Here is a 109,502-nt window from a genome sequence, read left to right as displayed (position 1 = left end):
ATCGGCTTCGTCACCACCCCCTACACCGCCGGCCAGGCCGCTGGCACCCCATGATCCCCTCCAGCCCCTAGATTCCGCCCGACCCGTTCACAGCCCGATGGTGCAATCTGACCAGGTCAAGGCCGCCATCCAGCGCGCCATGCCGGATGCTCTGATCGATGTGGAGGATCTCACCGGTGGTGGTGATCATCTGCAGGTGAAAGTTGTGTCCAGTGCCTTTGCCGGTCTCACCCGCATCCGGCAGCACCAGCTCGTGTACGGCGCCCTGCGCCAGGAACTGGCCAGCGAGGCGATCCATGCCCTGGCCCTGCAAACCTCAACCCCCAGCTGATCCCATGGACGCATCCGTCAAGCAGCGCATCGACTCCCTTGTGGCAGCCAGCCCCATCATGGTGTTCATGAAGGGCACCAAGCTCATGCCCCAGTGCGGCTTCTCCAACAACGTGGTGCAGATTCTCAACGCCCTGGGCGTTCCCTTCGACACCTTTGATGTGCTGAGTGATCCGGAGATCCGCCAGGGCATCAAGGAATACTCCGAGTGGCCCACGATTCCCCAGGTCTACCTGAAGGGGGAATTCATCGGCGGCTCCGACATCCTGATCGAGATGTATAACTCCGGCGAACTTCGGGAACAGCTTGAGGTTGCCCTCGCCAGCTGAGCGTCCGCCGCGGCGGGCTGTGCGTCCGCGATCTCAGTGCCGGCCCGTTTCACGCTCGTAGAGGGTGCGCGGGTCGCCGTTCGCCCCGACGAAGCTGGAGGGATCCATGATCCAGCGTTCCACCAGCTCCTCGAGTCGCCGCTGGGCGATGGGATCGAGCACGGCCGTGCGGCGCAGGGCATGCAGGTACCCATCGGCATAGAGGCGCATGTCCGCCGGGCTGTGATACCGGTGGGCCAGCTCCTGGCAGGCATCACAGAGCGACTGGAAATGCCGGATGGCGTCGGGATGCTGGAGCGCGGTCATGATGGAGGGTGTACCTCGGTTCCATTCTGGCCATGATGGCCGGAGAGCGCGTCGCTGGCGACCGAACCCCGTAAACCGAACCCCGTAAACCGGACCCGGAACACCAAACTCGGAACACCGAACCCCAGGCTTCCGGGTGAGCCCAGGCTGGTGGTGCTCCCTGCTGGCGGGTCCCTCGGGCCGCCGGTCAAACTGTCCGTAGCGAACCTGATCGCATCGGTCGATACCGGTCGCTGCCCATCGGGGCCGTTACCTTGGACCTATCCGGGGACACGACCCACGCCACCCCACGCCACGGTGCCAGCCCAACCATCCCCATCGCCGCAGCCTGCCGCCGACCTGGCCAAGCGAGTGTTGGTGGTGGATCCCCACGCCACCCTCCGCACGGTGCTGGCCCAGCGTCTGCGCCAGGACGGTCATCTCGCCGCCGCCGTGGCCAGTGCTTCCGAGGCCCTGGAAGTCTGCCGCGACCAGTCGCCCGACCTGCTGATCAGCGCCGAGCTGCTGGATGAGAGCAGTGCCCTGCGCCTGGCCAGCCAGTTGCGTTGCCCCGTGATGGTGCTCACGGCCCGCGCCGGTTCCGAACCCGTGGTGACCCTGCTGGATGCCGGTGCGGACGACGTGCTGCGTAAACCCTTCGGCCTCGAGGAGCTCGCCGCCCGCTGCCGCACCCTGCTGCGGCGCAGCACCACCGGTCTGCAGGAACGGGTCTGCGTCGGCCCGCTGGAGGTGCACCTGCTGCTGCGGCAGGTGACCCTCCGGGACCAGCCGGTGGAGCTGAGTCCACGGGAGTTCGCGCTCCTGTGCGCCCTGCTGATGCCCCCTGGAGTGGTACGCAGCCGCCAGGAACTGCTGCGCATGGCCTGGCCTCCCTTCAGCGGCGGACCCCGCTCCGTGGACACCCAGGTGCTCACTCTGCGACGCAAGCTGGAGCAGGCCGGCCTCGGCGAAGGGGGCGGCATCGACACGGTGCGGCAGCAGGGTTACCGCTTCAGCCTGGACACCCTGCCCGAGGCGGTTGCGGACAGCGCCGAGCTGCTGCCCCTGGGCAGCCCCGGCACCTCGATCAATTCAGTGGCCTGAGCGCCCCCACCGTCCACGCCAGTTCCAGCAGGAGCATGAGGCCAGTGAGTCCTGCGAGCAGCTGATAGGTCCAGGGCGGACTGATCCTGCTGATTCCCTCCACCGGCAGACCGGTGGCCGCGGCGAAGCGGCCCAGAAAATCCTCGAAGCGGGCCACCCGCTGCGGCAGCAACCAGGAGCATCCATCCTCCCCCCGCACGTAGTACACCCGCCCCCCCTGGCTCGTGGCCACCGGGGTGAGGCCGCTGATGCGGGTCCATGGCAGGCTCCAGCCCCGTCGCAGCAGCCAGCGGCACCAGGCGGGGTGACACACCCGCAGCCCCTCGCGATCGACTTGCACCTGCTCACTGGTGAGGGCCAGCATGAACACCAGGCCCACCACCAGGGCCACGGCCAGCAGCAGGCGGCTGGCGCCGTCCGGCGCGAGGGCCGGCAGGGGAGTCACCAGGGCCAGATAGAGCGCCAGCAGGGTGCCGCGGATCAGCGGGGCCATCGGGTAGCGCCGGATCTCCTGGTCAGCCGGGGCCCCAACGGCCAGGGGGACAGGGGCAGGCGAGTGTGTCATGGGAGCTGCTCAGCGGTCCTCGGGGGTGCCGGGCAGCGGTTCCACCACGGTGGAGGGCTGGTAGCTGCCGCCGAACACCTCCTGCTCGCGGCCCTTCCAGAACTCGCCGAGCCGCATCAGGTCGGCGTGGGCCTCCTGGAGTCGCTCGAGGTACTCCTCGGGCGGCAGGTCGTCCTTGGATTCCCTCAGCTTGGTGATCCGCAGCAGTTGCAGCAGCCAGGGCTTGCCGATCCCGCCCCGCTGCTCGAGGTACAGCGCCAGCTCCCGGGAGCTGGGCTGGCGGCTCGGCTGGGGCGTGTGCGCTGAACCACTGGCCATCCGGTTGCTGCAGAGTTGTTTCAGGTTATGAAGCCGGCCGGGGTGGGTGTGAACGCTACGGGCTTCGGCGCTCTCAGGCGGGCAGCGCCCAGGCATTGAGCCCCAGATCGGCACCGATGCGGTGGGCGCAGGCGAAGCCGCTGAACGCCACGGCATTGAGGCCCTGGCCGGGGAAACAGGAATCGCCCACGCAGTACAGCCCCGGCAGGCCGGTGCGGTTGAAGGGCATCGGCAGCAGTCCGGGCAGGTTGAGCGCGGGGATCGGCCCGTAGCTGCCCCCGCTGCGGCCGAGGAAGCGGCGATGGGTGCGGGGGGTGCCCACCTCCCGGTGGCGGATCGCCCCCTGCAGTCCCGGCAGCAGGGCCTCCAGCCGCTGGATCAGCCGGGCCGCGTCGGCCTCCTTCTTGGCGGCATAGGCACTGGGGCCGAGATCCTTCCAGGCCTCGATGGCGCTGGGCGTGAAGGTGTGCAGGATGTGGCAGCCCTCGGGCGCCAGGGAGGGATCGAGCAGGGTGGGCATCGACACGAACACCACCCCCTGCTCCGCCTCCATCGCCTCCCAGCGCTCCAGCAGCAGGTGGTGGCAGTGGAAGCCGTCGGGCACCACGGCGGCGTCGATGCCCAGGTGCAGGGAGAGAAACGAGGAGGAGGGCCGGTAGCGGCGTCGCCAGGTGGCCTCGGCGGCGGGGGTGTGGGCGGCGTCCACCAGGGAGGAGCGCGGCGAGCCCTCGCCGCTGAAGGTGTCCCAGCGGGTGGCGTTGCTCACCACCCGCCTGGCCCGGATCTGCTCCCCGCTGGCCAGCTCCACGCCCACGGCCCGGCCGTTCTCCAGGATCACGCGGCTCACCCGGGCCCGGTAGCGGATGCTGCCCCCGTGGCGTTCCAGGCCCGCCACCAGTTTCTCGGCGATGGTGCCCACGCCCCCGCGCGGGTAGTTGATGCCGCCGGCATGGCGGTCGGAGAACACCATGCCGGCGTTGATCATCGGGGTGCGATCGGCCGGCATCACGCTCCAGCAGAAGCACTCCATGTCGATGAACTTCAGCAGCTGCGCATCGCGGATGTGCTGGCGGGCCACGGCCCCCACATTCACCGGCAGCCAGCGGGCCAGGCCCAGGCAGGCCAGCGGCGCCCGGAAGAACACCTTGGCCAGGTAGGCCGGATCCTCCAGCGACAGCAGCGGCATCGCATCGAGGCAGCGGAACACCTGCCAGCAGGTGTCGTAGAACGCCCGGATGCCGCGGGCCTCATGGGGAAAGAGGGCGGTGAGATCGGCGATGAACCGCTCGTAGTCGCGGTCCACCGCCACCTCCAGCCCGCCGGGCAGGTGGTAGGCCAGCTGGGCCGGATCCGGAATCGTGTCGCAGTGCTCCCCCACGTCGGCCAGGGCGCGGGTGAGCAGGTTGGTGTGGCCCTCCTCGCCGAAGCCGAAGATCATCGAGGCGCCCACATCGAAGGTGTAGCCCTGCCGCCGGAAGCTGCCGCCGCTGCCCCCCGGGATCAGGTAGCGCTCCAGCACCAGCACCTTCGCCCCCTTGGCGGCCAGCTGGCTGGCGGTCACCAGACCCCCGATGCCGGCACCGATCACAACCACGTCCCAGTCCGTCGGGGTCGCGGCGGTGGAGGAGAGCGGGGCGACGGCGGGGCGGGCCGCCGTGGTCGGTGGGGGTGTGAGGGGCACCGGGGTGGGCTGGAGGTGCACAGACGCTAGGGGGCTTGGGCAGCGCCGCCGTGGGTGAGCCAGCGGCGCTCCAGGCGCTTCAGCCCAGGGCGTCCTGGCGGCAGGGCCGGCAACCCGGTCAGGCCGTCAGCGCATTGGGGAGCAGCAGCTCCTCCCGCCAGGCCGTGAGGGCCGTCAGGGCCCGGTCGCGGTAGGCGCCGTAGCGCTCGCGTTTGCCCTTGATCCGCTCGGGCAGCTCCGGCAGCAGGCCGAAGTTGGGCGGCATCGGCTGGAACTTGCCGCTCGGGGCCTCGGCGATGAAGTGGGTGAGGGCGCCGATCATGGTGGTGGGCGGCAGAGCCAGGGGCTCCAGCCCGCGGGCCAGGCGGGCGGCGTTGGTGCCGGCCAGCCAGCCGCCGGCCACCGCTGCCGCATAGCCCTCGGTGCCGGTGATCTGCCCGGCGGCCAGCAGCGTGGGCCGCTGGCGGAACTGCAGGGTGGGATCGAGCAGCTGCGGCGCCTCCAGGAAGGTGTTGCGGTGCATCACGCCGAAGCGCACGAACTCGGCGTTCTCCAGGCCCGGGATCAGCCGCAGCACCCGCTTCTGCTCGCCCCACCTGAGGTTGGTCTGGAAGCCCACCAGGTTCCAGAGGCGGCCGTCCCTGTCCTCCTGGCGCAGCTGCACCACGGCGTAGGCACGGTTGGCGCGGCGCACCTCACGGTCGTTCACATCGCCCCAGCGGGAATCCCAGAGACCGATCGGCTTGAGGGGGCCGTAGCGCATCGTGTCCTCGCCGCGGCGGGCCAGTTCCTCGATCGGCAGGCAGCCCTCGAAGAAGCTGGCGCTCTCCGTCTCGAAATCCTTGAGCTCGGCCTGTTCGGCCGCCAGCAGCGCCTCACGGAAGGCGAGGTACTGCTCCCGATCCATCGGGCAGTTGATGTAGTCGGCGTCGCCCTTGTCGTAGCGCGACGCCCGGAAGGCCACGGAGAGGTCGATGCTCTCGCCCTCCACGATCGGGCTGGCGGCATCGAAGAAGTGGCAGTCGGCCCGGCCGGTGAAGGCCCTCAGCTGCTCCGCCAGCGGCTCGCTGGTGAGGGGCCCGGTGGCCAGCACCGCGATCTGGCTTGGGCCGGGAAGCTCGGTTTCCTCGCGCCGTTCCACCGTCACCAGCGGGTGCTGCTCCAGGGCGGCGGTGAGGGCGGCGCTGTAGCGGCCCCGGTCCACCGCCAGGGCGCCGCCGGCGGGCACGGCGTGCTGGTCGGCGGTGGTGATCACCAGGGAGCCCAGCCGCCGCAGCTCCTCCTGCAGCAGGCCCGCGGCCCGGTCGCTGCTGAGGGCCCCGAAGCTGTTGCTGCACACCAGCTCGGCGAATTCGCCGCTGTGGTGGGCCGGGGAGCGCCGCACGGGGCGCATCTCCACCAGACGCACCGGCAGACCGGCCTGGGCGATCTGCCAGGCCGCTTCAGTGCCGGCCAGGCCGGCACCGACCACCAGAAGGGGCTGGCCGGCGGGGCTGTGCACGGACCCGTCTTCGGTGGGATGGCCCGCTGAGGAGCGGGTGGCGGCGAGGCGGGAGCCTGAAGGTGTGGACGGCGCGCGGACTTCCGTCAAAGGAAAGGGCTCAGGCGCGGGCGCGCTTGATCATCAGCTGCAGCTGGCCCACGGCGGCGCGGCCGATGTGGAACACGGCCCAGCCGGCGGCGAGCAGGATCGGAGCGGCAACCAGCACCAGCCGTGCGTCCATGGGAGGGCAAGAGGAAGTGGGGTGATCTTAAGGACCCCGCCGGATGGCAGCGGCATGGGGGGCTGGTCTGAATGGTTTTGTTAAGTGCTGGCCCGGCCGGCGTGGGCCATCGCCAGCTGGCGGTAGCCCAGGGCATGCTCACGCTGGGCCGCGATGGCCTCGGGGCTGAGCTCCCGCCTGGGCCGTGCCGGTGCGCCCATCACCAGCACGCCTGGCGGCACATCCCGGGTCACCACCGATCCAGCACCCACCAGGGCCCCTTCCCCCACGGTCACGCCGTTGAGCACCACGGCGCCGATGCCGATCAGGCAGCCGTCCTCCAGGGTGGCGCCATGGATCACAGCCCGGTGGCCGATCGTCACGTCGGCACCGATGGTCACGGGCTGGCCGGGGTCGCCATGCAGCACGGCACCGTCCTGCACGTTGCTGCCCTTGCCGATCCGGATCGGGCAGACGTCGCCCCGGGCCACGGCCGTGGGCCAGAGGCTGGCCCCTGCGGCCAGCTGCACATCGCCGATCACCACCGCGCTGGCCGCCACCCAGGCATCGGGATGGATCTGCGGGTCGGGCCAGGAGGGGGAGCACGCCATCGCTGGAGGGCCAAGCAGAGCCCATTCTCCAGGGCTCCCGCGCCTGCTTGGAGGAGGTCAGGGCGGGGTGATACCTTCCTTGGGTGCCCAAGGGCGCGGGTCGCTAGCTCAGCGGTAGAGCACTCGGCTTTTAACCGATTGGTCCTGAGTTCGAATCTCAGGCGACCCATGGTTCCTTTCTCCAGTGGATCTGGCAGGAGGCCGAGAACGTCATCCCCAGGGCCCCAGGGGCAACGCTGGAGTGCCGGGAAGGCGCGGAGAGCCGCCGCAGAGAGAGGGCGCGGAGATAGGGCCTGGAGAGAAGGCGTGGCGAAATCGGATGCGAACAATCTGACGGCGACGCCCCGACGACAACGGTCCCGACGACAACGGTCCCGACGACGACGGTCCCGACGACGACGGTCCCGACGACAACGGTCCCGATGACGCTGTCCTGATGACGTTCCCTGCCGACATCTCCCCCTCAGGGTGTCCCTCTCCCGTCGATCCCGGCGGGCAGGTTCAGGCGGGAGATTGGGATTGATGCCCAGCGCCCGGCTGCGCCGCGGCCGGTAGAGCGGGATCAACAACCTTTGCGTTGGCCAGGATCGCTGGGAAGTCTCGCTACGGTTGAATCAAAGGGAATGGGGCAGTCGCCTGGTCGTTCTTGCCCAAGGGCGCTGCGGCTGAGGGGCTCCAGTTGGTGTTCGCCAGCTGCTGGGTCGCAAGGTTTGGGCATCTGGTTGCCCTGGCCTTCCGCGACTCCCCGAAACTGGCGCCCGGATGGCGACGCCCAGATGGCGACTCCCAGAAGGTGGCGCCTTGACGGTCGAGTGGTTCTCCTTCCAGTGTCTGGTCGAGCGCGATGAAACAACTGGATCTTCTCAAATACAGCACGCATGACTGCTCTGTCTGCCGGTCCATGGGTGAATTCGATGCTCGGGTCGCGGCAGAGCTTGGCCTCAGCTACGTCGATGTCGACCTCAAGGATCCGGTGGTCTATGGGCGGTACAGGAAGATTCTGCTGACGCGGTTTCCCTACAAGCGCTCCCTGGCGCTGCCCACCTATTTGCTGGTCGCTGATCCCCTGGGTGAGTTCTCCATCCTTGGCGAGGTCATCGGCGGTCTGCCGGAGCCGGGGTTCCGCCAAGCTCTCCAGAAGCTGCTGGCATCCGACGCAGCTGCTGCGGACACTCCAGAACCGGTCGATGCTCCCCAGGGGACCGTGCAGGCGCCCGGCTAGAGCAGACCCGGCACGAGGGCGTCGCTGCCGCGAGCGGGCGCCGCCTCTGGAGTGCGTTCTGCCCGGAGGCCACGCGCATGGGCAGCGAACTCCTCCTGGCTGACTGCATCAAGGGCAATGTGGTTCAGCAAGGTGGTTGTGAAGGCAAACAGAATGAAAGGCAAGGAAAACACGAAGATCGAGCCCACAACGACCATCCCTGCCGTGACATGGGCGGCCCCCATCAGGGCAAGGCCGGATGCCAGGCTGAGAAAGACAACGAGCAGCCAGATCAGGATCTGGCCGTAGATGTCGCCATAGGTCAAGGTGGAGCGAAGGTTGTAGCCGGTAAGGACAGACATGGCCGAATGCCTCGCGGAATGCCTCACGGGAGGCTCGTGTGAGCCTGCTCCGGTGCCTGGAAGAACAGGCCTGGCTGCTTCTTTTGTGAGTGTTCTGCGGGACTCTTTCTGCGGGACTCTTTCCCTCTTCTCAGTGTAGGGATGGTGGCCAAGATGGCTGGGGAGGCTCACAACACGTAGCCTCACGCTGCTGAAGTGTTGAGGTGTGAAACGTTTTCGATCACCCAGCTGCGCCTACGTCAGTGTGGAGTCGGTCAGTGGGACGTCGGCGCGTCTGCGTCGTGAGCTTCGCGGCTGGCGTGATGGCCAAGTGTCCACCTGGAGGTGGAGGAGGTGACAACCATGGCCCTGGCGGACGAAACCTGCATTCCCTGTCGTGACGGCGGACCCACCCTGGAGGCCGGGGAGCTCGAGGAGCTGCTCCCCGAACTTCCGGGCTGGAACGTTGTCGACGGCCACCATCTCAGCAGGCGGCTGGAGTTCCCGGATTTCGCCTCGGCCCTGAGCTGGCTCAACAGCGCTGGCGCCATCTGCGAGGAGCAGGGGCACCATGCGGATTTCCAGGTTGGCTGGGGCTACGTGGGGATGGACCTGTTCACCCACAAGGCGGGAGGAGTGACCCGGGCCGATGTGGTGCTTGCCGCCAAGCTCGATGCGCTGCCACCGGTCTCTTCCGGGCCGGTCTGAACCGATCGGGATCGGCCACCCCGGCCGCCTGGCCCCGTCACCGCGGCTCCGCTCAGCAGCAGCTGCCGGCCTCGAGGCCGCCGGTCCCAGGCTCTTCGCCCGCGCGCCTTGGCGAGAAGGGCAGCGCACCACCGCAGCCCGGGAACAGGCCGTAGTGGCGGCTGAAGTCACCGATGAAGTCGAAGTGGCTGGCCAGGCGGCTTTCGGCCAGCATGCGAAAGGTGTTCCCACACACCGGGAAGACCCGACCCGCCTCAAGGCGGTGGTGCTTGTCGAAGGGGAACCGGTGGGGATGGCCAGGGATCGACCCCCGGTAGATCACGGCCTGACCATGGTCCTCGCAGGCATCCTCCAGGTCCGCGATGCGGAACAGGCGGTAGGTGGCGGAGTGGAAGCCCAGCTCACCGATGCGGCCGGCCAGCTCGGGGTCGGTGATCTCCAGAGGGCGGTCCTCCACCAGCCGCGGATCGGGGAAGCCCGCCCGGCGGGCAACCCGGAGGAAGTCGTTCCAGTAGAGCGCCCCGCCGAGGCATTCGCCGTAGAGCACCGGATCGTGGCGCAGGTGCTCGGGCACGCGGCGATCGGCGTAGACGTCGGCGAAATAGAACTCCCCGCCCGGTCGCAACAGCCAATGGACACCCTCCAGCACGGCCTGCTTGTCGGTGGAGAGGTTCACCACGCAGTTGGAGATCACCACATCGAAACTGGCGGGCTCGAGATCGAGCTCGCCCAGTGCCTCGATCCGCCCCTCCAGGAAGCGCACATTGGCGAAGCCGAACTGCTCGGCATGGAAGGCCTGGTGCGCGCGGGCCACCGCCAGTTGCTCGGCCGTCATGTCCACCCCCACCACCTCGCCGCCGCGGCCCACCAGCTGGGCCAGCAGATAGACATCGCGCCCGGTGCCGCAGCCCAGATCCAGCACGCGCAGGCCCTCCAGCAGTGGCGGCACCACCAGGCCGCAGCCGTAGTAGCGCGTCAGCACCTCCGGGTGGATCCGGGCCAGCAGGGGTTTGAGCTCCCCCGGCACGGCCGTGGCATCGCAGCAGGCACTGGTGCGCAGGTCTGCGCTGCTGCTGAGCACCTCGCCGTAGTAGGCCCGCACCTGGCTGGTGACGGCCTGGTCGCGGCTGGTCTGGTCGGGGCTGGACACCATCGGCTCGGAGCTGGACAGCATGGGGAGGGGGGCAGGGCGTCGGCTCAGCCGAGGGCACCGCTGCAGCTGGAGCCGCTGCCGGCCGTGCAGCCGTAGCAGTGATCGCCTACGGCGATGGGGTCGCCCTCGGGATCCTGGCGCAGCAGGTCCCTCAGATGGGGCCGGGGCTGCTGGCGTCCGCCAGCTGGGATCGCCAGCATCTGGTTGAAGTCGCAGTCGTAGAGGTGGCCCTGCCAGTCCACGCTGATCAGGCTGCGGCACATCACGGCCTCGAGGTTGCTGTCCTGGTGGTGGTGGCGCAGCAGCTCCCGGTAGCTCTCGAGCTGACCGGCGAGCTCCAGCCCTGAAGCGAAGCGCTGGATCGGCATGTTGGCCAGGGCGAACAGGCGGTTGAAGCGGATGCCGAAGTCGGCCGCCAGCACCCGCTTGTAGTCGGCTTCCAGCCTGTCCTGCGGCGGTGGCAGGGCGGCTCCCTGGGGGTTGTACACCAGGTTGAGCTCCAGGCCGGAGCCAGGGATGCCGTAGCCCAGGGCATTGAGCTGCTGCAGGCCGGCGATGCTGCGCGCAAACACCCCATCGCCCCGCTGGCGGTCAACGTTGCCGGCGGAGTAGCAGGGCAGCGAGGCCACCACCACCACGCCCTGGCCGGCCAGGAAGTCGGCCAGGTCCTCCTGCCCCGGCTCGCTCAGGATCGTGAGGTTGCAGCGGTCGATCACCGTGACCCCCAGCCGCCGCGCCTCCTCCACCAGGGAGCGGAAGAGGGGGTGCAGCTCCGGCGCCCCTCCGGTGAGGTCCAGCGTCGTGATGCCCCGGGCCTGCAGCACGCCGGGAATCAGGGCCGCCGTGGCGGCCTCCATGCTCTCGGTGCGGCTGGGGCCGGCATTGACATGGCAGTGGCTGCAGCTCTGGTTGCAGCGGTAGCCCAGGTTCACCTGCAGGCAGGTGAGGGCCCGGCGCCGCAGCGGCGGGAAGCGGCTGGTTTCGGCCGGGCTGGCGGCGGGGGGAGTGGCGGTCACGCTGGGGGCTTCGTTCACGGGGAGCTGGCTTCGGGGAGCTTCAGACGCTGGTGAGCACGCGGGGACCCTGGGGCCGGTCGCCGCCGGGGCGCAGCGGTTCCAGCCGGATGCTGAGCCGTCGCGCGTGGCTGGAGGGCTCGGTCGGGATCGGCATCGACACCACCCCCATGTCGTCGGGAAGGAACTGCACGCAGCCCACCTGGCGCCCATCCACATCCGCCCAGAGCCGGTAGACATGGTCGGGGGGCGGCGACGGCAGGCCCTGGATCCGCAGCAGGTTGTAGGGCCGGCCGGTCTGCACCACCACCTGGCCACTGGCCGTGCTGCCGGCTCCCTCCCCCCGCATCGGCAGGGTGCGGTCCACCTGCAGGGTCGGCGCCGGCGCGGGCACCGCCGCTCCCTGGGTCGGCTCCGGACGAACGGCCAGCTGCTGGCGCAACTGGTGCACCTGCAGACCGGTGACGAGCAGGCCGCCGGCCAGGGCCGCCATCACCAGCCTCCCCCAGGCGGGGCGGCTGGCGCCGGATTCGCCGCTGGCCGGGCGCTGGCCGTGGAGCAGCCGCTGACGCAGGCGGCCCGGGGGCAGCGGCTGCTCCGGCAGGGCCAGGGGCAGCAGCTGCAGGGTGGTGTTGAGTTCCTCGAGGCGGCTGCGCAGGCTGGGGTCGGCGGCCAGGTGCTGCCGCAACCGGGCCTGTTCGGCCACATCGAGGTCCCCCAGGGCGTGGCCAGCCAGCAGCTCGTCGATCGCGTCACGATCCGGCGGCGGCGGCAGATCGGAATGCGGCATCACGGGTGGGAACGGGGCAAGGAGGGGGCGGTGGCGGCGTCGCCATGGAAATCCACCAGGTGCCGGCGCAGGGCCAGCAGCCCCTGGCGGGAACGGGTCTTCACGGTGCCGAGGGGGATGGCCAGCCGCTCGGCGATGGCCGACTGGCTCAGCCCCTGGTAGTAAGCCAGCTCGAGCACCTGCCGCTGGTTGGGCGCGATCCCCTCCAGGGCCTGGCGCATCCGCTCCCCCAGGTCGTTGAGTTCCGCCCAGTGCTGGGCGCTGGGCTCGCTGGGGGCCAGCAGCTGGGTGGACCACTGCTGCAGGATCTGCCAGCGGTTGCGCCGCTGGGCCAGGCGGTTCAGGGCCATCGATCGGGTGAGCAGCAGCAGGTAGGCCAGCACCGGCCCCCGTTTCGGGTCGTAGCGGCCCTGCTGCCAGTAGCGCAGGAACACATCCTGCACCAGATCCTCGGCCGCATGGCTGCTGCGGCACAGCCGCAGGGCGAGGCGGTAGACCGCCGGCCCGTAGGCGTCATAGAGAGCGGCCAGATCGCCGTGGTCGACGGCGGGATCCCCCTGGTCCCGGGATGCCTCCCGGGGCCGGGGGCCTGCCGCCGGCAGGATCGGCTCGATGGCCATGGAGGCAATTCTGGATGTTGGATGACTACCCGCGGGGCCGGAGATCGGATTCGGCCCGGGGGCCGCTTCGATCCAGCACGAGCAGCAATCCGCCCATGATGGCCAGGTTCTTGAACAGCTGGATGCGTTCCTGGGGATCGTCCAGGGCCGTGTGGAACACGAGCGTGGCCGGAATCAGGAACACCAGCAGCAGGGCCGCGCCCAGGCCCCGGCGCCAGCCGCTGATCACCAGGGCCGAGCCCACGCCCATCGCCACCACGGCTCCGGCCAGCAGCAGCTCCGGCACAGGCAGTCCGACCATCCTCAGCTTCCCGGCCACGGCCGCGAAGCCGCTCAGCTTGCCCAGGGCCGCCTGCACGAACACCAAGCAGAGCAGAACCCTGCCGAGGGCATCCAGCCAGGAGAAACGCGACGCCATGGTTGCTGAGCCGGGGGTCAGGGGGTGTGGATGGACGTGAGGGCCGGGGCGAACAGGAACACCGCATCGGCCAGGCGCAGCGCCTGGCCGTCCATGGCTGTGATGCCCCCACAGGCCAGGTCGATCAGGCGCTGGCCATGGCTGGATGCCATCGCCGCCAGATTCACCACCACAGTCTTACCGGCCCGCACCGCCTCGATCACGGCGCGGCTGTCGTGCAGCTGGCGGGGCTCCAGCAGCAGCACCTCGGGGCCGGGAAGCGGGGGAGGGGAGGCCATGGCTCAGGCGGTGGCGGTGCCGGGTTCCCTGGGGGTGGACTCCCGCCGGAACAGACCATTGAGGTAGTGCCGGGCCACGGCCCGGTCCTGGCAGCCGTGCTGGAACAGGAAGCCGGCCAGGGCCGCCTGCATCAGGCGGTACTGGTCCCACTGGGGGTGGGTGCGCACGAAGTCCCGCATCGCATCGAACAGATCCTCCGGGAACTGGTTCTCCACGGACACGGTGGCGGGGGGGTGATCAGGAACGTGACTCACTCGGCTCATGGCGCTTCTCCTCCATGACGCCATGCCGTCCTGCCCCCGTCAAAGGGGCCCGCCGGGGCCCCATCCCGTTGGGACCACCGGTAAGAATGCAGTTGTGGCAAGCCTTCTGGCCGTCCCCTGTCAGGGCGGGCCCATGGTCAGGGGGCGCATCCGCCAGGGCGTCAACGGGAAAGCCCCTTTTCCCCTGAGATTGGGGCCGCTGCCGCCCCCCGGGGGGCTCGACACCACCGCGGCTGTGGAAAAGCAGGCTGCGATCTGTGGAAAAAGGCAGGGAGCCGCGGAAAATCCCATTGCTAAGCATTGGTGATCGGTCGCAGCTGCTGTGATCGCTTCGGCAGGCGGCCCAGGGGGCGGGCTTCGGGAGGCCTCACTTCGCCGGGCGGTATCAATCGATCCATTGGATGGGGTGGGTCGGGCGCTTGGCTGATCTCCATAACCTTTGAACTGCCCCATGCCTTCGACCGCGCGGCTCCAGGCCATCCAGACGATCCTGAACCGGCCTTCCGTGCCGACCCAGCCCGCCAGCGCCCTGGAGGAGCTGTGGGCTGCCGATGTCTTCACCCTCGAGAAGATGAAGTCGGCCCTGCCCAAGACCGTCTTCAAGTCGATCCAGCGCTGCATCAAGGAGGGCAGCAAGCTCGACAACTCGGTGGCGGATGTCGTTGCCCAGGCGATGAAGGACTGGGCCACCGGCCGCGGCGCCCTCTACTACGCCCACGTCTTCTATCCCCTCACCAACCTCACCGCCGAGAAGCACGACGGTTTCATCTCCCCCCAGGGCGATGGGGTGGCGATCACCGAGTTCACCGGCAAGCTGCTGGTGCAGGGCGAACCGGATGGTTCCTCCTTCCCGAACGGTGGCATCCGCTCCACCTTCGAGGCCCGCGGTTACACCGCCTGGGACGTGACCAGTCCCGCCTACCTGATGGAGACCCCCAACGGGGTCACCCTCTGCATTCCCACGGTGTTCGTGTCCTGGACCGGCGAGGCCCTCGACAAGAAGACCCCGCTGCTGCGCTCCAACGCAGCGATGAACAGGCAGGCCCAGCGGCTGCTGCGCCTGCTGGGAGAAACCGACATCGCGCCGGTGAACTCCAGCTGCGGTGCCGAGCAGGAGTATTTCCTGGTGGATGCCGCCTTCGCGGCCCTGCGGCCCGATCTGCAGCTGGCCGGTCGCACCCTGGTGGGAGCGCCCCCCGCGAAAGGGCAGCAGTTTGACGACCACTACTTCGGGGCCATCCCGGAGCGGGTGCAGGTGTTCATGCAGGACGTGGAGCGCCAGCTCTACCGCCTCGGGATCCCCGCCAAGACCCGCCACAACGAGGTGGCTCCCGGGCAGTTCGAGATCGCGCCCTTCTTCGAGGCCGCGAACGTGGCCACCGACCACCAGCAGCTCACCATGACCGTGCTCAAGGCCACGGCCAAGAAGCACGGGTTCAGCTGCCTGCTGCACGAGAAGCCCTTCGCCGGAGTGAACGGCAGCGGCAAGCACGTGAACTGGTCGATCGGCAATCCCACCCAGGGCAATCTGCTCGATCCCGGCTCCACCCCCCACGAGAACATGCAGTTCCTGCTGTTCTGCTCCGCGGTAATCCGCGGCGTGCACCTCTACGGCCCGCTGATGCGCGCCGCCATCGCCACCGCCAGCAACGACCATCGCCTCGGGGCCAACGAGGCGCCGCCCGCGATCATTTCGGTGTACCTCGGCAGCCAGCTGGAGGACGTGTTCAACCAGATCCGCGCCGGCAACCTGCAGGGTTCCGCCGCCGCGGCCCTGATGTCGCTGGGGATCGACACGCTGCCCGATCTCAACAAGGATCCCGGCGACCGCAACCGCACCTCGCCATTCGCCTTCACCGGCAACCGCTTCGAGTTCCGGGCCGTGGGCTCCGGCCAATCGGTGGCGGGCCCCCTCGTGGTGCTCAACACCATCCTGGCCGATTCGCTGCAGTGGGTGGCCGACCAGCTGGAGGCCACGATGGCCTCAGGCCAGTCGCTCGATGAGGCGGCCCTGGCGGTGATGAAGCAGGCCATGGACAACCACGGCGCCGTGGTGTTCGGCGGTGATGGCTACTCCTCCGAGTGGCACAGGATGGCGGTGGAGGAGCGGGGCCTGGAGAACCTGCCCACCTCGGCGGACGCCCTGCCGGTGCTGCAGCGTCCCGAGATCCGCGATCTCTTCGAGCGCCAGGGCGTGCTGACACCGCTGGAGCTGGAGAGCCGTTTCGAGGTGTACGCGGAGCAGTACGTGCAGGCCATCGAGGTGGAGGCCCGCCTGGTGCTGCGCATGGCCCGCACCCAGATCCTGCCGGCCGTGGGCAACGCCCTCGGCAAGCTGGCTGAGTCGCTCAAGAGTCAGCAGAAGGTGGGTCTTTCCCCCGACGACACCATGCTGCACCAGATTGATGGGCTCAACGGCAAGCTGCTGGCGGGCTGCCGCCAGCTCGAGCAGGCCATGGAGGGACACCCCGATGGCATGCAGGCCCACTTGCGCCACTGCGTGGATGCCCTGCTGCCGGCCATGACGAGCATCCGCGAGGCCGCCGACAGCCTGGAGCTGCTGATCGACGACGACGCCTGGCCGCTGCCCACCTACCAGGAGATGCTCTTCGTGCGCTGAACGCGTTCCTGGACGCCTCGTGCAGGATGGGGTGGTTGTCCACCCCGCCGAGCGAAGCATGGATCCGGATGTGGCGCTCCCGATCGGGGCAGGGCTCGTGCTCATCGTGCTGATCGTGGTGGGGGCTGTCGTGGTGGTGCTGCGGCCCAGCGACACCCCCGATCGCGAGCCCTGAGCCGGTCGGCCTCCCTCGCCCCCGCATGCGTTGCCTCCTGTGACAGGCCTGTGTTGCGGGTCGTTCCAGCTCGCTGCGATCTGTGCCACTCCACGGGTCGGCGCTGGTAGCCGCCGCTTCAGCTGCCTATCACAGATGCATCCGTTCAGGTTCGGGAGTGAACCATGCGCCTGGTCCCCGCCGACTGCCCATCCGCCCACCCGGCCCGGAGTCGTCTGGTGGTGGGTCAGGCGCTGCGCTATTTCGCCGAGCATTTCCGGCAGCCGATCACCATGCCGGCGGTGGCCGATGTGCTGGGCATCACGCTGGAGTGCCTGGATTTCTGCTTCGACCAGTCGCGAGGCATGACGCCCTACGAGGCGTTGCAGCACCATCGGCTCAACCGCCTGTTCGCCGTCATCACCTCGGAACCGGGGCTGTCCCTGCCCCGGGCCATCCGGGCCTGTGGACTGCAGCGCAGTGCCGAGACGGTGAGCCAGTTCGAGGAGACCTTCGGCATCACCATGCCCCTGTTCCTGCTCACCTGTCGCAGGGCCGCCGAGGATCGGGCCTTCCGGCGTCACCATCCCCAGCGCGAAGCCCTGGTGGTCGCGGCGCTGCCCCTGGACCCGGCCGTCTGAGTCTTGGCCCGAACGCCGGGCCGCGCCAGGGTGTCCTGGTGCGCTCACTAGGATGGATTCTGCACGGACACTGCGCTGCACCATTCTTCCGCGGGCACCCATCGCCCCCCCTTGCTCCGCCGCCTGCTCCACGGTGTCGGGCCTGTTCTGATCATTGCGGCGCACCTCGGTTGCGTCCTGCTGCTCTGGACCGGCCTCGGTCTGGCGGCGGCCGGCTGGGCCTTGCTGCTCTACCTGGTCAGGATGCTGGCCACCACCGCGATCTATCACCGGTTGATCACCCACGGCAGTTACCGGGCCCCCCGGCTGCTCTGGTGGCTCGGTTCGGCCATCGCCGCCTCGTCTGGCCAGATGGGGCCGAGCTGGTGGAAGGCCCACCATCTGGCCCATCACCGGTATGTGGACACGGCTGCCGACCCCCATTCCCCCCTCCAGCCGAGGCCCGGCTGGGGCCGCTTCTGGCACGCCCAGATCGGTTGGCTGCTCAGTCCCGCCTTCCACCCGGCCCAGCTGCCTGCCGACATCGAGGCTGACCCCGTACTGCGCGGCATCGACCGGCTCCATGCCCTGCCGGTGCTAGCCCTGGCGCTCCTCTCCTGGCAGCTCGGCGGCCTGGAATGGCTCGGCGCCTTCTGCCTCAGCACCACGCTGCTGTTCCATGGGGTGGCCAGCGTCAATTCCCTGGCCCATCTGGCCGGCGAGCAGCCGTTCGATACGGGGGATGCCAGCCGCAACAACGCCTTTGTCGCCCTGATCACCCTCGGAGAGGGGTGGCACAACTGCCACCACGGCTTCCAGGGATCCGTGCGCCAGGGATTCACCGTGCGTGACGGCGTGCCTGTCCGCCTGCCTGATCCCACCTATCGCTTCGTGCGGCTGCTTGAGCGCCTGGGCTGCGCCAGCCAGCTGCGTGTGCCCTCCGATCGCGCCCTGCTGGCACGGGCCGTCCAGCCAGCAAAAAGCCGCCTGGTGAGGGGCGGCTGTTCGGTGGGATGAAGGTGAGATGAAAAAAAGGGAGGAGACGGCATACCGCTCCCCCCAGGCTGTGATGAAAAAGGCTTTGAGCAGCCAGGCTGGGATCAGCGTGAGCCGGTGATCACCAGCGGTTGCCACCGCCGCCGCCGTAACCGCCACCGCCGGCACCGGCAAACTGGCGTCCACCGCCACCACCGGTGCGGGGCTCAGCTTTGTTCACCCGGATGTTGCGGCCCATCCACTCGACGTTCTGGAGGTCGTCGATGGCCTTGGTCTCGTCGGCCTCGTTGGCCATCTCGACGAAGGCGAAACCGCGCTTGCGTCCGGTGTCGCGGTCCAGGGGCAGGGTGCATTTGCGAACGGCACCGTATTCGGAGAACAGGTGCTGAACGTCATCAACCTCGGCGTCGAACGAGAGGTTGCCCACGTAAATGGTCATGAAGTCTGGTCTTGAAAACTATGAACGGATTCGTTGAACGCCCTGAAGAAAGTTGCTGGCCTAGTGGTCAAATCCTGGTTGGAGCCGCCGTTTCGGAGAGAAACCTGCTGAAGACTGGTTCTTGAATCCCCTCAACCCTACACCACGAAGGTGGGCGGCCCCCCAGGCGTCTTGCGGTGGATGCGCTCAGACCAGATGGGTGGTGGTGGCCTCCACCGGCACGGGCGACACCTTCCAGATCCGCTCGGCGTACTCCCGGATCGAGCGGTCACTCGAGAAGAAGCCGCAGTTCATGGTGTTGGCCACCGACATCCGTGCCCACTGGCTGGGATCCTGCCAGCAGGCATCGACCCGGTCCTGGGCCTGGCGGTAGTCGGCGATGTCGGCCATCACCTTGAACGGATCGTGGCTGGTGAGGTTGGCCAGCAGCGGATAGAAGAGATCGCGATCGCCCTCGCTGAAGTGACCGGCCCCGATCAGCTCGATGGCCTCCCGCACCACCGGGTCCTTCTCGATCCAGGGCATCGGGTGGTAGCCCATCCGGTCGAACTCCCGGATCTGCTCGGCGGTGTGGCCGAAGAGGAAGAAGTTGTCCGGGCCCACCCGCTCACGGATCTCCACGTTGGCGCCGTCCAGGGTGCCGATCGTGAGGGCACCGTTCAGGGCCATTTTCATGTTGCCGGTGCCTGAGGCCTCCTTGCCGGCTGTGGAGATCTGTTCGGAGAGATCCACGGCCGGGTAGATCTTCTGGCCGAGGCTCACGCTGAAGTTGGGCAGGAACACCACCCGCAGGCGCCCTTCCATGGCCGGATCCATGTTCACGATCTCCGAGATCCCCACGATCAGCCGGATGATCAGCTTGGCCATCGCGTAGCCCGGGGCTGCCTTGCCCCCGAAGATCACGGTGCGCGGCGGCAGATCCTCGCCGTTTCGGAGCCGCAGGTAGCGCTCCACCACGTGCAGGGCAGCCAGGTGCTGGCGCTTGTACTCATGGATCCGCTTCACCTGCACATCGAAGATGGAGCCGGGATCCAGGAGCAGGCCCTGGGTCTGATGGATGTGCCGCACGAGCCTCTGCTTCGAGGCTTCCCGCACGCCCATCCAGCGCTCCAGGAAGGCCGGGTCGTCGCGGTGCTGGGCCAGACCCTGCAGATGGCTGAGGTCGCGGCGCCAGTGGCTGCCGATCGCTTCATCCAGCAGCTGGGCCAGACCTGGGTTGGACACCACCATCCAGCGGCGTGGGGTGACCCCGTTGGTGACGTTGGTGAAACGTTCCGGCCAGATCTCGGCGAAGTCGGCCAGCAGGTGGCGGCGCAGCAGATCGCTGTGCAGCTCGGCCACCCCATTGGTCTGGTGACAGCCCACCACGGCGAGGTTGGCCATCCGCACCTTGCGGTGGGGACCCTCCTCGATCAGGGAGAGCCGGGCCAGCTTCTCGGGCTGACCGGGATAGCGGATGCGCGCCATCCGCAGGAACCGGGCGTTGATCTCGTAGATGATCTCGAGCTGGCGCGGCAGCAGCTGCTGGAACAGCTCCACCCCCCAGGTCTCGAGGGCCTCCGGCAGGAGGGTGTGATTGGTGTAGCTGAGGCTGGCGGTGGTCACGCCCCAGGCGGTGTCCCAGTCGAGGCGGTGCTCATCCAGCAGCAGCCGCATCAGCTCGGCCACGGCGATGGCCGGGTGGGTGTCGTTGAGCTGGACCGCGAACTTGGTGTGGAACTGATCGGCCGGCAGCCCCTGCCCCTTGAGGATGCGGAACATGTCCTGCAGGGAGCAGCTCACGAAGAAGATCTGCTGCGAGAGGCGCAGGCGCTTGCCCTGATCCATCTCGTCATTCGGATAGAGCACCTTCGAGAGGGTCTCCGACTGCATCTTGTGCAGCACCGCCTTGGTGTAGTCGCCCGCATTGAACGAGGCGAAATCCAGCTCCTCGGGAGCCGCCGCGGCCCAGAGCCGCAGGGTGTTGGCCGTGCGCACGCCGTAGCCGAGGATCGGGGTGTCGTACGCCACGCCGATCACGGTGTGATGGCCGATGGTCACCGGGTAGCGCCACTCCGGCCGGATCACTTCCCAGGGGTTGCCCTGGGCCAGCCAGGCATCGGTGACCTCCTGCTGCCCGTGGGGTGTGATCTGCTGGCGGAAGATGCCGAATTCGTAGCGGATGCCGTAGCCGATGGCCGGCAGCTCCAGCGTGGCCATCGACTCCTGGAAACAGGCCGCCAGCCGCCCCAGGCCGCCGTTGCCCAGGCCGGGCTCGGGCTCTTCCAGGATCAGTTCATCGAGGTCGAGCCCCAGCTCGCGGCAGGCCTCTTCAGCCTCCTGGCGCAGACCCAGGTTCACCAGGTTGTTGTCGAGGTGGGGGCCCAGCAGGTATTCCGCGGAGAGGTACACCGCCGTGCGCACCTGGGCGCGGGTGTAGGTCTCGGCGGTGTCCACCCAGTTGTGCAGCAGGCGGTCCCGCACGGCCAGGGCCAGGCTGCGGTAGTGGTCGTGGCGCGTCGCCAGCGACGGGGCCTTGGCCTGGCTGAAGAACAGGTGCCGCTGCATCTCCTCGGCCAGCGGCCGGTGGATGAAACAGGAGCGGCTGCGGGTGGAGCTGGTATCGGCCATGGGAGCCGTCGAGCGGTCTGGGGTGAATCCGTTCTGGTGCCGGCTAGCACCCCCATGCTGTGGGCATGGCTACAAAGCCCGGGCCATGTGTGGGAAGCGGGTCGCAGGGGACGGCTCGGGGGCGCCCCGCCTCCGGTCGAAAGCGCGGTTCAGAGCTCGTCCTCCATGTCGGGTTTGATCGTGCAGTCCTCCTTCGGGTAGCTCACGCAGAGGAGGGCGAAGCCCGCCGCGATCTGGTCGTCGTCGAGGAAGCTCTGATCCGATTGATCCACGCTGCCGCTGAGCACCTTGCCGGCACAGGTGCTGCAGGCACCGGCCCGGCACGAGTAGGGCAGATCGATCCCCGCTTCCTCGGCGGCATCGAGGATGTAGGTGTCGTCGCTGCAGCTGAAGCTGCGGCCGTCATCGAGGCTGATGGTGTAGCTGGCCATGGCGGGTCGTCCGGGTCTGGCGGGAACAACGGTGGGTCCATTGCATCCCCGACGCCGGGGCCGCCGTGTGATCGGTGACACCTCTGTGGGCATCCGATCACAGTCCTGCCGCCGCGGCCAGGCTGCAGGCCGTGCAACCCTGGTGCCCATGAGCCTCGATCCGTCGCCGTCCTCCTCCGCTGCCCGGGAGCACGAGGTGGTGCTGGTGCGTCACGGCGAGACCGCCTGGAGCCGGGCGGGGCAGCACACCGGGCGCACCGATGTGCCGCTCAACGAGGCCGGAGAGGCCGAGGCGCGCCGGCTGGCGCCGGCCCTGGCGGGGCGTTCCTTTGCCCAGGTGCTGTGCAGCCCGCTGCAGCGCGCCCGCCGCACCTGCCAGCTGGCAGGTCTGGCGTCCCGGGCCGAGTTCGACCCCGACCTGCAGGAGTGGGACTACGGCCGCTACGAGGGGCTCACCTCCCCCCAGATTCACGCCGACGTGCCGGGCTGGCTGGTGTTCCGCGATGGCTGCCCGGGGGGGGAAACGCCCGAAGCGGTGGCCGCCCGGGTCGACCGGGTGATCGCGCGGGTCCGGGCCGTGGATGGCCCCGTGGCGCTGTTCGCCCATGGCCACCTGCTGCGGGTGCTGGCCGCCCGCTGGCTGGGGCTGCCGGCCGCCGCCGGCGCCCATCTGCTGCTGGACACCTCCACGCTCTCGACCCTGGCCTGGTACCAGGGGGTTCCGGCTCTGGGCTGCTGGAATGCCCCCCTCGCTCAGAGCTGATCGAGGGCCGCTTCGATGGCGGCGTAGCAGCGCTCCAGCTGGGCCTCGCTGAGGCAGAGGGGCGGCAGCAGGTACACCACGTTGCCCAGGGGCCGGATGTACACCCCTGCCTCGAGGCAGAGGCTCTGGAGGCGTCGTCCCACCGCGCTCAGGTAGCCCGGCTGCTCCACCTTCACATCGAAGGCGGCCACGGTGCCGAGGCAGCGGGGCCGCTCCACCCGGGGATGCCGGCGGAGCCGCTCCAGCAGCGGCCGGTGGCGGGCCTCGAAGCCGCGGTAGCGCTCCGGCGCCGCCTCGAGCAGATCCAGGCTGGCCAGGGCGGCCGCGCAGCCCAGGGGATTGGCGGTGAAGCTGTGGCCGTGGAAGAAGGTGGCCGTCGGGTCCTCGCTGATGAAGCCCTGGTACAGCCGCTCGCTGGCCAGGGTCACCCCCATCGGCAGGAAGCCGCCGGTGAGCCCCTTGGAGAGGGCCATCAGGTCGGGCTGCAGGCCGGCCCGCCGGCAGGCGAACAGCGCGCCGGTGCGGCCGAAGCCGGTCATCACCTCATCGGCGATCAGCAGGGCGCCGGCGGCCCGCACCCGCTCCTGCACCGCCTGCAGGAAGCCGGGCCGCACCATCGCCATGCCGGACGCTCCCTGGATCAGCGGCTCCAGGATCACGGCGGCGGTGGGCAGCGTGAGGGCCTGCTCGAGGGCGGCGAGGGCGGCCTGCTCCTGCCGCTCGGGAGCGGGCTCCTCCCAGGAGCACTGCGGCCAGCTCACTCGGGCCACGGAGAACAGCCAGGGTTCGAACGGTGCGCTGAACAGCGAGCGGGCCCCCACCGCCATGGCCCCCACGGTGTCCCCGTGATACGCCCCCTCGAAGGCGATCAGCTGGTCCCGCCGCTCGCCCCGGTTCCGCCACCACTGCCAGGCGATCTTGAGGGCCACCTCCACGGCGGTGGAGCCGTTGTCGGAGAAGAAGAGGCGCTCCAGACCGCTGAGGGCGCTGAGCCGCTCGGCCAGCCGTTCGGCCGGGGGATGGCTGAAGTTGGCGAAGATCACCTGCTCCAGCTGGTGGGCCTGGGCGGCGATGGCCGCGGCGATGCTGGGCTCGGCGTGGCCGTGCAGGGTGACCCACCAGCTGCTGATCGCGTCGATCAGCCGGCGTCCGTCCTCCAGCTGCAGGATGGCCCCCCTCCCCTGCACCGCCCGCATCGGCGGCGCTGCCAGGGCCACCTGGGTGGTGGGGTGCCAGAGGTGGGGATGCCAGCCGGGGGGCGGGAGGTCGGGCTGGGTCATCCCCACGCGCACGTGATGGAGAGGAGTCTGCTCCGCGAGGGCTGGCAACAAAGGTCCATGAACTCCGGTCACGCTCTGTGAGTTTTTACCCAGACATCGGCTGCGAACGAAGGGGGCTGGATACGTTCGCTCCGTCGTCCACCCTGCTCCCCACCCTCGCCATGGCCCTGCCCCTGTTGGATGTCAAGCCCACGGCACTGAACGCGCGGGTCCGCAATTTCATGCCGGCCACCGAAGAGTCGCCCCCGAAGCCCCCCCTGACCCTGGGGCAGGTGCAGGACGCCGCCAGCATGGACGTGCAGATCGATCAGGCCTACCGCCAGATCTTCTTCCACGCCTTCCGCTGTGATCGCGAGCCGGTGCTGGAGTCGCAGCTGCGTTCGGGCCAGATCCGCATGCGCGACTTCATCCGGGGCCTGTTGCTCTCGGACAAGTTCCGCCGGGATTTCTACCGCTGCAACAGCAACTACCGCCTCGTGGAGCAGGTGGTGGGCCGGGTGCTGGGCCGGCCGGTCTACGGGGATCAGGAGCGGATCGCCTGGTCGATCTTGATCGCCGAGCAGGGATTGCCCGCTTTCGTGGACGCCCTGCTCGGTTCCGAGGAGTACCTCGTCCATTTCGGCGACGACCTGGTGCCGTTCCAGCGCTCGCGCACGCTGGCCGGCCGGGCGATCGGTGAACGTCCGTTCAACCAGCAGGCACCCCGCTACGGCGCCGACTGGCGCGACACCCATGCCCGCCGCGCTCCTTCGGCGGGCGCGAGCCCCTGGGTGCCCGGTACGCCACGGCCTGCCTGGCTGCGGGATCAGCCGACGCCGGCGGTGCAGACGGTGTGGCTCGGCGCGATTGCGGCCGGTGCGGTCATCCTGAGCGTGTTTGGCCTGATTACCGTGGCCGCCATGCTCAGCACCTGATCGATCCTCAGGCGGCGGGGGTGCTGGAGCCTTCGCCGTCCCGCAGGGAGGGGAAGGTGGAGCGGATCTGCTCCGTCAGCTGCTGCCGAACGCGCTCCCGGAAACGGGCCAGCGCCTCGCCGGCCAGCACCGGGTAGGTCTCGTCCTGGTTGCTCTCCCCCCGGAGCGGCTTCCAGCTGGTGCTCTCCTTCACTCTGAGCTCCTCCAGCGGCGCCTGAAAGTCGAAACTGAGCAGCCTGGATTCGGGCTTCGCCTGCTCCACCCAGGCCTCGCGCAGCGGTTGCAGATCGCGGGCCTTGAGGGTGTCCGGCAGCCCCAGCACAGGTTGCTCCTGCTCCAGCACCTGCAGCTCCTCCTCCAGCAGCACCCTCCAGGCGCCGGCTTCATCCCCGGCCAGCTCCTGTTCTACCGGCGCCGCGAGCATCGCGTCGCGGTGGAAGGCCAGCCAGCGGAAGTACGACTTGTCCTTGAGGGTCTTCTTCTGGGCTGCCTTGCCGGTGAGGCGCTTGGGCAGGGCCGCCTCCGCCCGCCGCAGGAAGGCCCGGTCCTCCGGTTCCAGGTTGATCGCCCCCCAGCGCTGGCGGTACTCCCACAGCTCCGCGTAGCGCCGCACGTCCTCGGCAGCCCAGCCCAGGGCCGTGAGCTCGTCAGCTCGACTGATCTCGTCCTTGGCCACAGCTCACTCTCGCGCTCGGGGCAGCGTAAGGGTCAGCCCAGGGCCTGGCTGATGGCCGCCAGACCGAACAGCAGGAACAGCCCACCGCTGAGGCGGTAGAGCAGGCGTTCATCCACCCGGCGCCCGATCCATTTGCCGGCGCCCACCGCCAGGGCCGTGACCAGGGCATGGCCCAGAAGCGTGCCCACCAGCAGGCCGGCGAAGGTGAAGGCGGGGGATGTGGCCAGAAACACCGTGGCCAGTTGGGTGCGGTCGCCCAGTTCGGCGATGAACACCAGGGTGAAGGCCTCCCAGATCACGGCGGGCGGCTGGCTGCTGCGCAGCTGGCGATCCGCCGCGATCACGGCCTCCTCGGCCTCCTCGGCCTCCTCCTGGGCCGCATCGGCGGGCAGGGCCTGGGCATCGAGCAGCAGCTTCACCCCGAAGCCGAGGAACAGCAGGCCCGCCAGCCAGGGCAGCAGCGCGGCGGGAAGCAGTTCCCTCAGGCCATACCCCACCGCCAGGGAGAGGAGGGTCACCGCCGCCAGGGCCGCGAAACTGCCCACGAACACCCAGCGGGGCCTGTGGCGTGCCGCCAGGATCAACGCCATGAAAAAAGTCTTGTCGCCCAGCTCCGCCAGGGTGATGGCACTGAAGCTCGAGCCGAGGGCGGCCAGGCCAGGATCCATCGTCAACGGCGCGTGTTGCGGAGACGCTCTGTCTTACCACTGAAGGGGCGCCGGGTCGGTTCGGCGGCAGCGCGGGGTCAGCGCACCACCAGCACCGGACAGGGACTCTGGGTCAGCACCCGCTGGGTCTCGCTGCCCAGCAGCAGGCCCTCCAGACCTCGGCGGCCATGGGAGGCCATCACGATCAGATCACAGCCCTCACGGCGGGCCTCCTGCACGATCGCCTCGGCCGGCTGGCTGCTGAGCCGCTTCACCACCTCCACGGGCACGCCAGCCGCCTCGGCCACCCGGCGGGCGGCCGCGAGGATCTGCTCGGTCTGGGCGCGGGCCGCCTCCATCAGGGCCTCGATGGCGCCCGTGTCCACCAGCTCGCCCACGCCCACCAGGGACACCGGGAAGTTGCTCTGCACATGCAGGATGCGCAGCCGTGCACCGAGTTTGCGGGCCAGCGCCACGGCCTGATCCACGGCCCTGCCCGAGAGGTCGGAGCCGTCGGTGGGCACAAGCAGGTGCTGGTAGGTCATGGCGGGGGAGGGGCACACCCTGGTTTAGTCAGATCCAGGGCTTGCGGAGCACGGCCGCGGCCGCGGCCATGGATGGGAGTCTGTGCGGGGATCAGTTCCGGAGATCAGTGCCGGGGTTCAGTGCAGGGGATCACTGATCACCAGAACGGACCCCTCCAGGCGGCGCAGCAACCGATCCACCCGATCACTGGCGGGAATCGGCAGCCCGGCCACCAGCCGGCGCTGGGAGCGCAGGATCACCAGGTCATGGTGCCGGGCTGCCGCGCTGATGCAGCGCTCCACGCCGCCGCCGCTGCCCTGCAGCACGACCCGTACCTCGATCGGCACGCCCGGGTCCGATCCCCCGGCCCCCCGCCGCCAGCTGGCCAGCCGCTGCTCCACCTCCTGGCGGGCACGCCTGCTGCGGCCTGATTCGACCACATGCAGCAGGGTGATGCTGCCGCTGCGGGCGACCGCCAGCCGCTCGGCCAGCTGAAACTGCTCCAGCGCCCCGGCGGTCAGATCCTTGACGGGCACCAGCAGGCGCCGCAGCGACTCCGGGTCCTGCTGCAGCCGGGCCACCACCACCGGGCTGCTCACCTGCCGGCAGGTGGCGTCCACCAGATCGCCGAACAGCCACTGGCCCAGGCCGGCGGGCGGTGCGAGCCCCATCACCACCAGGTCGGTGGCCTGCTCGATCGCCACGCGGGCGATGCCGGCCGCCACATCACTGTCCACCCGCAGCAGGGTCTGACAGGGCACCCGTTCGGCCCCGAGCAGGGAGGCGGCCCTGGCGAGCAGGGCGCGGGCCTCAGCCATCGCCGTGGCCATGGCGGTGGCCACGGCCTGGGCCGGCGACACCACCACCAGCGGAAGCACCTGGCCAGGATCCTCGCCATCGCCGTGGATCAGCAGGCTGGCCAGGCCCAGCAGCGGCGCTTCGGTGCTGGGATTCGACACGGGCACCAGCACCCGCAGCGGGCGCCGGGCCAGGGCGAGGCTGCCGTTCAGACCGGCGCCGATCGCCGCCGCCGCCGCCTGGCCCAGCAGGGGCATGGCCTTGGCCGTGAGGGTGGGCCCGAGGCTGGCCGTCACCACCATCATCGCCAGCACGCTGTTGAGCACGGTGGCGTCGAACAGTCCGGCCCGGTACCCCACAAAGGTGGCGGCCAGGGTGGCCGCCACCTGGGGCAGCGACAGCGACCAGAGGGTGAGGATCTGGGCGTGGTTGTAGCGGTAGATCCGGCCGGCCCACCAGGCGGCCAGTCCCTTGGTGGCGATCAGGGTGGCGATCAGGGCCAGGGCGAAGGGGCCCGCGAGCATCGTGCCCAGAAAGCCCGGCAGATCCAGCAGCAGACCCAGATCGATGAAGAAGATGGGGATGAACAGGGCGGCACCCACGAAGATCACCTGCTCCTTCACCCGGCCCTCCGGCAGCACGTGGTTCACGGCGAGGCCGGCCAGGAAGGCCCCCACGATCTTTTCCACGCCGGCCAGCTCGGCGCCGAGGGCGGCCAGGAACAGGGCCAGCACCACGGCCACGAACAGCTGACTCTCGTTGTTCACGCTGCGGCGCACCAGGTCCCGGCCCAGCCGCGTGATCAGGGCCACCACCACCGCGGCGAACAGCCCCACCCTGGTGAGGAGGGCCAGGATCCCGATCGGCGTGAGCTCGCCCCGGTTCAGTCCCATGCACAGCGCCAGCAGCAGCAGCGCGGCGAGGTCGGTGAAGATCGTGCCCCCAATGGCCACGATCACCGACTCCTCCCGCATGGCGCCGTAGCTGCGCACGATCGGGTAGCCCAGGGGCGTGTGGGAGGCCAGCACCGAGCCGAGCAGCACGGCGCTCAGCCATCCAAAGCCGGAGGCCAGCCCCAGCGCCGCGCCGCCCAGCAGGGGCAGGCTGAAGGTGAGCAGGCCGAAGCGGAAGGAGCGCTGGCGGATGCGGGCGAACTCGGCCAGGTCGATCTCCAGGCCCGCGATGAACAGCAGGTAGATCACCCCCACGTCGGAGAGCAGCCCCACCGTGGGGGTCTGGCTGTCGACCCAGCCCAGGGCGTGGGGGCCGATCAGCACCCCGGCGGCCAGCAGACCCACCAGATCCGGCAGTTTCAGCAGCCTGGCCACCGGCGGCACCAGCACGCTGAGCCCCAGCAGCAGCGCGAACACCGCCAGGGGCGTCTGCTCCAGGAAGGGACCGATGGCGCCGCCGAACGGGAGGGCCGGCTCAGCCACCCCGGCGCCCCCCTTTCCAGCCGGCCAGATGGCTGGCGGCTGCCGAGCGGGCCAGGGCCCGGGCCGCCGGCAGGGCGGGCTCCAGCTGGGCTGAGCTGAAGGGGGGAAGCGAGCGGCTGCGCAGCCAGGCACCCCAGCGGAATTCGTGAAACGGGATCAGGGGCGCCGGCTCGATCACCCCGTCCTTCTTGAGGCGCCAGACGAGGCTGCGGTAGGGGTCATCCTGCAGACCCGTGAGCCCGGCTGGCAGCACGCTGGGCTGGAGGGGGCCCAGGCCGCGACCGTCGTAGAGGTAGAGCCACCCCCGGCGGCGCAGCTCCTCCAGCACCGCGGCGCGGTCGCCGGTGTCCAGCTGAAGAGCCACATAGCCGAAGGCGGTGGCCTCCGGCTCCAGCTCCAGCAGGGCCCGCAGGCGGTGGTGGCGGTCCACCATCCACACCTCCCCCGCGGCGCTGCGCACCAGGGGCACGGGCTTGCTGCCGAGATAGTCGCGGCGCTCCCGTCGGTCCTCCGCCTGGAAGTCGCGCTGCCGGCTGCGCACCTCGGCCATCCCGACGCACAGCTGGGTGGGCCTCAGCCGGGCGACCGGCAGTTCGGTGAGGGCGACACCGGGCTGGGGCGGAGGCAGCTGCTGGAAGGGGGGGAGGCGCAGCGCCATCGCGCGGGGAAACCTGATGCCGGCCATCCTCGCCCGGGCGCCGCGATGCACGGTCCGGGTGCACCGTTGTGTCCCGTGGTCGCGACCGGGATAGGGTCGCTGCAGGCACACGCTCCCATGCATTCCCCTGCCCCTGTTCCGGCTCCGGTCGCCTCGGAGGGCTCGTCTCTCGCTGATGGCGGCGACTCGCTCGGCGTTCTGGTGTGTGGCCACGGCAGCCGCAACCGGCTGGCCGTGGCGGAGTTCGCGAGCCTGGCCGAGCAGTTGCAGCAACGCTTCGCCCCGGTGCCGGTGGCCTATGGCTACCTGGAGTTCGCCACGCCGATCCTGCGCGAGGGGCTGGAGTCCCTGCGGCAGCGGGGCGTGACCCATGTGCTGGCCGTGCCGGCCATGCTCTTCGCCGCCGGCCACGCCAAGAACGACATTCCCTCCGTGCTCAACACCTACGCGGCCGAAACCGGCCTGCGGATTGATTACGGACGGGAGCTGGGGGTGGATCGCCGCATGATCCAGGCCGCCGGGGCGCGGCTGCGGGAAGCCCTGGCGCGCACGCCCGGAGATGTCCCCCTGCAGGACACCTTGCTGGTAGTAGTGGGCCGGGGCTCCTCCGATCCGGATGCCAACTCGAACGTGGCCAAAGTCACCCGCATGCTGGTGGAAGGCTTCGGTTTCGGCTGGGGCGAGACCCTGTACTCCGGCGTCACCTTTCCGCTGGTGGAGCCAGGCCTGCGCCATGTGGTGCGTCTCGGTTACCGCCGCATTCTGGTGCTGCCCTATTTCCTGTTCTCAGGCGTGCTGGTGAGTCGGATTGGTCAGCACACTGACCGGGTGGCCCAGGATCATCCCGAGGTGGAGTTCATCAAGGCCTCCTATCTGGGTGACCATCCCTATGTTCTCGACACCTTTGTGGAGCGGGTTGAGGATGTGGTGCGTGGCGATACCAATATGAACTGCTCGCTGTGTAAATACCGCGATCAGGTTCTTGGTTTCGAGCGTGAAGTTGGATCCCCGCAGCACAGTCACCATCACCACGTGGAGGGGCTCACCGAGAGCTGTGATCTCTGTGAGCACGAGTGCACCGGCGCCTGCCAGCCCGATGGGGTTCCCGTTCCCCTGGCAGGTCACCAGCACCACGACCACCCCCATGGCGGTTCTGATCACGCCGCCCACCACCACGCCCCGTACCCCCATGCCGACCATCCCCTCGGTCCGCGCACCCTTCGCGGCGGCCGCGGCTCCGATGGGGTGGCCCAGACCAGCCTGGATGTCTCGCCCGGATCGGGTCTCAAGAGACCAGTGACTGATCAGAAACACTGATCTGTCTGGAGTTTCCCCATCTCGGCGTGGTTTTCCCCAGCTTCAAGGGGGGTTTTCCACAGAATGGGTCCCCTCCTCGCCCTTCTGGCCCGCAGGCTGTGGATTCCCGCCTTCTGTTCATAGGGCTCTTGACAGAGGTGACCAGGGGCTGGGCGTCCCGCTGACCGACCCGGGGACCTCCCTGCAGATCCCTGTCCGATCGGTCAGTCTTATCGTGCAAGCCGGTGGGTCTGTGGCGATGGCGCCGTTTTGACGCCTCGGGGCTCCTGTGGCGTACTTGGCGCGGAGCGACGTCGGGGGCATCACGGCATGGGTGACATCCAGGGATGGGGGAATCGCATCACCAACCCGGGGGGTGATTCCGTGCGCGCCCTGGAGAGTGGGTGGGCGGATTCGGCAGCCGCAGGTTCAAGGCCGCCTTGCAGCCCCTCTCCCGGCCACGAGCCTGCTGCGCAGCTGGAAGCCGAAGTTCCCGAGGTGCTGTTCGAGGGACTGCGCCAGTTCCTTGAGAACCACCCCGAGTGGACCCAGCATCAGGTGGCCACGTCGGCGCTGGCCACCTTCCTGTTCCAGAACGGCTGCAAGGACACCTGCGTGCATCAGCACTATTTCGGCGCACTCTTTTTGCGCTGATCCGTTTTGCGCTGATGCGTTCTGTGCTGAAGGGTTCTGGGCTGAAGGGTTCTGCGGTGCAGCGTTCTGCGCTGACGCGGGTTGCGTAGTAGCGCCGCCTCCCGATCTCCAGCCGGTTCACTCCAGCCGGTACAAGGCAATAAAAAAGGGCGACGGTGCCAACCCTCGCCCTCATTCTCCCTTGCCCGACCCTGTGAAAGGTCGCCTTGTCATTGTGCAGATGCCGCTCCACACCGGTTGTGATCATGGACACCGGATCGAATCGCATGTCGGCATCCGCTGACTACCCGTCCCCCCGCCTGAGCCGCTCGGCCGCCGCCTCACAGGCCCGCCAGGTGATGGCCATCTCCGTGAGCGTGGGGCTCTGCCAGCCGGCACTGGGCCAGCAGGCGCCATCGGCCACCAGCACGTTCGGAGCCCGCCAGCACTGGTTGAAGGGGTTCACCACCCCGTCCTCTTCCCGGGCGGCCATGCGTGCCCCCCCCAGTTCATGGATGTAGTAGCCAGGGGGCGGGGCGCTGCTGCCGGTGGCGAAGCTGCGGCGGATCCACGGTTCCAGCAGCGGCAGCACGAAGAGCTCCTCCACCGGGCGCACCGTGCCGCCCGCCGCGCCCACAACCGCATCCATGCGCTGCTGCATGTGGGCCACCATCGCCGTTTCGTTGGGGCCCCAGGCCAGGCTGATGTGGGGTGTGGGCAAGCCCCAGGCATCCAGTTGCTCGTGGTTCAGGCTCACGCCGTTGGTGGCCTGCGGAAGCACCTCGCCATGGCCGATCAGGAACCCCACCGCCTCACCGCGCCGCCGTTGCAGCACGCCGGGCGGGTCGAAGCGCTGCACCGCCGCCCAAAGGCCGTAGCCCCGCTGAAATCCGGTCTGGCTCGCGGCATCGAGGTTCACGGTGTTGGGGATGAAACAGCTGCCCGCCCCGGAGAGTTCGGCCGGCTGTGGCGGTGCCTCCACGTCGGGGATGGAGAAGAAGCGGCTGGTGGAGATGTGGTCCATCAGGAAGTGGCCCAGGCAGCCGGAGGGATCCTCCAGCCCGCCGCGGCGGCTGGAGGCACTGGAGTGCAGCAGGATCCGCAGGGTTTCGATGGTGGAGGCGCACAGCACCACAAGGGGGGCATCCAGCCGCTCGCGCGCGCCGCTGGAGCTGTCCACCACCACCACCCCCTGGGCCCGCCGTCCGTCCGGTCGCATCACCACGTGGCTCACCACCGCGCCGCTGCGCACCACGGCACGCCCGGTGGCCAGGGCCCGCGCCAGGGTGCTGCCCGGGCTGGAGGAGCGGGCCCAGCCCGGGCCGCGGTGCAGGGGGAAGCCGCGCGAGTGGATCAGCGGCAGGTCCAGCTGGGCGGCCGCCGCGCGCTGCAGGTGCCGTTCGCCGGGGGTGAGCGGCAGGGGGTCGAGAAAGTGGCCGTCCGGCAGCTGGGGCAGCCCATCGGCGTGGCCGTGCACCCCCAGCAGCGACTCGATGCGCGTGTAGTAAGGCGCCAGGTCGTGTTCGCCGATCGGCCAGGAGGGGCCGCAGCCATCCCGTTCGCCGGCCTTGAACTCGTAGTCGCTCAGGCGCAGGGTGATGCCGCCCCAGGTGAGGCTCTTGCCACCGAGCTGGCGCCCCCGGGTCCAGAGAAACGGGCGCCCGGGCGGCGTGGAGTACGGGTTCCGCCGCTCATCGATGAACAGCTCCGGATTCTGCTTCCAGTAGCCCGGATGGTGCGCCTGCAGCCGGTGGCGGCCGCTGGAGAGGTGGGCCAGCCGCCGCACCGTGTTCTCCGGCTCGCCCCGGTAGGCCCGCCGGGGGGTGAGGGCGGGGCCGGCTTCGAGGACGAGCACCCGCAGCCCCGCCTCGGCCAGCACCATGGCCGCCACCCCGCCCGTGGCGCCGGAGCCCACCACGATGGCGTCCGGCTGCGGCAGGGTGGCCTGATCGCTGCGAGGCGCCATCGGCGAGGGTTCAGCTGCCGGCGAGGCTGGCATCCAGCCGGATCAGGCTCTGCAGCAGCACGTTCACGCCCTGTTCGCACTGCTCGGGGGAGGTGTACTCGTCGGCGGAATGGGACACGCCATCGCGGCTGGGCACGAAGATCATCCCCATCGCAGTGAGCCGGCCCAGCTCCTGGGAGTCGTGGCTGGCCCGGCTCGGCAGGTGGGTGTAGCTCAGCCCCAGCTGCTGGCAGCTCTCGGTGATCACCTCCTGGATCCTCGGATCGGCGGGGCTGGGGTCCACCACGAACTGCGGCGTCATGGCGATCCGGGTGCGGCTGGCCACGGCGATGTGCTCGATCTTGCGCTCCAGGTGGGCGCGCATGTGGTCGATCACGCTGTGGGAGAGATCGCGCATGTCGAGGGTGAACTCCACCCGTCCGGGCACGATGTTGGCCGCGTTCGGCCACACCTGCAGCTTGCCCACGGTGGCCACCGGATCACCGGGGAAATGGAGCGCCATGTCCTCCACCGCCAGGATGATCTGGGCGGCGGTGGTGAGGGCGTCGCGGCGCATGCCCATGGGTGTGGTGCCGGCGTGGTTCGCCTGACCGCTCACACTGATCGTGTAGCGCTGCTGCCCCACCACCCCCTCCACCACGCCGATCTCCTTGCCCACGGCCTCGAGCACGCCGCCCTGCTCCACATGGAGCTCCAGGAAGGCCGCGATCTCCTCGGGGGCACGGCGGGCGCTGGCGCGCTGCTCCCAGTCACCGCCGATGCTGGCCAGGGCAGCCTCGATCGGCAGTCCCAGGGCGGTGACGTAACTGGCGGGGTCATCGGAGCCCCGTCCCACCAGGGTCTTGCAGCCCACCATGGAGCTCTCCTCGTCGGCGAACACGATCACCTCCAGCGGGTGGTGCAGCCGCTGCCCCTGCCCGGCCAGCACCCGCACCACCTCCAGCCCGGCCATCACGCCGAGGGCACCGTCGTAGCGGCCCCCTTCCGGCACCGTGTCGATGTGGGAGCCCGTGGCCAGCACCGGGGCCTGGGGGTCGAGGCCCTCGTAGCGGCCGATCAGGTTGCCGGCGGCATCGATGCGCACCTCCATGCCCGCCTCCAGCATCCACTGCCTCACGAGGCTGCGGGCGGCCCGGTCCTCATCGCTGAAGGCCAGCCGGCGCACGGCCCCGGAGGGGAGCCGGCCGATCTGCGACAGCTCCTCGAGGCTGCATGCCAGCCGTTCCCCGTCGGCGCGCAGGCCCGCGGCCGGGGCCGACGGCCGCAGGGGTCCGTTCAGGCTGGTCGGGATACCGACGCTGAGCTGGGTCATGGCGGAGCGGAGCGTGGGGGCCGATGGTGCGCTACGGCACAACGCGCCGGAGCCGGATCGACAATCATTCCAACACGCTGAATTTCACGGCCCTAGCGTGATTCAGAGGCCTTCTGACATCACACCCGCCACCACCAGACCCTCCTGCGATGACCTACTCGATCGTTGCCTGGGATGCTGAGACCGGAATGACCGGTGTCGGGGTGGCCACCAAGCATCTGGCCGTCGGATCCCTTGTGCCCCATGCCCGGCCCGGCGTCGGTGCCGTGGCCACCCAGGCCAGCACCAATCCCTACTTCGGCCCCTGGGGCCTGGATCGCCTGGAGCAGCTGCAGCAGGAGAGCCAGGGGGAGCTCGGCGCCGAGGCCGTGCTCGAGTCCCTGCTGCAGGACGACCCCGGCCGCGACGGGCGCCAGGTGCATCTGGTGGATGCCCAGGGCCGCACCGCCGCCTGGACTGGACCCGATTGCGCCGGACTGGCGGCCCACCGCTGCTATCCCGGGTTCTCCGTGGCCGGCAATTACCTGGCCTCCGAGCTGGTGCTGCTGGCGATGGCCGAGGCCTACATGGCCGCGGAGCGCCATGGGATGCCGTTGGAGCACCGCCTGCTGCTCGCCCTCGAGGCGGCTGAGGCCCACGGCGGCGACCATCGGGGCCGCCAGTCGGCGGCGCTGCTGGTGATGCACCAGGAGAGCTATCCCCACATCGACTTCCGGGTGGATCACCATCCCGAGCCCCTGGTGGCGCTGCGGGAGATCCTGGCGGAGATCGAACAGCCTTACTACACCGGCTTCCGGGCCACCCTGCCCACCACCCTGGGGGTGGCCCAGAACGCCGAGCTGCAACCGGCCGAGCCTCAGCCCTCAGACATGCCGATCAGCGCGTAGGCGGGCTCGGCGGCCTCCTCCTGGTGCAGGCGCCAGCCGAGCTTCTCGGCGAGCTCCCGGGCCTGGGTGGGCAGATCCGCCGCCACGAACAGCCGGTGCATGATCTGCACACAGATCAGGTGGTTGATCACGGCGTCGAGCTGCACCCGGGTGGCCGCGCTGGTGTCCGGATCGTCGTGGCGACGGAACAGCTCGGCCACGCCGGCGGCATCCAGCAGGCCCGCCTCGGCGATGGCCGCGGGGCTGAGGTGGCGGTCGGCCAGGGCCTGCATCGCGGCCCGCTTCTGCTCATCGGCGTGGGCCGGTGGGGCCATGAAGGCGAATTTCTCCCGGCGGTAGAGCTGCTCGGGCAGCAGGCCCCGCATGGCTTCGCGCAGCACGTATTTCTCGGTCTTGCCCTTGATGCGCAGTTCCGGTGGCACCTGCACCGCCACGGCGGCCAGATGGTGATCCAGGAAGGCCGGCCGGGCCTCCATGGCGTGGGCCATGTCGACCCGGTCGCCCCCCCAGGTGAGGATCTGCCCTTCCAGCATGGTCTTGATCCACACGTACTGGGCCCGGTCCAGGGCATGGCGCCCCTCCAGCTGGGAGGGATCCAGGGTGGCGGCGATGGCGGCGCCGGGCTCGTAGCCGGCGCAGGCCCGGCGATGCTCCGGGGCCAGCAGCGCCGGCACCAGCGGGGCACAGGCCAGCCAGGGCTGCAGGCAGCTGGGGGTGAAGCCCACCACCGCCTCCAGGGCCGGATCGTGCACCTGCTCCTCGGCCAGCATGGCGCCCTGCACCAGCTGGTTGGCCTCCTGCAGCAGCTGCTCCCATTCCTGCCGGTCGGCCTCCGGCAGCTCGGCCAGACCGTGCAGGAACATGTCGCGGCGGAAGGCGGGGTAGCCGCCGAACAGCTCATCGGAGCCTTCGCCCGTCATCACCACCTTGTAGTGGGAGCGGTTCACCTCCCGGCTCATCAGGAATTTGGCCACCGCCAGGGTGTTGTAGATCGTGCGTTCGGTGTGCCAGATCGTCTCCTCCAGGTGGCCATAGAGCTCGTTGCCGGAGAGGCGCATCACCAGCTGGTCGGCGCCGGTGGCCTCGGCCATGGCGGTGGCGATCGGTGTCTCGTCGTAGCGGCTGTCGTCGAAGCCGATCGTGAACGCCTTCACCGGGTTCTGACTCACGGCCGCCGCCAGCCCCAGGATCGAGCAGGAATCGATGCCGCCGGAGAGGTAGCAGCCCACCGGCACGTCGGCCACCATGCGCACCTCCACCGCCTCGAGCAGGGCCTGGCGCACCGCGGCGATGTGCTCGGCCTCGCTGCGGCCGGGATCGCGCTCGCCGGATCGGGGGAAGTCCACATCCCAGTAGGGCTGGTCGTCGATCACGAACTCGCCGTTCCGGCGCTGCACCGTGAGCACGTGGCCGGGCTTGAGCTGGTGCACCCCCTCGAAGGCGGTGGTGCCGGGCACCATCGTCTGCATCAGCTGATGGAAGAGCCCTTCGGAGCTGAAGCGCCGCTGCACGCCAGGGTGGGCGAAGAGCACCTTGAGCTCGGAGCCGAACACCAGGCCCTCATCGGTGAGGGTCCAGTACTGGGGTTTGACGCCGAAGCGGTCGCGCACCAGCACGAGGGTATCGAGGCTCTGGTCGAACAGGGCGAAGGCGAACTCGCCCCGCAGCAACGGCAGACTCGCCTCCAGGCCCTGGCGCTGGTAAAGGCGCAGCAGAATCTCCGAGTCGCTCTTGCTGCTGAAGCGGGCCCCCTGGGCGGTGAGCGAGGCTCTGATCTCCTGGAAGTCGTAGAACTCGCCGTTGTGGGCCATCAGCAGCTGGCCGTCCTCGGACACGAAGGGCTGGCGGCCCCGGTTGGCGTCGAGATCGATGATCGAGAGCCTGGCGTGGCAGAAGCCCACCCCCTGGCCCGGCAGGCTGCGCACCCCGAAGCCGTCGGGGCCGCGGTGCACCTGGATGGCGGCCATGTTGACGAGCAGCTGCTCGTCGATCGGCCGCTGGGCCTGGCGGTGAAAGATTCCCCCGATGCCACACATAGGTTGAGAAGCTGCTGGTGAATGAAGTGAAAGAGAAGAACACCTGGAGGCTGGCCTGGAGCCGCCCTCAGATGATGTCCATCACCTGGGCGGTGCGCTCCACCATGCAGGTGAGCAGGGCCATGCGGATGAACACGGCGCCGCGGGCCTGGGAGAAGTACCAGTTGTGCGGGCTGTGGTCCAGGCAGGTGCCCAGCTCGGCGCCGCGGGCGAGGGGGTGGAGGATGATGGCCTCCGGCTTGTAGGGAAGGTCGGCCGTGAGGTGAAAGCTGCGGCCGTGCACCTCGTAGTTGTCTCCCACCCAGGCGATGGCATTGATGTAGATCACATCCAGTTCCGGGATGGCCGCCATCAGGTCGTCGCTCGTGATCACGCTGATGCCGGCTGCCTCCAGCTCCTGCCGCTGGCCGGGGTCGAAGTAGGTGTCCGGCGCGCTGGGGTCGATGCCCGGCTCGTGGAACAGCACCAGCTCCCGGATCATCTGCGGAAACTTGGTGAGGATGCGCAGCAGCGAGCGCACGGTGCGCATCCGACAGGGGATGCCCACCACACCGATGCGGATCCGGGCTTGCTCGGTGATAGCTTTCTCCACCAGATCGGGCCGCCACTTGAAGATGGTGTAGAGGTCGGCCATGGCCTGGGTTGGGTGCTCATCGATGCCGTTGCCCGCATTGATGATCGGAATTCTCAGCGACTCGCTCATCTGGTAGATCGCCTCGGCATTGGTGTCACGCAGCACCACACAATCGCCGTAGTTGTTGAACATTTCGGCCACATCCCGCAGCGATTCGCCCTTGGCAATGCCGGTGGTGCTCCTGTCGGTGATGGTGATCGTGTCACCCCCGAGGCGGTGCCAGGCACTGTCGAAGGACAGGCGGGTGCGGGTGCTGGGTTCGTAGAACGCGTTGATCAGAATCTTCCGCTGCAGCGGGCTGTTGAAGCGGATGTAGCGCTCTGGGTTGCTTTCGAACTTCGCCGCCAGACGGAACACCTGCAGAAGTGATTCAGGGCTGTACTGCAGCGTGGAGATCACATGCTGATTCATCAGATCCTGCAGCGCCTTGCCGTTCTCCCGGATCTGCTCCAGCAGGGCCTGGGGGTGGGCGTTCCCGTAGACGTCTGGGCCGAGCCGGGTGAAGTGGGGCGTGTGCATCATCAGACGTGATCCCGGGGCTGGGGATGTTGCGAATGAAGTGTGGAGTTCTCCATCATTAGGCGTCTTCACCAAGGTGGTCCGTAAATCTTGTGTTTTCTGCAACATCCCTGCAGCTGGAGGTAGCAAGAAGCACCGTTTCTCGGTGTCACGCCGTGTCCTGCGGTCGGCGAGCGATCCCTGACCTCCCTGCAGGCCTCGCCCCGGGGCTCACCACAGGCTTCACCACACCTTGCCGCCGCGCCACTCGATCACCCAGATCGTGAGGATCACCAGGGTGGCGAGCACGAGGCCGGCAATGCTCCCCACCACCACCAGATTGAACAGGGACCGCGGCAGCAGCCACTGGGTGGTGCCGGGCGCCGCTGCGGCAGCCGCGGTGAGGGAGAGGGTCAGGGCCGGCAGGGGCATGGCGGAGGCGGGGCGTCGCGGCAGGACTGGAGCGGTGGAGCGGGTTCAGGTGGATTCGGGCGTTCCGGCCAGCCGCCGCCACTCGAAGCGCTCGGGCCAGAGGTGACTGCCGAGGCCCATCACCACGGCGGACACCGCGGCTGAGATCAGGGCGGCGCAGTAGGGGGCGATCAGCCCGTAGGCCAGCAGCCCGGTGATCGAGCCCAGCACCATGGCCAGCGAAGCCGCCTGACGGTTGGCCTGGCGCCAGTAGAGCCCCATGGCGATCGGCCAGATGGTGGAGGCCACCAGCGCGCCGGTGAACAGCAGCAGCTGGTACATCGAAGTGATGTACTGCCACGACAGCACCATGGTGAGCAGCCCCAGGCCCACCACCACCTGGCGGGCCACCTGACGGATCTGCTGGTCGCTGGCATCGGGCCGCAGCCAGTGGGCCACCACGTCCTCGGCGATGAGATCGGCACTGGCGGCCAGCAGGGAGTCGAGGGTGGAGGTGAGCGAGGCGAAGATGATCACGAACACCACCGCGGCGCCGCCGCTGCCGAGCAGCTGGGCGGTGACGATCGGGAACACCATGTTCACCTGGGGGATCGGCAGGTTCTGGGCCAGGGCCGTCAGGGCGATGGCGCCGGTCACGATCGGCACCGTGACCCAGGCCAGCCCCCCCAGCACGAAGGAGGTGAACACCACCGAGGAGCGGCTGGCGAACACCCGCGACCACCAGATGTTGTTGTGGAACACCTCCCCCATGCTGAACAGGCCGGTGTTCCAGGCGAAGAGCAGGCCGGTGGGCAGCAGCAGGTTGAGCCGGGAGGGGTTCTCCGCCGCCAGGGCCGCATACACCTGGTCGCTGCTGAAGCGGCTGAAGCCCAGCACCGCCACCAGCACGAGCAGCCCCATGATCAGCATCGACTGGATGAAGTCGGTGCCCACCACCGCGCGCATGCCGCCGAACAGCGTGTAGATGGTGGACACTCCGATCACGCACACCATGCCGAGGCGGTAGTCGAAGCCCGAGAGCGACTGGAGCAGCAGGCCCGCCCCCATGCCCTGGGTGATCAGGAAGCCCAGGGTGTAGGCCATGGTGATCACCAGGAAGATGGCCCAGCAGACCCTGCCGTAGCGCAGGCGCACGAAGTCGCCGCTGGTGCGGGCCGTGGGCATCAGCCGCTTGATCCGCACGGCCAGCGGCGCGAACAGGAACAGGCCCAGGCCCGCCAGGGCATAGCCGAACATGCCCCAGAGCCCCAGGGTGTAGCCCACCTCCGGTGCGGCGAGGGTGGTGTTGCCCGTGACCCAGCTGGCCATCAGGGTGGCGGTGCTCAGGGCCAGGCCGATGTTGCGGCCGGCGAGCAGGTAGTCGTCGGCATCGCCCTTGCCGCGCTTGCCCCACCAGATCCCCAGGGCGATCCAGAGCACGGAGAAGCCCACCAGCAGCATCCAGGCCGTGCCCTGGGGCAGCATCGGCGGGCCGGCATCAGTCATGGCTGGGGTCGTCGAAGGGATCGCGCCGGTGCCAGCGCCGGTGGCCGCGCAGGATCATCACCACCGTGGCCAGCGTGACCAGCCCGCCCAGCCCGAAGATGAGGAGGGCCTGCTGCAGCTCGGTGGGGGCCAGAGGCATCAGGCGGATGGGAGGCTGAACACAAAAAAAGCCCCGGAAATCCGGAGCTTGGTTGGGAGCAATCAAGTGGTGGCGGGGGCGAGATTTGAACTCGCGACCTTCGGGTTATGAGCCCGACGAGCTACCAGGCTGCTCTACCCCGCGGCACAAAAGAAATTGTACCAGCCGGTGTCCGCCGCTACAGGTGGGCCCGCTCTGGCCAGGCTTCTCAGTCGAAGCGCAGCTCCCCCACCACCTCCAGCTTCAGATGGGGGGCCGGCTCCATGAACTGCTGGCGCAGCTCCTCGAGGGTCATGGGGGTGAGCCAGTCGAGCTGCTCCAGCAGATGGAGGGCCACGGCGTGCTTGGCACGGGCCGATCCGTCCTCCACCTTCACGGCCACCCCCAGCCCTTCGCCGACCCGGCTCAGGCACTGGATTCCCTCCGCTCCCCCCTTGCTGAGCACCTGGCCGTGGCCGCGCCGCATCAGTTCGGTGTCGAAGCGCCCCTCGCCCGCCACCAGATCAGGGTGGCTGAGCATGGCGCGGCTGAGCCGCTCCAGATCCGGCTGGGCGCCGGCACCGAGGTGGGCGTAGAGCAGGGCCATCTGGGCCAGCTGCAGCTGCAGGGTGGGCGCCCCGCAGTCATCGCGGGCCGCCACCAGCTCCGCCGCCGGCAGGCCCAGCAGTTCGGCCACCCGCTTGAGCACCTCCTGCTGCAGCGGGTGCTCCAGCTGCAGGTAGCTCTCCAGGCTCCAGCCCATCCGCCGGCAGGTGGCCAGGAAGGCGGCGTGTTTGCCGGAGCAGTTGTGCTCCAGCGGGCTGCTGCCGAGCTCGGGCACCGGGCTCTGCAGCTGTTCGGCCTCCACTTCGGCGCCCCAGAGCAGCCGGAACGCCTCGCGGGCGTGGCGGGAGGTGCCGGCGTGGGAGGCACAGGCGATGGCCAGGCCGCGATCGCCGCAGTTCACCTGATCCGCCGCCCCGCTGGCCACGAACACCGAAGCCTGGAAGGGTTTGAGCGCTGAGCGCACGAAGCTCAGCTGCTGGGGATCACCGGCGCGCATCAGCACCCGTCCCCGCCCATCGCAGACCACGGCGTGGACCCGGTGGTGCGACTCGACGATGCTGTTGCGCAGCAGCCGCACCTCCAGGGGCGGAATGCTGGAGCGGCCGGTACCGCCGAAGCTGGAGGACAGGGTCATGGGGAGCCGGTCGGTCTGGCCGTGCTCACAGAGCCTGACAGAGGCTCGCCCCCAGCAGCATCAGGGTGGCGGCCAGGCCGATGGCCTGCTGCAGCCGCGCCAGGATGGGCCGCACCTGGTGGCGGGCCACCAGCAGATCCTGCTGGCGCCAGGCCAGGGGCTTCTCCCAGACCTGGCCGTCGTACCAGCCGGATTCCTCGTACTCCACCCGCTCGCTCACCAGCCGCTGGTGGATGGTGCTCCAGCCCAGCCACTGCCGCACCAGCAGCAGGGTGGGCAGGGCGATGGCCGCCACCGCGCCCGCCGCCACCATGCGGGCCGGGTCGTGACGCAGCACCCAGCTGCCGCTCGCCACCAGCACGGTGATGGGCAGCACGGACAGCCAGCTCACCGCCAGCGGACGCAGCAGGCCGGGGAGGCTTGCGGCGGGCCAGGCGAAGAACCAGGAGCGGCTCAGTTCCTCGTACTGCCGCAGCGGACGCTGCTCGACAGGCACCGGACAGGGCCCCAGCAGCTCCATGGCGAACGTCAGACGGCGGGTGCGGGATCCGAGCCTAGGTAGGGCACCTGTTCGCCGTGACCCCAGAAGGATTCGAGGTCGTAGTAGCTGCGCTCGGCCGGGGTGAGCACGTGCACGATCACCTCGCCGTAGTCGAGCAGCACCCAGCGGCCCTCGGCCTGGCCTTCCCGGCGCAGGGGCAGCCGTCCCAGCGTCTCCTCGAGCTTCTCCTCCACCGAGCGGGCGATGGCACGCACCTGCACGTCGGAGAGGCCGCTGCAGATCACGAACCAGTCGGCCAGCGACGACACTTCATCCACCCGGATCAGGCGGATATCCACGGCCTTGCGGTCGTCGCAGGCCTCGGCCACCAGCATGGCCAGCGCCTCGGTCTGGGGATCCCGGGGTGTGGCGGAGGGCTGCAGGAGTGGCTCAGCCATACACGTTCTCACTGGTGACCGACTGGCGGGATCCCTGCTGCTGGGCCATTTCCGCACGGGCTTTGGCGGCGCTCTTGCGCAGGGCTTCGAGCCGGTCTTCGTAGAAGGAGCGCTTCTTCTTCTTGCGGGTCTGCTCGGCGAGCTCCTTGAGCGCTCCCCCCAGGCTCTTGTAGGCATTGGGCAGGGTGTAGCCGAAGCGGCAGGCCAGGTCGATGGCCCGTTCGTCGGCGCTGATGGCGTCCTGCAGGCGCTTCTCGGAGTTGTTCTTCAGGTAGAGCCGGTAGCCGGCGAAGCCCGAGAGGCCGAGCGCCATCAGCAGCAGCAGACCGTCCTGCACCCACAGCTCCCCGATGGCACCGCCGAGGCCGATCGCCAGCGCGGCCATCTCCCAGCCGTCGCGGGGCACCGCATCGTTCTGAATGCGGCCCACCTCATGCCAGAAGAGCAGGTTGCGGTGGTCCAGGGCCAGCGCGTCCCACTTCTCGAGGTCGAGCTGGATTTCGATCTCGTCGCGGCCGATCTCCTCGATGGTGATCAGCGGGGGCTCCACCGAAGCTGCGGCTTCCACGAACACCCAGCTCTGCATTTCGGGAGGCAGCAGCCCCTTCAGGCGCTGGAGTTCGCTCATCGACGGGTCTGGAGGATTGGGGCCACCACCCTAGCCACCACCGGCGGTGAGGCCCCGTTGTCCCTGAACGTTCCCTGCCGCTGGGGCATGAGACGCTGGACCGGTTTGGCCGCTGCCCACGCCCATGCCCCGCCGCACGGACCTGAAACGGATTTTGCTGCTGGGCTCGGGCCCCATCGTGATCGGCCAGGCCTGTGAGTTCGACTACTCCGGCACCCAGGCCTGCAAGGCCCTGCGGGCCGAGGGCTACGAGGTGGTGCTGGTGAACAGCAACCCGGCCTCGATCATGACCGATCCCGACATGGCGGATCGCACCTACATCGAGCCGCTCACGCCGGAGGTGGTGGCCCGGGTGATCGCGATCGAGAGGCCCGACGCGCTGCTGCCCACCATGGGGGGGCAGACCGCCCTCAATCTGGCGGTGGCCCTGGCGGAGAACGGCACGCTGGCGGAGTTCGGCGTGGAGCTGATCGGTGCCGACCTGGAGGCGATCCGCAAGGCGGAAGACCGCCAGCTGTTCAAACAGGCGATGGAGAAGATCGGCGTGGCGGTGTGCCCATCCGGCATTGCCAACAACCTCGAGGAGGCCGAGGTGGTGGGCGAGGCCATCGGCAGCTACCCGCGCATCATCCGCCCGGCCTTCACCCTCGGCGGCAGCGGTGGCGGCATCGCCTACAACCCCGAGGAGTTCCGCGCCTTCTGCAAGAGCGGCCTGGAGGCCAGCCCCGTCTCCCAGATCCTGATCGAGCAGTCGCTGCTGGGCTGGAAGGAGTTCGAGCTGGAGGTGATGCGCGACACCGCCGACAACGTGGTGATCGTGTGCTCGATCGAGAACCTCGACCCCATGGGAGTGCACACCGGCGACTCGATCACCGTCGCCCCGGCCCAGACCCTCACCGACCGGGAATACCAGCGGCTGCGGGACCAGTCGATCGCGATCATCCGCGAGATCGGGGTGGACACCGGCGGCAGCAACATCCAGTTCGCCATCAACCCCGCCAACGGCGATGTGGTGGTGATCGAGATGAACCCGCGCGTCTCGCGCTCCTCCGCCCTGGCCAGCAAGGCCACCGGCTTCCCGATCGCCAAGCTGGCCGCCCGCCTGGCGGTGGGCTACACCCTCGACGAGATCATCAACGACATCACCGGGGCCACCCCCGCCTGCTTCGAGCCCACGATCGACTACGTGGTGACGAAGATTCCCCGCTTCGCCTTCGAGAAGTTCCAGGGCAGCTCAGCGGTGCTCACCACCTCGATGAAGTCGGTGGGGGAGGCGATGGCCATCGGCCGCAGCTTCGAGGAATCCTTCCAGAAGGCCCTGCGCTCGCTCGAAACCGGCCATGCCGGCTGGGGCTGTGACCGCCCCGACCCCACCCCGGATGCCGGCGCCCTCTGCACGGCCCTGCGCACCCCCACGCCGGAGCGGATCTTCGCCGTGCGCACCGCCATGGTGGCGGGGCTGAGCGATGCCGAGATCCACCGCCTCAGCGCCATCGATCCCTGGTTCCTGGCCAAGCTGCGCGGCATCGTGACCGCCGAGCAGGCCCTGCTGCGGGGGCGCAGCCTCGAGGAGCTGGACGCTGAAGCCCTGCTCCAGCTCAAGCAGCTGGGGTTCTCCGATCCCCAGATCGCCTGGGCCTCCGGCAGCGACCAGCTGGCCGTGCGCCGCCACCGCCAGGCGCTGGGGGTGAACGCGGTGTTCAAGACCGTGGACACCTGCGCCGCCGAGTTCGCCTCCCAGACCCCTTACCACTACTCCACCTACGAGCGGCCGCTGGAGCGCATCGGTGCCGATGGGGTGGTGGCGGCGCTGCCGCCCGAGAACGAGGTGACGCCGGAGAGCCGCCGCAAGGTGATGATCCTCGGCGGCGGGCCGAACCGCATCGGCCAGGGCATCGAGTTCGACTACTGTTGCTGCCACGCCTCCTTCGCCCTGCAGGACGAGGGGTTCGCCACCGTGATGGTGAACAGCAACCCGGAAACGGTGTCCACCGACTACGACACCTCCGACCGCCTCTACTTCGAGCCCCTCACCCTCGAGGACGTGCTCAATGTGATCGAGGCGGAGAAGCCCGCCGGGGTGATCGTGCAGTTCGGCGGCCAGACGCCGCTCAAGCTGGCCCTGCCGCTGCTGCGCTGGCTGGATTCACCCGAGGGGCAGGCCACCGGCACCCGCATCTGGGGCACCTCGCCCCAGTCGATCGACACCGCCGAAGACCGCGAGCAGTTCGAGGCGATCCTGCGCCGCCTCGAGATCCGCCAGCCACGCAACGGCCTGGCCCGCAGCGAGGAGGAGGCCCTGGCGGTGGCCGACCGCGTGGGCTACCCCGTGGTGGTGCGCCCCAGCTACGTGCTGGGGGGCAGGGCCATGGAGGTGGTGTTCCACGAGCAGGAGCTCAGGCGCTACATGGCCGAGGCCGTGACCGTGGAGCCCGACCACCCCGTGCTGATCGACCAGTACCTCGAGAACGCGGTGGAGGTGGATGTGGATGCCCTCTGCGACCACACCGGCACCGTGGTGATCGGCGGCGTGATGGAGCACATCGAGCCGGCCGGGATCCATTCCGGCGATTCGGCCTGCTGTCTGCCCACCGTGAGCCTGGGGGAGGCGGGCCTGGCCACGATCCGGGCCTGGAGCAAGGCCCTGGCCCTGGCCCTCGATGTGCGCGGCCTGATCAACCTGCAGTTCGCCGTGCAGCGCACCCCCGAGGGGGAGGAGCGGGTGTTCATCATCGAGGCCAACCCCCGCGCCTCCCGCACGGTGCCGTTCGTGGCCAAGGCCACCGGCGTGCCCCTGGCCAAGGTGGCCAGTCGCCTGATGGCCGGCCGCAGCCTCGCCGACCTGGGGCTGCTCACCGAACCGGTGCCCCCCCTGCAGACCGTGAAGGAGGCGGTGCTGCCCTTCAAACGCTTCCCCGGCTCCGACACGGTGCTCGGTCCCGAGATGCGCAGCACCGGCGAGGTGATGGGCATCGCCCCCGCCTTCGGCATGGCCTACGCCAAGGCCGAGCAGGGGGCGGGCGAGAGCCTGCCCACCGGCGGCCGCGTCTTTCTCTCCACCCACGACCGCGACAAGCAGGGGCTGGTGCCGGTGGCCCGGGGCCTGGCGGAGCTGGGCTTCGAGCTGATCGCCACCGCCGGCACGGCGGCGGTGCTGGCCGAGCAGGGGCTGACGGTGGAGCCGATCCTGAAGGTGCATGAGGGGCGTCCCAACATCGAGGACGCCATCCGCTCCGGCCTGATCCAGCTGGTGGTGAACACGCCGATCGGGCGCCAGGCGGCCTTCGATGACGCCTACCTGCGGCGCGCCGCTCTGGACTACGCCGTGCCCACCCTCACCACCCTGGCCGGGGCACGGGCGGCGGTGGAGGCGATCCGGGCCCTGCAGGATCAGCACCTGCAGGTGACGGCCCTGCAGGACATCCATCCCGCGGCGGCAGGACAGCCCCCGGTGCCCGCTGGGTAGCGTTGGGGGCCCCGCGCCCGTTTCCTTGACCGCCACCCTCTCCAGCCCCATCCAGGCCGGCAGCGACTGCACGGCCGCTTTCCGTGCCGCCTACGAGAACCGCTACACCTGGGATCCGGACTTCGGCGGTTACCAGGGCCGCTGCGTCCTGGAGCAGGACGGCCGTGTGGTGGAAGGTCGCTTCAGGGTGGGCGCCGATCTCAAGGCCAGCGTGGAGGGGATCGAGGCCGAGGCTGACCAGAAACTGCTGGCGGGCCAGCTGTGGGAGGTGGCCATCCACCGGGTGCGCCGCAGCTTCGAGCAGACCCACGGCGCCAACACCTTCACGGCCGGCAACACCGATGCGGTGGGCACCGAGGTGATCGTGGGCGGCAAGAACGCCGGCGACCGCTACCGCATCAAGGACAGCGTGGTGACGATGGTGCACCGCCACATCCACGGCACCGTGGTGACGATCTTCACCGAGGCGGTGACCGACACCGGCGCCGGCTACCTCAGCCGCTGCTACACCAGCCAGTACGCCGATCCGGCCAGCGGCGAGGCCCGCGGCGGCCGCAGCCACTTCACCGACACCTTCGTGCCGCTGGCCGGCAGCGGGCCCTGGGTGCTCGGCGAGCGCGTGGTGGAGGTGGAGGCCCATGGAGAAAGCCCGGCCAGCCGCCAGGTGTTCCGTTTCGAAGACCTGCAGCCCCTCGGTTAGGGCTGGCCGCAGCCTGCCCCCCATGACACCATCGCGGCAATCTGACGCGGCCCGGTGGACCTTCTCTCCCAAATCAACGGCGTGGTCTGGGGGCCGGCCACCCTCTGGCTGATCGGCCTCACGGGCCTCTATCTGATGCTGGGACTGCGGTTCATGCCGCTGCTCCGGATCGGCTTCGGCTTCCGCCAGGCGATCGCCTCGATCCGCTCGTCCAAGGGGGAGGGCGATGTCTCCGCCTTCGAGTCGCTGGCCACCGCCCTGGCGGCCACGATCGGTACGGGCAACGTGGCGGGCGTGGCCGGGGCCATCGCCGTGGGTGGTCCCGGCGCCGTGTTCTGGATGTGGGTGATCGCCTTCGTGGGGATGGCCACCAAGTACGCCGAATCGCTGCTGGCGGTGCACTACCGCGAGGTGGATGAGCTCGGGGAGCACGTGGGCGGGCCGATGTACTTCATCCGCAACGGCCTCGGCCCCCGCTGGGCCTGGCTGGGCGGGCTGTTCGCCCTGTTCGGCACCCTGGCGGGCTTCGGCATCGGCAACGGTGTGCAGGCCCACGAGATGGCCAAGGCCCTGAATGAATCGCTGGCGGTTCCGCCCCTGGCCACCGGCGTGGTGATGGCCGTGCTGGCCTATCTCGTGCTGATCGGCGGCATCGAGCGCATCGGCAAGGTGGCCGAGGTGGTGGTGCCGCTGATGGCCGCGGTGTATGTGCTGGGCTCCCTGCTGATCCTCCTTGTGCACATCGACAAGGTTCCCGCGGCCTTCGGGGTGATCTTCAGCAATGCCTTCACGGGCCAGGCCGCCGCCGGCGGCGCTCTGGGCACGGTGATCCAGAAGGGCATTGCCCGGGGCATCTTCTCCAACGAAGCGGGGCTGGGCACCGCACCCATCGCCCAGGCGGCGGCCAAGCCCGGCGATCCGGTGCTGCAGGGCAGTGTGGCCATGCTGGGCACCTTCATCGACACCCTGGTGATCTGCACGATGACGGCGCTGGTGATCGTGGCCAGCGGCCTCTATGACAGTGGCGCCCAGGGGGTGACCCTCACCATGGCCGCCTTCGACTGGGGCCTGCCCGGTGGCAAGTGGCTGGTGACCTTCGCCACCGTCTTCTTCACCGCCACCACGATCCTCGGCTGGGGCTACTACAGCGAACGCTGCCTCGAGTTCCTGGTGGGCACTGGTGGCATCAAACCCTTCCGCTTCGTCTGGGTGGCCGTGGTGGTGCTGGGTTCGGTCGCCAGCTTCGAGGCGATCTGGACCATCGCCGACATCCTCAACGGCCTGATGGCGATCCCCAACCTGATCGGTCTGCTGCTGCTCTCGGGCACCGTGTTCCGGCTCACGCGGGCTTACCGGTTCGAGCGGGCCGACTGATCGAGCGATCGAGCGGGCCGAGCGCTCAGGGCAGGGGGGCGATCATCTTCAGCTTCTCGTTGAGCTGGCTGGCCATCGCCTGGCGTCCCACGGCCAGCACCTTGAGGGTGTCCTCATGCATGCGCAGCTGGGCATCGGCCACCTGCATGCCCCGCACCAGTTCCTTCACATCCTCGGGAAGGGTGTTGAGGTCGTAACGCTGGCCCTCGAAGGTGAGCACGGGTGGCTGCTGGGGGGTGGCGGTCACGGGCGGGCACTCTGGGTCTGCCCGCTCAGGATACGGATGGACCCCCACCCCCAGGCCGCTTGAAGAAGAACATCAGCAGGGGCCCCACCTGGGCCGCCTCCACCATCTCCCAGTTCTCGCGCCCGAGGGCGTTCAGAAAGAACTGGAGCTGCTCGGCGGGATGGCGGGGCCTGGCATTGAGCGGGCCGTATTGCTGAGGAAACTCCTTCTGCAGGAACTCGGGGCTGAGGGCTCCCCCCAGCTTCTCGCTGTCCGTCTTCGGGGAGGGGGGCTCCGGCGGGGCGCCGCTCTCCACGTTGATGTGAATCACCCGGTACTCCCAGCCCATGGCCGTGCGCGTCAGGATTCGAGGTGGATGAACTGACGCTCGCACAGATCGCGGTAGCGACCGGCCTGCGCCATCAGCTGATTGTGGCTGCCCTGCTCGACAATCCGGCCGGCTTCGAGCACCACGATGCGGTCGGCGCTCTGCACGGTGGAGAGGCGGTGGGCGATCACCAGCACGGTGCGGCCCGCCATCGCCGCTTCCAGCCCTGCCTGCACAGCTGCTTCAGCCTCCGCGTCCAGCGCGCTGGTGGCCTCGTCCAGCAGCAGCACGGCGGGATTCCCCAGCACGGCCCGGGCGATGGCGAGCCGCTGCAGCTGGCCTCCGGAGAAGTTGCTGCCCCTCTCCTCCACCCGGCTGGCGTAACCCTGGGGGAGCGACTGCAGGAACCCATCGGCATTGGCGATGCGGGCCGCCTCCCGGATCGCCTCCGGGCCGGCCTGCCGGCCGAAGGCGATCGCCTCGGCCACCGTGCCGGAAAAGATGCTGCTCTGCTGCGGCACCAGGGCCACGGCCCGGCGCAGATCGGCGGAACGCAGATCGGCCAGGTCGTGGCCGTCGAGCAGCACCCGCCCCCGCTGGCAGGTGTTGAAGCGCAGCAGCAGCGAGAACAGGGTGCTCTTGCCGGCGCCGGAGGGCCCCACCAGCGCCACCACCTCCCCGGGCCGCACCCGCAGGCTCACCCCATCCAGCACGGGCTGGCCGGGGCTGTAGGCGAAGCTCACATCCTCCAGCACCAGTTCCCCCCGCACCGGCCCCAGCGGCAGGGCATCGGCGCGGTCGGGGGGCTCGATTGGTTCCAGCTCGATCGCCCGCAGCCGCTGCAGGGAGGCCTGGCCCTGCTGGAACTCGTTGAAGTTGGTGGTGAGGTGGGCGATCGGGTCGATCAGCATCAGCAGGGCAGCCACATAGCTGCTGAAGCCCTGGCTGTCGAGATCGCCGGCCTGGATGCGCCAGGCGCCGATCAGCAGCACCGCCAGGATGCCCGCGGCTTCGAGCAGGCCCACCACGGGATGCTGCAGCGCCAGCAGCCGCAGGGTGCGGTAGCGGGCACGGCGGTGCAGCGCGATCTCCTGGTCGAAGCGCTCCTGCAGCCAGGGTTCCGCCGCAAAGGCCCGCACCAGGGGCAGCCCGGCGATCGCCTCGCCGAGCAGGCTGGCCAGCTCGCTCACCTGCTGCTGGCTGCGTTCGGCGGCCCCCATCACCCGGGCGCCGAAACCGCTCACCAGCAGCGCCACCACCGGGGCCAGCAGCAGGGTGGCCAGGGCCAGGGTGCCGTCGAGCCACACCATGTAGCCCAGCACCGCCAGCAGTTGCAGGGCGCTGGGGGTCGTGTCCTGGATGGTCTTGTAGACCACCTCCCCCACCCGGTCGGCATCCTCGGTGAGGCGGTAGGTGAGGTCGCCGGTGGAGAGTTTCTCCAGGGCGTTGAAGTCAAGCCGCTGCAGCCGGGCGAACAGCTCGTGCCGCAGGGTCTGACTCACGTGGAGGGCCGGGGCGGCCAGCAGGGTGTCCTGGCCGAACTGGGCGGCTTTCTGCACGACGAACACCGCCAGGGCGGCCAGGATCGTCTGCAGGGTGACCACCACATCACCGGCTCCGATCGCCGGGATCAGCCGTCCCGCCAGCCAGGCCAGCAGCGGCCAGCACAGCACGAAGACCAGGATGCAGACCCCACCGGCAGCCAGTCGCCTGCGGTGGGGCCGCAGCAGGGGCCACAGCCTGCGGACGGTGCTGCCGAGGGCGGCCGGGGGCGACCGACGGGCCGTGGGCGATGCGAGCATCCGGGCACGCTATCTCCCGTGCCCGCGGCCATTCCCTTGAAGCTCGATCAGTTCCTCAAGTTCCAGGGTCTGGCCGCCACCGGCGGCGAGGCCAAGCTGCGGATCCAGCGGGGTGATGTGCGGGTCAACGGAATCATCGAAACGCGCCGGGGGCGCCAGCTGGCCTGCGGGGATGCGGTGAGCCTGGATGGCCGCGAGATCCTCGTCACCCCGGTCCGGCGTGAACGCTGACAGGCGGCCTATTAGCTTTTCCCCACGTCGCTGGGAGTGGACCATTGGCCAAGGCTGTGATCGCAGGCAACTGGAAGATGCACATGACCTGCGCCCAGACGCGGGAGTTCGCCGCTGCCTTCCGTCCCCTGATCAACGATCTTCCGGATGATCGCCAGGTGCTGATCGCCCCGCCGTTCACCGCCATCCCCACCCTCAGCCGACACCTGGAGGGCACCGGGGTGTTCATCGCCGCCCAGAACGTGCACTGGGATGAACAAGGCGCCTACACCGGCATGGTGTCGGCACCGATGCTGGTGGAGCATGGCGTCACCCATGCCATCGTGGGCCACAGCGAGCCGCGCAAGTACTTCAGCGAGTCGGATGAGCAGATCAACCTGCGCGCCCGCACGGCCCAGAAGCATGGCCTGATCCCCATCCTCTGCGTGGGGGAGAGCCTCGATCAGCGGGAGACCGGCGAAACCGAGCGGGTGATCCATCGCCAGATCGAGCAGGGCCTCGAGGCCGTGGATCCCACCCGGCTGATCGTGGCCTACGAGCCGATCTGGGCCATCGGCACCGGCAAGACCTGCGCGGCGGATGAAGCCAACCGCATCTGCGGCCTGATCCGGCAGTGGGTGGGCCAGCCCGACGTCACGGTGCAGTACGGCGGCTCGGTGAATCCGGCCACGATCGATGCCCTCATGGCTCAGAGCGACATCGATGGCGTGCTGGTGGGGGGAGCGTCGCTGGAACCCTCCAGTTTTGCCCGCATCGCCAACTTCCGCGTGTCAGCTGCCGTTTGATTTGAGCCAGTCCGGCCTGGATCAGCTGCCTGGCTGGGGGCGTCGCCCCCTGGTGATGGGGATTCTCAATCTGACCCCCGACTCCTTCAGTGACGGGGGCCGTCTGGACACCCCGGAAGCCGCCCTGCGCCAGGCCGGGCGCATGCTCCGGCAGGGGGCCGATCTGCTGGATCTCGGCGCCCAGAGCACGCGCCCGGGGGCAGGGCCCATGCGTCCTGAGCAGGAGCTTGAGCGACTGCTGCCTGCCCTGCGGGCGATCCGGTCGGCCTACCCCGGCGCCTGCCTGTCGGTGGACACCTTCGAGCCTCTGGTGGCGGAGGTGGCCCTGGCCGAGGGTGCCGACTGGATCAACAATGTGCGCGGTGCTAATCCGGAGGCGCCGGCGGCGGCGATGGCGAGGGTGGTGGCTGCCTCGGGCTGCCCCTATGTGCTCATGCACAGCCGCGGAGACAGCCGGAGCATGGACCGCAGGGCCTCCTACGGCGATCTGCTGGAGGAGGTGAGGGGCGAACTGCTCCAGGGCACGGACGCGGCCCTGGCGGCCGGAGTCAGGCCGGGGCAGATCCTCTGGGATCCTGGCCTGGGGTTCGCCAAGACCAACGACCAGAATCTGGAGCTGGTGCGCGGGCTGTCCCGGTTGCGTGCCGAGGGATTTCCCCTGCTGGTCGGACCCTCGCGCAAGCGCTTCATCGGAGCGGTGCTGCAGGAGCCGCGGCCCCGGGCCCGTCTCTGGGGGACGGCGGCGGTGTGTGCCCTGGCGGTGGCCCAGGGCGTTGCCGTGCTTCGGGTCCACGACGTGGGCCCCATCGCCCAGGTGGTGCGGATGGCGGCGGCGCTGGCCTGACCGCTGACGCTGATCGTGGGGGGTGGCCCCCCCCGGCTGGGCGGCGTCAGGCGTTCGTGACGCCTTCGATGCGGTCCTCGATCTCCTGGTAGAGCTCCTGCAACTGCTGGATGTTCTCGTCGGAGGTGTCCCAGTAGCCGCGGCCGTTCACTTCGAGCAGGGTGCCCACGATGCGGCGGAAGCTGTGGGGGTTGAGCTCCATCAGCCGCTGGCGCATCTCCGGATCGTTGATGAAGGTGTCGTTGGCCTCCTCGTACACGAAGTTGTCCACGGCGCCACTGGTGGCGCTCCATCCCAGGGTGAAGTTGAGCCGTTTGGCCACCTCCCGCACCCCCTCATAGCCCGAATTGAGCATGCCTTCGTACCACTTGGGGTTGAGCAGCTTGGTGCGGGAATCGAGCCGGATTGTTTCGCTCAACGAGCGCACCTGGGCGTTGGCCGTGGTGGTGTCGGCGATGTAGCTGGCCGGTGCCTTGCCGTCGTCCCGCAGGCCCTGGATCAGCTTGGTGGGATCGGAATCGAAGTAGTGGCTCACATCGGTGAGCGAGATCTCGGCGGAGTCGAGGTTCTGGAAGGTGACATCGGCGGTCTTCATCACCGACTCGAACACTTCGCGCTTCTGGTTCATCTCGCCCGGGTTGTCGGCATTGAAGGCGAAGGTCTTGCGGGAGAGGTACATCTCCTGCAGTTCCCCCTCCTCCTCCCAGGTGCTGTTCTCCACCGCCAGGTTCACGTTCGAGCTGTAGCTGCCGCTGGCATTGGAGAACACCCGGGTGGCGGCATCCCGCAGGCTGATGCCCTCCTTGGCGGCCTGCTCCTGGGCATGCTTGCGCACGAAGTTCATCGCCAGCGGCTCATCGGCCTCGGCGGCCATCTTCACGCCCTGGTCGATCAGGCCCATCTGGTTGATGAACAGATCCCGGAACACGCCGCTGCAGTTCACCACCACATCGATGCGGGGCCGGCCCAGCTCCTCCAGGGAGATCAGCTCCAGCTTGTTCACCCGCCCCAGGGAATCGGGCACGGGCCGCACACCGATGAACCAGAGGATCTGGGCCAGTGATTCGCCGTAGGTCTTGATGTTGTCGGTGCCCCAGAGCACACAGGCGATCGTTTCCGGCCAGGTGCCCTGCTCGGCCTTCTGGCGCTCGATCAGCCGGTCGACCACCACCTTGGCGGCGGCGATGGCGGCCCTGGTGGGAATGGCCTGGGGGTCGAGGGCGTGCAGGTTCTTGCCGCTGGGCAGCACCCCGGGGTTGCGGATCGGATCACCGCCCGGACCGGGCAGCACGTATTCGCCATCGAGGGCCCGCAGCAGGCTCTCCATCTCCATGTCGGCGCAGATCTGCTCCAGGCAGAACTGCAGGTAGCCGAACAGTTTGTCGAGCTCGGCCTGGTCCACCTGGGCGAAGCCGGCGGCGCAGCAGGCGCCCAGCCAGGGACTGGGCAGCTTGAAGCCGAAGCGCTCCAGCAGGTTGAAGAACCAGGCGAAGTTGCGCCGCAGGGTCACCCGGCCGTCGCTGCCCGTCACCGCCTTCACCATTGCCCCCACGGCGGCCCGCGAGGTTTCGGTGATCACCCGGTTGAGCTCCACATCGGCGAGCACCCCGGCGTCGTTGCCCTTGTAGATCTCGGCGATGGTGCGGCCCCGGCTCTCGGCCAGCAGGGCCGGCAGCGAACGGATGCCCTCCTCCTCGCGCTCCAGGGCGGCGATGTTCACCAGGGTGGCGATGGCCTCCTCGGCGGTGGGAGGCTTGCCGATCGTGTGCAGGCCGCAGGGCAGCAGGCGGCTCTCGATCTCCATCAGCTGGCGGTACACCGCGCCGATCACGGCATCGCGGGCGTCCAGATCCAGCTCGGCGCCGTCCACCTCCGGCAGGGCCACGTCCTTGTCGAGGTTGCAGAGGCGGGCCGTTTCCACCACGGCGTTCACGATCTGCACACCGCGGCTGCTTTCGCGCAGCTGCTGGTAGGAGCCCACCAGTTCGCCCAGCTCCTTGAGCCCCTTGTAGAGGCCGGCATTCTCCGCCGGTGGGGTGAGGTAGCTGATCGTTTCGGCGTAGCCGCGCCGCTTGGCGATCGTGGCTTCCGAAGGGTTGTTGGCGGCGTAGTAGTAAAGGTTCGGCAGGGCGCCGATCAGCGAATCGGGGTAGCAGGTGTCGCTCATGCCCATCTGCTTGCCGGGCATGAACTCCAGCGAGCCGTGGGTGCCGAAGTGCAGCACCGCATCGGCCCCCCACACCTTCTCCAGATAGGTGTAGTAGGCCGCGAAGCCGTGGTGGGGGCTGGCGCTGCGGGAATAGAGCAGCCGCATCGGGTCGCCCTCGTAGCCGAAGGTGGGCTGCACCCCCACGAACACGTTGCCGAAGTGGCGGCCGTAGATCAGCAGGTTGGTGCCGTCGCTGTTCAGGTTGCCGGGTGGCTTGCCCCAGTTCTCCTCCAGCCGCCCGGAGTACGGGGTGAGCCGTTCGTATTCGGCCACGCTCATGCGGTGGGCGATGGCCAGCTCGGGGGCTCCCTCCAGCGCTTCGGGGTCCTGCAGCACCGACTCCATCAGCGCCTTGGGGGTCTTGGGCAGTCCGCTCACGTCGTAGCCCTGGGCGGCCATCTCCTCCATCACCCGATGGATCGAACCGAACACATCCAGGTAGGCGGCGGTGCCCACGTTGCCCTTGTCCGGGGGAAAGCTGAACACCGTGATCGCCAGCTTCTTGGTGGCGCGGGGCTTGATCCGCAGCGAGGCCCAGCGGATCGAGCGCTCGGCGATCGCCTCCACCCGGTCCTGCAGGGTGTGGGCCTTGCCGGTGGCGTCATCGCGGCCGCTCAGCACGATCGGCTCGATGGCGCCATCGAGCTCGGGGATGGCGATCTGCAGCGCCACCTGCACCGGGTGCAGCCCCAGGTCGCTCTCCTCCCACTCCTGGGTGGTCTGGAACACCAGGGGCAGCGCCACCATGTAGGGGCGGTTGAGCTTCTTGAGCACCTCGATCGCCTTGGGGTGGTCCTGGCGGGCCGGCCCCCCCACCAGCGCGAAGCCGGTGAGGCTCACCACCCCATCCACCAGGGGCTGATCGGGGTTGAGCGGGTCGTAGAAGAAGGCGTTGACGGGGCGGGTGAAGTCGAGTCCGCCGCAGAACACCGGGATCACCGTGGCGCCGCGGTATTCCAGCTCCTGGATCACCGCCACGTAGTGGGCCTCATCGCCGGTGACGATGTGGCTCCTCTGCAGCACCAGGCCGATCACGGGCCCATGGCGGGCCTGTTCGGAGAGATCGCGGCGGCTGGCGCTCCAGTTGAGGTACTCCTTGATGTCTTCGAACATGCCCGGCGCCAGCGGGTGCCAGATGCCCAGATCCGGGAACACCACCGGGTCGGCCACCTGCACGGCGGGGCGGTCGGCGCCCTCCACGCCCTTGCCGCTGCGGGGGAAGACGTACTTGTCCGCCAGCATCAGCAGGAAGTTGCGCAGGTTGTCCGGCGTACCCCCCAGCCAGTACTGGAAGCTGAGCATGAAGGAGCGGGCGTCCTGCGCCTTCTCCACCGGCAGGTACTTCAACACGGTGGGCAGCGTGTTGAGCAGCTTCAACATCGCGTCCTGGAAGCCGGCGCCGCCGGCCTCCTTCCGCTTCTTCATGAAGCCGGCGATGGCGCTCTTGCTCTGGCCCAGCTGGGCCATCGAGAAGGTGCCGAGCTTGTTGAGCCGCATCACCTCCGGCATGGAGGGGAACACCACGGCGGCCTTGAGCCGGTCGCGGTGGGGCGCCACGGCCTCCACCACCTTCTGGGCCAGGTCCTCGATGAAGATCAGCGAGGCGATGAACACATCGGCCGCCGCCACATCCGCCTGGAAGTCGGCGTAGTTCTGCGGATCGCGCAGCTCCTCGATCAGGTAGCCGCTCAGCTCGATCGCCAGGGGGCCGTTCTGGTCGTTCAGGGAGGTGGCCGCCTGGGTGAGGGCGTTCTGGTACTGGGGCTCGAGCACCACATACACGGCCTTCATCACCGCACCGGAGTGGGAGGCGGCAGGGCTGACCCGACGGTTGGCGGAACGGACCTGCGTGAACATGTGGGCGCGGGAGCTGGTGGCCTGAGCTTACGAAGGCCCTTCCTGGGACGTGAGCCGCCCCATAGGCTCTGCTGCAACGGTTTACGTGAACGGTGATCAACCCATGACCAGCAGCAGTGCCGCCCGACCCATCGCCGTGGTGGTGGCCGGGGCCCTCGGCCGGATGGGGGCCGAGGTGGTGCGGGCGGTGAGCGCCGCCGCCGACTGCCGTCTGGTGGGAGCGATTGACACCACCCCCGGCAAGGAGGGGACCGACGTGGGCCTGGAGCTGGGCCTCGGCGAGCTGGAGGTGGCCGTGACGGCCGACTTCGAGGGCTGCCTCTGCCAGGCCAGCCAGCTGGTGCGCAACGACGGCCCCGGCCAGGGCGCGGTGCTGGTGGACTTCACCCATCCCAGGGTGGTGTACGAGCACACCCGCGGGGCCATCGCCTATGGCGTGCACCCGGTGATCGGCACCACGGGCCTCAGCCCGCAGCAGCTGGCCGACCTGGCCGCCTTCGCCGACAAGGCCTCGATCGGCGGCGCCGTGATCCCCAACTTCTCGGTGGGGATGGTGCTGCTGCAGCAGGCCGCCGCCGCCGCCGCCCGCTTCTACGACTACGCCGAGCTCACCGAGCTGCACCACAACCGCAAGGCCGATGCCCCCAGCGGCACCTGCCTCAAGACGGCCGAGCTGATGGAGGAGCTGGGCAAGAGCTTCAACCCGCAGCAGGTGGAGGAGCACGAAACCCTGCCCGGCTGCCGCGGCGGGCAACGCGAGAGCGGCCTGCGGCTCCATTCGGTGCGGCTGCCCGGCCTGGTGGCCCACCAGGAGGTGATGTTCGGCGCCCCGGGCGAGACCTACACCCTGCGCCACGACACCATCGACCGGGCCGCCTACATGCCCGGGGTGCTGCTCTGCGTGCGCCGGGTGCGCCAGCTGAGCGGCCTGGTGTATGGCCTCGAGAAGTTGCTCTGATGCTGATCCCCCTCAAACCCGGTGAGCTGCAGCGGCTGATTCCGGCCGTGGCCAGCGGCCCCCAGTTCAACGCCTGCAGCGGCTCCCCCCGCAAGCTGCTGCAGCGGGTGTTCATCTCGGTGATCGGCGGGGTGATCAGCCTGCTGGTCAGCCAGACCCTGCTGTTCTCCAGCCAGGCCGGGCCGATCATGCTGGTGACCGGCTTTGTCTTCTTCCTCTATGTGCTGTGGGGGCCGATCGTGGAGGCCGGCCGCCGCAACGCCACCCTGCGCCGCTATCCGGCCGCCGCGATCTTCGAGGGGGTGGTGGCCGATCTCTACACGCGTGAGGTGGTGGAGGACCGCCGTGAGCAGGCGGACGGCAGCGGGCGGCTGGAGCTGGTGGAGAACCGCCGCACCTGGCTCACCCTGGAACTGGAGGACGAGGAGGGGTACCTGGGCAAGCTGCGCTTCCCCATGGACAAGAAGAACCAGCTGATCCGCCGCGGCATGGTGGTCCGCACCCTGGTGCTGAGCGAGCGGCGGGATTTCTCACGGATCGGGGCGATCACCGATGCCTGGCTGCCCCAGCTGAAGCTGTGGGTGGGGGAGTACCCCTTCCTGCTCAAGCCAGCGTTCGAGGAGCTCTGCCTGCGCCGCTTGCGCTGAACCTTTGGTGACAGATGGACACACTGCGCAACATTGTGTTACATTGCACTCAGCAAGCCAGGCCATCCATGACCCAAGCCAATCCCGCCGTGATCCGAGGCGCCACCGTGACCACCGAAGACGGCGGCCGTCTCAATGCCTTCGCCAGCGAGCCCCGCATGGAAGTGGTGAGCGCCGAGCGGGGCTGGGGTTTCCATGAGCGCGCCGAGAAGCTGAACGGCCGCATGGCCATGCTCGGCTTCATCGCTCTGCTCGCCACCGAGCTCGCCATGGGTGGCGAGGCCTTCACCCGCGGCCTCCTCGGCATCGGCTGATCGCTTCGGAGCCAGCCGCTCCACAGCATCCCGTTCCCTTGAGCCGCAGACTGTCTGCGGCTTTTTTCATGCCCAGCTCCAGCATGGCCACTGCCGACCTCCGGGCCCTGGTGCACGGGGCTGGTCCCACGGGGGCGCTCACGGCCCTCGCCCTGGCGGAGGCGGGATGGCGGGTGCATCTCAGCGATCCCCTCGATGCGGCCCAGCTCAGGGCCCGCAACCGCGCCTACGCCTTCAACCACTCCAGCCGGCGCCTGCTGGATCGGCTGGGTCTCTGGGAGCTGTTGCAACCCAGCCTGATCCCCTTCCGGCGGCTGCAGCTCTGCGATCTGGGAACAGGTGTGGAGGTGCCGTTCACGCCAGCGGATCTGGGGCGACGTCTGGCGGGTGGCGCCGATGCAGCCGCCGCTGCCGTGGGGTGGATCGGCCTCCACGGGCCGCTGATGGAGCTGCTGCAGCGGCGGCTGGCCGGCGAGCCCCGGATCACCCAGGCCATGGGGGTGGGTTCCGGGGCGGAGCCCTGGCCCGAGTCGCCCCCCGATCTGGTGGTGGCGGCGGATGGCCCCCATTCCCCCCACCGCGAGGGCCTCGGCATCCGCGTGTGGCAGCACACCTACCGTCAGAGCTGTCTCACGGCCCAGGTGGCCCTGCGCGGCACCGACCCCGACCAGGCCTGGGAGCTGTTCCGGCCGGAAGGTCCCTTCGCCGTGCTGCCCCTCGGACCCGGCCGGGCCCAGCTGGTGTGGAGCGCCCCCAGCAGCCGCTGCCGGCGCCTGGAGAGCCTGGGGCCCGATGGCTTCCTCGACGCGCTGGCCGAAGCCCTGCCGGACCGTTTCCAGCCGGATGCGCTGCTCGAGCCACCACGCACGTTTCCGGTGGGTCTGCTCCTGGCCCGCCGCCTGCAGCGCGGTTCCACGGTGCTGCTGGGGGAGAGCGCCCACCGCTGCCATCCGGTGGGGGGGCAGGGGCTCAATCTGTGCTGGCGCGATGTGGCGGTGCTGCATCGCCTGGCCCGGCGGGTGGCGGCCGGTGGCCTCCAGCCTGGCAAGCTGCCCCGGGCCTACGCGCTGCGGCGCTGGCCTGATCTGGTGCTGACCCTGCTGGCCACCGACCTGCTGATGCGGATCTTCTCCAACCGTTCCCGGCTGCTGCTGCCGCTGCGGCGGCTCAGCCTGGCAGCCCTGGGCTCGCTGGCTCCCCTGCGCCGCCTCAGCCTCGGGGCCATGACCAACGGCCCCTGCCGGCCATGGTGAGCTGACCCCATGGTGAACAGCTCCAGCCCCCAGTCCCCCCCACCCCAGGCCCTGCTGCGCTACCTGCGCCACCAGCTGGGTCTGGGGGAGAGCGCCCTGGCCCTCGGCATCAAACAGGCCCAGCAGGAGCAGGCTCCCCTGCCCGTGGTGCTGTGGCGCTACGGACTGATCAGCCTGGAGCAGCTCGAACAGGTGCTGAGCTGGCAGGACACCAACCTCTAGCCCCAACCCTGCGGTTGACCCGGTCCGTCCGGTTGTCAGTCGTAGATGATCAGCGACTCCACCGGCTGGGAGGTGGGCAGCCGCCGCCGCCCCTCCAGGGCGGCGAGCTCGGCCACGAACCCGAAGCCGCAGAGACGGCCCCCCGCCGCTTCCACCAGCTGGGCGCAGGCCGCGGCAGTGCCGCCTGTGGCCAGCAGATCGTCGATCACCAGCACCTTCGGCCCCCCATGGAGGGCATCGCTGTGGATCTCGAGCCGGTCGCTGCCGTATTCCAGGGCGTAATCCACCCCGGTCACGGCGCCGGGGAGCTTGCCTGGCTTGCGCACCGGCACGAAGCCCAGGCCCACCCGCGTGGCCAGCGCCATCCCCACGATGAAGCCGCGGGATTCGATCCCCACGATCAGGTCGGGCTGCAGCCGCTCGCACACCTGCTCGAGCTGGCGGGTCACCTCCTGCCAGCCCTGGGGATCACGCATCAGCGGCGTGAGATCGCGAAAGAGAATGCCGGGCTTGGGAAAGTCCGGCACATCGCGCACGTACTGCCGCAGATCAAGGGCCATCGGCGTGACGGTGGGGTGCGGGAGCTGGCATCATCGCAGCCATGAGCGAAGCCGCCGCCCCGCCTGCGTCCCTCCGGAGCCCTGCCGAGGCCCGGCTCCCCCGCAGGGGCTTGGAGCGCCTCGACCTGCTGCTGCTCGCGGTGGAGGCCCTCGACCTCAACGGCGGCGAGGCGATGGTGTGGATGAGTGAGCAGATGGGCTTCACCGGCCTGTTCCCCAACCGGGTGGAGCTCTGGAAACGCCGCTGCTACAACCCGCTGCGCCGCACCACCCGCCGCGGCGAGCTCGACCCGGCCGAGACCGACGCTCTCATCCGCATCCTCTGTGCCCTGGCGGATCGGCTCTACCCGCTGCTGCGGGCCCTGCTCTCCAGCAGCGATCCGCCGGAGGTGGTGGCCAAGCGCTGGGAGCTGTTCCAGGGCCGCCTGGCCGCCCTGCTGCGGGAGCGGATGAATCCCCGCCGGGTGGGGGTGCAGCGCCTGCTGGATCCCGAGCTCGGCGCCAGCCAGCGCCGCCAGCTGGTGCAGAGCCTGGCCCTCGGTGGCGGCGTGGGAGGCTTCGAGCGCCTGCGCGCCAGCCTGCTCGATCCGGTGGTGTGATGGCCTGCCCCGCCCGGCAGCGCCCAGCCCTCTCTGTCCATCCCCTCTCCGCCAGGCGTTGGCCATGGTGATCGTTCCGACCCAGCCATGAAGCAGACGCTGCGCTACGAGCAACTGAGCTGCCGCCTCCAGGTCGACGGCCTGCCCGACGTCTCGGCGGGTCAGTCGGGCGAGGCGCTCGGCATCATCACCGGCTGGAGCCTGCAGTGGCTGGGCCGGCCGGAGCTGGAGGGCCGCAAGGAGCATCTGCTGGCCCTGATGCAGGTGGTGCTCCCCTACGCCCGCCACCTGCTGAGCGGCGTGGAGCGCCGCTTCGGCCAGGAGGATTCCCCGGTGGAGATCGGCCCCCGTCCCGGTGGGGGCCATCGCCTGCTGCTGCGCAGCAGCCAGCCCGACACCCCCCCGCTGGAGGTGGCCCTCGACGATGCTGAGCTGGCCGATCTGGTGCGTGTGCTGGATCAGCTGCGGCTGGACGCCCGCCTTCAGCTGCCGCTGGATCTGCCCCCGATCAGGCCGCTGCGGCCGCGGGAGATGCAGGAGCGGGTGCCGCGGCGGCAGCGGCTGGCGGCGCCGCTGGGCGGTGCCCTCGTGCTGGCCCTGGCGGCCGGCCTCGGCCTGCTGCTGCCGGAACCCCGCCCCCTGCCGGCACCCTCCAGCCCGCCCACCAGCCCGCCCACCAGCCCGCCGGCGGCCCAGGAGCGGCCCTGAGCCCAGGTGGGCCCCGAGCTTGACGCCACGGCCAGGCTGGTCACACTGTGGCCATGACATCGCTGACCTGGTCGGAGTTGCGCATCCGGGTGGCCCGGTTGGGGGCCGCCCTGGAGGTGGTGGTGCGCAGTGACCCCGAAGTGTGCGGCCTCAGCGGCACCGACTTTCGCCTCTCCCTCCACCACGGCGGCCAGGGCGACTGCTCCGTCGGTGCTCTCCACCTGATCGACTGCCCCAACGAGCTGGTGCTGATGGAGTTCGAGCGCTGGATGCGTGGCGCCGGTCACACCCTGGAGGCATGACGTCGTCCCGCCGGCCCCTGCTGCAGCTGCCGATGAACGCGTCGCAGAGCCGCAAGGCGTTCCGCCGCAGAAGGCTCCCCTCCCGTCTGCGGCAGTTCTCCACCGGGGTGCTCCTGGGCAGCCTGGGCAGTGGGGTGCTGGTGGCCCTGATGCAGATCCCGGAGCGGCTCAACACCTTCCTGCTGCTCAGCAAGGCCATCGCCAACCTCATCGGCGGACTGCAGGAGTTTCTGCTGGGCCTGGTGCAGCTGCTCGCGGTGGTGCTGCTGGTGGCGGTGGCCCTGGCGGCGCTGGTGCTGATCGTGGCGGGTGTGGTGCGCCTGGTGCGCGCCTGCCTGCCCCGCCCCCGCTCGCAGGGCAAGTCCTGAGTGCTCAGTTCATCCCTCCACCGCCCACTCCATGGAGACAATGAAGAAGAAAAAGAAGAAGAAGAAGTCGCAGCGCCCAGCCGAGGAGCAGGCGCCGCTACAGCCCCACTTCGGGCCCTTCTCCGATCGGTACTACCCCTCGGGTCTGCTGGATGATCTCCGCAACGGGGATCCGGCTCCGCTGCCCCCCCAGACGGCCGGCCTGGGCAAGCTCGACCGCAAGCTCTACGAGAAGGAGCTCACCCGGCTGCAGGTGGAGCTGGTGAAGATGCAGTACTGGGTCAAGGCCACCGGCTTTCGCCTGATCGTGCTGTTCGAGGGACGGGATGCCGCCGGCAAAGGGGGCACCATCAAGCGCATCACCGAGCCGCTCAATCCCCGCGGCTGCCGGGTGGTGGCGCTGGGAACCCCGAGTGATCAGCAGAAGAGCCAGTGGTACTTCCAGCGCTATGTGGAGCACTTCCCGAGTGCGGGGGAGATCGTGATCTTTGATCGCAGCTGGTACAACCGCGCCGGCGTGGAGCGGGTGATGGGGTTCTGCAGCCCGGAGCAGGTGGAGGAGTTCCTCACCAGCTGCCCGGAATTCGAACGGATGCTGGTGCGTTCCGGCATCGTGCTGCTGAAGTACTGGTTCTCGGTGAGCGACGAAGAACAGGAGGCCCGCTTCCAGGCCCGCATCGATGATCCCACCCGCCGTTGGAAACTCAGCCCGATGGATCTGGAGGCGCGTGAACGCTGGGCCGACTTCTCGATGGCGAAGGACGAGATGTTTGCCCACACCAACATTCCCGAGGCTCCCTGGTTCACGGTGGAGGCTGATGACAAGCGCCGTGCCCGCCTCAACTGCATGGCCCACCTGCTCAGCAAGGTGCCCTACACCGACATGACCCCGCCGGCGCTCAAACTGCCGCCGCGGCCCAAGCACGAGCCGGTGGAGCGTCCTCCCCGCTGGGAGCAGTTCTTCGTGCCGAACCGCTATGCGTAGGAGACTGGTCTAGCCGTGCAGCCGGGCGAACCAGAGGCCGGCCAGCTGCCAGCTCGACCACAGGAAGGCGGCGAGGAACAGCCAGTTCAGCCAGGCTGGACGCTGAGGTGGCTCGGAAGCCATGGCACACACTGCTCACGGTCCGTCCCAGCCTGCCATCCGAACAGGCAGGGCGGGGAGGCCCGGCTGGGGCATGACGTTCCTTTTCGCTTCGCACCGCTGTGGGGAACCTTGCCTAGGATTGGCTTCATGGGCAACCCGATCAGTCGCGAACTGTTCCTGCAGCGGGCGCTTTCCCGTTTCGGCGACCGCTACGACTACAGCGAGATTGTCTACAAGAGCTACAAGACACCGGTGAAGATTCGCTGCCGCATCCATCCGGTGCGGCAGATCTGCATCACCCCTGAAAAGCATCTCCAGACCACAGGCGGCTGCAAGTTCTGCCTGCGGGAGATGCGCATCCAGATGCTGGAGCGGGAACTGCAACGGCAGAGTGCGCTGCACCCCCCGCTGCGGGCGGCCGAGATCTCTCCCAGCTCTCCCAGTCGGAGTACACCCTCCTGATCCTGCGGCCCATCCCGATGCCCCTACTGCCCGGAATCTGAGGGAGCAGGCCCTTGGCAATGCTGGACCTGCCGATCAGGCCAGCTTGAGCAGGTGGTTCGTGAATCCGGATGTCGACATGGGTCTGTGTTCTCCAGCCTTGCTACGTAATCTTCATCACGCAAGCCAGGTGGTGATCACGACCACCAGGAATCACCTCCTGAATGGCGTTTGACCGTCCATCAATCTTCAGTCGTCCCCTCGCTGGTTGAAGATCCATCCGGGGGGACCTGGTCGTGGGTGTTGTCGCGGGTGTTGTCTCAGTGAGGGATGAGCAGGCGTACTGGCCACAAGGCAAGGAACCTCACAGGGCTTGAATGGGAACCTGTGCTGGATCTGGCCTGCGATCCCGGGGCACTACAGAGCGTTTTCAACCGAGAGAACGTCCTCTTCAGCTGGACTCGGGTTGACGGCAGCAGAAGCTCTTCTTAAGCCAAGACCTCAAATACACCAACAGTGTTCAAGGGACGTAGCCCTACTGGGAAACTCCTTCCCTTGCCAAAGATGCTGGATCCATTGAGCTCAGCTCACGCGGTGTTCAGCCGGGCTGGCTCCCAGTCCTTTCACCTCCATTTACGAGGGTGATGGTGCCCCCTCTGCCAGGAACGTTGACGCCACTCCATCCCCGCGATTTCCACCACTTGGGGCCTGCTGGAACCGATCGATGCGTCCTTACAGCGAGGCCGCCAAGGTTGATGTCCGGCGGCAGCAATGGCCTGACTGCCAAGGGCTCGCTGTGATCGATTTCCAAGTGCTCCCGCTGGTCTGCCAGCGCTGCTGCAGTGACGTCCCCATCAAGACGTATGGAGTTGTAGCGATAGCGCGCTTTGGTGATACCCAGCGCGCGCTGGTCTTTGCCAGAGTCAGGGACATCGGTTCATTCATCCCTTTCCGGGTGGCACGATCCTCCTTGAACTGACGGCGCGTTGTGGCGGTTTCTCGTGTCCTGAACCGCTCTGCTGGGGCCGCAGCGGCCATCGCTGCTCTTCTGCCGCTGGCCTGGCAGCCTGCTCCGTCCTGGGCAAGGCCGCCCTCCTCCGCCATCGTTCAGGAGATTCTCGATGGCGACGAACTCTTCATCGAATCCCGCCGGGCCCGCGTGATGGACAGGGCCCGCACTCCCCAGCACGTGCGCACCGGCGACAGCCGCGGTCAGCTCAGATTCGACACCGGTGCCTCCAGTCGTCTCAGCCGATTCACCCGTATTCGCCTCGGCAGCACATGCTTCCACCTGGGGGGCGGGCAGATCCTCGTTTCAGGCCCCCAGGAGGGCTGTGTCCGCTCCTTCCGCACCAGCGTGCGCGGCACCAATTACATCCTCAGGCTGGTCGACCAGGAGGCGGACGCGGAGGTCATCGTCCTGGAGGGCACCCTGGAGGTGGAACGCTTGGTGGATGGGTTGCCCAGCGGTGAGCCTGGAATCCTCCTGCAGGAGGGCACCCGCTCGCGGCTGTCGGCCGACGGACGGGTGCTCTTCACCAAACGGCTCACGGCCGAGGAGGTCGCCGCCGAGCTCCAGGGTCCCCTTTTCAGGGGATTCCGCTCGCCCCTTGCCGATGGGGAGGCCCTGCGCCGTTCGATCGAACGCAACTGGCCCGAACTGGGACAACCCTCCCCCGTGGGTGGGCCCGCGGCCGACCCCGAGGCCTCGCGCGATCCCCTGGTGAGAAGCATCAACGCCACACGGGTGGCGAATGGCCGCCCGCCGCTCAGCCCACTCCCACCCGAGCTGGCCAGGGCGAACATCAGTTATCTCCAGCCGGTTCTGGTCGGCATCATGCGCAGCAACGACTGCAACCATGACCTGGGGCGCTGGCGGGCCATCCAGGAGGAGATGGCCGCCCGCCACCCCCTGATGCCCACCAGTGAAGTGATCGCCTGTCCACGGCCTACGCGCCAGTGGAACGCCGATCAGATCGTGGCCTCCTGGCTCACCTCCACCCACCACCGCAGCATCCTGCTCGACAGACCCCGGGCATCTCACATCGGCTGTCTCAGGGCTGACATCGGCGACCGTTCCCTGGCGGTCTGCACGATCTGGTCGCCAGTGGCTCCCTTGACGTGACCCCCTTTATCGGTCCAGTCCTTATGAGAGTGGGTGGTCATGGTCATGCTGCAGCTCCTTGTTGAGCTGCCTCCAGGGGCGTACGCCCCTGGAGGGCCGAATGCGGCCTGAGTGAGTTGTACTCCCATCGCCAGCGATCGGCCAGGATCTGCGCCTCCGGGGCTGTAGTGAACAGCTCGGTGTTGAGGAATTCATCGCGGAAGCGGCCGTTGAAGGATTCTGCGAATCCGTTCTCCCATGGGGATCCCGGCGCGATGTAGGCCGTGCTGGTGGCGCTGCTGGCCTCGCACCAGTCCCGTAGGGCCTGCGCAATGAACTCCGGGCCGTTGTCCGATCGGATGAACGCCGGTGCTGGGTAGAGGCTGGTGAGTTCCTCCAGCACGGCCACCACGTCTTTGGCCTTGCAGCGCCTGCCCACCCGGATCGCCAGGCAGAGGCGGCTGTGCTCGTCGATCACGTTCAGGAACTTGAGTCTGCGGCCATCAGCTGTGGCATCGAACTGGAAGTCCATGGCCCACACCTGGTGGGGATGCTCAGCCCGGTGACGCCGCACCGAGCCGTCAGCGGGCCGTGCCCGCTTTCGCTTTCTGGGTGTCGGCCGCTGCAGGCCTTCCTCCCGCCAGAGTCGTTGCACGCGCTTGTGATTGATGGTCCAGCCCTCCCGCCTGAGCAGCCGGTAGGCCATCCGGCGGCCCCAGCGGATGTGCTCCGCTGCGATTTCGCGGAGGCGATGGCGGAGCTTGGCCTCTTCAATGCCGACAACCTTGCCGGGATTTCGTTGGGTGCTCCGGTGCTGCCCCACAACACGGCAGGCCAGGCGTTCAGAGGCCCGGTAACGCTCACGCAGAACCGCGACGGCTCTGTGACGGCGTTCCGGGCTCAGAAGTTTCCCTCGGCGAGATCCTTGAGCATCGCCTTTTCCAGCTCGGCTTCTGCCAACAGCTTCTACTCCTGCGGAGAAGCCTTCGGCTAGAGCCGGGCGTTCTCCTTCTCCAGCTGCGTCAGCCGGCGGGCCTCCTCGGCCTGCATCCCGCCGTACTGCTGCTTCCAGCGGTGATAGGTCGGCTGTGTCACCTCGATGACGCGGCAGACATCGGCGACGGTCTTGCCCTGGGCGATCAGCTGTTCGGCGGTCTTGAGCTTGCGGATGATCTGCTCCGCTGTGTGCCTGGTGCGTTTCATGCTGGAGTCCCCGGCCCAGTCTGGCCGGCTGATGACTCTCATTCACCCTGGACCGGTTTCCGGGGTCCACGTCACCCTGAGCCAGGGCTGCGCGGCCCAATGCTGCGGGATCAGGCGTTCACGAGCGATCGGTGTCAGGCGGGCATGGGTGTGTATGAATGGGTTGTGAGGCCCAGGGCTGTTGGGTGGAACCGCAACCCTGTTGGCCTCAGAGCTGTGATCATCGGGAACAACCTGATGGCACGCCATCGTGATCTTTTCTGAGGCGCTGATCCCATGCCCGAGCGATCTATCCCCCTGGATGAACAAGGCTTTCGCCGGATCGGAGATGCCTGTGGCACCGACAAAACGCTCCACCACGGCTACCAGCGCTTCTATCCCCAGTTCCTGGCCCCCCTCCGCCGCCGCCGCAGGCTGGCCATTGTGGAGATCGGGTATGGGGAAGGCAAGAGCATTCCTCTCTGGCGTGCCTTGTTCCCCCAGGCACAGGTGATCTGCCTGGATCGGGATGTGAGCGCATCGGGTGAGGGCTATGACGTGTTCCAGGTGGATCAGTCGGATCCCGAGGCGGTGAAGGCGGTGATCGAGCGCATCGACCAACCGGTGCATCTGATCGTGGACGACGGCTCCCACGTACCCGCCCATCAACTCAGCTGTTTTTCGATCCTTTTCGAGCATCTCCTCGTACCCGGTGGGATCTACATCGTGGAAGATGTGGAAACGTCGTACTGGACCAATGGCGATGTGTATGGCTATCCCACACGATTCGGGCTGTACACCCCCTGGTCGGCCGTGGAAGCCCTCAAATTGGCGGTGGATTACCTCAACCGTTCCTGCCTTGCACCTCAGGACAGGACCCTGGTGGAGCATTCCCTCGCGATGGCTGGACTCTCGCCCACAGCAGTAGGCCTGATCTCCATGCTTAGCTTTGCCCAGAACTGTGCGATCGCTACACGCATGCTGCCAGAACACCTTGCCTTTTTTGAGCGTCCTTACCTCTACCCGGCACTGACTGCCAGAGAGTAACGAGGCACCGCCCTCGGGCATAGTATTGATTCAAACGGACCGATATAGGGTCGCGTCAATCAAGGAGATCAGGGTTCTGAGACGTTTCCTGCTGCGGGACCCTTGAGAAGGTCGATGCCGAAAAGCATCTGATCGCGGCAACCCACAATCTGCTGAAGTTGTTTCGGTTCCGCCGATCTGGCCAGGAGCTGATGACAGCGGCGGTATGAAGGGTGGTGGCCCTGGCCAGCAGCCCTCGAGCAATGCAAAGCTCTGTCAGGGGGATAGCACTGCTAAACTCCACCATTTATCAACACCTTATGCGGCTATAAGTGGTCGTCCTGTGTCCCTCTGAATGCCGCTAATTGAAATAGCTTCTTGTGTTTCTGATCGGGTGTGCAACACTGAAGGGTTCGGGGGAAAAGCGGTATTCCCGTTGCATATAGTGGCCGACAACTTGATCCGGCTAGATCCGGCTGGCCAACCTGCTCAGTGCGGGAGAGGTGCTGGGATGAAGAGTGCGGTGAGGGGCGGTCGGGGTCCGCTCAGTTCGCTACTAGAGGAAAAGATGCGAAGCGGAATGGCCCGATTGGCCTATTGGAATCCCAACATCGGGCCAACCATCGCCGCACGGAGGAGGACTAGCACGATAGCACTCTATTGAATAGAAATCTAAGCAGTCTCCTGATTGGTTAAACCATTAGAATGGCTCATTCATCTTGCATTATATCAGAGATCTTAACACTTATGCTATCTCAGCTGACTCACCCTCTAGACAGCTGAAAAACGTCATATTGCTGAATGAGTTCACCCCATCCACCCTGATTTGGATATGTGCGTGGAAAGTTGATTTCAAGCGTTCCAGATGGCAGTGGGCACATTGCGTCAGAATCAAGAAAGCCAGCAGAAAACCAAAATACATCACCAAGTCTCACCTTTTCGACAAGCTGCCACCATGTTAAATCGACTGGGTCAGGATCGCCCGGCCCCGGACCTTTGAATTCAAAGGTATGCTGAATGTGCTGGGATGTCTGTAATCCAATTTCGCTTGATGTCGTGCGAGTTTTTGACCCAGAATTCTTTTCCGCTCGGGAGAGCGTTCCGGCTACACTCGCACTAATAAAAGGAATGTCAAGGCCTGCACTTGCCGTCACTGATTGACCTGTCTCTACTGCCCACTCAGACGCTACAGACTGAGTATTTGACGATGTCATGCTCGTGCCAGTAACTACTGTATGAGTTTCCGAGGTGGTAGCAGTGCCTTTTCGTACGCCGTACTGACTGAGAATGTGCTCCCAGTAACGGAACACTTCTGTAAACTTTCCAGAAGTTACGTAGAATCCGGTATCTTCGTGATCGTCGATGTATTCCATGACGTCTGTCAAAAGAGCTTGGTCAACAAAGGTCCGAGCGTTCAGATCAAATGGAGCGGCTTTGATAATATTCATATAGATCCCATAGAGAATCTTCTGGTCGTCGTGGAGATTGTGATTGCTGTAATACTTGTCAAAGTAAGCCTTGTATTGATCAATATCTTTCTTTGTGATCTTTTTACTTGCTGTAAAGTATGTACATGCTTTTGCGCACAGCTTTGGAGCACCTGTAGTGGAGCGTGGGGCAGGCACTGCGGGTGCAGAAAAGTCTACGTCTGACAGAATGAAGGGCGTTTTTGACATGGCTGATTAGCTGTTAAGGTCTCTAATTAGATTATCTCCAAGGCCCAGTAAGGTTCAGGTTGTTGGGATCGTTGCCACAAATAATCATATTTGGCCCGTTTGTTCGCCCTGAACAGCAGTCCTTCTCGCCAAGGCTTAATATCTTGACAAGCTTTTTTTGTCTCATTCATCTGAAGGCCATTGTTCAGGCTGACTTCTTGAGGCCAATTGTGTGGTCCCATGCAAGTGCTTCCTTCTGATCATGGGGTGTTCAGCCAGCAGGGTTGTGGTCCGACCCAGCAGCCCCAGGCATGCCTCCCATGCATGCACGTCCCCAAGCCCGCCTGAACCGATCGGTCTGGAACGCCTGTTTCGGCAGCATCCCGACGAGGGCAAGCGCCTCGCTCAGTTGGCCGCGGGACACGGATCAGTGCGTGCACGGCCCGCAAGTGGATGGCACGCTTCCCTCAAGGCGGGCCAACGGCCCCGGCGGATCCATCAACGGCTTCTTCTGCCAACCATCACCCTGGCCCGGGCGATACGGGGCCTGGGCCTTGACCGGAAGCGGACAGTCGATTCCTTGTGTTTGCGCTTCTGCCAAGCAGTACCCACCAGTGCAGCGCTACCAGTGGGCATAGCCGGGCGCCTTGATCGATGTCGGCACCCAACAGCTGGCGCGCCTTGAATGTGGATGCCAGCCCGACGAGAGCGGCCTGAACACCGTGGGCTTTCCCTGAGCCGTGTGGTGGCCTGGTTTAACGACCAGGGGAACGAACGCTGACGGCTTGTTACAAGTAACGAGGCTTCTTTCAAGGCCGGTGTCTGGTGCAGAACCTGCCAGGCCCTGCACCCCTCGGATCAACGGGAATGCTGAGGATTCATCAAAGTTTTGCCGAAGGAACGGGCCCTATGTGGTGCCCTACGGCTTCTCAGCGTCTCACCGACCTGCTCAGCTGTCAAACGTGATGCGACACAACAGCCAGGGATCCCTGTAGACCCCCATCACAGCCGGTGATCCCCTCAGATCCTTTGCCGGAACTGGCATTTGCAGAACGGAGAGGGTGGGATTCGAACCCACGGACCCTTGCGGGTCGCCGGTTTTCAAGACCGGAGCCATCAACCACTCGACCACCTCTCCCGGCCTGCCCGCAGGACAGGGTGATGGGATTGTCTCATGCCCTCAGCTTCGCCGGGGCCAGGCCCTGCGTCAGCGTTTGGCCAGGGGCAGCAGACACTTGTCGGAGTCGCATCCGGCTGGGCCGGCCTCCTGCAGCTCTCCACCGTCATAGCGCTGCAGGGCTTCGAAGAAGTCGGCGGTACGCCGGCGGGCTTCCACTTCGGCGTTCAGCCGTTGGTAGGTGGCCAGGTCGATCGGCTCGAACGGCAGCCGCGGGAACGTGGCGTTGGCATCGAAGCGGGCCAGCAGCGCCGCCGAGATGTAGCCGAACCCCTCCTCGATCGCCTCGTGGATCCGGTGAGCCAGCGGTTCGATCTCGTTCTCGCGGAACTCAATCGTGGCGCTGGTGTTGTGGGCCGTGTAGTGCCGCTGCACCTGCATGTAGAAGTCGAACTGGGCCAGGGCGGAGAAGTTGTTGATCTCCACGGCATCGGCGCCCGGGATGTTGGCCCAGCTCACCTCGGTGGGGATCTCCACCAACCACTCGGTGCAGCGGGGATCGAAGGGGTCATCCAGCAGCCGCCCCAGCTCGTCCTTGTCGGACTGGGAGGGCACGATGGCGTAGCCGTAATCCAGGCAGGCCAGAGCCACCGGATCGTTCTTGCGGAAGGTGATGCGGCGGATGAAACGCTGGGCCTTGGGCGGATGCCAGCCGGGTGAGGCGCCGGTGAGCAGGCTCTTGGTTCCAGCAGGCTGCACGGTGGTGCAGCGGTTGGGCCGGCGGATGTTGTGGCGGTCGCAGTACTCCCAGACCGCCTCGTGCACGATGCGCTTCCAGCGCTGCAGGTAGTCGGCTTCGCGCGCCTTGAAGGCCCGGCCCTCCTCCGAATCCGGCCGGCCGGCTTCCCACCAGCGCAGCCACGGGGTGCCGAAGGCATGCACGAAGAAGTCGAACAGGCCGGTGAAGCTCACCCCCACGATCGGATCCCAGGCCCGGCTCTGCCGGTACCGCTCCACTTCAAACTCGTGATTCAGCAGGCACGCCACGGCAATGGCGCCGGCACGGAAGGCTTCCTCCTGGGCCTGGAAGTCTGTGGGGTGGATCTGATTGAGGTGGACCTCGGCCAGGTTGCAGTGGAAGTCGGCGCCCAGAATCTCACCGCAGGGGTTGAGCCCGTAGCGGCCCAGCCGGTGCTCCAGCTCATCGGGCTCGAGGCCCGGGTGGTGCAGCTTCAGCCAGGCACCGGCCTGCTCGCGGCCCTGGTCGCAGTAGATCCCCACGAACTCCTCGCGCAGTTCAACGGTGGGGAGGAGGTCGGCATTGGAGCGGGCGATCGCTTCGGGTGCGAACTGGATGGCCCCCTCACCGCTCTGGAACTGCTTGGTGACGGCCTCGAGCACCGTCTCCCGGCTGGGACGGCTGTGGAACACGCGGGTGTGGTTGGCCATCCGCAGCGCGTCGCGCTCCGGGTCGATGCTCCAGTTGCCCGCGTCATCCTGCTGCCAGAGGTTGTCCTTGGCGCTGGCCGCCAGCGCGTCATCGGCGGCGAACTGGCGCATGCCGGCGCTGCGGCGGATGTTGCCGGCCACGATGGTCACCGCTGCCTCATCGATCAGCAGGCAGCACTCCACCGAGCTGAGCTGCCGTCCCTGGGCCCTGTTGAGAATCTGGGCGACGCGGCCGTAGAGGTCTTTGAGCTTCACGGGATTGGCCATGCCCCCGAAGCCCTTGAGGGTCTCGCCCACCGGCCGCACGTCGGAGAGATCCACGCTCACCCGGATCGGCGTGGCGGCATCGAAGCGTTCATCGCTGCTCAGCTCCAGCAGCAGCTGGTAGCTGTCCACCCAGCCGCGGCGGGTGTCGCCCACCTTCACGGCCACGGTCGCGCCGTCAATGGTGTGGGTGGTGCCCTGCTGGCGCTGGCCGGCCGGGGTGGCGCCGATATCGGTGACTCCGGTGATCTCCAGCCGGTTGCGCACAACCGGCAGACGGTCGATGAGGCGCGGCTCGATGATGGCGCCGGTGCCGCAGCCCATCATCGCCAGGTCCATCATCAGCCCGAAGGCCTCCCAGTCCACCAGGTTGGTGGAGGTGCAGTTGTAGGCGCCGCTGAAGTTCTCCTGCCGGGCAATCCAGGGAGTTCCGCCGATCCAGAGCCACCGGCCCGAAGGCAGCGACTTCTGCTCCAGCTGCATGCGGCGCAGCAGCTGCACCTCCGAGTCGTTCAGACGGCCCAGCTGGCGCAGACCCTCCAGATTGCGCTCCGCCACCGAATGCCAGCTCTCGCGCCCGGCCGCGGTCTTGCGGGAATAGGTGCGGTAGAAGACGGGGTTGGCGGCGGGAGCTGTGGCCGGGAAACCGCCGCTCAGGGACCTCGACGCCGTGGCCCCAGGCTCCGTGGCCCCGGCGGGCTCGTGGACGGATGGAGCCTGATCGCTGGCACCGGCACGCGTGGGGGTGAGGGTCACGGAAGGTCGCTGGCCGTCGGGTGAGCGCCACCATAACGCCACCGATGGGGGCAGCAAGGGGCCCGCGCCACCATTGGCAGTGCCTGGCGGTGCGCTGGCCTGGGCGCCCGTGCTGCCTGTGGCTGCTCCCGCCGCCGGCTGGCAGGCTGGGGCCATGGCCAGCACGACTCCCACCGCCGGTGGCGCCGCCACCACCAGCTCCACCACCAGCTCCACCGCCAGCCCCAATCCCAGCCAGACCGGCATCGGGAGCGCCTCGAGCGTGTCTGCCGAGCTGGCGGCGCTGGCCGAGGCGGTGGGCCGGCGCCGCAACTTCGCGATCATCTCCCACCCCGACGCGGGCAAGACCACCCTCACCGAGAAGCTGCTGCTCTACGGCGGTGCCATCCAGCAGGCCGGTGCGGTGAAGGCCAAGGGCGAGCAGCGCAAGGTGACCTCCGACTGGATGGAGCTGGAGAAGCAGCGGGGCATCTCGATCACCTCCACCGTGCTGCAGTTCGACTACGCCGGCAGCACCATCAACCTGCTGGACACCCCCGGCCACCAGGACTTCTCCGAAGACACCTACCGCACCCTCGCCGCCGCCGACAACGCGGTGATGCTGGAGGACGCGGCCAAGGGCCTCGAACCCCAGACCCGCAAGCTGTTCGAGGTGTGCCGCCTGCGGCGCATCCCGATCTTCACCTTCATCAACAAGATGGACCGGCCGGGGCGGGACCCCCTGGAGCTGCTCGATGAGATCGAGCAGGAGCTGGGCCTGGCCTGCTGGCCTGTGAACTGGCCGATCGGCAGCGGCGACCGCTTCCGCGGCGTGATCGACCGGCGCAGCCACGCCGTGATCCTGTTCCAGCGGGCCGAGCGGGGCCGGGCGTCGGAGGAGAAGGTGCTGAGCGTGGAGGAGGCCCGCAGCTCCGGCGCCGTGGAGCCCGAGCTGCTGGAGGCGGCCCTCGAGGAACTGGAGCTGCTGGAGGGGGCCGGCGCCGAGCTCGATCTGGAGCGGGTGCATGCGGGCGAGCTGAGCCCGGTGTTCTTCGGCTCGGCGATGACCAACTTCGGTGTGCGTCCCTTCCTCGATGCCTTCCTGGAGCTGGCCCAGAAGCCCACGCCCCGGGCCAGCAGCGCTGGAGCGATCGATCCGATCGGACCAGGTTTCAGCGGCTTCGTGTTCAAGCTGCAGGCCAACATGGATCCCCGTCACCGCGACCGGGTGGCCTTCGTGCGGGTGTGCTCCGGCAGATTCGAGAAGGACATGACGGTGCAGCATGCGCGCACCGGCAAGGCGATCCGCCTGTCGCGGCCCCAGAAGCTGTTCGGCCAGGACCGGGAGGTGGTGGACGATGCCTACCCCGGTGATGTGATCGGCCTGAACAACCCGGGCATGTTTGCGATCGGGGACACCCTCTACCTGGGGCCGAAGGTGGAATACGAGGGCATTCCCTGCTTCTCGCCCGAGATCTTCGCCTGGTTGCGCAATCCCAACCCCTCGGCCTTCAAGAGCTTCCGCAAGGGGGTGAATGAACTGCGCGAGGAGGGGGCCGTGCAGATTCTCTACGACACCGACCAGAGCAAACGCGATCCGATCCTCGCCGCCGTGGGCCAGCTGCAACTGGAGGTGGTGCAGTACCGGCTCGAGAACGAATACGGCGTGAAGACCCGGCTGGAGCCGATGGGCTTCACGGTGGCCCGCTGGGTGAGTGGCGGCTGGCCGGCCCTGGAGTCGGTGGGGCGGATCTTCAACTGCAAGACCGTGCGCGATGCCTGGGACCGCCCGGTGCTGCTCTTCAAGAATGAGTGGAATCTCAATCAGCTCCAGGAGGACCACCCGGACCTGCTCCTCAGCGCCGTGGCTCCGGTGGTGAGCGGGGTCGAACCGATCAGCCTCTGAGCTGTTCAGTCTCTGAGCTTCGGCCACACCGGCCGTGGCCTGGCCGGCGGCTGGATCAGTGGTTGGTGCTGAGATCGGGCGTGGGTTCCCACTCGATCTTCACCACATCCACCGGTCCCCGCCCGGTCTGGTTGAGCTGCTGGGCGGCCCGCAGGGCGGCCTCATGGGTGTGGAAGAGGTAGGCCTCGCTGGCGACCTTCACGTCGTAGACGCGCTGTTCGCCGTCTTCGATGGCCAGATAACTGCCGTTGTCGAGCCGCTGGATGGCGTAGCGCTCCGGCTGGGTGCACTCCATCGGATGGGATGGATCGATGTCTGGTGCCCAGAAGTGCATCACCGCGTGTGCCGCCCGATTGGTGTCGTCCGGATCAGCCTAGTCAACCCGGGGGGGCACAACCGCATCGGGATGGGTTTGTCCACCAAGTTCACGGCTCTTTACATGAACATAAATATTCAATGAATCTGCGCAGCGGCTGCCTTGACTCCCCGTAGCGTATTGGCGCGCACGGGGCGCGATCCGCGTCACGGTTGCCGCATGTTCCCTTCCCGACATCCGCCCTTCGCCCCCCTACGCCCATGGCTTTGGTCAAGGCCCCCATTCTGGGGATTGAACGTTTCGCAGGTGCCCGAAACAAGGAAAACTGGGCCCACGCCAGTGACGATGACCGCGCCACCATCATTCGCGCCGTGTACCAGCAGGTGCTGGGCAACCAGTACATCATGAGGAGCGAGCGGCTGGAGGGGCTGGAATCCCTGTTCCGCAATGGCGATCTGAGTGTGCGTGAACTCGTGCGGCTGGTGGCCAAGAGCGGACTCTACAAAGAGAAGTTCTTTGAAAACTGCAATCCCTACCGCTTCATCGAGCTGAACTTCAAGCATCTGCTGGGCCGTGCTCCGAACAACAGTCACGAGATGCTCGAGCATTTCACGATCCTGCAGGAGCAGGGTTACGACGCCGAGATCGATTCGTACGTCGACAGTGACGAATACCAGCAACGTTTCGGCCAGGATGTTGTTCCCTACATCCATGGCTGGGATTATTCCCCCGGTCAGCAGGGCCGGCAGTTCTCCTGGGTGTTCCAGCTGGCCCGGGGTGCCGCGGCCTCGGTGAAGGGCGATTCCGCCGGCGTGCAGTCGCGGCTCAACCGCGTGGTGCACCGCAACCGGCCCGTGGCGGTGAATCCCCCCAGCTCCGGCCCCGCCTACTTCCGTTCCTCGGTGGGCTCCGGTGCCTACAGCAGCGAGGCTGGCGATGCGCCGGCGGCGGTGTTCAACACCGAGCGCACCGACCGCATCAACGGCCTGCCCGTGATGGCCGGCGCCCGGGGCTCCGACAGCAGCAGTGGCCGCCTGGTCACCCTGCTGGTGACCGGTGTGGCCAACAACGCCTATTCCCGCACCGCTGAAACGGTGATCCGGGTGCCCTACACCCGCATGAACGAGGCGTTGCAGCGGGTGAACCGCCTGGGTGGCCGGGTCGTGGAGGTGAGCGTGCGCTGAGGCCTGCTCAGCGCTCTCCCTGGCGGGGGGGCAGGGTGCTCGGTTCGTGCGGCAGGATCAGTTCCAGCAAGGCGCCCCCTCCCGGGTGGTTGCTGGCCTGCACCCTGCCGCCGTGGCTCACGGCGATCTGCTGCACGATCGCCAGCCCCAGGCCGCTGCCGCTGCGGCCATGGCGTGTCCGGGCGCTGTCGCCCCGGTAGAACCGCTCGAACATGTGGGCCAGGTCGTCCTCACTGAGGCCGGGGCCGTGATCGCGCACGCTGAGCTGGCACCAGCCGCCGCGGCTGGTGAGCCTCACCTCCAGCCCCCCCCCTTCCGGACTGAAGCGCAGGGCATTGTCCAGCAGGTTCAGCACGGCCCTGTGCAGGCGCGCCCCGTCGCCCCGGATCTTCGGGTTCGGGCCGGAGTCCTCGCGGCTGGCCAGCACCAGATCGATGCCCCGCTGTTCCGCCAGGGGCCGGAGACCCAGCCACACCTGCTCCACCAACTGGGCCAGGTCCACCCCATCCACCCGCAGACCCTGGCCCGGCAGGGTGTTCTCCAGCCGCGAGAGCTCCAGCAGGTTCACCACCAGATCCTGCAGCCGCCGCAGCTCCCGCTGCAGCCGTTCCACCAGCCGGGCGTTGCGGTCGTTCACCTGGGCGGCCAGGCTGTCGCCCACCAGCAGCAGGGCCGTGAGCGGTGTCTTGAGTTCATGGGCCACATCGCTCACCCAGCGCTCCTGCTGCTCCAGCTGGGCCTCCAGCGAGCGACGGCTCTGCAGCTGCACCGCGATCCAGCCATCCAGGCCCGGCACCACCGCCAGGTTGAAGTCTGCGCCGCCGAAGCGCCATTCGAGCCGTTGGTTCCGGCCCTGGCGCCGCGCCAGGGCGATCGAGCCGATCAGGCCGGGATCGTCACACAGGGCGTTCAGAGGGCTGCCCTCCAGCCGCCGGTTCGCCTCCTTCTGCCCCAGCCCGCGGCAGAGGATGCGCTCGGCCAGGGGGCTGATGTGGCGGATCCGCCCGTCCCCGTCCAGCAGCACCCAGCCCACCGGGGAGCTGTCCATCCAGCTGAGCAGCTGGCGCGCGCTGGGGCCGCTGCCGCTGCTGCCGGCACGCCTCCACCAGCGGCCCACCCCCAGGGAGCCGGGCGGGCGGTGGCTGCGGCCGGACTCAGCCAAAGCGGTAGCCGAATCCACGCACGGTGACCAGGTGCTGGGGGGAGGAGGGTTCCTCCTCCAGTTTTTCCCGCAGCCAGCGGATGTGCACATCCACCGTCTTGCTGTCGCCGAAGTAGTCCACGCCCCACACGTGCTCCAGCAGCTTGTCGCGGCTCCAGACGCGACGGGGGTGCTGCATGAACAGCTCCAGCAGGCGGTATTCCTTCGGGGAGAGGTTCACCGGCAACCCGTCGCGGGTCACCCGGCATTCGTCCTGGTAGAGCTTCAGGTTGGCGTGTTCGAGCACCTTCTCCACGGTGCCCTGGCTGCCGCTGCGGCGCAGCAGGGCCCGGCAGCGGGCCACCAGCTCCCGCATGCCGAAGGGTTTCACCAGGTAGTCGTCGGCCCCCACCTCCAGGCCCAGCACCCTGTCGGTCTCGCTGTCCCGGGCGCTCACCACCAGGATCGGCGTGAAATTGCTGGCCGCGCGCAGCGCCCGGCACACATCCAGTCCCCCCAGGCCTGGCAGCATCAGGTCGAGCACCACCAGGGCGTAGGGCGCGGCGGGCTCCCCCCTGCCGGACTGGGGCTTGCCGCCGGGCTGCAGGGCGTTGAGGGCATCGCGGCCGTTGGCGCAGGCCGTGACGCTGAACCCCTCCAGCTCCAGGGCTTCCTGCAGGGTCTCGCGGATGGTCTCGTCGTCTTCGACGACCAGGAGGCGCGCACGCATCGCCCCATTGTGGCCCGGGGCCTCCAGGCCCCAGAAGCTGATGGGGCGGGGCGGTTCGCGGAGGCCCAGGGGTCGGGAGCCCAGCTGGCGCATCAGCCCAGGGGCTGGTGCGCCAGCACCAGATGACGCTCGCCATCCAGCGTGAGCCAGCCGCTGCTGCGCAGCTGTCCCAGCTCCCGGGTGATGGTGACGCGGGTGGTGCTCAGGGCGCTGGCCAGGTCGTGGTGGGTGAGCCGCAGCGGCAGCCGCAGCCCCTGGTCGCAGGGCTGGCCGTACTCCTCGGCCAGCAGTTCCAGAAAGCCCCGCAGCCGATCTTCGATGCGGCGCAGGCCGAGCAGGGCGAGCATCGCCTCGCTCTGCCGGTAGCGCGCGGCCAGACCCTGCAGCAGCCCGATGGCGAGGTGGGGGGCGGCCAGCACCTCGTCACAGCTGAGGCAGAGCAGGTCGCTGTCCACCATCGTGGTGGCCTCGTAGCTGGGCTGGCTGCTGAGGGGATCGCCGAAGGGCTCGTTCGATCCGGCGAGCCCCAGCATCAGGGCATCCCCCTGGAACGAGATGGTGCTCAGCTTCACCATGCCCCGCACCACCACCCACACGCTGCGGCGCAGCAGCGGCACCCTGCTGCCGGCGGGCAGGTGCACCAGCTGGCGCCGGGCATAGCTGTCCTCGAGCAGGATCCTGAACCCGTCGCGCTGGTTCGTGGCCTCGGAGGGCGTGAACACCATGGGCGGAGCACCCGGAGAGCCCCTCGACGCTATGGACAACGGCGAGGCCGGAGATCAAGGTGCGGTAGTCCGCCGTTTAAGAGTTGGTTAGCCCCGGCCACCGTCACCCTGACAGCGCCCCGTTCCGCTGGAGCGTGCTGCTCAACACCGGCCTGGTGGTGGTGCAGCTGGTGGTGGGCTTCGGCTTCGGCTCCCTGGCCCTGATCGGAGATGCCCTGCACAACGTGGGGGATGTGCTGGGGCTGGCCCTGGGCTGGGCCGCCGAGCGGCTGGCCCTGCGGCCGGCCAGCAGGCGCTTCACCTACGGCTACCGGCGCAGCACCCAGTTCGCCTCCCTCGCCAATGGCGCCCTGGTGCTGGCGGCTGGCGGGGTGGTGGTGGTGGAGGGGGTGCAGCGGCTGGGACGGCCTGCCGCGATCCAGCCGGAACCGGTGGCCTGGGCGGCCCTGGCCGGTCTGGTGATCAACCTGGCCTCAGCCCGGCTGTTCGGCCACGGCCATCAGCACGACCTCAACCGCCGGGCCGCGGTGCTGCACCTGCTCACCGATGCGGCGGTGTCGGCGGCGGTGCTGCTCAGCGCGCTTCTGATCCAGCTCACGGGCTGGAGCCGGCTGGACGCCCTGGCGGCGATCGGGGTGGGCCTGGCCGTGCTGTGGAGCGGCTGGGGTCTGCTGCTGGAATCCGGGGCGTTGCTGCTCGATGCCGTGCCACGCGGTGTGGATCTGGCGGCGATCGAGGCGGCTCTGCTCTCGCTGGAGGGGGTGGAGCGGGTGCATCACCTGCATGTCTGGAGCATGAGCACCTCGGCGGTGGCGCTCACCGCCCACCTGCAGCGGGACCCGGCGCGGCTGGCGGACCGGGAGCTGCTGCGGCAGGCCCGCCACCGGCTGCAGCAGCTGGGCGTGGGGCACACCACCCTGCAGCTGGAAACCGACGAGGAGGATCCCGGTGGGGAGCAGTGCTGAGGGGCTGCGGTCCTAGTCGGGGCAGGCAGGCGCGGGGCGCTGGCTGTGGACCACGAGGCGGTCCAGCCACTGCTGCAGGGCCCCGATCGCCTCGGGTTGCAGCCGGTAATAGGTCCAGCGGCCCTGGTCCCGGGCCGCCAGCAGGCCCGCCTCCCGCATCACCTTGAGGTGAAACGAGAGCTTCGACTGGGCCAGGCCCAGATCGCCGCCCAGGTCGCACACACAGCGCTCCCCATCCCCCAGGGCCTCGAGCACCTGCAGACGGAGGGGATCGGCCAGGGCCTTCAGCAGGGCCCGGGCCCCCGCCTCTGTGAGGCTGGGCGCGGGCGCGGTGGCGCTGCTGGCGTTGACTGTGTGATCCAGAACACGCATGAAACAAAATCGGTTGGTTGATCAACCCTGGTTGATCTGGTTTGCGGCGGCGCTGGGCCTGCCGCCATGGTCGCGCCCTCCGCGTTCCTTCGCCGGCACGGGTTCGCCATGCGTTTCGGGATCAAGGGCTTCGGCCGCATCGGCCGGCTCGTGTGCCGCGCGCTGGGGGATCGCCCCGGCCTCGAGCTGGGGCACAGCAACGACACCGCCGCCGGGGGCGGGAGGCAGGTGGACGTGGCGATGGTGCTCGACGGCACCGGGCGTCACAGGACGCCCCCGGCCCTGCAGCCCTGCTTGGCGGTGGCCGGTGTGCAGCGGGTGCTGGTGGCCTGCCCGGTGAAGGGGGTGGATCGGTGCCCGCCACGGCCTGCGGCTTCACCCTCCGGGTGGGCACCCTGCTGCAGGTCGGCGCCCTGGGGTGGCGGTTCTGGGAGGTGGGCGGCTTCATGGGGCTGTGGGTGGTCGCCTACGGCCTGGTGCAGGTCGCCGCTCCGTCGCTGCGCCGCCGCGGGGGCCGTGGTGCGCCTCCGGGCCCTGCCGCCGTGCAGTTCTGGAGCGCCCTGCTCATGGCCATCCCGGCCCTGATCGCCGTCGCCCGGGCGCGCCAGGCGTGGACTCCGGCGGTGCCGGTCGTGGCGGGACTGGGGGCCTTCGGGGGGGTGATCGCGATGAACTCCTCCATCCACAGCGACCCTGTGCTGGCCCACTCCGATGCCGCGGCGGTGAGCCTGAAGGTGGGCTTCCTCCCGATGGCCGATGCGGCGGGTCGGCTGCTGGGCACGCTGCTGCCGGGCCTGCTGGTTCTGCAGGGAGGGCTGCCGGCGCTGGTCCGTGGCGGCATGTAACGCGATTGAGAATCGCTTGCAGTTTCGGCGGCAGGGGCCTACGGTTCGTCCCATCCCGTGGAGCGCCGTCGGTCCTTGACTTCCCTCTGCTCCGACAGCCTGGTCGGCAGCCTCTGCCGGGAAGCTGATCGGCTCAGGCAGCGCTGCCGCAGCCTTTCGCTGGCCCTGGAGCGCTGCATGGATCCCCCCCTGCGCGCCCGGCTGGCCGCCGAAGTGGCGCAGCTGCAGGGGCGCCGCGGGGAACTGGAGCGGCTGGCCCAGGGCTGGCGGCGGCGGGGAGGGCTGGATCCCCTGGCGCTGGCTTTTCTCCTGGAGATCTGCAGCCGCTCCTTCGATCGCGCCATGGGGGAGGCGCTGTAGAACCACCCCCCCACCTTCTGCCCCCGGCGTGGCTTCAGGCCAGGGTGGCCGGCCCGTGCTGGTCCGCGCTGAGTTCGCCGTCGATGATCAGAACGGCGGCGGGCTGGTTCTGGGCGAAGCGAAGCCGGCCCAGCAGATGGGCAGCCTCGTTCTCCGCGGCGATCTGCTTGTCCACCATCGGATCGAGAAACACGGTGGTGCGCACATCGCTGCCCCGCTCGGCCATGCCGTAGAGCTGCTGCAGGGACGCGGTGACATCGGCCTCCATCTGGAACACCGCAGTGAAGATCTCCTCGAGGGAGTCCCAGTGCTGCCGCGGAGCCGGAATCTCCTGCAGGGTCACGCTCTGGCCGCGGGCAATCAGGTAGTCGGCCACCTGGGCGGCATGGCCCTGCTCCGCGGCGGACTCGCTCTTGAGGTAGTGCGCGAAACCGCGCAGCTCCCGCTCCGCGCACCAGAGGGCCATGGCGAAGTAGGCCGCACTGGCTCTGCGCTCCAGGCTGAGGTGCTCCTGCAGGGCCTCCAGCAGGGAGGGGTCCATGGGCTGGGCCATGGCCCGTCCCGCGGGGCCGGTGGCCAGCGCCGGTGTGGTGAAGCTGGTGGAGAGGGTCATGGGTGGGACTGGGGGGCTGTGGTGGGGGCTGTTATGGGGGGGGGGCTGTGCCGGGCCCGTCGCGGGGCGGGCTGTCCTGGGAGCACCGAGGGGTCACCAGTGTGGCCCAGGCACGGCTCGCCACGGCCTTCAGGAAGGGTCAGCAAGCCTGTTGGACTGGGCTGGTCCGCTTGCCTGTTCAGCGTGGTGTTTCAGCGTGACTGTTCAGATTGGGGCAAGAGGGTGCAGGCCACCAGCCGGCAGGCAGATCAGGTGCGGAAGACGTTCAGGAATCGCGGAAAAAGATAGCCAGTTTCTGAACTGAACCTACTCCCCACACCCTACAGGGGATGGGTATCAATCGGCGGCCTTGGGATGGCGGCTTTCCTGAATCCTGCAAATGCTTCTCAGCATCAGTGGCCTGGTGAATGGGCTCCGTTTGTGCCATGGCTGCCATCATCAGGCACTAAGCAGCGCGGGGGGTAGGCTTCATTCTTTCTGATTCCCGTGTGGTCGTATCCCGCCCCGGCCACTATCCCGACGCGGTACCACCCGTGAATCAACAACCTGACGAAGGCGTTGACAGCGCTGGACCCGCTCAGCAACAAGGTGTCAGGCATCATCCCCCGGACGCTCTATTGCGCCGAAGCGGCCTGATCCTGCTGGTGATGGCGGTCGTGCTGGTGGTGTTGTTCTGGGGCAGCAACATTCTCTATCCGCTGGATAAGACGGAATCGCTCCAGCTGGATATCGCACGCACCATGCATGCCGAGCACAGCCTCGTGGTGCCGCGCGTCAGCGGCGGGCCTTACTTCGACAAGCCGCCGCTGCCCTACTGGGTGGCCTGGCCGGTGTTCCAGTTCTTTCCAGCGGAACCGTGGCTGGCGCGCCTGGGGGCCGCCGTGGCCAGCAGTCTCGGTGTTCTGGCCACGGTGCTTCTGGTGCGCCACCAGGGGGGGTGCGACACGGAGTCACCGCGTCGCTCCCTGCGCCGGGCCCTGCTGGCGGGCCTGATCCTGGCCTGCTTGCCGGGCTACGCCGCCTTTGCCCATGTGGCCGTGCACGACAGCTACATCACCACCTGCATCACGGTGGCGGCGGCCGGCCTGTATGTCCTGCTGTTCGGGCAGCCCCACCCTGCCCTGGGCCCCCGCAGGCTGGCCGTGATCGTGGGTCTGGCCATGGGCCTGGGCTTCCTGGCCAAGGGGCTGCTGGCCTGGGGCCTGCCGGTGGCCGTGGTGCTGGCCTTCACGGCACTCACCCGCCAGGGCGGGCTGCTGCTGCGCCGGCTGCCTCAGCTGCTGCTGAGTGCCGCCCTGGCCGTGGCGCTGCCCCTTCCCTGGCTCCTGGCCGCTCTCCATGAGGCCGGACCGGCCTTCATCGCCGGCTTCCTGGGTCGCAGCAACCTGGCCCGCGTCACCAGCACCGTGGACGGCCACAGGGGGCCCTGGTTCTACTACCTGCCGGTGGTGCTGCTGCTCAGCTTTCCCTGGGGCCTGCTGGCCATCCCCAACCGGGCGCGCTGGCGTCAGCTCGCTGGCCAGGCGCGGCGGCGGCATCCCTCCGAGCGCAGCGCCGACCTGCAGCTGTTCGCCCTGGTGTGGCTGGTGCTCACCGTGCTGCTGCTCAGTGTGGCCAGCACCAAGCTGCCCCACTACATCCTCTCCTGTCTGCCGCCGCTGGCCATCCTGGCGGCGTTCAATCTGGTGCCGGAGCCTCCGACGGGAACGGCGCGTCAGGAGTCCTACAGCCGCAGTTCCCGCTTCTACGGCCTTCTGGGGGCAGGCACGGCTGGGGTGCTGGCGGCCGGTGGGCTGGTGTTCGCACCGGTGGCGGCCAGGCTGATCAAGCCCGACCGGGTCTTCCCCGACTACACGGCGGCCCTGGTGGCGCATCTGGAGGGTGCGCCCCTGCGGGGGCTGCTGGTGCTGATGGCCGCGGCGGTGGTGGGCGTGCTGATCTGGATTCCGCAGCGCCGCACCGCCCTGGTGACGGCCTGGACGCTGGTGGCGGTGCTCAACTTCAGCACGCTGGTGCCCGGGGTGGCGTCGGTGTACCGGCAGCACCGCCAGGCGGCGATCCTGGAGCTCGCCGATGCGGTGGCCCAGCACACCACCCCGGGGGTGCCGATCGTGATCCTGGGCAAGAGCTACCACTCGGTGGCCCTGCGCAGTGGCCACCCGATCCTGCGGCTGGATGGCTGGCCGGAGGTGGTGGCGTTGCAGCGCTCCACCCACGGCCACGCCTTCGACCGGGGGCTGGTGGTGGTCGCACCGCGGCATCGGATGCTCACGGAGCCCCAGGTGAGGGAGGCCGGCCTGCGGGTGGCTGGGGTGGATCAGCGCCAGAACCTGCTGGCGGTGCGGCTGCGCAGTGCCGGCCCGGCCCGCTCCTAGGTGCCGATCCGGCCCACTGCCTTCTTGGCGGCGTTGAGGATGTTGCCTTTCAGCGGCACATAGCCCAGATCATCGGCCCGGCTCTGGGCGGGCCCCAGCAGATGGGTCATGGCCTTGCGGATCTCGCCGGCCTTGGCACCGTTGCCTTTCTGGTAGGCCAGGATCCAGGTGAGGGTGGAGATCGGGTAGCTGTCGGCCCCGGCAGGGTTGGGATTTTCACCCGCGAGGTTGCCGTCCAGCTTGATGTTGTTCAGAGCTGCGGCACCGCTCTTCACATTCGGCAGCACATACTTGCCGGCCTTGTTCTGCAGCGCTGCCGCCTTGAGCTTGCCCTTCACGAAGGCCTGGTTCACGTAGCCGATCGAGCCCGGGGTGTTCTGGAGGATGCCAGCCACGCCCTCGTTGCCCTTGCCGCCCACACCCACGGGCCATTTCACGCTCTTGCCCTCCCCCACCTTGCTCTTCCATTCCGGCGAGAAGGCGGAGAGCGAATTGGTGAAGGCGAAGGTGGTGCCGCTGCCGTCGGAGCGGTGCACCACATTGATGGTGCCCTTGCCGCATTTCAATTGCTCCCAGGTCTTGATCTTGCCCAGGAACACGTCCACAGCCTGCTTCTGGCTGAGCTTGAGCCCCTTGCAGCTGGGGTTGTTGTAGGCGATGGCGATGGTGCCACCCACGGCGGGGAACTGCACCACGCCCCGCTTCACCTGGCTCGCTTCTGCGGCCTTGATCGGTTCATCGGTGGCACCGAAATCCACGGTGCCGGCGATGAACTGGCGCACGCCGGCGCCGGATCCCACCGACTGATAATTCACACGGATTCCCTGCTTCGCCGCCGAGGCGAAGGCGGCCTGATAGAAGGGGGCGGGAAAGCTGGCACCAGCGCCGTTGAGGGTGGCGCCGGCCAGGCCTGCACTGCCGGCGGCCATGCCGGAGAGGGCGAGGGCAGCGGCTCCGTACAGGGGGGCCTTCTTCGCGAAGGACATGGATGAAACCAGGTGGGTCTATCCCATGCTCGCAATACACAATAGGCTGAAGATTATGGGAAGATTAATGCTCGGTAAACTCATGCGGCACGGCCTTCAGCGATGGCTGTGCTGATGGTTTTCCGGCCAGATTGAAGGAGGAGCCAATAAAAAAGCCCCCCGGCATGGGGGGCTCTGGCGCAGGAGCTGCGCCGCGGAGGTGTGAGGTGGGCGAGGTGTGTGGAGTGCTGGAGGTTTGGTGACTCAGAACTTGAAGGTGGTCTGAATCACGCCGCCCCAGGCATCGTCGCCGCCGTTGGAGGCCGCATTGGTGCCGTAGAAGAGGGCAGGGGTGATGGAGATGTTGTCGGTGACCTGGAACTTGTAGAAGATCTCGTACAGCCAGGCCTCATCGCCCTCATCGCCATCCACGAAGGGCGGCATGCCGAAGGCGAAGCCGGCGGCGTTGCCCTTGGCGAAGGCGTCATCCCACTGGAAGCCCACCATCCAGGACTGGGAATCGGGGAAGCCGCCGCTGCCGTCGTTGTAGCCGTAGCCCAGGCTGATCGAGGGGATCCAGCCGGAGTCGGAGGGCTGCCAGTAGGCACCCACGGCCACACTGTTGGTGTCCTCACCGCTGAGCACGGTGCCGGAGAAATTGGGGTTGCGGATCCGGGAGGCCTCGGAGCCGTAGCGGTAGGCCACGGCAGCACCCCAGTTCGGAGCTTTCACACCCAGCTGGGCCAGGGCGTTGATGCCGCTGTCTTCGCTGAAGGCACCGATGCTGGAATCAGCAAAGCCTGAGCTGGACACGTAGTTGGCGGAGAAGGTGGCGTAGGGGCGGCCCTTCTCCACGTTCTGCTTCCAGCGGAAGCCGGCGCCGGCGCCGGTGGCCTTGTTGTAGGTGCCGGAGGCGCCAGCCAGGCCGAAGTAATCGAGAATGCTCGACTTGTAGGCGCTGGGCAGGAAGGCGATCATCTCGGTGTTGCGCACCAGGGCGCCCACCGTGAGGTTGAACGACTCACCCACGGGGAAGTCGTAGAACAGACGATCGATCTTCACGGAATCATCCGTGCCGGTGGCCTTGTCGAGGGTGAAGATCTGGGAGCTGCTGCCGAAGGGCAGGGAGCTGAAGTTGCCGGCGCGCAGACGGGTGCGGAGCAGGTCCTTGCCGCTGAAGCTGGTGTCGAAATTCAGCCGCACGTCGTAGTTGAAGGTGGTCTGGTCCGGATCGGCGCCATCCACATTGTCGAAGTCGGGCATGCCGCCAAGGATCATGCTCACCTCGCCCTTCAGCTTGGTGGTGGTGGAGAACTGGGTGGCCTCCAGTTCACCCACCTTGGCCTCGAGGCCATCGACGCGGCCCTTGAGCACGGCGAGCTCCTTCTCGAACTCGGCCATCAGGCGCTTGAGCTCGTCGGTCACCTCGGTGACGCGATCGAGGCAGGCGTTGAGCAGCGCGGCGGCCTCGAAACGGGTCATGGCCTTCTGCCCGCGGTAGGTGCCGTCGGGGTAGCCGGCCACGCAGCCGTAGCGCTCGATCAGGTTGGACAGTGCCTGGTAGGCCCAGCTGGTGGGCTGCACGTCCGAGAACTGGGAGATGCTGGTGACTTGCTCCTGGGAGGCGTACTGGTTGACGCCGTCCAGGTTGAGCTCGGCCCTCACCTCGGAAGCGTTGGCGGCCACGGGGGCCAGCAGACCAAGGGCCGCAGGGGCCACCAGCAGGCGCTGGAAGAATTTCATCGGGTCCTCACACCGATCGGGAAGAGACGCCAGACAGGCGTCCAGGGGACCTTATCGATGGCTCAGCGGCTGCGAGGTGCTCCACAAGGCCGACGCATGTGATCTGCGCTACAGGTCCAGGTGGTCTGGATCCAGCAGCAGCCCCTGCAGCAGCTGGCGGCGCTGCGGGAAGCCCAGCAGCCGCTCGGCGAGCAACCGCCAGCTGGCCCAGCTGGCGGCCTGCTGCTGCTGGAGCAGGGCGTGGAGCCGGGGCAGCCGCCGGGACAGGGGGCCCTTGAGCCGGGACTCGATCACCTGCCGCAGCACGGCGATATCATGGAGGTCTCCGAGCAGCTCCTGGGCCTGTTTGAGCTGCTCCAGCCAGTGGCCGGCGGTGGCGCCAGCCAGCGGCTGGAGGTTTTCCAGCCGGTAGCGCGCTCCCTTGAGGCCCTTGCGCAGGTCGTGGAGCTGCTTGGCCGCGGCTCCACCGGCGGGCTCCTCCACCCACCAGGCCGGATGCAGCAGCAGTTGGCCGAGCCAGGGCCACTGCCACTCCACCAGCCACTCCACCAGCGGCCGCTCGCCCAGCGGGGTGAAGCGGGGGTCCCGCAGCCAGCCCTCCAGGGCCTGGCCCATGGGCCGGTAGCTGCCGCCGGTGAGCTCGCGCCGCAGTGGCTTCTGGGCCTTGTGCCGTTGCCGCCGCAGCCGCTTGATCACAGGGGCGAGCTGGTGCACCTCCTCGGTGGGCAGATGCGCCAGCAGCCGGGTCTCCAGCCGTTCCTGCAGCACGTCCAGGTCGCGGGCCATGCCGAGGCGCTGGCCTGATCGGGCCAGTGCGCCGGCAGACACCTGCGGGGGCATCACCAGGGCCGGCTCGAACTGGATCAGGCAGGTGCGCAGGCGACGCATCGCCACCCGCATCTGATGCAGGGGCTCGGTGTCCCGAGACTCCAGCACCTTGGGCTGGAGCTTCACCAGGCGCCTGGCCTGAGCGCTCAGGAGCCCATGCAGGTGCTCGCCGCTGCTGCGGGCCCCCGGCCCGGCACCCCCTGCCGGAGCAGGGAGCGGTGTGACAGGCCTGGCCATGGTTGGTGCCTTCCGCATCGCGCCTGCCCCTCCACTCTGGTCACGTTGCTCTGGCCCCGTCCAGGGGGGCAGGGGGACCCGGCCCCATCACCTCCACCAGGTGATGGCAGATCCGCTGCAGATGCTGGCTCACCCGCCGCAGCCAGCGCATCGCCTCCAGCAGCGCTGTGCCCTCCTCCACATCGAGGGATCCCGCGGCGATCCGCTCCATCACCTCCTGCCGGAACGGATCCACCCGGCGGTGCAGTCGCCGGGCGCAGGCATCGGCCACGGGACCGGCCGCCTGCCACGATCCCTGCCCCAGCAGGGGAATCAAGGCGTCCAGGCCGTGGAGCAGCAGGTCCCGTTCCCGCTGCAGGGCGGGCGCCGTGGCCACGGCCTGCCGGCGCTGTTCTTCCTCGGTGCAGCGCTCATGCAGCCGCTGCAGGTGGTCGAGACCATGCAAGAGATGCAGCAGCCTGGCGCTCACGGGGTGGGGCAGCCCCGGCAGCTCCACCTGGTCCACGAAGAGTTCCAGGCGCTCCAGGTCGGTCTCACCGAGTCCCGTCTCCCGCACGAGGGCGGCCGAGGTGGTCTGCGGTTGGGTCAGGGCCTGGCGCAGCCCGGTGAGGAGGGCCACGAAGGACTGGCCCAGCACGGTGGAGGCCTGGTCGACGGCCAGCATCGGATCCTTGGGTGGCGTGTCGGTCAGCTCCTCGGTGGGGCGGTCGCGGCTGGGGGGCACCAGGCGGCGGATCAGGCCGGCGAAGCCGGAGGCGAAGGGCAGGATCAGCAGCACCCCGGCCACGTTGAAGCCGGTGTGGAAGGCGGTGAGGGCGAACTCCGGATCGCGCGCCAGGAACGCCGGCCACCCCTGCCGGAGGCCCAGCAGGTACAGCGGCAGCAGCGTGAAGGCCAGCAGGGCCGTGAACAGGTTGAACGCCACGTGGGCCGCGGCGGTGCGCCGGGCCCCGAGCCCTGCGCCCATCGCCGCGATCAGGGCGGTCACGGTGGTGCCCAGGTCCATGCCGATCACCAGCGCGCAGGCCTGGGGCACGGCGATGGCACCGGCTCCGATCGCGGCCAGCGCGGTGGCCACCCCAGCCCCGGAGGACTGGGTGATCACCGTGGTGAGCAGGCCGAGCAGAAGCAGCTGGAACCGCCCCGTCAGCTGCTCGGCGTCGAAGCGGGCCGGATCCAGGAGCAGGCCATGCCCCGCCATGGCCTCCTGCAGCCCGCCGATCCCGATGAACAGGAGCGCGAAGCCCGCCAGCGCCAGGCCGGCCTGGGCCTGACGGGCGCGGCCCAGCAGGCGCAGGCAGGCACCCACCAGCACCAGCGGCAGCATGAGGCGCTGCAGGTTGAGCTTGATCCCCAGCAGGGCCACCAGCCAGCCCAGCCCCGTGCTGCCCACGTTGGCCCCGAGGATGATGCCCACAGCCGCCTGGAAGCTCAGCAGCCCGGCGCTCACGAAGCCCACCGTCATCACCGTGGTGGCGCTGGACGACTGCACGATGGCCGTGGTGAGGGCCCCGCTGCAGGCGCCGCTCCAGGGTGAGCGGGTGAAGCGCAGCAAGGCCTGGCGGAGCCGGTGCCCGGCCAGGTTCCGCAACCCCTCGGTCATCAGCGCCATGCCCAGCAGGAACAGCCCGAGTCCGCCGGCGGCATTCAGCAGGGTGGTGCCTGGGGACATCGCGCGTGGGACGGGCGTCGGTCAGGGGCCGGGACCGGGCGGCCGGCTCCCGGTGGACAGGCGTAGCAGGACCCTAGGGCTTGCGGGTGGTTCAACAATGGGCCCGCAACCAAGCGGGAGGCGCCCCCGATGCCCGCCCCGATCCCCCCAGCGCTGGTGCTGGTGGTGAATGCCGGCAGCTCCAGCCTCAAGGCCTCGCTGGTGGATGGCCGCGGCCAGCGTCCCTGGCAGCAGCAGCGCTCCCTGGATCCCGGGGCTGCCGGAGGGGTTGAGGCGCTGCTGGAGGGGTGGCTGCTGCCGGAGATCACCCCCTGGCTGCCCCGGCTGGAGCGGATCGCCCACCGGGTGGTGCATGGCGGGGAGCGCTTCACGGCCCCCACAGCCCTCACCCCCGCCGTGGTCGAGGCCCTCGAAGCTCTGGTGCCGCTGGCCCCGCTCCACAACGCCGCAGCACTGGAGGCCATCCGCTGGTTCAGCGCCTGGGGCGAGGCGCAGGCCCCGGGCCTGCGCCAGTGGGCCTGTTTCGACACCGGCTTCCACGCCACCCTGCCGGAGGCGGCGCGCACCTACGCCATCCCGGCCGGGTGGCGGGCCGCCGGCCTGCGGCGCTTCGGCTTCCATGGTCTCAGCCACCAGCATGTGGCGGAACAGGTGGCGGTGCTCCGGCCCGGCGCACGCCGGCTGATCAGCTGCCATCTCGGCGCGGGCTGTTCCCTCTGCGCCATCCGCCTCGATCCCTCAACCGGTCCCCGCAGCGTGGCCACCACCATGGGATTCACCCCCCTGGAGGGTCTGGTGATGGCCAGCCGCAGCGGCAGCGTCGATCCCGGGCTGTTGCTGCACCAGCTGCGGCAGGGGCTGACTCCGGAGGCCATCGATGAGGCGCTCCAGTGCCACAGCGGCCTGCTGGGGCTTTCGGAGCTCAGTGGCGACATGCGCACCCTGCGGCAGGCGGCTGCGCAGGGGCACCAGGGTGCCCAGCTGGCGCTGGCGGTGTTCCGGCAGCGGTTGCTGGAAGGGATCGGGGCCATGGCCGCCTGCCTCCAGGGTGTGGAGGTGATCGCCCTGACAGGCGGCATCGGCGAGCACGACCAGTCCCTGGTCGGGGAACTCGGCGCGGCCCTCGGCTGGCTGGAGCCCTTCACCCTGCTGCAGGTGAGCGCCGATGAAGAGGGGCTGATGGCCCGGCTCTGCCGTGAGGCTGGCTAGGGCATCGGCCTAGCGCTTCACGCCGGGAATGAAGCGGCGCTCGTGCTGGGCTCCGGCGAGCATCCGGTTCCAGTAGAGGGAGGGCAGGATCTTGCGCTTCACGAACCACATGCTCCAGCGCTCCTTGGTGGGGTCGAGCGGGAAGGAGGGCACCGGCTGCTGTTCGTAGTTGAACTCGGCCATGATCACCTTGCCGTAGCCGGTGATCAGCGGGCAGCAGCTGTAGCCGTCGTAGGCCGCCTCCAGGGGCCTGCCGTCCAGGTGGGCCAGCAGGTTGGCCACCACCACGGGGGCCTCGCCGCGCACGGCGGCGGCGGTCTTGGAGTTGGGAATGCCGCTCACATCCCCGAGGGAGAACACGTTGGGGTAGCGCACGTGCTGCAGGGTGAACTTGTCCACCTCCACGAAGCCGCTGGCGGCGGCCAGCGGACTGGCGGCCACCACATCGGGCGCCGCCATCGGCGGGGTGACATGCAGCAGGCCGTAGGGGATCACCTCCTGGCGGCTGGTGTCGCCGTCCTTCACCTCGAACACCGCCTCGCGGCTGTCCGCGCGCACCTCGGTGAGCACATGGTTGTAGCGGGCATCGATGCCGTGCCGCTTCACCACGTCCCGCAGCGGGGCGGCGTAGGTGGGCACGCCGAAGATGCCCGGGGTGGCGGTGGCGTAGATCACGCGGGCCTGCAGCCCCTTCTTCCTGAACACGTCGTCCGCCATGTAGGCGATCTTCTGCGGTGCCCCCGGGCACTTGATCGGCATGGGCGGGCAGGTGAACACCGCATTGCCGGCGCCGTCACTGCCCCCCTGGAAGGCCTGGATCGCTTCCCAGGTGTAGGGGGCGAACTCGCGGGAATAGTTGCTGCACACCCCGCCCTTGCCGAGGGCTTCGGGCAGCCCCTGGATCCTGTCCCAGCAGAGTTTGAGGCCGGTGGCCACGATCAGCACGTCGTAGCTGATCTCCTGGCCTCCGGTGGTGCTCACCACCCCGCGCTCCGGGGAGAACCCGGCAGCAGCTTCACGGATCCAGGTGACGCCTGCCGGCATCACATCGCCTTCGGCCCGGCGGGTCTCCGCCATGCTGAACACCCCGCCACCCACCAGGGTCCAGCCCGGCTGGTAGTAGTGCTCGTCGGCGGGCTCCAGGATGGCCACCTCGAGGGGGTTGCGGGCCCGCTTCAGCTGGGCGCCCACGGTGATGCCGGCCGCGCCGCCGCCGACGATCAGGATCTGGTGGTGAGGCATGAACAGCGCGGCGCGCTGGGCCGCTCAGGAAATGACTTTCTCCATTGAGTCACGCTGAGCAGCCCACGGGAAGGCCAGGCGGCGGACTGTTGGGAAACTGATGGGAATCGTTCTGCAAGCGTGGGCCTGCCGGCTCAGGCGGCCATCTGCTCCACTTCCCGTTTCAGCAGGGCGTAGAGGTAGTCGGGCGACTTGTAGCGGGTCGGCAGGCTCTTCTGCAGGAGGGTGAGGCGGTCCCAGCAGATGGTGCGCTGAATCGCCTCCAGGGACTTCCCGTTCTTGATCAGCATCCGCAGTGCCTTGCAGTACGTGGGATAGCCCGCTTCCAGTTCTCCGATCGTGAGTTTGGCCTCACTGCCCATGGCATCCCCACAGCAGAGGCAATCCTAAGGACACTCCGGCGGTCCCCCCGGGCTGGCGGCCACACCCACAGATTTCTTTGGAATGCCGTGGGGTGGGCTGGCAGGGTGGGGGAGAAGGACTGTCCGATCCCGCCTCCGCGTCGCGATGCCCCCTCCACCTCCCCCCGCAACGCCACCGCAAGCTTCCCTGCCAGGGCAAGCTCCCCTGCCGGGGACGGGGTCGATCAGCCTGCGTCAGCCCGACGACTGGCATGTTCATCTGCGCGACGGGGCCATGCTGGAGGCGGTGGTCGGTGCCACCGCCCGTCAGTTCCGCCGGGCCATCGTGATGCCCAACCTGCAGCCGCCGATCACCACGGTGGCGGCGGCGCGGGCCTACGGCGGCCGCATCCGCCGGGCGCTGCCCCCGGGCAGCAGCTTCGAGCCCCTGCTCACGGCCTACCTCACCGACAGCATCGACCCCCGCGAGGTGGAGGCCGGCTTCCGGGAGGGCGTGTGGGTGGCCGCCAAGCTCTACCCCGCCCGCGCCACCACCAATGCCGAGGCCGGGGTGAGTGATCCGCTGGCCATCACTGCCGTGCTGGAGGCGATGGAACGGATCGGCATGCCGCTGCTCATCCACGGCGAGGTCACCGATCCGGCGATCGACATCTTCGATCGCGAGGCCGTGTTCATCGAACGCCACCTGGCGCCCCTGCTGCAGCGCCATCCCGGTCTGAAGGTGGTGCTGGAGCACATCACCACCAGCGACGCGGTGGAGTTCGTGCGCAGCGGTCCGCCCCAGCTGGCCGCCACGATCACGCCCCATCACCTCCACATCAACCGCAACGCGATGTTCCAGGGGGGCCTCAAGCCCGACTTCTACTGCCTTCCGGTGGCCAAGCGGGAGTTGCACCGCCTGGCCCTGCGGGCCGCGGCCACCTCGGGAGATCCCCGCTTCTTCCTGGGCACCGATTCGGCTCCCCATGGGCGCTCCGCCAAGGAATCGGCCTGTGGCTGCGCCGGCATCTTCAACGCGCCCTACGCGATCGAGAGCTACGCCGCGGTGTTCGAGCAGGAAGGGGCGCTGCAGCGGCTGGAAGGTTTCGCCAGTGAGTTCGGCCCCCGCTTCTACGGGCTGCCCCTCAACACCGCCCGGATCACCCTGGAGCGCCAGCCCCATGCGGTGGAGCCGCGGCTCGCGTTGGCGGATGCCGCCGGGGCGCCGGTGGCGCTGGTGCCGTTCCATGCCGGTGAAACCCTGGCCTGGCGGCTGGTCTGCTGAGGGGGTGAGCTGCCCCTGTCACGGGGCCAGCGGACCGGTGCCGAGACCCACGCGGCGGCACACCCGCGGCAGGGTGAAGCCCTGCAGCATCAGGTTGAGCACCACCACCACGAACACGATGCCCTGGGCGTTCCGGGCGAGGGGCTCGACCAGGGCGGGATCGAGGCCCCGCAGCTCGGGAATCGCGCTCACCACGTGATACGAGAGGGCCAGGGGCACCGCTCCCCGCAGACCACACCAGGCGATCAACAGCGATTCCCGCCGACTGAAGGGGGAGAAGGGTTGAAACAGCAGCACCCCCAGGGGCCGGGCGACCAGCATCAGCGCAACGGCAGCGGCGATGCCCATGGGAATCGCGCCCAGCAGATCGCCGGGCGACACCAGCAAGCCGAAGATCAGGAACACGGTGATCTCGGTCATGGTGTTGAAGGGCAGCAGCACCTCCTGGATGCTCTCGTGGTTCACCTCGGCCATGCGGTAGTCCATGTTGGTCATGAACACGCCGGTCACATACACCGCCACGAAGCCCGAGCCCCCCAGCAGATCGCTGACGCCGTAGTCGATGAAGGCGATCGACATGGCCACCACCAGCAGCTGGGCCCGCTCGTTGACCAGGTAGTCGATCACGAACTTGGCCACATAGCCGAACAGCACCCCCACGATCAGCCCGGAGCCGATCTGCTGCACGAACCCCTTCAGCCCCTCCAGGAGCGCAGCACCCAGAGAGGGATCTGCGCTGAGGCCGCCGGCGCTGGCCGGGCTGGTGAACAGCTCGATCAGCAGCCCGTACACCAGCAGGGCGGCCGGATCGTTCACCGCCGATTCGAATTCCAGCAGGTGCTGCAGCCGCAGGGGCACCCCGGGCCGCACCTGGGCCAGCACGCTGAGGGTGGCGCCGGCGTCGGTGGACCCCAGGCATGCCGCCACCAGGAAGGCCGCGCCCAGGGGGATGCCGTTGCCGAAGCCCAGGGCGATGGCCCCACCGGTGCCTGAGGAGAGCCACCAGATCAGGCCACCGAGGGCCAGCGAGGTGATCAGCACGCCACCCAGGGCGAGCAGCAGGCCGTATTCGAGGAAGCCGCGGATGGCCTTGAGATCGGTCTTCAATCCGGCATAGAACAGCAGCAGCGCCAGGGCGAAGATCTGCAGGTTCTCGGCCTCTACATGGGTGATGTCGAGGAAGTTCACATTCACCAGCAGGCCGAGCAGCAGCACCCCCAGCACCCCCGGGATGCCGAGACGGATCGAGAAGCGGCTCACGGCCAGCGTGCCGAGGAAGAGCACCCCGATGAACAGCAGACGCCCCTGGATCGGCACATCGCTGAGGTTGGCGGACATGACGCTGGCGAGGCTCCAGGGCATCAGCTGGATGGGCACCGGCATCGGCGGGGGTCTGTTGCGGCGACCGTAGGCACCGAGGACCGCTGCTGCCAGTGCCGCTGCGCTCCGGAGCAGGTAGGGCCCTGATCAATAAGAGCTATGTCAGCGGTTGTCGCCCGGTTGGGTCCATGACTTAGCAACAGCCCTAGCCAGCCTCAGGCCGATGGGGTTCTTCGTTCGCCTCACCGACGCCATCGCCGATCGCCAGTCGCTGCTGGTCACCGGTCTGGACCCCAACCCGGAGATGCTGCAGAGCTGGGTGTCTCGCCGCGGCATGGCGGGGCGCTCCTTCCTCAGCCAGGCGCGGCACTGGATCAAGGCGGTGATCGAGGCCACCGCCCCCCACGTGTGTGCCTACAAGCCGAGCCTCGGCTTCTACCAGGCCCTCGGCCCGGTGGGCCTGGAGCTGCTGCTGGAGGTGCGGGATCTGGTGCCGCCCGATCTGCCCCTGATCATCGACAGCAAGCACGGGGACCTCAACTCCTCCTCGGCCCTGGCCCAGTACGTGTTCCGGGAGCTGGCGGCCGATGCGGTGACCCTCTCGCCCCTGGCCGGCCAGGACATCGCCGCCCCGTTCCTGCTCTATCCCGACAAGGCGGTGGTGATCACCTGCCACAGCTCCAACGAGGCGGCCCGCCTGATCCAGCACTTCCCCAGCGAGGAGGAGCCGCTCTATCTGCGCATCGTGCAGGAATGCCTGCTCTGGGCCACGCCCGAGCAGCTGCTGCTGGAGGTGGGCACCAGCGAGCCCGATATCCTGGCCCGGGTGCGCCGGGAGGCGCCGGAGCGCTTCCTCATCCTGCGCAGTCTCTGGGGCGTGGAGGAGAAGCTCGAGGCCATGCTGCAGGCCGGTCTCTCCTCCGCCGGCGACGGTCTGCTGCTTCCCCTGCCGCAGAACCTCCTGGTGGAGGACGACATCGCCCAGCGGGCCGAAGCCCTCAAGCTGCAGATCAACGCCACCCGGGCCGAGTGGCTGGACCAGCGCGGTGCCGGCGTCGCCGAGCGCTGCGACCTGTGGTTGCCGGCCCCGCCGCCGCGCCCGGTGCTGGACCGCGGTCCGGCCGGCCAGCCCCAGCTGACGCCGGAGGTGACGGCCAGCCTGAACGCCATGGCCACCGCAACGGTGCCCCCCCCGGCCCCGGCGGCCGTGGCCCTGCAGGAGTCGCTGCTGCCCACAGCGGATGCGCTGGAGTCGCTGATCGTGGATCTGTTCGACATCGGCTGCCTGCTGTTCGGTGACTACGTGCAGGCTTCGGGCGCGGTGTTCAACTACTACATCGATCTGCGCCAGATCATCTCCGATCCGAACCTCTTCCACCGGGTGCTGCATGCCTACGCCGGCCGGATGGAGGAGCTGGTGTTCGACCGGATCGCCGGCATTCCCTACGGCTCCCTGCCCACGGCCACCGGTCTCTCCCTGCTGCTGCACAAACCGCTGATCTACCCGCGCAAGGAGGTGAAGGCCCATGGGGCCCGCCGCCTGATCGAAGGGGATTTCGAGGAGGGGGACCTGGTGGTGGTGGTGGACGACATCCTGATCACGGGCGGCAGTGTGCTCGAGGGGATCGGCAAGCTGGAGAGCTCCGGCCTCCAGGTGCAGGATGTGGTGGTGTTCCTCGACCACGGCGGCGACCACGACCGTCGCGCCAAGGAGCGGCTGGCGGCGGCGGGCTACCGCTGCCAGGCGGTGCTCGGCATCGACGCCATCACCCGCGTGCTCCATGGGGCCGGGCGCCTCAGCGATGGCCAGGCCGCGCTGCTGCTGCCTTAGCTGTGACACCGGCTGCCCGTCGGGGGCGGCAGACCATGGACACCTAGGGTGAGTGTGCGTCCCTGAACCTCCCGGGCGCCACCCTCGCCATGAGCAGCAGCACCGGCCTCACGATCGGGGAACTGGAGGCGAATTACTCCCTCTATTGCAAGGCGCTGCGGCGGCTGCTCCAGGAGGGCCGCAGCCGCACGGCGATCGAGCGCACGGTGTGCTGGAGCCGCCTGGCCCAGCTGCACATCTGCCTGCCGGGCCGCTACAAGGCCCCGGACTACCTCTGCGTGGTGCTCAAGCGCGATCTTCTCAATCCCGTATAGGCACGTGTAGGGCCGATCTCGCCTAGAACAGCCGGCCACAGCCCTGAGCGGGGCCTGTTCAGCAGAGCACACCTCTCTCCTGCGCAGCTGTATTTCACGGCGCAACCCAGTCCAGCGCACCCAGCCCAGCGCAACGCAGCTCGACCCAGCCCTGCGCCACCCAGCCCTGCTCTACCGCGCTGCCCAGCCCCGCCTGAAGCCCCCGCGTGAAATCGATCTCGGATCCCTTTCTGCGCCGGCCGGTGCTCACGCTGGTGATCAGCCTGCTGGTGCTGCTGGCCGGATTGGTGAGCCTGCCTGGCCTGCAGATCGAGAACCTGCCCGCCATCGCCCCCGGCCGGGTCACGGTGAGCGCCAGCTATCCGGGGGCCAGCCCGGAGGTGGTGGAGCAGGGGGTCACCACCCTGCTGGAAAAGCAGCTCAACGGCCTCGAGCGCCTCGATCAGGTGCGCTCCACCAGTTCAGCCGGCAGCAGCAGCATCACCCTCAGCTTCGAGGGCGGCGATCCGGAGATCAACCAGATCAACGCCCAGAACGAGGCGGCGGTGGTGAACCCGCGCCTGCCGCCCCAGGTGGCCCGCTTCGGGGTGCGGGTGCGCCGCAGTTCCGACGACCTGCTGATGGTGCTCAGCTTCAGCGCCGATCGGGGCCGCTACGACGACACCTTCCTGAGCGGCTGGGTGGAGCAGGTGGTGGTCGACCGTCTGCAGCGGGTGTCGGGGGTGGGGGAGGCGCGCCTGTTCGGCGGCAGCCCCCTGGCCTTCCGGCTCTGGCTCGATCCGGCCCGGCTCAACCAGCTGGGGCTCACCATCACCGACGTGCGGGACGCCCTTGAGGAGCAGAACGTGCTGGCGGCCCTGGGCCAGGCCGGTGACGCCCCTGCCCCCGAAGATCAGATGCTCACCCTGCCCCTGCGCATGGAGGGGCGCCTGCGCAGCGTGCAGGAGTTCGAGCGGCTGGTGGTGGCGCCCACGCCGGAGGGCGGGGTGACCCTGCTGCGCGATGTGGGCCGGGTGACCCTCGGCAGCGAGAACTACGACGCCATCGCCACCAACCTGCAGGGCAGGGCCACCGTGGCCATGGGCATCTTCCAGCGGGACGGCAGCAATGCCCTGGAGGTGAGCCGCGGCATCAGCACAGCCCTCGAGGAGATCAGCGAAAGCCTGCCGCCGGGGGTGGAGTTCCAGGTGATCATCGACGAGGCCGAGACAGTGCGGCAGAACATCGACCGCACCGTGGCCAGCCTGCGGGATGCGGTGCTGCTGGTGTTCCTCGCCCTGCTGCTGGGCCTGGGCAACAGCCGCCTTGCCTTCATCTCCGCCCTGGTGGTGCCGGTGGCGCTGGTGGGGGCGCTCACGGTGCTGCGGCTCACCGACAGCTCGATCAACACCCTCACCCTGTTCGGCATGGTGCTGGCCACCGGTCTGGTGGTGGATGACGCCATCGTGGTGAGCGAGGACATCGGCCGCCGCATCGAGCAGGGCCACCCTCCCCTGCTGGCGGCCCGGGAGGCCATGGCCGAGCTGGGGGGGGCGGTGGTGGCCACCTCCCTGGTGCTGATCGCCGTGTTCCTGCCGGTGCTCACCCTGGGCGGCAGCACCGGACGGCTCTATGCCCCGATCGGCCTCACCATCGGCGCCACGATCGTGTTCTCCACCTTCAACGCCCTCACCTTCACGCCGGTGGCGGCCAGCCGCCTGCTCCGGGCCGATGGCCGCGGCGAGCCGGCCTGGCTGCGCCGCTGGATCGATCCCCCCCGGCGGGCCCTCGAGTCCCTGGAGGGCCCCTACGACCGCTGGCTCACCCGGGCGCTGGGCTGGCGGCGCCGCATCGTGGCCCTGCTGCTGGTGGGGCTGCTGCTCACCGCGGCGGCCTACCAGCAGCGGCCCAAGGCCTTCATCCCCCAGGAGGACGGCAGCCAGCTGCGCGGCGTGGTGGTGCTGCCCGACGGCATGGCCCTGGCGCGCACCCAGGCGGTGATGGAGCGGGTGCGGCAGGTGATCGCCCGGGACCCCCTGGTGGTGACGGGCAACTTCTACGCCGGCCGCTCCTTCGGCGACAGCGCTCCGAACAAGGGCATCTTCTTCCTGCGCCTCAAGCCCGTGGAGGAGAGGCCGGGCAGCGATCAGACCCCCGCCGCCCTGGCCAGCCGGCTGAACCGCCAGCTGGCCGCCAGCATCGATGACGCCCAGGTGGTGGTGATCGAGGCCCCCACGGTGCGCGGTTTCGGCAGCGAGGGGGGCATCGAGTTCGACCTGCTCGACACCAGCGGCGGCCGGCTCAGCCTCCGCGAGTTCGAGCAGGCCGCCCAGGCCTTCATCGAGGCGGCCGAGGCCACCGGTGCCTTCGAGCGGGTGAACACCCGCTTCGTGGCGGATGCGCCGCTGGTGCGGCTGGAGCCCGACCGCCTCAGGCTGGCCTCCCTCGGGGTGGATCTCGAGGACGTGGTGGAGGTGCTGGGCGCCAGCTTCGGCAGCGACTACGTGAACGACAGCTTCGAGGGCGACCGGGTGCGGCGGGTGATCGTGCAGCTCGAGGGTTCCGAGCGCCGCAACGTGCAGGATGTGCTCTCGCTGCAGGTGCGGGGGCGGGACGACGTCCTCATCCCCCTGGCCCAGGTGGTGCGGGTGGTGGAGGGCACGGGCCCCACGGTGATCAACCACACCCGCCTGGTGCGCTCGATCGGCATCCGGGCCCAGCCGCGGAACGGGGTCAGCACCGGTCAGGCCATGGCCCGGCTGCAGGAGGTGCGCCAGCAGCTGGGCAGCTCCGCCACCGACCTGGAGTGGGCGGGACTGGCCCGGGAGGAGGCCCGCGCCGGCGGGGCCAGCGAGCAGGTGTTCCTGCTGGCGGTGCTGGTGATGCTGCTCGTGCTGGCGGGCCTCTACGAGAACTTCATCGACCCGATGATCATCCTGGTCACGGTGCCCCTGGGCCTGCTCGGCGGCATCGCCGGGCTGGCGATCCGCGATCTGCCCCTGGATGTGTACGGCCGGATGGGGCTGCTGGTGCTGGTGAGCCTGGCGGCCAAGAACGGCATCCTGATCGTGGAGTTCGCCAACCAGCGCCTGGCGGCCGGGATGCCGCTGGAGCAGGCCATCCACGGCGCCGCCGTGGCCCGTCTGCGCCCCATCCTGCTCACGGCCATCTCCTCGCTGGCCGGCTTCCTGCCCCTGCTGTTCGCCTCGGGCGCCGGGGCGGCCAGCCGCACCAGCATCGGCACGGTGGTGTTCGCCGGGCTGCTGGTGGCCACGGTGCTGAGCCTGTTCGTGGTGCCCGTGATCTACAGGATCGTCAAGGGTTGGGAGTTGCGCCGCCGTCCCCCTCAGGCATCCCCGGACAGCGGCTCCGAAGCCTTCTAGCTGGGCGCCTGCCGTCCGCATCCTGGTCTGGTCCCTGGTCTGGCCCCCGGCCGCGGCGGTGCCCCGGCTGGCCCCGTCGCGGCTGCTGGCCCCGGCGATGCCGCTGGCTGGTGGAGAGGCGGCTGATCAGCAGGCCCATCACCGCCGCGATGTAGAAGGTGCCCACTACGGCGAGGCCCACGCTCAGCATCTGCGCCATCGGCGTCAGGGGCGTGATGTCGCCGTAGCCCGCCGTGGTGAGACTCACGAAGGCGAAGTAGTTGAGCCGCACGAAATTCAGGCTCCAGACCGGGTACACCTCGGCCTCGCTGGCGGGGATGGTGCCGGCGAGGTCGATGTTGCTGAAGCTGCCCGGATTGACGGTTTCCAGGGCGGCGCAGATCAGCCCGCCGGCCAGCCCCAGCATCAGGTATCCGGCCATGGACCCCCGCAGCACATCCAGGCCCACGTGCTGCTCCTGCGCCAGGCCCCGGATCAGCCGGATGGCACTCCAGTGGCTGAACAGGGCCCAGAGAATCAACACGGGCACGCCCGACTGGCGCAGCTGCAGCGGGGTGAGGAACCAGATCAGCCCCGTCATGACCGTGGCCCAGCCGAGCAGCTTGAACAGCCGGCGGGGCACGGCGCCGAACTGGAGCTGATCCACCGGATCCCCCAGGCCCCGCACCATCACCAGCCCCAGCAGGAGATAGCCCACGCTGGAGATTCCGTACCAGGGAGGCGGCAGGGTGAAGCTGAGCAGCAGCAGCAGACAGGCCGCCAGCAGTGCCTTGTAGGTGCGGTGGAGTCGGCGGAGGCTGAGGTGATGGGGCGGCATCCCGGCCGGGCGATCAGCAGCCACTCTCCAGTACGCAGTTCACGGCCAGCTCGAAGGGCACCGCCGCCGGCGGCAGGGTGAGCAGGTGGGCCACGGTGGCGGCCAGATCCTCAGGCTGGGTCATGGCGGCCTTTGGAATCGTGTCCACCGCTGCCGCCATGGCGGTGTTCACCCAGCCCGGGCACAGGGCCGTGACGCGGATTCCGGCCTCCCAGCCCTCGTTGCGCATCGCCTGACACAGCCCCATCAGGGCGAATTTGCTGACGCCGTAGGCCGCCAGACGGCCCTTGATGCGCTTGCCGCTCATCGAAACCAGGCTGATCACCCGGCCATCGCCACTGGCCACCAGGTGGGGCCAGACGGCCCGGCTCAGGCGCCAGGGGCCCATCAGGTTCACCTCCAGCAGCCCCTGGACCGCGGCCTCCTCGCCCGGCGGGAAGAGAAAGGGGGTGCGCGAGACGATGCCGGCGCTGTGCACCACGGCGTCGATTCCTCCCCAGGCGCTGGCCGTGGCGGCCACCCAGGCCTCCGCACTGTCGTCCGCCCCGCATCTGGACCGGGCGTCGTAGGGGTGGATCTGCAGCTGTCCGCCGTCCGGCCGCCGGCCCTGCCGCTCCAGACCAGCGGCAAGCGCCGCCGGGTCGCGCACCCCCAGGCTGAGCCGGTGACCCTCGCGCAGCAGACGCTCGGCAATGGCGGCACCGATGCCGCGGCTGCCGCCGCTGATCATCACGCTCCGCTGCATGCTCCTCCGGGTGTGGTGCGCGGATGAGCGCGCGCAGCGCTGGCCCTGGGCCGTTCTGCTCCAGGATGGAGCACTCGGCGGTTGCCCGCTGGCTGCGTCATGGCGATGCCCGTTCTTCCGGCGAAGGTGCTCAGTCAGCGATTCCAGGAGGACGCCACCCTGGATCAGGAGTTCGTGGTGCTCTCCACGGCCTCCAGCCTGATCGCCACCATGGGCCTGCTGGCCAATAGCACCGCCGTGGTGATCGGGGCGATGCTGATTGCCCCCTGGATCCTGCCGCTGCGGGCCACGGCCTTCGCCATCCTGCGCGGCCATCTCCGGTTGGTGGGCCGGGCCCTGCTCACCCTGGCGATCGGCGTGTTCACCACCGTGGCGATCTCCACCACCCTGGGCTGGATGGTGGGGCTGCCGCTGTTCGGCTCCGAGGTGATCGGCCGCACCACGCCCAACCTGCTCGATCTCGGGATCGCGATCGTGGCCGGTGCCATCGCCACCTACGCCAAGGTGCGCACCAAGGCCATCGGCTCGGTGGCCGGCACGGCCATTGCCGTGGCCCTGGTGCCGCCGGTGTGCGTGCTCGGGCTGCTGATCGCGGCGGGGGAGTGGCAGCGCGCCCAGGGGGCCGGCCTGCTGTTCGCCGCCAACCTGCTGGGGATCCTCAGCGGTGCCCTGGTCACCCTGGGCATCACCCGCCCGGAGCTGCGCCAGAAGCTGTTGAGCAGCAAGCTCGGCTTCGTGAGCCTGCTGCTCACCGGGTTGCTGCTGGTTCCCCTCACCACCAGCTTTCTCACGCTCACGGCCGAAGCCCGCCGCCAACTGGCCCTGACCCGGGTGGAGAACGACATCGCCGAGAGCCTCCGCAACGAAACCATCACCCTGGGCAAGGATGCGGAGCTGGTGGACGTGAGCATCGACTGGGCCCAGAACCCGCCCCTGATCCGGGCCTCGGTGCGGGTGAGCAAACCGAACCTGCCCACCCCCCGCCAGGTGGCCGCCGTGCAGGACTTCATCAACTCCCGCCAGCCCTACCGCTACCGGCTGCTGGTGCAGCGCACCTCCATCGATGTGATCGGTCCGGAGACCACGCCCAATCCCGAGAACCTGGTGATCTCGCCGGAGATCCTCGGCGCTCCGGTCAGCACGCCCTTCGTGCCTTCGGTGCCGCCGCTGCCCGGTGGGGGCGAGCCGGCAGACACCGGCTCGGACGGCCAGCCGCGGCTCGACCCGCCGCCGCTCCAGCCCGCCCGGCCGGGTTCCGGCACGGCTCCTTCCAGGGCCCCGTCCACGGCCCCGTCCGGCGATGAAGGGCCGCGGCGCTAGGCCGGAAAGGCACCCCGGGCTGGCCGCAGCCGGCTGCGCACCGCTTCGGCCAGCGCCCGGGCCTGCTCGTCGTCCCTGTCCGGCTGCGTCTCCGCCCGGGTGCCCGTGCCCGTGCCGGTGCCGGTGCCCGCCAGGCCGGAGCCCGGAACGCGGAAGGGCACGTCGATGCAACAGGCTCTCTCCGCGGCCGTGAGGGGGTCCCCCTGGTGCCACTGGTGCTGCAGCACGGCCAGATCGGCGTCCGAGGGGTCGTCGCCCCGCTGGTGGCGGCGGTGCAGCCGCTGTTCGAGCACGGGCCGCGGGGCCGAGCAGGCCAGGATCACCAGCGGCACGCCGGCCTGCGCAGCCACCGCGGCCATGCTGCGGCGGTGGCGCCGCAGCAGGAACGTGGCATCCACGATCACGGTGAAGCCGGCCTGAAGCAGCGTCTGGGCCAGCCCGGGCAGCACCTGGCCGAACAGCTCCTCGGTGACGCTGGCGGCATAGAGCTGTTCCGGCCCCACGGATTCGCGGGCCGTTGCGCCCTCCGCCACCCCCCAGAGGCCGAAGAGGCGCTTGCGCTCCACGTCCGAGCGCAGCCGGATGGCGCCGAGCTGCTCCAGCAGCCTGCCGCTGTGGTGCGACTTGCCGGATCCGGACACCCCGTGGCAGAGCACCAGGCCCTGGGGGCGGCGCTGGACGGTGCGCTCCGCCAGGCTGAGGTAGCGCTCCACCGCTGCCTGCTCTGCGGCCAGGGCCGCCACCTTGGCGCGCACCAGGGCCCGGTAGCCCATGTACCAGGCCCAGAGCTCCAGGCCCGGGTAGTCGCCGCTCTGCTCCAGCCAGCGGTTGAGCAGCCTGGCGCCCAGGCCCCGCTGCCCCCGCTCCTCCAGGTCCATCACCAGAAAGGCGATGTCGCTGATCGGATCGATCCAGCTCAGTGCCGGGTTGAACTCCAGGCAGTCGAACACCTCGATGCGGCCGTGGCCCAGCAGCAGGTTGCCCAGGTGGAGATCGCCGTGGCACTCGCGGATCCTGCCGGCGGCGAGCCGGGCGGCGAAGCGGTTCTGCAGCTGCCGGTTGGCCTGCTCGATCCAGGCGTGCAGCTGCTCCAGCCGCGGCACCAGGCGGGCATCGGCGTGGCGCCGCAGGCTGGTGATGTTGGCCAGCACCGGCTCCAGCACCGCCTCGGGGGTGCCGTAGGGGCCGTCGGGGGCAGCGGTGGCGGCCTCGGCATGGAAGCGGGCCAGCTGCTCGGCCAGCTGGTCGATGTGGCGGGGGCTGACGCTGCCCCGCTCCAGGGCGGCGGGCAACAGCGCCTCCTGGGGGAACTGCTCCATCCGCACCGCGTACTCCAGGGTGTCGTCCGCGGCGGCGGACTCCAGCACGGCGGCAGGGATGCGGGGCCGGTCCGGGCTGCCGCCGATGGCCACAACGCCGTGATACAGCCCCCGGTTGAGCCGCCGGTTCAGGCGCACTTCCTCGTGGCAGCACCGCCGGCGCCGCTCCAGGGTGCTGAAGTCCACGAAGCCGAAGTTCACCGGCTTCTTGATCTTGTAGGCCAGGCTGCCCGTGAGCAGCACCCAGGAGATGTGGGTCTGCAGCAGCTGCACCGCACCCACCGGATGGGGGTAGGCCTCGGCCCGGAGCAGACCCTGGATCAGCTCCGGCAGGCCATCGGGCTCCTGCGGCGGCATCGCCTCGGTTCAGCGGCAGGCCTCAGTCGAAGCCGAGCAGATCGAAGATCTCGCGATCCTTGAGCGATTCGGCCTCCAGGGGCCGCACGTTCTCGAGCATGGCCTGGGCCAGCCGCAGATATTCCTGCTGCACCGCCTCCACCTCGGGCGTGGGCTCCATCTCGAAGATGGTGCACTTCTTCAGCCGCGAGCGGCGGATGGCGTCGAGGTCGGGGAAGTGGGCCATGGTGCGCATCCCCACCCGGTCGTTGAAGCGGTCGATCTGGTCGGTGTCCTTGCTGCGGTTGGCCACCACACCGCCGAGCCGCACCTTGTAGTTCTTCGCCTTGGCCTGGATGGCGGCGATGATCCGGTTCATGGCGAAGATCGAGTCGAAGTCGTTCGCCGTCACGATCAGGCAGTAGTGGGCGTGCTGCAGCGGCGCCGCGAAGCCGCCGCACACCACATCACCCAGCACATCGAAGATCACCACGTCGGTGTCCTCCAGCAGGTGGTGCTCCTTGAGCAGCTTCACCGTCTGGCCGGTCACGTAGCCGCCGCAGCCGGTGCCCGCCGGCGGCCCGCCCGACTCCACGCACTGCACGCCGTTGAAGCCCTCGAACACGAAGTCCTCCGGCCGCAGTTCCTCGCTGTGGAAGTCCACCTCCTCGAGGATGTCGATCACCGTGGGCACCATCCGCTTGGTGAGCGTGAAGGTGGAATCGTGCTTGGGGTCGCAGCCGATCTGCAGCACCCGCTTGCCCAGCTTGGAGAAGGCCGCCGAGAGGTTCGAGGAGGTGGTGGATTTGCCGATGCCCCCCTTGCCGTAGACGGCGATCACGAGGGCGCCGGTCTCGATGCCGACGCTGGGATCCTGGTGGACCTGGAGGCTGCCTTCTCCGTCGGGGCGGCGCAGGGTGGTGGTCATGGAAGGGGAGCTCCGGGAAGGGAAGGAAAGGAAGGGAAAGGGAAGAAGGAAAGGGAAGAAGGAAGGGGATGGGGCGGCGGGAGAGCCCCGCCGCCGCCGGTGCGGGGGGCCGGCCTCAGGCGGAGAAGTGGGCCTTGGCGGCGTAGAGGGCCTCGCTGTCGATCCGGGCGAGGCCGTGGTCACGGGCGTAGGCCTCGGTGTTGCGCCGCACCTTGCCCCGCACGAAGAAGGGGATCTTGGCCAGCTCGGCCTCGCCGCTCGGATCCCAGCTGGGGGCACCAGCCGGGGAGGGGGCCACGGCCGTGGCGACCGCCGTGGCGGCTGCGGGCTCCTGCGGCTGGGCCGCGCCTGCAGGCGGCTGGCCTCCGGCGGGCGGGCTGCCGCCCAGGTGGCTGCGGTGGCCCTCCACGAACTCGAAGTCGTGGCGGAACATGCCGATCAGGTGTTCCTCCAGGCCCATCATCAGCGGGTGCACCCAGCTGTCGAACAGCTCGTTGGCCCCCTCCCAGCCCATCTGGGGGGCGTGGCGGGCCGGCACGTCCTGCACGTGCAGCGGCGCGCTGATCACGGCGCAGGGGATGCCCAGCCGCTTGGCGCTGTGGCGTTCCATCTGGGTGCCGAGCACCAGCTCGGGCATGGCCTCGGCCATGGCCCGCTCCACGGCCAGGTAGTCGTCGGTGATCAGGGCCTCGAGGCCCAGCTCCTTCGCGGCCGCCCGCACCTCGCGGGCCAGCTCGCGGCTGTAGCTGCCCAGGCCCACCACCTGGAAGCCCAGCTCCTGGCTGGCCACCCGGGCGGCGGCGATGGCGTGGGTGGCATCGGCGAAGATGAACACCCGCTTGCCGGTGAGGTAGGTGGAGTCCACCGAGCGGGAGTACCAGGGCAGGCGGCTGCGGCTATCCCCGGCGTCCCCCGGCTCCGCCGCCGCGGACGAGCCGGCGGGTTCCTCCATGCCCAGCACCTGCCGCAGCTCCGCCAGGAAGGCGGTGGTGGCGCCCACGCCGATCGGCACCGTGCGCACCACCGGCTGGCCGAAGCGGCGCTCCAGCCAGCTGCACACAGGCCCGGCCACCTCGGGATAGAGGCACACGTTGGCGTCGGCCGCCGGGATGCGCTGCAGATCGGCCGGCCGGGCGTCCAGGGGGGCCACCACGCTCACATCGATGCCTTCGGCCCCCAGCAGCCGGCTCACCTCGCGCACGTCATCACGACAGCGGAAGCCGAGCAGGCTCGGGCCGAGCAGGTTGACCCGCGGCCGGCGCCCCTCCTGGCGCCAGCGCTGGGGGGAAGGGGCGGGCGTGCCGGGGGCGGGCAGCTGGTCGGCGAGCAGCTGCCGCACCAGCTGGTAGAAGGTTTCGGCGGCCCCCCAGTTCTCCTTCTTGGAATAGGCGGGCAGCTCCAGGCTCACCATCGGGATGCCGCCCAGGTCCATGCCGGCCGCCAGGGCGCCCGGCTGGTCCTGGATCAGTTCGGCGGTGCAGCTCTCGCCCACCAGCAGGGCCTCCGGCTGGAAGCGCTCCACGGCCTCGGTGATCGTGCGCTTCACCAGCTCCGCCGTGTCGCCGCCCAGATCCCTGGCCTGGAAGGTGGTGTAGGTGACGGGCGGGCGCCGGTCGCGCCGCTCGATCATGGTGAACAGCAGATCGGCGTAGGTGTCGCCCTGGGGCGCGTGCAGCACGTAGTGCACGCCCTGCATCGAGGCGGCGATGCGCAGAGCCCCCACATGGGGCGGGCCTTCATAGGTCCAGAGGGTGAGTTCCATCAGGCGAAGCGCAGCAGGTGGCGCCGGCGCAGGGGCCGGGAGAACAGTTCGGCCAGATCGCCGGCCTGGTCGCAGCCGTGGATCGGGCTGAACACCAGCTCGATCGACCACTTGGTGGCGATCCCCTCGGCCTCGAGCGGATTGGCCAGGCCCAGCCCGCACACCACCAGATCCGGCCGGGCGGCCCGCACCCGATCGAGCTGGTTGTCCACGTGCTGGCCTTCGTTGAGCTGGGTG

107 protein-coding genes, 3 tRNA genes and 1 pseudogene (2 of these 111 only partly in view) are annotated in these 109,502 nt (G+C 68.8%); 46 read left to right on the top strand and 65 right to left on the bottom strand.

The features are described from left to right. The 3 genes in view from CBM981_RS05290 to grxD are tightly spaced (at most 43 nt apart) and all read left to right on the top strand, a layout consistent with a single transcriptional unit that may run on beyond the window. Window positions 1-54, top strand: partial view of a hypothetical protein gene (locus CBM981_RS05290; protein ID WP_172820822.1) — the final stretch only. Its footprint begins 501 nt before the window's first position; the window shows 54 of its 555 coding nt (coding positions 502-555); its start codon lies beyond the left edge, outside the window; the stop codon is at window positions 52-54. A 43-nt stretch (window positions 55-97) separates the two neighbouring features. Then, window positions 98-331: a BolA family protein gene (locus CBM981_RS05285; RefSeq protein WP_087067562.1), complete on the top strand. Its 234-nt coding sequence runs from the start codon at window positions 98-100 to the stop codon at window positions 329-331. A 4-nt stretch (window positions 332-335) separates the two neighbouring features. Next, entirely contained in the window at window positions 336-659 is a 324-nt protein-coding gene (gene grxD, locus CBM981_RS05280; RefSeq protein WP_087067561.1) for a Grx4 family monothiol glutaredoxin, read from the top strand. 33 nt (window positions 660-692) lie between these two features. On the opposite strand, the gene CBM981_RS05275 is transcribed toward grxD, so the two are convergent. After that, window positions 693-965: a DUF6761 family protein gene (locus tag CBM981_RS05275; RefSeq protein ID WP_087067560.1), complete on the bottom strand. Its 273-nt coding sequence runs from the start codon at window positions 963-965 to the stop codon at window positions 693-695. Window positions 966-1,262: 297 nt separating this feature from the next. Between CBM981_RS05275 and CBM981_RS05270 the strand changes: the two genes are divergently transcribed. Continuing rightward, a complete protein-coding gene (locus tag CBM981_RS05270; RefSeq protein WP_087067559.1) occupies window positions 1,263-2,048 on the top strand; it encodes a response regulator transcription factor in 786 nt (261 codons plus the stop codon). On the opposite strand, the gene CBM981_RS05265 is transcribed toward CBM981_RS05270, so the two are convergent. From CBM981_RS05265 to CBM981_RS05240, 6 genes are all read right to left on the bottom strand, one after another. Next, on the bottom strand, window positions 2,032-2,613 hold the full coding sequence (locus CBM981_RS05265) for a hypothetical protein (protein ID WP_225867547.1): 582 nt from the start codon (window positions 2,611-2,613) through the stop codon (window positions 2,032-2,034). The genes CBM981_RS05270 and CBM981_RS05265 overlap by 17 nt on opposite strands. 9 nt (window positions 2,614-2,622) lie before the next feature. Beyond that, complete coding sequence (locus tag CBM981_RS05260) at window positions 2,623-2,931, bottom strand: hypothetical protein (protein ID WP_087067557.1); 309 nt, start codon at window positions 2,929-2,931, stop codon at window positions 2,623-2,625. A gap of 73 nt (window positions 2,932-3,004) precedes the next feature. Then, window positions 3,005-4,525 (bottom strand): carotenoid isomerase, encoded by a 1,521-nt coding sequence (gene crtH, locus CBM981_RS05255; RefSeq protein ID WP_087069214.1) that lies wholly within the window; start codon window positions 4,523-4,525, stop codon window positions 3,005-3,007. A gap of 205 nt (window positions 4,526-4,730) precedes the next feature. Next, a complete protein-coding gene (gene trmFO, locus CBM981_RS05250) occupies window positions 4,731-6,113 on the bottom strand; it encodes an FADH(2)-oxidizing methylenetetrahydrofolate--tRNA-(uracil(54)-C(5))-methyltransferase TrmFO (protein WP_172820931.1) in 1,383 nt (460 codons plus the stop codon). A gap of 100 nt (window positions 6,114-6,213) precedes the next feature. Beyond that, entirely contained in the window at window positions 6,214-6,336 is a 123-nt protein-coding gene (locus CBM981_RS05245; protein ID WP_087067556.1) for a photosystem II protein Y, read from the bottom strand. Between the two features lie 80 nt (window positions 6,337-6,416). Next, entirely contained in the window at window positions 6,417-6,926 is a 510-nt protein-coding gene (locus CBM981_RS05240; protein WP_087067555.1) for a gamma carbonic anhydrase family protein, read from the bottom strand. A 97-nt stretch (window positions 6,927-7,023) separates the two neighbouring features. Between CBM981_RS05240 and CBM981_RS05235 the strand changes: the two genes are divergently transcribed. Both CBM981_RS05235 and CBM981_RS05230 read left to right on the top strand, forming a co-directional pair. Beyond that, window positions 7,024-7,095, top strand: a tRNA-Lys gene (locus tag CBM981_RS05235). A gap of 675 nt (window positions 7,096-7,770) precedes the next feature. Next, window positions 7,771-8,148: a hypothetical protein gene (locus CBM981_RS05230; RefSeq protein ID WP_087067554.1), complete on the top strand. Its 378-nt coding sequence runs from the start codon at window positions 7,771-7,773 to the stop codon at window positions 8,146-8,148. On the opposite strand, the gene CBM981_RS05225 is transcribed toward CBM981_RS05230, so the two are convergent. Then, window positions 8,145-8,489, bottom strand: a complete 345-nt coding sequence (locus tag CBM981_RS05225) for a hypothetical protein (RefSeq protein WP_225867546.1) — start codon at window positions 8,487-8,489, stop codon at window positions 8,145-8,147. The genes CBM981_RS05230 and CBM981_RS05225 overlap by 4 nt on opposite strands. A gap of 342 nt (window positions 8,490-8,831) precedes the next feature. On the opposite strand from CBM981_RS05225, the gene CBM981_RS05220 reads away from it, so the two are divergent. Further along, on the top strand, window positions 8,832-9,176 hold the full coding sequence (locus CBM981_RS05220) for a 4a-hydroxytetrahydrobiopterin dehydratase (RefSeq protein ID WP_087067553.1): 345 nt from the start codon (window positions 8,832-8,834) through the stop codon (window positions 9,174-9,176). A gap of 52 nt (window positions 9,177-9,228) precedes the next feature. On the opposite strand, the gene CBM981_RS05215 is transcribed toward CBM981_RS05220, so the two are convergent. Genes CBM981_RS05215 through CBM981_RS05185 form a run of 7 tightly spaced genes read right to left on the bottom strand, consistent with a single transcriptional unit; the run spans window position 9,229 to window position 13,712 of the window. Further along, the gene (locus CBM981_RS05215; protein WP_225867545.1) at window positions 9,229-10,350 is read right to left on the bottom strand and encodes a methyltransferase domain-containing protein; all 1,122 of its coding nucleotides are present in this window, start codon (window positions 10,348-10,350) and stop codon (window positions 9,229-9,231) included. A 23-nt stretch (window positions 10,351-10,373) separates the two neighbouring features. Continuing rightward, entirely contained in the window at window positions 10,374-11,345 is a 972-nt protein-coding gene (gene arsS / locus CBM981_RS05210) for an arsenosugar biosynthesis radical SAM (seleno)protein ArsS (RefSeq protein ID WP_087069211.1), read from the bottom strand. A 40-nt stretch (window positions 11,346-11,385) separates the two neighbouring features. After that, window positions 11,386-12,132, bottom strand: a complete 747-nt coding sequence (locus CBM981_RS05205; protein ID WP_087067552.1) for an anti-sigma factor domain-containing protein — start codon at window positions 12,130-12,132, stop codon at window positions 11,386-11,388. Then, a complete protein-coding gene (locus tag CBM981_RS05200) occupies window positions 12,132-12,752 on the bottom strand; it encodes a sigma-70 family RNA polymerase sigma factor (RefSeq protein ID WP_087067551.1) in 621 nt (206 codons plus the stop codon). The genes CBM981_RS05205 and CBM981_RS05200 overlap by 1 nt, the downstream gene beginning before the upstream one ends. A gap of 25 nt (window positions 12,753-12,777) precedes the next feature. Continuing rightward, on the bottom strand, window positions 12,778-13,170 hold the full coding sequence (locus CBM981_RS05195) for a DoxX family protein (RefSeq protein WP_087067550.1): 393 nt from the start codon (window positions 13,168-13,170) through the stop codon (window positions 12,778-12,780). Between the two features lie 17 nt (window positions 13,171-13,187). Further along, entirely contained in the window at window positions 13,188-13,448 is a 261-nt protein-coding gene (sepF, locus tag CBM981_RS05190) for a cell division protein SepF (RefSeq protein WP_087067549.1), read from the bottom strand. Between the two features lie 3 nt (window positions 13,449-13,451). Beyond that, window positions 13,452-13,712, bottom strand: coding sequence for a DUF2811 domain-containing protein (locus CBM981_RS05185; protein WP_087067548.1), 261 nt, complete (start codon window positions 13,710-13,712; stop codon window positions 13,452-13,454). Window positions 13,713-14,163: 451 nt separating this feature from the next. On the opposite strand from CBM981_RS05185, the gene CBM981_RS05180 reads away from it, so the two are divergent. The 3 genes from CBM981_RS05180 to CBM981_RS05170 all read left to right on the top strand — a co-directional run bounded on the left by CBM981_RS05180 (window position 14,164) and on the right by CBM981_RS05170 (window position 18,123). After that, window positions 14,164-16,332: a glutamine synthetase III gene (locus CBM981_RS05180; protein ID WP_087067547.1), complete on the top strand. Its 2,169-nt coding sequence runs from the start codon at window positions 14,164-14,166 to the stop codon at window positions 16,330-16,332. Between the two features lie 339 nt (window positions 16,333-16,671). After that, window positions 16,672-17,127, top strand: coding sequence for an AraC family transcriptional regulator (locus CBM981_RS05175; protein WP_087067546.1), 456 nt, complete (start codon window positions 16,672-16,674; stop codon window positions 17,125-17,127). Window positions 17,128-17,238: 111 nt separating this feature from the next. Next, complete coding sequence (locus CBM981_RS05170) at window positions 17,239-18,123, top strand: acyl-CoA desaturase (RefSeq protein WP_087067545.1); 885 nt, start codon at window positions 17,239-17,241, stop codon at window positions 18,121-18,123. 100 nt (window positions 18,124-18,223) lie between these two features. Here the strand turns inward: CBM981_RS05170 and CBM981_RS05165 are convergent, their stop codons facing one another. From CBM981_RS05165 to CBM981_RS05155, 3 genes are all read right to left on the bottom strand, one after another. Continuing rightward, complete coding sequence (locus CBM981_RS05165; RefSeq protein WP_087067544.1) at window positions 18,224-18,541, bottom strand: RNA-binding protein; 318 nt, start codon at window positions 18,539-18,541, stop codon at window positions 18,224-18,226. Window positions 18,542-18,727: 186 nt separating this feature from the next. After that, complete coding sequence (locus CBM981_RS05160; protein ID WP_087067543.1) at window positions 18,728-21,151, bottom strand: glycogen/starch/alpha-glucan phosphorylase; 2,424 nt, start codon at window positions 21,149-21,151, stop codon at window positions 18,728-18,730. 149 nt (window positions 21,152-21,300) lie between these two features. After that, window positions 21,301-21,582: a 2Fe-2S iron-sulfur cluster-binding protein gene (locus CBM981_RS05155; protein ID WP_087067542.1), complete on the bottom strand. Its 282-nt coding sequence runs from the start codon at window positions 21,580-21,582 to the stop codon at window positions 21,301-21,303. Window positions 21,583-21,730: 148 nt separating this feature from the next. On the opposite strand from CBM981_RS05155, the gene CBM981_RS05150 reads away from it, so the two are divergent. After that, entirely contained in the window at window positions 21,731-22,345 is a 615-nt protein-coding gene (locus CBM981_RS05150; RefSeq protein WP_172820821.1) for a histidine phosphatase family protein, read from the top strand. On the opposite strand, the gene bioA is transcribed toward CBM981_RS05150, so the two are convergent. Continuing rightward, window positions 22,336-23,625, bottom strand: a complete 1,290-nt coding sequence (gene bioA / locus CBM981_RS05145; protein WP_087067541.1) for an adenosylmethionine--8-amino-7-oxononanoate transaminase — start codon at window positions 23,623-23,625, stop codon at window positions 22,336-22,338. The two genes, CBM981_RS05150 and bioA, sit on opposite strands and share 10 nt — an antisense overlap. A 161-nt stretch (window positions 23,626-23,786) precedes the next feature. Here bioA and CBM981_RS05140 point away from each other — a divergent pair, with 161 nt between their 5' ends. Beyond that, the gene (locus CBM981_RS05140; protein WP_087067540.1) at window positions 23,787-24,539 is read left to right on the top strand and encodes a phycobilisome rod-core linker polypeptide; all 753 of its coding nucleotides are present in this window, start codon (window positions 23,787-23,789) and stop codon (window positions 24,537-24,539) included. A 7-nt stretch (window positions 24,540-24,546) separates the two neighbouring features. Here CBM981_RS05140 and CBM981_RS05135 read toward each other — a convergent pair whose 3' ends face one another. The 5 genes from CBM981_RS05135 to CBM981_RS05115 all read right to left on the bottom strand — a co-directional run bounded on the left by CBM981_RS05135 (window position 24,547) and on the right by CBM981_RS05115 (window position 29,279). Beyond that, window positions 24,547-25,215 carry a hypothetical protein gene (locus CBM981_RS05135; protein WP_087067539.1) on the bottom strand — a complete coding sequence of 223 codons (669 nt, stop codon included), beginning with the start codon at window positions 25,213-25,215 and terminating at the stop codon, window positions 24,547-24,549. A gap of 32 nt (window positions 25,216-25,247) precedes the next feature. Further along, window positions 25,248-25,883, bottom strand: a complete 636-nt coding sequence (locus CBM981_RS05130) for a TMEM165/GDT1 family protein (protein ID WP_087067538.1) — start codon at window positions 25,881-25,883, stop codon at window positions 25,248-25,250. A gap of 77 nt (window positions 25,884-25,960) precedes the next feature. After that, a complete protein-coding gene (locus tag CBM981_RS05125) occupies window positions 25,961-26,407 on the bottom strand; it encodes a universal stress protein (RefSeq protein WP_087067537.1) in 447 nt (148 codons plus the stop codon). Window positions 26,408-26,524: 117 nt separating this feature from the next. Further along, the gene (locus tag CBM981_RS05120; protein ID WP_087067536.1) at window positions 26,525-28,621 is read right to left on the bottom strand and encodes a cation:proton antiporter; all 2,097 of its coding nucleotides are present in this window, start codon (window positions 28,619-28,621) and stop codon (window positions 26,525-26,527) included. After that, window positions 28,614-29,279: a ParB-like protein gene (locus tag CBM981_RS05115; protein ID WP_087069209.1), complete on the bottom strand. Its 666-nt coding sequence runs from the start codon at window positions 29,277-29,279 to the stop codon at window positions 28,614-28,616. Before CBM981_RS05115 ends, CBM981_RS05120 begins: the two co-directional genes overlap by 8 nt. Window positions 29,280-29,396: 117 nt before the next feature. Here CBM981_RS05115 and CBM981_RS05110 point away from each other — a divergent pair, with 117 nt between their 5' ends. After that, window positions 29,397-30,596, top strand: a complete 1,200-nt coding sequence (locus CBM981_RS05110) for a sirohydrochlorin chelatase (protein WP_087067535.1) — start codon at window positions 29,397-29,399, stop codon at window positions 30,594-30,596. A gap of 363 nt (window positions 30,597-30,959) precedes the next feature. Next, a complete protein-coding gene (locus CBM981_RS05105; RefSeq protein WP_225867544.1) occupies window positions 30,960-31,229 on the top strand; it encodes a DUF2811 domain-containing protein in 270 nt (89 codons plus the stop codon). Between the two features lie 283 nt (window positions 31,230-31,512). Here the strand turns inward: CBM981_RS05105 and CBM981_RS05100 are convergent, their stop codons facing one another. Together CBM981_RS05100 and CBM981_RS05095 are read right to left on the bottom strand one after the other, a co-directional pair. After that, window positions 31,513-33,174: a GMC oxidoreductase gene (locus tag CBM981_RS05100; protein WP_087067533.1), complete on the bottom strand. Its 1,662-nt coding sequence runs from the start codon at window positions 33,172-33,174 to the stop codon at window positions 31,513-31,515. A gap of 10 nt (window positions 33,175-33,184) precedes the next feature. Next, a complete protein-coding gene (locus CBM981_RS05095) occupies window positions 33,185-34,486 on the bottom strand; it encodes a Zn-dependent hydrolase (RefSeq protein WP_087067532.1) in 1,302 nt (433 codons plus the stop codon). Window positions 34,487-34,635: 149 nt separating this feature from the next. On the opposite strand from CBM981_RS05095, the gene CBM981_RS05090 reads away from it, so the two are divergent. Continuing rightward, window positions 34,636-35,373, top strand: coding sequence for a DUF1028 domain-containing protein (locus tag CBM981_RS05090; protein WP_087067531.1), 738 nt, complete (start codon window positions 34,636-34,638; stop codon window positions 35,371-35,373). On the opposite strand, the gene asnB is transcribed toward CBM981_RS05090, so the two are convergent. From asnB to CBM981_RS05045, 10 genes are all read right to left on the bottom strand, one after another. Then, complete coding sequence (gene asnB, locus CBM981_RS05085; protein ID WP_087067530.1) at window positions 35,343-37,409, bottom strand: asparagine synthase (glutamine-hydrolyzing); 2,067 nt, start codon at window positions 37,407-37,409, stop codon at window positions 35,343-35,345. The two genes, CBM981_RS05090 and asnB, sit on opposite strands and share 31 nt — an antisense overlap. Before the next feature lie 67 nt (window positions 37,410-37,476). Next, window positions 37,477-38,565: an aspartate carbamoyltransferase gene (locus tag CBM981_RS05080; protein WP_087067529.1), complete on the bottom strand. Its 1,089-nt coding sequence runs from the start codon at window positions 38,563-38,565 to the stop codon at window positions 37,477-37,479. Window positions 38,566-38,784: 219 nt separating this feature from the next. Then, window positions 38,785-38,973: a hypothetical protein gene (locus CBM981_RS05075; RefSeq protein WP_087067528.1), complete on the bottom strand. Its 189-nt coding sequence runs from the start codon at window positions 38,971-38,973 to the stop codon at window positions 38,785-38,787. Between the two features lie 45 nt (window positions 38,974-39,018). Beyond that, a complete protein-coding gene (locus CBM981_RS05070) occupies window positions 39,019-40,458 on the bottom strand; it encodes an urea transporter (RefSeq protein ID WP_087067527.1) in 1,440 nt (479 codons plus the stop codon). Further along, a complete protein-coding gene (locus tag CBM981_RS15590; RefSeq protein ID WP_172820820.1) occupies window positions 40,451-40,597 on the bottom strand; it encodes a hypothetical protein in 147 nt (48 codons plus the stop codon). The genes CBM981_RS05070 and CBM981_RS15590 overlap by 8 nt, the downstream gene beginning before the upstream one ends. 67 nt (window positions 40,598-40,664) lie before the next feature. Next, a tRNA-Met gene (locus CBM981_RS05065) sits at window positions 40,665-40,741 on the bottom strand. A gap of 64 nt (window positions 40,742-40,805) precedes the next feature. Continuing rightward, entirely contained in the window at window positions 40,806-41,777 is a 972-nt protein-coding gene (locus CBM981_RS05060; protein ID WP_087067526.1) for an asparaginase, read from the bottom strand. A gap of 25 nt (window positions 41,778-41,802) precedes the next feature. Further along, the gene (locus tag CBM981_RS05055; RefSeq protein WP_087067525.1) at window positions 41,803-42,297 is read right to left on the bottom strand and encodes a CGLD27 family protein; all 495 of its coding nucleotides are present in this window, start codon (window positions 42,295-42,297) and stop codon (window positions 41,803-41,805) included. 8 nt (window positions 42,298-42,305) lie between these two features. After that, window positions 42,306-42,716, bottom strand: a complete 411-nt coding sequence (rsfS, locus tag CBM981_RS05050; RefSeq protein ID WP_087067524.1) for a ribosome silencing factor — start codon at window positions 42,714-42,716, stop codon at window positions 42,306-42,308. Then, a complete protein-coding gene (locus CBM981_RS05045; protein ID WP_087067523.1) occupies window positions 42,709-43,344 on the bottom strand; it encodes a DUF3318 domain-containing protein in 636 nt (211 codons plus the stop codon). The genes rsfS and CBM981_RS05045 overlap by 8 nt, the downstream gene beginning before the upstream one ends. A gap of 124 nt (window positions 43,345-43,468) precedes the next feature. Here CBM981_RS05045 and carB point away from each other — a divergent pair, with 124 nt between their 5' ends. Genes carB through CBM981_RS05030 form a run of 3 tightly spaced genes read left to right on the top strand, consistent with a single transcriptional unit; the run spans window position 43,469 to window position 48,884 of the window. Next, window positions 43,469-46,810: a carbamoyl-phosphate synthase large subunit gene (gene carB / locus CBM981_RS05040; RefSeq protein ID WP_087067522.1), complete on the top strand. Its 3,342-nt coding sequence runs from the start codon at window positions 43,469-43,471 to the stop codon at window positions 46,808-46,810. A gap of 25 nt (window positions 46,811-46,835) precedes the next feature. Continuing rightward, window positions 46,836-47,510 (top strand): DUF3386 domain-containing protein, encoded by a 675-nt coding sequence (locus CBM981_RS05035; protein WP_087067521.1) that lies wholly within the window; start codon window positions 46,836-46,838, stop codon window positions 47,508-47,510. Window positions 47,511-47,564: 54 nt separating this feature from the next. Further along, the gene (locus CBM981_RS05030) at window positions 47,565-48,884 is read left to right on the top strand and encodes a sodium:alanine symporter family protein (protein ID WP_087067520.1); all 1,320 of its coding nucleotides are present in this window, start codon (window positions 47,565-47,567) and stop codon (window positions 48,882-48,884) included. A 25-nt stretch (window positions 48,885-48,909) separates the two neighbouring features. Here CBM981_RS05030 and CBM981_RS05025 read toward each other — a convergent pair whose 3' ends face one another. Genes CBM981_RS05025 through CBM981_RS05015 form a run of 3 tightly spaced genes read right to left on the bottom strand, consistent with a single transcriptional unit; the run spans window position 48,910 to window position 51,240 of the window. Beyond that, entirely contained in the window at window positions 48,910-49,131 is a 222-nt protein-coding gene (locus tag CBM981_RS05025) for a DUF6447 family protein (RefSeq protein WP_087067519.1), read from the bottom strand. Between the two features lie 25 nt (window positions 49,132-49,156). Continuing rightward, complete coding sequence (locus tag CBM981_RS05020) at window positions 49,157-49,459, bottom strand: hypothetical protein (protein ID WP_087067518.1); 303 nt, start codon at window positions 49,457-49,459, stop codon at window positions 49,157-49,159. Window positions 49,460-49,470: 11 nt separating this feature from the next. Continuing rightward, window positions 49,471-51,240: an ABC transporter ATP-binding protein gene (locus CBM981_RS05015; RefSeq protein ID WP_087067517.1), complete on the bottom strand. Its 1,770-nt coding sequence runs from the start codon at window positions 51,238-51,240 to the stop codon at window positions 49,471-49,473. Between the two features lie 36 nt (window positions 51,241-51,276). On the opposite strand from CBM981_RS05015, the gene CBM981_RS05010 reads away from it, so the two are divergent. The 3 genes from CBM981_RS05010 to folP are packed head-to-tail and all read left to right on the top strand — an operon-like array spanning window position 51,277 to window position 53,100. Then, complete coding sequence (locus tag CBM981_RS05010; protein WP_087067516.1) at window positions 51,277-51,471, top strand: RNA-binding S4 domain-containing protein; 195 nt, start codon at window positions 51,277-51,279, stop codon at window positions 51,469-51,471. A gap of 44 nt (window positions 51,472-51,515) precedes the next feature. After that, on the top strand, window positions 51,516-52,256 hold the full coding sequence (gene tpiA, locus CBM981_RS05005; RefSeq protein ID WP_087067515.1) for a triose-phosphate isomerase: 741 nt from the start codon (window positions 51,516-51,518) through the stop codon (window positions 52,254-52,256). 55 nt (window positions 52,257-52,311) lie between these two features. Continuing rightward, a complete protein-coding gene (folP, locus tag CBM981_RS05000; RefSeq protein ID WP_087069208.1) occupies window positions 52,312-53,100 on the top strand; it encodes a dihydropteroate synthase in 789 nt (262 codons plus the stop codon). Between the two features lie 46 nt (window positions 53,101-53,146). On the opposite strand, the gene CBM981_RS04995 is transcribed toward folP, so the two are convergent. Beyond that, window positions 53,147-57,166, bottom strand: a complete 4,020-nt coding sequence (locus CBM981_RS04995; protein ID WP_087067514.1) for a magnesium chelatase subunit H — start codon at window positions 57,164-57,166, stop codon at window positions 53,147-53,149. 103 nt (window positions 57,167-57,269) lie between these two features. Here CBM981_RS04995 and dapB point away from each other — a divergent pair, with 103 nt between their 5' ends. The 5 genes from dapB to CBM981_RS04970 all read left to right on the top strand — a co-directional run bounded on the left by dapB (window position 57,270) and on the right by CBM981_RS04970 (window position 60,560). Beyond that, window positions 57,270-58,124, top strand: coding sequence for a 4-hydroxy-tetrahydrodipicolinate reductase (gene dapB, locus CBM981_RS04990; protein ID WP_087067513.1), 855 nt, complete (start codon window positions 57,270-57,272; stop codon window positions 58,122-58,124). Then, window positions 58,124-58,771 (top strand): hypothetical protein, encoded by a 648-nt coding sequence (locus CBM981_RS04985; protein WP_087067512.1) that lies wholly within the window; start codon window positions 58,124-58,126, stop codon window positions 58,769-58,771. Before dapB ends, CBM981_RS04985 begins: the two co-directional genes overlap by 1 nt. A gap of 68 nt (window positions 58,772-58,839) precedes the next feature. Beyond that, window positions 58,840-59,085: a high light inducible protein gene (locus CBM981_RS04980; protein WP_087067511.1), complete on the top strand. Its 246-nt coding sequence runs from the start codon at window positions 58,840-58,842 to the stop codon at window positions 59,083-59,085. Window positions 59,086-59,153: 68 nt separating this feature from the next. Beyond that, entirely contained in the window at window positions 59,154-60,338 is a 1,185-nt protein-coding gene (locus tag CBM981_RS04975) for an FAD-dependent monooxygenase (RefSeq protein WP_087067510.1), read from the top strand. A 9-nt stretch (window positions 60,339-60,347) separates the two neighbouring features. Further along, window positions 60,348-60,560: a DUF2949 domain-containing protein gene (locus CBM981_RS04970; protein WP_087067509.1), complete on the top strand. Its 213-nt coding sequence runs from the start codon at window positions 60,348-60,350 to the stop codon at window positions 60,558-60,560. 35 nt (window positions 60,561-60,595) lie between these two features. On the opposite strand, the gene CBM981_RS04965 is transcribed toward CBM981_RS04970, so the two are convergent. Next, window positions 60,596-61,120, bottom strand: coding sequence for an adenine phosphoribosyltransferase (locus tag CBM981_RS04965; RefSeq protein WP_087067508.1), 525 nt, complete (start codon window positions 61,118-61,120; stop codon window positions 60,596-60,598). A gap of 41 nt (window positions 61,121-61,161) precedes the next feature. Here CBM981_RS04965 and CBM981_RS04960 point away from each other — a divergent pair, with 41 nt between their 5' ends. From CBM981_RS04960 to CBM981_RS04930, 7 genes are all read left to right on the top strand, one after another. Next, the gene (locus CBM981_RS04960; RefSeq protein WP_087067507.1) at window positions 61,162-61,719 is read left to right on the top strand and encodes a DUF3038 domain-containing protein; all 558 of its coding nucleotides are present in this window, start codon (window positions 61,162-61,164) and stop codon (window positions 61,717-61,719) included. An 87-nt stretch (window positions 61,720-61,806) separates the two neighbouring features. Beyond that, on the top strand, window positions 61,807-62,427 hold the full coding sequence (locus CBM981_RS04955) for a DUF4335 domain-containing protein (protein ID WP_087067506.1): 621 nt from the start codon (window positions 61,807-61,809) through the stop codon (window positions 62,425-62,427). Between the two features lie 53 nt (window positions 62,428-62,480). After that, window positions 62,481-62,729: a hypothetical protein gene (locus CBM981_RS04950; protein ID WP_087067505.1), complete on the top strand. Its 249-nt coding sequence runs from the start codon at window positions 62,481-62,483 to the stop codon at window positions 62,727-62,729. Then, entirely contained in the window at window positions 62,726-63,097 is a 372-nt protein-coding gene (locus CBM981_RS04945; RefSeq protein ID WP_087067504.1) for a hypothetical protein, read from the top strand. The genes CBM981_RS04950 and CBM981_RS04945 overlap by 4 nt, the downstream gene beginning before the upstream one ends. 40 nt (window positions 63,098-63,137) lie before the next feature. Next, the gene (ppk2, locus tag CBM981_RS04940) at window positions 63,138-64,082 is read left to right on the top strand and encodes a polyphosphate kinase 2 (protein WP_087067503.1); all 945 of its coding nucleotides are present in this window, start codon (window positions 63,138-63,140) and stop codon (window positions 64,080-64,082) included. 249 nt (window positions 64,083-64,331) lie between these two features. Beyond that, window positions 64,332-64,646: a hypothetical protein gene (locus tag CBM981_RS04935; protein WP_087067502.1), complete on the top strand. Its 315-nt coding sequence runs from the start codon at window positions 64,332-64,334 to the stop codon at window positions 64,644-64,646. A 967-nt stretch (window positions 64,647-65,613) separates the two neighbouring features. Next, window positions 65,614-66,750: a hypothetical protein gene (locus tag CBM981_RS04930; protein ID WP_087067501.1), complete on the top strand. Its 1,137-nt coding sequence runs from the start codon at window positions 65,614-65,616 to the stop codon at window positions 66,748-66,750. 43 nt (window positions 66,751-66,793) lie between these two features. Here the strand turns inward: CBM981_RS04930 and CBM981_RS04925 are convergent. Further along, window positions 66,794-67,932 (bottom strand): annotated as a pseudogene (locus tag CBM981_RS04925) (IS3 family transposase). A gap of 276 nt (window positions 67,933-68,208) precedes the next feature. Between CBM981_RS04925 and CBM981_RS04920 the strand changes: the two are divergent. Continuing rightward, complete coding sequence (locus tag CBM981_RS04920) at window positions 68,209-68,958, top strand: hypothetical protein (protein ID WP_087067500.1); 750 nt, start codon at window positions 68,209-68,211, stop codon at window positions 68,956-68,958. Window positions 68,959-69,701: 743 nt separating this feature from the next. On the opposite strand, the gene CBM981_RS15220 is transcribed toward CBM981_RS04920, so the two are convergent. The 3 genes from CBM981_RS15220 to nrdJ all read right to left on the bottom strand — a co-directional run bounded on the left by CBM981_RS15220 (window position 69,702) and on the right by nrdJ (window position 74,178). Continuing rightward, entirely contained in the window at window positions 69,702-70,613 is a 912-nt protein-coding gene (locus tag CBM981_RS15220) for a hypothetical protein (protein ID WP_157665338.1), read from the bottom strand. Window positions 70,614-71,645: 1,032 nt separating this feature from the next. Further along, window positions 71,646-71,730: transfer RNA gene (locus CBM981_RS04915), tRNA-Ser, on the bottom strand. 69 nt (window positions 71,731-71,799) lie between these two features. After that, on the bottom strand, window positions 71,800-74,178 hold the full coding sequence (nrdJ, locus tag CBM981_RS04910; protein WP_087067499.1) for a ribonucleoside-triphosphate reductase, adenosylcobalamin-dependent: 2,379 nt from the start codon (window positions 74,176-74,178) through the stop codon (window positions 71,800-71,802). A gap of 154 nt (window positions 74,179-74,332) precedes the next feature. On the opposite strand from nrdJ, the gene CBM981_RS04905 reads away from it, so the two are divergent. Beyond that, a complete protein-coding gene (locus CBM981_RS04905; RefSeq protein ID WP_225867541.1) occupies window positions 74,333-76,063 on the top strand; it encodes a peptide chain release factor 3 in 1,731 nt (576 codons plus the stop codon). A 55-nt stretch (window positions 76,064-76,118) separates the two neighbouring features. On the opposite strand, the gene CBM981_RS04900 is transcribed toward CBM981_RS04905, so the two are convergent. Further along, window positions 76,119-76,358 carry a hypothetical protein gene (locus tag CBM981_RS04900; protein ID WP_157665337.1) on the bottom strand — a complete coding sequence of 80 codons (240 nt, stop codon included), beginning with the start codon at window positions 76,356-76,358 and terminating at the stop codon, window positions 76,119-76,121. 281 nt (window positions 76,359-76,639) lie between these two features. On the opposite strand from CBM981_RS04900, the gene CBM981_RS04895 reads away from it, so the two are divergent. Then, on the top strand, window positions 76,640-77,563 hold the full coding sequence (locus CBM981_RS04895; protein WP_087067497.1) for a phycobilisome rod-core linker polypeptide: 924 nt from the start codon (window positions 76,640-76,642) through the stop codon (window positions 77,561-77,563). Window positions 77,564-77,570: 7 nt separating this feature from the next. Here the strand turns inward: CBM981_RS04895 and CBM981_RS04890 are convergent, their stop codons facing one another. From CBM981_RS04890 to CBM981_RS04880, 3 genes are all read right to left on the bottom strand, one after another. Then, on the bottom strand, window positions 77,571-78,725 hold the full coding sequence (locus CBM981_RS04890) for a HAMP domain-containing sensor histidine kinase (protein ID WP_225867540.1): 1,155 nt from the start codon (window positions 78,723-78,725) through the stop codon (window positions 77,571-77,573). Beyond that, entirely contained in the window at window positions 78,718-79,434 is a 717-nt protein-coding gene (locus CBM981_RS04885) for a response regulator transcription factor (protein WP_087069206.1), read from the bottom strand. The genes CBM981_RS04890 and CBM981_RS04885 overlap by 8 nt, the downstream gene beginning before the upstream one ends. A 92-nt stretch (window positions 79,435-79,526) precedes the next feature. Further along, window positions 79,527-80,159 carry a Crp/Fnr family transcriptional regulator gene (locus CBM981_RS04880; RefSeq protein WP_087067495.1) on the bottom strand — a complete coding sequence of 211 codons (633 nt, stop codon included), beginning with the start codon at window positions 80,157-80,159 and terminating at the stop codon, window positions 79,527-79,529. A gap of 83 nt (window positions 80,160-80,242) precedes the next feature. Here CBM981_RS04880 and CBM981_RS04875 point away from each other — a divergent pair, with 83 nt between their 5' ends. Further along, window positions 80,243-81,124 carry a cation diffusion facilitator family transporter gene (locus tag CBM981_RS04875; protein WP_087067494.1) on the top strand — a complete coding sequence of 294 codons (882 nt, stop codon included), beginning with the start codon at window positions 80,243-80,245 and terminating at the stop codon, window positions 81,122-81,124. A 12-nt stretch (window positions 81,125-81,136) separates the two neighbouring features. Here the strand turns inward: CBM981_RS04875 and CBM981_RS04870 are convergent, their stop codons facing one another. Beyond that, complete coding sequence (locus tag CBM981_RS04870; protein ID WP_087067493.1) at window positions 81,137-81,496, bottom strand: helix-turn-helix transcriptional regulator; 360 nt, start codon at window positions 81,494-81,496, stop codon at window positions 81,137-81,139. A gap of 21 nt (window positions 81,497-81,517) precedes the next feature. After that, the gene (locus CBM981_RS15810; protein WP_225867539.1) at window positions 81,518-81,763 is read right to left on the bottom strand and encodes a hypothetical protein; all 246 of its coding nucleotides are present in this window, start codon (window positions 81,761-81,763) and stop codon (window positions 81,518-81,520) included. Window positions 81,764-81,849: 86 nt separating this feature from the next. On the opposite strand from CBM981_RS15810, the gene CBM981_RS15585 reads away from it, so the two are divergent. Both CBM981_RS15585 and CBM981_RS04860 read left to right on the top strand, forming a co-directional pair. Beyond that, window positions 81,850-82,341 (top strand): hypothetical protein, encoded by a 492-nt coding sequence (locus CBM981_RS15585; protein WP_087067492.1) that lies wholly within the window; start codon window positions 81,850-81,852, stop codon window positions 82,339-82,341. Window positions 82,342-82,416: 75 nt separating this feature from the next. Then, window positions 82,417-82,701 carry a hypothetical protein gene (locus CBM981_RS04860; protein WP_087067491.1) on the top strand — a complete coding sequence of 95 codons (285 nt, stop codon included), beginning with the start codon at window positions 82,417-82,419 and terminating at the stop codon, window positions 82,699-82,701. Between the two features lie 34 nt (window positions 82,702-82,735). Here CBM981_RS04860 and CBM981_RS04855 read toward each other — a convergent pair whose 3' ends face one another. Further along, on the bottom strand, window positions 82,736-83,314 hold the full coding sequence (locus CBM981_RS04855) for a ferritin (RefSeq protein ID WP_087067490.1): 579 nt from the start codon (window positions 83,312-83,314) through the stop codon (window positions 82,736-82,738). A gap of 617 nt (window positions 83,315-83,931) precedes the next feature. Here CBM981_RS04855 and CBM981_RS04850 point away from each other — a divergent pair. Continuing rightward, window positions 83,932-85,689 (top strand): glycosyltransferase family 39 protein, encoded by a 1,758-nt coding sequence (locus CBM981_RS04850; protein WP_087067489.1) that lies wholly within the window; start codon window positions 83,932-83,934, stop codon window positions 85,687-85,689. On the opposite strand, the gene pstS is transcribed toward CBM981_RS04850, so the two are convergent. From pstS to CBM981_RS04830, 4 genes are all read right to left on the bottom strand, one after another. Then, the gene (gene pstS / locus CBM981_RS04845; RefSeq protein ID WP_087067488.1) at window positions 85,686-86,675 is read right to left on the bottom strand and encodes a phosphate ABC transporter substrate-binding protein PstS; all 990 of its coding nucleotides are present in this window, start codon (window positions 86,673-86,675) and stop codon (window positions 85,686-85,688) included. The genes CBM981_RS04850 and pstS overlap by 4 nt on opposite strands. Window positions 86,676-86,918: 243 nt before the next feature. Beyond that, window positions 86,919-88,397, bottom strand: coding sequence for an iron uptake porin (locus CBM981_RS04840; RefSeq protein WP_087067487.1), 1,479 nt, complete (start codon window positions 88,395-88,397; stop codon window positions 86,919-86,921). A gap of 108 nt (window positions 88,398-88,505) precedes the next feature. After that, window positions 88,506-89,462: a CHAD domain-containing protein gene (locus CBM981_RS04835; RefSeq protein ID WP_172820819.1), complete on the bottom strand. Its 957-nt coding sequence runs from the start codon at window positions 89,460-89,462 to the stop codon at window positions 88,506-88,508. A gap of 40 nt (window positions 89,463-89,502) precedes the next feature. After that, the gene (locus CBM981_RS04830; RefSeq protein WP_087067485.1) at window positions 89,503-91,134 is read right to left on the bottom strand and encodes a Na/Pi cotransporter family protein; all 1,632 of its coding nucleotides are present in this window, start codon (window positions 91,132-91,134) and stop codon (window positions 89,503-89,505) included. A gap of 129 nt (window positions 91,135-91,263) precedes the next feature. Between CBM981_RS04830 and CBM981_RS04825 the strand changes: the two genes are divergently transcribed. Then, window positions 91,264-92,343 (top strand): acetate/propionate family kinase, encoded by a 1,080-nt coding sequence (locus CBM981_RS04825; RefSeq protein ID WP_172820818.1) that lies wholly within the window; start codon window positions 91,264-91,266, stop codon window positions 92,341-92,343. Window positions 92,344-92,352: 9 nt separating this feature from the next. Here CBM981_RS04825 and CBM981_RS04820 read toward each other — a convergent pair whose 3' ends face one another. Both CBM981_RS04820 and CBM981_RS04815 read right to left on the bottom strand, forming a co-directional pair. Further along, window positions 92,353-93,585, bottom strand: a complete 1,233-nt coding sequence (locus CBM981_RS04820) for an FAD/NAD(P)-binding oxidoreductase (protein ID WP_087067484.1) — start codon at window positions 93,583-93,585, stop codon at window positions 92,353-92,355. Between the two features lie 134 nt (window positions 93,586-93,719). Then, window positions 93,720-93,947, bottom strand: coding sequence for a DUF3136 domain-containing protein (locus CBM981_RS04815; RefSeq protein WP_087067483.1), 228 nt, complete (start codon window positions 93,945-93,947; stop codon window positions 93,720-93,722). Window positions 93,948-94,092: 145 nt separating this feature from the next. Here CBM981_RS04815 and pyrC point away from each other — a divergent pair, with 145 nt between their 5' ends. Continuing rightward, window positions 94,093-95,211 (top strand): dihydroorotase, encoded by a 1,119-nt coding sequence (gene pyrC / locus CBM981_RS04810; RefSeq protein ID WP_087067482.1) that lies wholly within the window; start codon window positions 94,093-94,095, stop codon window positions 95,209-95,211. A gap of 18 nt (window positions 95,212-95,229) precedes the next feature. Here the strand turns inward: pyrC and CBM981_RS04805 are convergent, their stop codons facing one another. After that, complete coding sequence (locus CBM981_RS04805) at window positions 95,230-96,594, bottom strand: cation:proton antiporter (RefSeq protein ID WP_087067481.1); 1,365 nt, start codon at window positions 96,592-96,594, stop codon at window positions 95,230-95,232. Between the two features lie 160 nt (window positions 96,595-96,754). Here CBM981_RS04805 and CBM981_RS04800 point away from each other — a divergent pair, with 160 nt between their 5' ends. The 3 genes from CBM981_RS04800 (at window position 96,755) to CBM981_RS04790 (ending at window position 102,038) form a co-directional block, all read left to right on the top strand. After that, the gene (locus tag CBM981_RS04800) at window positions 96,755-98,362 is read left to right on the top strand and encodes a bifunctional orotidine-5'-phosphate decarboxylase/orotate phosphoribosyltransferase (protein WP_087067480.1); all 1,608 of its coding nucleotides are present in this window, start codon (window positions 96,755-96,757) and stop codon (window positions 98,360-98,362) included. An 89-nt stretch (window positions 98,363-98,451) separates the two neighbouring features. Continuing rightward, entirely contained in the window at window positions 98,452-98,676 is a 225-nt protein-coding gene (locus tag CBM981_RS04795; protein ID WP_087067479.1) for a DUF3136 domain-containing protein, read from the top strand. 206 nt (window positions 98,677-98,882) lie between these two features. Next, on the top strand, window positions 98,883-102,038 hold the full coding sequence (locus tag CBM981_RS04790; RefSeq protein WP_087067478.1) for an efflux RND transporter permease subunit: 3,156 nt from the start codon (window positions 98,883-98,885) through the stop codon (window positions 102,036-102,038). Here CBM981_RS04790 and CBM981_RS04785 read toward each other — a convergent pair. Both CBM981_RS04785 and CBM981_RS04780 read right to left on the bottom strand, forming a co-directional pair. Continuing rightward, the gene (locus CBM981_RS04785; protein ID WP_087067477.1) at window positions 101,971-102,855 is read right to left on the bottom strand and encodes a potassium channel family protein; all 885 of its coding nucleotides are present in this window, start codon (window positions 102,853-102,855) and stop codon (window positions 101,971-101,973) included. The genes CBM981_RS04790 and CBM981_RS04785 overlap by 68 nt on opposite strands. Before the next feature lie 13 nt (window positions 102,856-102,868). Next, a complete protein-coding gene (locus CBM981_RS04780) occupies window positions 102,869-103,600 on the bottom strand; it encodes an SDR family NAD(P)-dependent oxidoreductase (protein WP_087067476.1) in 732 nt (243 codons plus the stop codon). A 99-nt stretch (window positions 103,601-103,699) separates the two neighbouring features. Here CBM981_RS04780 and CBM981_RS04775 point away from each other — a divergent pair, with 99 nt between their 5' ends. Next, on the top strand, window positions 103,700-104,920 hold the full coding sequence (locus CBM981_RS04775) for a DUF389 domain-containing protein (protein WP_225867538.1): 1,221 nt from the start codon (window positions 103,700-103,702) through the stop codon (window positions 104,918-104,920). On the opposite strand, the gene CBM981_RS04770 is transcribed toward CBM981_RS04775, so the two are convergent. The 4 genes from CBM981_RS04770 to CBM981_RS04755 form a co-directional block, all read right to left on the bottom strand. Then, on the bottom strand, window positions 104,917-106,596 hold the full coding sequence (locus tag CBM981_RS04770) for a bifunctional aminoglycoside phosphotransferase/ATP-binding protein (protein ID WP_087067475.1): 1,680 nt from the start codon (window positions 106,594-106,596) through the stop codon (window positions 104,917-104,919). The two genes, CBM981_RS04775 and CBM981_RS04770, sit on opposite strands and share 4 nt — an antisense overlap. Window positions 106,597-106,618: 22 nt before the next feature. Beyond that, entirely contained in the window at window positions 106,619-107,503 is an 885-nt protein-coding gene (gene bchL, locus CBM981_RS04765; RefSeq protein WP_087067474.1) for a ferredoxin:protochlorophyllide reductase (ATP-dependent) iron-sulfur ATP-binding protein, read from the bottom strand. Window positions 107,504-107,618: 115 nt separating this feature from the next. Beyond that, window positions 107,619-109,265 carry a ferredoxin:protochlorophyllide reductase (ATP-dependent) subunit B gene (locus CBM981_RS04760; RefSeq protein ID WP_087067473.1) on the bottom strand — a complete coding sequence of 549 codons (1,647 nt, stop codon included), beginning with the start codon at window positions 109,263-109,265 and terminating at the stop codon, window positions 107,619-107,621. Then, window positions 109,265-109,502: the 3' end of a ferredoxin:protochlorophyllide reductase (ATP-dependent) subunit N gene (locus CBM981_RS04755; RefSeq protein WP_087069203.1), read on the bottom strand. Its footprint extends 1,055 nt past the window's final position; 238 of the gene's 1,293 nt are visible here — the last part of the coding sequence; its start codon lies off the right edge, out of view; it ends in the stop codon at window positions 109,265-109,267. The genes CBM981_RS04760 and CBM981_RS04755 overlap by 1 nt, the downstream gene beginning before the upstream one ends.

Origin of the sequence: Cyanobium sp. NIES-981, from assembly GCF_900088535.1 — a bacterium.
In the GTDB taxonomy this organism is placed as follows: Bacteria; Cyanobacteriota; Cyanobacteriia; order PCC-6307; family Cyanobiaceae; genus NIES-981.
Note: the sequence above shows the minus strand (reverse complement) of the source record. Positions and strands in the feature narration are given on the sequence as shown.

What these genes read in the sequence shown, in the direction of transcription:
- pstS (WP_087067488.1), bottom strand. Translation starts at nt 86,675, where the DNA reads ATGTCCTTCGCGAAGAAGGCCCCCCTGTACGGAGCCGCTGCCCTCGCC.
- dapB (WP_087067513.1), top strand. Translation starts at nt 57,270, where the DNA reads ATGACCAGCAGCAGTGCCGCCCGACCCATCGCCGTGGTGGTGGCCGGG.
- CBM981_RS04780 (WP_087067476.1), bottom strand. Translation starts at nt 103,600, where the DNA reads ATGCAGCGGAGCGTGATGATCAGCGGCGGCAGCCGCGGCATCGGTGCC.
- folP (WP_087069208.1), top strand. Translation starts at nt 52,312, where the DNA reads ATGGGGATTCTCAATCTGACCCCCGACTCCTTCAGTGACGGGGGCCGT.
- CBM981_RS05165 (WP_087067544.1), bottom strand. Translation starts at nt 18,541, where the DNA reads ATGACCATTTACGTGGGCAACCTCTCGTTCGACGCCGAGGTTGATGAC.
- pyrC (WP_087067482.1), top strand. Translation starts at nt 94,093, where the DNA reads ATGCCCCCTCCACCTCCCCCCGCAACGCCACCGCAAGCTTCCCTGCCA.
- CBM981_RS05245 (WP_087067556.1), bottom strand. Translation starts at nt 6,336, where the DNA reads ATGGACGCACGGCTGGTGCTGGTTGCCGCTCCGATCCTGCTCGCCGCC.
- CBM981_RS05115 (WP_087069209.1), bottom strand. Translation starts at nt 29,279, where the DNA reads ATGGCGCTGCGCCTCCCCCCCTTCCAGCAGCTGCCTCCGCCCCAGCCC.
- CBM981_RS05070 (WP_087067527.1), bottom strand. Translation starts at nt 40,458, where the DNA reads ATGACTGATGCCGGCCCGCCGATGCTGCCCCAGGGCACGGCCTGGATG.
- CBM981_RS04900 (WP_157665337.1), bottom strand. Translation starts at nt 76,358, where the DNA reads ATGGAGTGCACCCAGCCGGAGCGCTACGCCATCCAGCGGCTCGACAAC.
- CBM981_RS05230 (WP_087067554.1), top strand. Translation starts at nt 7,771, where the DNA reads ATGAAACAACTGGATCTTCTCAAATACAGCACGCATGACTGCTCTGTC.
- CBM981_RS04960 (WP_087067507.1), top strand. Translation starts at nt 61,162, where the DNA reads ATGAGCGAAGCCGCCGCCCCGCCTGCGTCCCTCCGGAGCCCTGCCGAG.
- asnB (WP_087067530.1), bottom strand. Translation starts at nt 37,409, where the DNA reads ATGTGTGGCATCGGGGGAATCTTTCACCGCCAGGCCCAGCGGCCGATC.
- CBM981_RS05160 (WP_087067543.1), bottom strand. Translation starts at nt 21,151, where the DNA reads ATGGCCGATACCAGCTCCACCCGCAGCCGCTCCTGTTTCATCCACCGG.
- CBM981_RS05080 (WP_087067529.1), bottom strand. Translation starts at nt 38,565, where the DNA reads ATGATGCACACGCCCCACTTCACCCGGCTCGGCCCAGACGTCTACGGG.
- CBM981_RS05150 (WP_172820821.1), top strand. Translation starts at nt 21,731, where the DNA reads ATGAGCCTCGATCCGTCGCCGTCCTCCTCCGCTGCCCGGGAGCACGAG.
- CBM981_RS15220 (WP_157665338.1), bottom strand. Translation starts at nt 70,613, where the DNA reads ATGTCAAAAACGCCCTTCATTCTGTCAGACGTAGACTTTTCTGCACCC.
- CBM981_RS04825 (WP_172820818.1), top strand. Translation starts at nt 91,264, where the DNA reads ATGCCCGCCCCGATCCCCCCAGCGCTGGTGCTGGTGGTGAATGCCGGC.
- carB (WP_087067522.1), top strand. Translation starts at nt 43,469, where the DNA reads ATGCCCCGCCGCACGGACCTGAAACGGATTTTGCTGCTGGGCTCGGGC.
- CBM981_RS05215 (WP_225867545.1), bottom strand. Translation starts at nt 10,350, where the DNA reads ATGCTGTCCAGCTCCGAGCCGATGGTGTCCAGCCCCGACCAGACCAGC.
- CBM981_RS05260 (WP_087067557.1), bottom strand. Translation starts at nt 2,931, where the DNA reads ATGGCCAGTGGTTCAGCGCACACGCCCCAGCCGAGCCGCCAGCCCAGC.
- CBM981_RS05275 (WP_087067560.1), bottom strand. Translation starts at nt 965, where the DNA reads ATGACCGCGCTCCAGCATCCCGACGCCATCCGGCATTTCCAGTCGCTC.
- CBM981_RS04800 (WP_087067480.1), top strand. Translation starts at nt 96,755, where the DNA reads ATGGGGTTCTTCGTTCGCCTCACCGACGCCATCGCCGATCGCCAGTCG.
- CBM981_RS05075 (WP_087067528.1), bottom strand. Translation starts at nt 38,973, where the DNA reads ATGCCCCTGCCGGCCCTGACCCTCTCCCTCACCGCGGCTGCCGCAGCG.
- grxD (WP_087067561.1), top strand. Translation starts at nt 336, where the DNA reads ATGGACGCATCCGTCAAGCAGCGCATCGACTCCCTTGTGGCAGCCAGC.
- CBM981_RS04820 (WP_087067484.1), bottom strand. Translation starts at nt 93,585, where the DNA reads ATGCCTCACCACCAGATCCTGATCGTCGGCGGCGGCGCGGCCGGCATC.
- CBM981_RS04895 (WP_087067497.1), top strand. Translation starts at nt 76,640, where the DNA reads ATGGCTTTGGTCAAGGCCCCCATTCTGGGGATTGAACGTTTCGCAGGT.
- CBM981_RS04920 (WP_087067500.1), top strand. Translation starts at nt 68,209, where the DNA reads ATGCCCGAGCGATCTATCCCCCTGGATGAACAAGGCTTTCGCCGGATC.
- CBM981_RS05225 (WP_225867546.1), bottom strand. Translation starts at nt 8,489, where the DNA reads ATGTCTGTCCTTACCGGCTACAACCTTCGCTCCACCTTGACCTATGGC.
- CBM981_RS05015 (WP_087067517.1), bottom strand. Translation starts at nt 51,240, where the DNA reads ATGCTCGCATCGCCCACGGCCCGTCGGTCGCCCCCGGCCGCCCTCGGC.
- rsfS (WP_087067524.1), bottom strand. Translation starts at nt 42,716, where the DNA reads ATGGCTGAGCCACTCCTGCAGCCCTCCGCCACACCCCGGGATCCCCAG.
- CBM981_RS04885 (WP_087069206.1), bottom strand. Translation starts at nt 79,434, where the DNA reads ATGCGTGCGCGCCTCCTGGTCGTCGAAGACGACGAGACCATCCGCGAG.
- CBM981_RS04840 (WP_087067487.1), bottom strand. Translation starts at nt 88,397, where the DNA reads ATGAAATTCTTCCAGCGCCTGCTGGTGGCCCCTGCGGCCCTTGGTCTG.
- CBM981_RS05125 (WP_087067537.1), bottom strand. Translation starts at nt 26,407, where the DNA reads ATGACCTACCAGCACCTGCTTGTGCCCACCGACGGCTCCGACCTCTCG.
- CBM981_RS04805 (WP_087067481.1), bottom strand. Translation starts at nt 96,594, where the DNA reads ATGCCGGTGCCCATCCAGCTGATGCCCTGGAGCCTCGCCAGCGTCATG.
- CBM981_RS04770 (WP_087067475.1), bottom strand. Translation starts at nt 106,596, where the DNA reads ATGCCGCCGCAGGAGCCCGATGGCCTGCCGGAGCTGATCCAGGGTCTG.
- CBM981_RS04760 (WP_087067473.1), bottom strand. Translation starts at nt 109,265, where the DNA reads ATGGAACTCACCCTCTGGACCTATGAAGGCCCGCCCCATGTGGGGGCT.
- sepF (WP_087067549.1), bottom strand. Translation starts at nt 13,448, where the DNA reads ATGGCCTCCCCTCCCCCGCTTCCCGGCCCCGAGGTGCTGCTGCTGGAG.
- CBM981_RS04975 (WP_087067510.1), top strand. Translation starts at nt 59,154, where the DNA reads ATGCCCAGCTCCAGCATGGCCACTGCCGACCTCCGGGCCCTGGTGCAC.
- CBM981_RS04835 (WP_172820819.1), bottom strand. Translation starts at nt 89,462, where the DNA reads ATGGCCAGGCCTGTCACACCGCTCCCTGCTCCGGCAGGGGGTGCCGGG.
- CBM981_RS05020 (WP_087067518.1), bottom strand. Translation starts at nt 49,459, where the DNA reads ATGGGCTGGGAGTACCGGGTGATTCACATCAACGTGGAGAGCGGCGCC.
- CBM981_RS05180 (WP_087067547.1), top strand. Translation starts at nt 14,164, where the DNA reads ATGCCTTCGACCGCGCGGCTCCAGGCCATCCAGACGATCCTGAACCGG.
- CBM981_RS04955 (WP_087067506.1), top strand. Translation starts at nt 61,807, where the DNA reads ATGAAGCAGACGCTGCGCTACGAGCAACTGAGCTGCCGCCTCCAGGTC.
- CBM981_RS05200 (WP_087067551.1), bottom strand. Translation starts at nt 12,752, where the DNA reads ATGGCCATCGAGCCGATCCTGCCGGCGGCAGGCCCCCGGCCCCGGGAG.
- CBM981_RS04830 (WP_087067485.1), bottom strand. Translation starts at nt 91,134, where the DNA reads ATGTCCCCAGGCACCACCCTGCTGAATGCCGCCGGCGGACTCGGGCTG.
- CBM981_RS04995 (WP_087067514.1), bottom strand. Translation starts at nt 57,166, where the DNA reads ATGTTCACGCAGGTCCGTTCCGCCAACCGTCGGGTCAGCCCTGCCGCC.
- CBM981_RS04945 (WP_087067504.1), top strand. Translation starts at nt 62,726, where the DNA reads ATGACGTCGTCCCGCCGGCCCCTGCTGCAGCTGCCGATGAACGCGTCG.
- CBM981_RS05175 (WP_087067546.1), top strand. Translation starts at nt 16,672, where the DNA reads ATGCGCCTGGTCCCCGCCGACTGCCCATCCGCCCACCCGGCCCGGAGT.
- CBM981_RS05100 (WP_087067533.1), bottom strand. Translation starts at nt 33,174, where the DNA reads ATGGCGCCTCGCAGCGATCAGGCCACCCTGCCGCAGCCGGACGCCATC.
- CBM981_RS05090 (WP_087067531.1), top strand. Translation starts at nt 34,636, where the DNA reads ATGACCTACTCGATCGTTGCCTGGGATGCTGAGACCGGAATGACCGGT.
- CBM981_RS05265 (WP_225867547.1), bottom strand. Translation starts at nt 2,613, where the DNA reads ATGACACACTCGCCTGCCCCTGTCCCCCTGGCCGTTGGGGCCCCGGCT.
- CBM981_RS05045 (WP_087067523.1), bottom strand. Translation starts at nt 43,344, where the DNA reads ATGAGCGAACTCCAGCGCCTGAAGGGGCTGCTGCCTCCCGAAATGCAG.
- CBM981_RS05240 (WP_087067555.1), bottom strand. Translation starts at nt 6,926, where the DNA reads ATGGCGTGCTCCCCCTCCTGGCCCGACCCGCAGATCCATCCCGATGCC.
- CBM981_RS04985 (WP_087067512.1), top strand. Translation starts at nt 58,124, where the DNA reads ATGCTGATCCCCCTCAAACCCGGTGAGCTGCAGCGGCTGATTCCGGCC.
- CBM981_RS05205 (WP_087067552.1), bottom strand. Translation starts at nt 12,132, where the DNA reads ATGCCGCATTCCGATCTGCCGCCGCCGCCGGATCGTGACGCGATCGAC.
- CBM981_RS04935 (WP_087067502.1), top strand. Translation starts at nt 64,332, where the DNA reads ATGGGCAACCCGATCAGTCGCGAACTGTTCCTGCAGCGGGCGCTTTCC.
- ppk2 (WP_087067503.1), top strand. Translation starts at nt 63,138, where the DNA reads ATGAAGAAGAAAAAGAAGAAGAAGAAGTCGCAGCGCCCAGCCGAGGAG.
- CBM981_RS04950 (WP_087067505.1), top strand. Translation starts at nt 62,481, where the DNA reads ATGACATCGCTGACCTGGTCGGAGTTGCGCATCCGGGTGGCCCGGTTG.
- CBM981_RS04970 (WP_087067509.1), top strand. Translation starts at nt 60,348, where the DNA reads ATGGTGAACAGCTCCAGCCCCCAGTCCCCCCCACCCCAGGCCCTGCTG.
- CBM981_RS05195 (WP_087067550.1), bottom strand. Translation starts at nt 13,170, where the DNA reads ATGGCGTCGCGTTTCTCCTGGCTGGATGCCCTCGGCAGGGTTCTGCTC.
- CBM981_RS05110 (WP_087067535.1), top strand. Translation starts at nt 29,397, where the DNA reads ATGCATTCCCCTGCCCCTGTTCCGGCTCCGGTCGCCTCGGAGGGCTCG.
- CBM981_RS05095 (WP_087067532.1), bottom strand. Translation starts at nt 34,486, where the DNA reads ATGACCCAGCTCAGCGTCGGTATCCCGACCAGCCTGAACGGACCCCTG.
- CBM981_RS05185 (WP_087067548.1), bottom strand. Translation starts at nt 13,712, where the DNA reads ATGAGCCGAGTGAGTCACGTTCCTGATCACCCCCCCGCCACCGTGTCC.
- CBM981_RS04775 (WP_225867538.1), top strand. Translation starts at nt 103,700, where the DNA reads ATGGCGATGCCCGTTCTTCCGGCGAAGGTGCTCAGTCAGCGATTCCAG.
- CBM981_RS05220 (WP_087067553.1), top strand. Translation starts at nt 8,832, where the DNA reads ATGGCCCTGGCGGACGAAACCTGCATTCCCTGTCGTGACGGCGGACCC.
- CBM981_RS04815 (WP_087067483.1), bottom strand. Translation starts at nt 93,947, where the DNA reads ATGGGCAGTGAGGCCAAACTCACGATCGGAGAACTGGAAGCGGGCTAT.
- CBM981_RS04905 (WP_225867541.1), top strand. Translation starts at nt 74,333, where the DNA reads ATGGCCAGCACGACTCCCACCGCCGGTGGCGCCGCCACCACCAGCTCC.
- CBM981_RS05060 (WP_087067526.1), bottom strand. Translation starts at nt 41,777, where the DNA reads ATGACCCTGTCCTCCAGCTTCGGCGGTACCGGCCGCTCCAGCATTCCG.
- CBM981_RS04980 (WP_087067511.1), top strand. Translation starts at nt 58,840, where the DNA reads ATGACCCAAGCCAATCCCGCCGTGATCCGAGGCGCCACCGTGACCACC.
- CBM981_RS04795 (WP_087067479.1), top strand. Translation starts at nt 98,452, where the DNA reads ATGAGCAGCAGCACCGGCCTCACGATCGGGGAACTGGAGGCGAATTAC.
- bchL (WP_087067474.1), bottom strand. Translation starts at nt 107,503, where the DNA reads ATGACCACCACCCTGCGCCGCCCCGACGGAGAAGGCAGCCTCCAGGTC.
- CBM981_RS04785 (WP_087067477.1), bottom strand. Translation starts at nt 102,855, where the DNA reads ATGCCGCCCCATCACCTCAGCCTCCGCCGACTCCACCGCACCTACAAG.
- CBM981_RS05055 (WP_087067525.1), bottom strand. Translation starts at nt 42,297, where the DNA reads ATGGAGCTGCTGGGGCCCTGTCCGGTGCCTGTCGAGCAGCGTCCGCTG.
- CBM981_RS15590 (WP_172820820.1), bottom strand. Translation starts at nt 40,597, where the DNA reads ATGCCTCTGGCCCCCACCGAGCTGCAGCAGGCCCTCCTCATCTTCGGG.
- CBM981_RS04855 (WP_087067490.1), bottom strand. Translation starts at nt 83,314, where the DNA reads ATGACCCTCTCCACCAGCTTCACCACACCGGCGCTGGCCACCGGCCCC.
- CBM981_RS05285 (WP_087067562.1), top strand. Translation starts at nt 98, where the DNA reads ATGGTGCAATCTGACCAGGTCAAGGCCGCCATCCAGCGCGCCATGCCG.
- CBM981_RS04965 (WP_087067508.1), bottom strand. Translation starts at nt 61,120, where the DNA reads ATGGCCCTTGATCTGCGGCAGTACGTGCGCGATGTGCCGGACTTTCCC.
- CBM981_RS04880 (WP_087067495.1), bottom strand. Translation starts at nt 80,159, where the DNA reads ATGGTGTTCACGCCCTCCGAGGCCACGAACCAGCGCGACGGGTTCAGG.
- bioA (WP_087067541.1), bottom strand. Translation starts at nt 23,625, where the DNA reads ATGACCCAGCCCGACCTCCCGCCCCCCGGCTGGCATCCCCACCTCTGG.
- CBM981_RS04870 (WP_087067493.1), bottom strand. Translation starts at nt 81,496, where the DNA reads ATGCGTGTTCTGGATCACACAGTCAACGCCAGCAGCGCCACCGCGCCC.
- CBM981_RS05130 (WP_087067538.1), bottom strand. Translation starts at nt 25,883, where the DNA reads ATGGATCCTGGCCTGGCCGCCCTCGGCTCGAGCTTCAGTGCCATCACC.
- CBM981_RS05155 (WP_087067542.1), bottom strand. Translation starts at nt 21,582, where the DNA reads ATGGCCAGCTACACCATCAGCCTCGATGACGGCCGCAGCTTCAGCTGC.
- CBM981_RS05140 (WP_087067540.1), top strand. Translation starts at nt 23,787, where the DNA reads ATGGCCCTGCCCCTGTTGGATGTCAAGCCCACGGCACTGAACGCGCGG.